Consider the following 115,343-nt stretch of genomic DNA (forward strand, 5'->3'; position numbering starts at 1 on the left):
TTTCAACGGCCCGATCTGCTACACCCCTGACGGCAACCCGCTGGTTGGTCCGGCTCCGGGGCTGCGTAACATGTGGCTGGCCGAGGGTTTCTCGTTCGGCATCACCGCCGCGGGCGGTACCGGCTATTATCTGGCACAGATGATGGTCGACGGCGAAGCCGAGATCGACATGGCCTCGCTGGACCCCAAGCGGTACTCGTCCAATTGGATGACCACCGAGTTTGCGGCGCGCAAGAACGAAGAGTGCTATGAGCACGTCTACATCCTGCACCACCCCGATGAAGAGCGTGAAGCCTGCCGTCCGCTGCGCACCGTACCGGCCTACGACCGTCAAAAAGCGCGTGGTGCGCAGTTCGGCTGGGTCAACGGCTGGGAACGTCCGAACTATTTCGGCCCGCTGGACGCGCCGGACAACTTCGACAAGGAAAGCCGTTCGTTCCGCCGTGGCGGCTGGTGGCAATATGCCGTCGAAGAAGCCAAGGCGATCCGCGAGGGCGTTGGCCTGATCGATGCGTCGGCCTTTACCAAGCATGTCGTCAAAGGCCCCGGTGCGACCCAGTTCCTGGATTGGTTCACCTGCAACAAGCTGCCCAAGGTCGGCCGCATCAATCTGACCTACGCGCTGACCTCGCACGGCACTACGCGCACGGAATACACCATCGTCCGCAATGGCGAGAACAACTACTACATCGTCTCTGCCGGTGCCTGGACCGAGTATGACGCCGACTATTTGCGTAAGGCGGCCGAGGACAAGATGGAGGAGTTCGGTTACATCGAAATCCAGGATGTGACCACGCAGTGGGGCGTTTTCGCCATCGCCGGACCCAAGTCGCGTGACGTTCTGAAAGAAGTCATCAAGGACGCCGATCCGGAGACCGCCCTGTCTAACAAGCGCTTCCCGTGGCTGTCGGCCCGTCAGATCGAACTGGGCATGTGCCCGGTCAACGCGATCCGCGTGGCCTATACCGGTGAGCTTGGCTGGGAACTGCACCACCCAATCGAAATGCAGAACTACCTGTTCGACCTGCTGGAAAAAGCCGGTGAGAAGCACGGTATGAAGCCGGTCGGTGCCCGCGCTCAGAACTGGCTGCGTCAGGAAAAATCCTATCGCGCGTTCGGTACCGAACTGGGCCGCGACGCAACTCCGCTGGAAGCTGATCTGCCGCGATTTGTCGACCTGTCGAAAGACTTCTACGGCAAGGCCAAGCTGGAAGAGACCGGCGTGCGCGTCAAATGCTGCACCTTGCTGATCGACGGGCCGGACGATGCCGATCCGTGGGGCCGTGAGGCGCTGTATACGCCCGAGGGTGAGCGCGTGGGGCGTCTGACCTCGGGCGGTTACTCGGTCGCGTTCGAGAAATCCATCGGGATGGGTTATGTGAAGCCCGAACTCGCGGTCGAGGGCACCAAGCTGCAGGTCAAAATTCAGGACAAGTTGTGGGACGCAGTTGTCACCTGCGACAGCCCATATGATCCGAAGAACGAGACCATCCGCAAGGACGGCTAACGCGAAAGCCAAAATGGGCCGCTTTCAGCGACCCATGCCTCCGGCGGAGGTATTTTCAAACAGAAGAAGCGGGGGCTGGGCCAAGATCCAGCCCCCTTTGATTTTGGCAAAGGGGGCCTTCTCCTGTTACGGCCATCGGCGCCTCCGCCTGTACCGCATAATCAGTTTGTCCGGTCATGGTTAAGAAACCGTTTCTTCTTCTGTTCAGAAATACCTCCGCCGGAGGCAAGCCTGCGAAAGCAGGCTTTTTGACCAGAAACACGTTCCTTCACGGTGAAAGCTTCTTCGCCACGAATGCCAGATTGTTCGCAGGCATTTCTATGGTTTCTACTTCTTTCAGACCGCAGCCGAGAAACAGGTCAATCATATCTTGATCGTTCTTGTAGCCGATTTCGGCATCCTGTTGGATCAGGGCGCCATGGAACCGTTTGTCCCCGTCGCTTGTCAGACACCCATCGCGCATGAATGGGCCATAGATGATCAGGCGACCGTCGGGAATTAGCGCCAGAGCGGCTTCACGGATCAAAATCTGCACCTCAGCCCAACTGATCAGATGCAGCAGGTTGACCAAAACGATCACGTCCTGCCCAACAAAGGCCTTGTGCCACCCTGTACCAACCGCATTCAGCTCGATTGCTGGATCTACGTTCGGCATGCCTTGCGTGTACGCGTTGATACTGGCGCGGCGCTGCGGATCAATTTCGCTGGGTTGCCATCGCAGTCCGGGCAGGCGCTGGGCAAAGGCGGCAACGTGCTGCCCGGTGCCGCTGGCAAGTTCAAGCGCGCGACCCGTCGCGGGTGCGTGACATTGCAGCATTTCGCACAACGCAGCGGTGTTTCTGCTGGCGGCTGGCGCAACAAGGCGATCGCCATCACCTGGGTTTGCAACACTTGCGTTCGAAGGCAGTTTTCTTTTCGTCATCTGCGTAGCCTGTCCGGTTTCAACGCCGCTATATCCTCAGACTTCAGAACGGGTTGCCCGCCGGTCACCAGATCTGCAACCAGTTGCGATGCGGCAGGGGCAGTCTGGAACCCGTACCCGCCCTGACCGGCAGACCAGACAAAACTTGCATCCGCCGGGTCAGGGCCCAGTACCAGCGTTCCATCCGGGGCAAAGCTACGCAGACCGGCCCAGTTTGTTTCGACCCGAGTGACCGGCTCGGTCATCATCGCCTCGTATCGTGCCAGCCCTTCGGCCAGAACCATGTCGTCGGCATAGGCGTCGTGCGGCGGGACCGGGTCGGCCTCGGACGGGGAAACAAGCAATTTGCCTGCGTCTGGCTTTGCGTACCAGCCTTCGCCGGCACCCAGCATCATTGGCCAGCCCGTGACGTCGTGCCCGCCTGGCGCAGGCAGCCGCGCCATCGACCTGCGGCGCGGAGTTATCCCGATTGGAGCGATGCCTGTCATCACGGCAATATCGTCAACCCATGCACCGGCCGCATTCACAATCACGGATGCCTTGAACTCGCCCGATGCCTCGACGATCCAATGGCCGGTCTTGCGGATCGACGTCACTTTGTGGCGCGTCAGAACAGAGCCGCCATTGGCTCGTACCACACGCGCAAAATCCTGGATCAGCCGATCCGTGTCGATGTCAAAAGCACCCTGACCGCGCGCGGCAAATGCTACGGTTGCGGGATTGAGAATTGGGACATGGGCTCGCGCATCGTCCACATCGATGGACTGCATGTTCAATTCCGCAGTGTCGATCTGGAACTGCTGGGCCTGATCCTTTCCTGCAATCAGCAAAAGGCCGCGCGGGGTCAGGTACCCGCCATTTTCGCCCGCAAGGTATGTGGCTCCGGCTTTGTTCAATGCGACAACAGAAGGCGGGCCATAGTTTTCTTCAAACAGCGCAGCCGAACGTCCTGATGCGTGATAGCCAAGCGCCTCTTCGGCCTCGAGCACCGTGACCGATCCGTGCGCAGACAAACGCGCGGCGGCGCTGATCCCGGCGATGCCGCCTCCTATGACCAAAAAGTCAATCACGGTAAGCGGTTCCGCTCGGTTGGGGGTAATGTTGGTCAATGGCAAGCATGCTGGTCCCTGTTCTGAATATTCGCCCGCTTTGAGGGTCTGCCAACTATAAGCAGCCTTGAATTTGGGCGACAACCCGGTCAAAGAAGTATCAAAAGGAACAGGAGGGCAAGGTGACCGCAGCAGACCTTCATCCAATGGCGACCGGCCATATTCCCCGCTACGTTGTCGCCGCAGACGGAAGCGATTACCTGTTTTCCGCCATGGTGATCTTTTTTGTGGTGCTAGTGGTACTGATTGGTGTTGGTTACCTGACGCTGCACTCGGTCCCTGAAAAGATGGCGCATGAGAACAACCACCCGCAGTTTCAGCTGGTGGGTATTCTGGCGCTGTTGGCCCTGTTCACGCATAACGGGATATTCTGGATCGCGGCCATTTTGGTCGCAGGCTTCCAATTCCCGGATTTTGCCACGCCGATGAAAAACATCGCAGACGCCATTCGATCTCTGGGGCAGCCGCCCGCCCCCCAGCCGGTGGTGGAAACACCTGCACCGGCTGCGCCTGCCGCGGATGTCGAGGAAGGGCAGGAGCAGTAAGTCATGATTGAAACAATGCTCTGCGCCCTGATCACGGTGCTGCCCGATTACCTGTTCCGCCGCTTTGTCCAAGGCAAACGGATTGGTCACGAAATCACTCTGTTCACCATGTGGTACGAGTTACGCTGGGGCCTGACGACTTGCGCCATCCTGGCGCTGACGGTGATCACCACTCTGTTTTACTTTCACCCCTCCAGCCACACCGCCGCGTCCTATTTTCGGACCGTGACGATCCTGCCACAGCTGGGTGGTCGTGTGTCCGAGGTCTATGTCCGTAACAACGAACACGTCACCGCGGGGCAGCCGATCTTTCGGATCGAGGACTTTACCCAAACCGCGCAGGTACAGGCGGCCAATGCGCAGATCGCACAGGTTCAAGCCTCTTTGAAGGTCGCGCAAACCGATCTGGCTGAGGCCGAGGCCGGGATTGCGGGCGCGAACGCGGCGCTGGATCAGGCGCTGGAGGATCTCGAGCGGAATACGACCCTGCGCGACGAAGGTTCCAGCGCGGTGCGCCTGGCCGAAATCGACCGGCTCGAGAATCTGGTGGCCGAGCGCGAGGCGCAGGTGACTGCGGCCAAATCTCAGCGCGCGGCGGTTGTTCAGCAGATCGAGGAGTTGATACCGGCCCAACTGACCAGCGCCAATGCGCAACTGGACGCGGCCCTGACCGAATTGGAAAGGACCGTGATCTATGCTGGCGTTTCCGGGCGCGTCGAGCAGTTCGGCTTGCAGGTCGGGGACTATGTCAGCCCGCTTTTGCGCCCCGCTGGCATTCTGGTGCCCTCGCATTCCGGACATGATCGGTTCCAGGCGGCCTTCAACCAGCTGTCCGCGCAGGTCATCAAACCCGGCATGATCGGAGAGTTGGGGTGCATGACCAAGCCGTTTACGGTGATCCCCGTCGTTGTGGTTGAGATTCAGGATGTGATCCCCTCAGGCCAGATCCGCCCTTCGGACGAGTTGCGCGATGTGCAGAACAATACCAATCCGGGGTCAATCCTGGTGTATTTGGAGCCTTTGTACAAAGGCATGGCGGACGACATTCCACCGGGTAGCAACTGCTTGGCGAATGTGTACACCGACAACCATGAACGGCTTGAGCATGAAGACCTGGGCTTCTGGGAAGGTGCGTTCCTGCATGTCGTTGATACAATCGGTGTGGTGCATGCGGCAGGCCTGCGTCTGCGGCTGATCCTGATGCCCGTCAACACGCTGGTCCTGACCGGTCATTGAGCGGTCGTCGCCCTATGTCGCAATGTCATTGACCCAAGCTGACAGGCCCCTTCTTGCTGCTGGCCTGATGATTTGCGCGATGGCGATCATTGGGGTGATCGACAACTTCATCGCCCCGCTGTCGCGCCATATCGGCCTGTGGCAATTCCACTTTATGCGCGCGTTGATGGCGTGGCCTCTGGTCGCCATGCTGCCGCTGTTTGGATTGGGTGGGCTGATGCCAGCCCGGCTTTGGGCAGTGGCGTTGCGCAGCGTGTTGGTGGCCGTTTCGATGCTGTTCTACTTTTCGGCGCTGGCCATGATGCCTATCGCGCAGGCATTGGCGGGTCTGTTTACGTCCCCCATTTTCATCTTGCTGATATCGGCCGGATTGATGGGGCAACGTATCGGCGTCTGGCGGGTTTTGGCGGTCGCGCTCGGGTTTCTCGGTATTACGCTGGTATTGCAGCCGAACCCCGCTGATTTTGACCTGATGGTCCTGATCCCCGTCTGCGCCGGGTTCTTCTATGCGCTGGGCGCAATCGCAACACGCAGCCTATGCGCTGGTGAAAGCACCGTTGCCCTCTTGGCCGGAATGTGGGTCACGCTAGGACTGCTGGGCGCGGTTGGCACGTCTGTTCTGATGATCTGGCCCATGTGGCAACCTGGCGACGAAGTGACATTCGTGACCCGACCCTGGATCTGGCCCTTTTGGGACGCGGTGCCACTGATCCTCATGCAAGCGGTCGGGTCGGTTTGCGGTGTGTTCATGATCATCAAATCCTATCAACTGGGCGAGCCGTCCTATGTCTCGGTCTTCGAGTATTCGGTGATGATCTTTGGCCCCCTGTTCGCGTGGCTGGCATTCGATCAGCCGGTCGGGGGATGGCAGGTGTTGGGCATCGCATTCATCGCCGGGGCGGGACTGATCATCGCGTTTCGGTCGCGCTAAGGATTGCCGATCCGGCAAAAAAAGACCCGCATGGAAATGCGGGTCTTTTCCGTTTGGTCGTTGGCGCAGCGTTACTGCGGGATTTCGCCTTCCAGCCCTTCGACATAGAAGTTCATGCCCGCCAACGTACCGTCATCGGCGGTCTCGCCGTCGGCCAACCAGTCGCTGCCGTCCTGCTTTTTCAGTGGACCGGTGAAGGGGTGGTATTCACCCGCAGCCATCGCCGCCTTCATCGCCAGTGCCTCTTCCTTGACGTCGGCAGGAACGGCGTCGGAAATCTCACCGATCTCCACCATGCCTTCTTTGATGCCGTCCCAGGTGCTTACGGTTTCCCACGAGTCATCGATCACGGCCTGAGTACGCGCAATATAGTAGGGCGCCCAATTGTCGATGATCGACGATACGCGCGGCTTGGGGGCGTATTCGCTCATGTCTGAGGCTTGACCAAATGTGATCACATTGCCCGCCTCTTGCGCGGCGGCCTGCGGCGCGGTCGAGTCGGTATGTTGCAGGATCACGTCTGCGCCCTGTTCGATCAGGACCGAGGCAGCGTCTGCCTCTTTCGCGGGATCGAACCAAGTGTAGGCCCAGATGATTTTGAAATCGACATCAGGGTTCACCTTTTTGGCGTGGATATATGCCGAGTTGATGCCACGGATCACCTCGGGGATCGGGTAGGACCCGATATAGCCGATGATGTTCGATTCAGTCATTTTGCCTGCAATATGGCCCTGAACGGCGCGACCCTCATAGAAACGGGCCGAGTACGTCGAGACGTTGTCGGCGGTTTTATAACCCGTTGCGTGCTCGAACTTCACGTTCGGGAACTTTTTGGCCACGTTGATGGTCGGATCCATATAGCCAAACGAGGTGGTAAAGATCAGGTCCGCGCCGTCCAGCGCCATCTGGGTCATGACTCGTTCGGCATCCGGACCTTCGGGGACGGATTCGACGAATACTGTCTCGACCTTGTCGCCGAAGTGCTCCTCGACGGCCTGTCGGCCCTTGTCGTGCTCATAGGTCCAGCCCCCGTCGCCCACCGGGCCGACATAGACGAAACCGACCTTGGTTTTGTCCTGGGCCACGGCGCCGGTCGCCAGACCCAGCGCTATCGCGGCCGTTGTCAGAAGTGATTTGACTTTCATGTGATTACTCTCCGAGTTGGTTTAGTTGGCCTCTAATGCGAGGCATGGAAAATACGGCCCAGTGAGGCAGGTGCGCTGCTCTTGTCGGCCGAAAGGATCACAAGCACAAGGATCGTGATGAGATAGGGCGACATTGCCAGATACTCGACAGGAATGGCAACGCCCGCTGCCTGCAAATTCAGCTGCAGTACGGTGATGCCGCCGAACAGATAGGCACCCAGCAAAACGCGCCACGGTTTCCAGCTGGCAAAGACCACCAGCGCAAGCGCGATCCAGCCGACACCGGCGGTCATGCCCTCGGTCCATTGGGGGACGCGGATCAGACTGATATAGGCCCCGCCAAGACCCGCGCAGGCACCGCCGAACAGGATCGCCAGGATGCGGATCTTGATGACCTTATAGCCCAGGGCATGCGCCGCATCGTGGTTTTCGCCCACCGCGCGCAGGATCAGGCCGACGCGGGTGTATTTCAGCACTGCCCACACGATCGCGGTCAAGGCGATGCCCAGATACAGGATCGGGTCATGCTGGAACAGGATCGGGCCGATGACTGGAATATCGCTGATCAGTGGGATATGAATATCGCCCATGCTGGGCGGTTTGATCCCAACATAGCTTTGTCCAAGCAGGGCGCTGAAGCCCAGACCGAACAAGGTCAGCGCTAGACCGCTGGCCACCTGATTTGCCAGCGCAAACTGGGTCAGCAACACAAACAACAGCGACAGCACCGCCCCGCCAATGGCGGCGGCAATAAACCCCAGCCACGGAGAGCCGGTTTCGACCGAGATCGCAAAACCGCTGATTGCGCCCACGATCATCATACCCTCGACACCGAGGTTCAGAACGCCTGCTTTTTCAACAACCAGCTCACCGATCGCAGCCAACAGCAGGGGGGTTGCGGCCACCATCAGCGAGGCGACCAGAAGGACAGGGTTAATTTCACCAAGGTCCATTTTACGCTACCTCGCTACGGGCCGCACGGATGCGGTAGTTGGTCAAAAGGTCGAAAGCCAGCAGGAAGAACAGCAACATCCCCTGAAACACCTGAATGGCAGCGGCTGGCAGGCCCAATTGGGACTGGGCGATTTCGCCGCCGATATAGGTCAGCGCCATCAGGCCACCGGCCAGCAGGATGCCTACCGGGTGCAGGCGGCCCAGAAACGCCACGATGATCGCGGTAAAGCCGTAGCCGACGTTAAAGTCGATGCTGACGACGCCAGACGGACCCGACACCTCGAACATCCCCGCCAGACCGGCCAGCGCGCCGGACATTCCAAGGCAAAATAGGATCAGGCGCGCCGGATTCACGCCAGCGAATTTCGCGGCGCGCGGGGCCTCGCCTGTCAAGCGGATGTGAAAGCCCAACATATGACGGTTCAACAGCACATAGGCAAAGATCACCGCGATCAGGGCGGTCACGACGCCCCAATGCATGCCGGAACCTGCGATCAGTTCCGCGTTGTGCGCGCTTTCATAGGATTGCAGGTTGCGTGACCCGGGAAAGCCGAACCCCTCGGGGTTCTTCAGCAATCCCAGCGAAACCGAAGCCAGCATCTGCTCGGCCACATAGACAAGCATCAGCGATACGAGGATCTCGTTGGTGCCGAAACGGACTTTCAGGAAAGCCGGGATCATCGCCCACAACCAGCCGCCAAACGCGCCCGCGATCACCATGATCGGAAAGATGTAGAACGCGTCCAGCGGATAGAAGGCCAAACCGGCCGCGGCACCAAAGATCGCGCCCATGATGTATTGCCCCTCGGCCCCGATGTTCCAGATACCGGCTCGGAATCCAAGTGACAGGCCAATGGCGATCAGCACCAGCGGGGCACCTTTCACCAGCAGTTGCGGGCGGTAATAGAACGAGAACTCGCCGAACAGGGGTTCCCAAAAGATGGTACCGATGGCCTGCACCGGGTTCTTGCCCAGTATGGCAAACAGAATGCCGCCAAACACCATCGTTGCCAGCACCGCCACAAGGGGGGTCGCATAAGACCACGCTTTCGACGGCTGTGGCCGTTTCTCCAACACAATCACCTGCTCATCCCCCCAAGTTCTTCATCTTTTTGTAAATACTCTCGCCGAAGGCGGTCCCGCAGATCACACATGCGCCACCTCCATGCCGTGGGCTCCGCCCATCATCAGGCCAATCTCGTCCACGGTCAGGCCGGTGGTTTCACGCGGCGCGCTGAGGCGTCCTTCGTTCAGGGCGGCAAAACTGTCGGAAATCTCCATCAACTCATCCAGGTCCTGGCTGATGCAGATGACCGCAGTGCCCTTGGCCGCCAGATCCAGAATCGCCTGCCGGATCGAGGCCGCGGCTGCGGCGTCAACACCCCAGGTGGGTTGGTTCACCACCAGCACATCGGGATTTTGCAGTACCTCGCGACCGATCACGAACTTCTGCAAATTGCCGCCCGACAACGATCGGGCCGCATTTTCAGGTCCCGGCGTGCGCACGTCGAAAGCCTCGATGATCTTTTCGGCAAAACCTTTGGTTTCGGTCCATTTCAGAAAACCGTTGCTTTCCAACCCTTCGCGCACCGACCCGGTCAGCAGGGCGTTTTCCGTCAGGCTCATATCCGGCGCCGCGGCGTGGCCCAGACGTTCCTCGGGCGCGGTCAGAACCCCCAATTTGCGTCGGGCTGTCGGCCCCAGTTTGCCGATCGGCTGGCCGTTAAACTTGATCGCATCGGCGGCTGTCGGGATTTCCCCGGACAGTACGCCCAGCAATTCATCCTGCCCGTTTCCAGCGACGCCGCCGATGCCCAGAACTTCGCCTTTGCGGACGGTCATGTGAACGTTCTTCAACGCAGTGCCGAATTCCGACGGCGAAGGCACCGACAACCCGCTGACGTCGAGGGCGACATCGCCGAGTTCGCGCCCCGAACGCTCGGGCGTTTGCAGGGTCGAGCCGACCATCATCTCGGCCATATCCCGGGCTGAGGTTTCAGACGGAACACATTCGCCCACATTCTTGCCCAGACGCAGGATTGTTGCGTGGTCACACAGCGTGCGGATCTCTTCCAGCTTGTGCGAAATATACAGGATCGAGGTGCCCTCAGAGCGCAGTTTATTCAGCGTCTCGAACAAGATATCGACCTCTTGCGGTGTCAGAACCGAGGTCGGTTCGTCCATGATCAGCAGCTTGGGGTCCTGCAAAAGACAGCGAATGATCTCGACCCGTTGCCGTTCACCGGCGGACAGATCGCCGACGGTACGATAAGGGTCCAGCGGCAGACCGTAGGTTTCGGAAACCTGCCGAATGCGCGATGCCAGATCGCCCATTGGCGGCGGATTTTCCATTCCCAGCGCGATGTTCTCGGCCACATTGAGCGCGTCGAACAACGAGAAATGCTGGAATACCATCGCAATCCCGTCGGCGCGCGCCGCACGTGGCTCGGGGGGCGCAAATGGCTGACCACGCAGCAGCATTGCGCCGCTGTCAGGCTTGACCAGCCCATAGATCATTTTCACCAGCGTTGATTTACCAGCACCGTTTTCGCCCAGCAGGGCGTGAACTTCGCCCTCACCGATGTCAAAGGACACCTGATCATTGGCCACGACGCCGGGATAGGCTTTGGTCAGCCCTTGCAGGCTTAATAGAGGAGTGGTCACGCGCTCAGGTCCTTCTTCAATTCGTTCTGCCGGGCCGGGCGCAAAATTTGCGCGGCAACGCCAACGGCGATCATTTGCGGGTGTTTGCCCAAGTCGGGATCGCCGATCGGGCAGGTGATCCGGCCGATCCGTTCCGGCGTATGTCCCAGCGCCCCCAGTCGCGACCGAAACCGCGCCCATTTGGTAGCTGAACCAATCAGCCCCGCAAACCGGAAATCGTGCAAAAGCAGCCGGTTACACAGTTCCAGATCCAGATTGTGCGAATAGGTCAGCACCAGATGTTCGGCCTCACGCGGTGCATGACGCATCAGTTCTGCCGGTTTCGCAGCGGGTACCGGAGTTACGCCCAGCGGGATGTCTTCGGGAAACCGCTCGGGTCCGGTATCGACCCAGGTGAGTGCCAGATCGGGCAAGGGGGCCAGAACATCGACCAGTGCGCGGCCCACATGGCCAGCACCCCAGATCCACAGATTGCGCGCAGGTTCATGTACGGGCTCGACCATCCAGCCGTCGATCAACTGCGGCTCGGGCTTGATTCCCTGACCCCGCGCGGCGCTTAACAGGCGTTTGATCGACAGCGGCATGTCACCGCCCACGGGCGACCTGGCGACAACCCCGCCTTCCAAGGCGTCAAGCGCCTTCGCATCGTAAATTTCACTCAGCAACGTGACAGCACCGCCGCAGCACTGGCCCAGATCCGGTCCAAGCGCGTGCTGCGTCAGCAGCGCAGGCCTGGTCTGTGCCCGCGCCGCCCGGGCGGCCTGATATTCCAGTGTGCCGCCGCCGATGGTGCCGCTCTGTCCGTTTTTCCAGACCAGCATTGCAGCGCCGACTTCGCGCGGGGACGAACCCTTGATCGCGGCGATGACCACCCGGGTCACCGTTCCGTGGGTTTTGACCGCCTCCCTCAAAGCCTCAAGGTCAAATCCCATCAGATGCCTCCCTTCATCCCTTGAACACCGCGCCAGACCTCTTCGGCAGTGGCGGGCGCGTTCAGGGCCGGATAGCTGCCTCCGCAGGTGGCCACCGCGTTGGACAGCGCCAGCCAGGCCGAGATGCCCAGCATGAAGGGCGGCTCTCCGACCGCTTTCGAGCGATAGATCGTATCCTCTCGGTTCTCGCCATCCCAAAGCGCAACATTGAAGATGTCAGGCCGATCCGAACAGGCAGGAATCTTGTAGGTCGAGGGTGCATGCGTGCGCAGGTTGCCCTTGCCGTCCCAGACCAGCTCTTCGGTCGTCAACCAGCCGGCACCTTGCACATAGGCCCCTTCGACCTGCCCAATATCCAGCGCCGGGTTCAGCGACGCGCCCGCGTCATGCAGGATATCCGTACGCAGGATGCGGTTTTCCCCGGTCAGAGTGTCGATGGCAACCTCGGTGACCGACGCCCCATAGGCAAAGTAATAGAACGGGCGGCCATGTCCTTTGATCCGGTCCCATTCGACCTTGGGTGTCTTGTAGAAGCCGGTTGCCGACAGGCTGACGCGGCCCATATAGACCAGCGCGGCAGCTTCGGCGAAGGTATAGCGTTCCTCGCCCACCTCGACATGTCCGTCCCGGAAACGGACGGTCGTGGGATCAGCCTGATGGCGCTCGGCCAGATAGGTGGCCATCCTGTCGCGGATCGTGTCGCAGGCGGCTTTGACCGCCATGCCGTTCAGGTCGCTGCCCGACGACGCCGCCGTTGCCGACGTATTGGGCACCTTGGCCGTGTCCGTTGCAGTGATCTTGACCATCTCTGGCGGAATACCGAACCGCGAGGCTGCAACTTGCGCAACCTTCTGGAACAGGCCCTGACCCATCTCGGTGCCGCCGTGGTTCAGGTGAACCGAGCCATCCTGATACACATGCACCAGCGCACCCGCCTGGTTCAGATGCGTCAACGTAAAGGAAATCCCGAATTTGACCGGAGAGAAGGCGATGCCCTTCTTGATCACTTTGTTTTCGGCGTTCCATGTCTCGATGGCGGCCTTGCGCGCGGCGTAGTCGCTGGATTTCAGCAGAGCTTCGGTCATGCCGTGCAATTCGAAATCACTGACCTCCATGCCATAAGGCGTTGTGTTGCCACCTGCGGGTAGCGGGCGAACAGGTGCGTCGCCCATCTCAACGGCGCCGCGGCTGGTCAGGTCCTCATGCGGGTCCGGATGGCCCAGCGGTTTTTCACCCGCCGTTGTCTCGGCCACCTTGTGCGCAGGCTCGTAATAGTTGCGGCGGCGCAGTTCGACGGGGTCCAATCCCAGCACATGCGCAGCGTGGTCCATCACACGTTCGATCCCGACCATGCCCTGTGGGCCGCCAAAGCCGCGATAGGCGGTGGCGGATTGTGTGTTGGTCTTCAACCGATGGCTCTCGATCCGGGCATTGGGCAGCAGATAGGCGTTATCCGAATGCAGCATCGCGCGGTCCGCCACCGGCAGCGACAGGTCCTGCGCCCAGCCACAGATCGCGTGGTGCAGGAAGGATACGCCCTGAATATGGCCGTTCTCGTCAAAACCGGCCTTGTATGAGATGCGGAATGCATGACGTTTGCCAGTGATGGTCATGTCGTCATCGCGGTCATAACGCATCTTGCAGGCTTTGCCGGTCGCGCGTGCGGCGACGGCGCATGCAACGGCCAGCGCGTTGCCCTGGCTTTCCTTGCCACCAAAACCGCCGCCCATGCGGCGGGTTTCCACGCGAACGGCGTGCATTGGAACGCCGAGGGCATCCGCCACCTTGTGCTGAATTTCGGTCGGGTGCTGGGTCGAGCTGTGCACCAGCATATCCGCACCTTCATTTGGCACTGCCAGCGCGGCCTGACCTTCCAGATAGAAGTGTTCTTGGCCGCCAAGCTCAAAGCTGTCTTCGATCACATGGGCCGAGCCCGCGATGGCCGCGTCGGCGTCGCCCTTGGCATAGATGCGGGGACCATCCTCGAACCGGCTATTGGCGGCGAGCGCGTCTTTGATCGTCAGCAGCGGTGTGTCCTCGGCATAGTCGATATTGCCAAGCCGTGCCGCTTTACGCGCGGCAAGATGGCTGGTGGCAATGACAAGAAACACCGGCTGGCCGATATAATGAACGGTTCCATCCGACAGCAGCGGTTCATCATGGATCGATGGCGAGACGTCGTTGGCAAAAGGCAGGTCGTCGGCGGTCATGACCATGACCACTCCGTCGGCCGATTTAACCGCCGACAGGTCCATTGTCGTGATCGTACCCTTGGCAATCGGGCTCAGGCCAAAGGCCAGGTGCAGCGATCCCTTGGGGGTCGGGATGTCGTCGACGTACCGCGCGGTTCCCGCGACATGCAAAGGGGCCGCGTCATGGGGCAGGGGTTTTGTCACGCTCATGCCGACACCTCCAACACGTTCGTCACTTCGCCCTGATCTTCCAGGAAATACCGCTCGAGCATCGCTTTCGCCGTCTCGAGCCGATAAGTGGCCGAGGCGCGCATGTCCGTCATCGGCGTGAAATCTTGGTCGAAGGCCGGTATCGCCGACTTTACGGTCTCGGACGTCCATGGGTTTCCGACCAGCGCGGCTTCGACATTTGTCGCGCGCTTCGGAATGCCCGCCATGCCACCGAAGGCAATCCGCGCGTCGGTGACAATGCCGTCCGACACAGTGATGCTGAAGCAGCCGCAAACCGCCGAGATATCCTGATCGAATCGCTTGCTGAGCTTGTATGCCTTCAGCCGGTCAGGCTGACGCGGAAAGCTGACGGCTTCGACGAATTCGCCGGCTGCGCGATCCTGTTTGCCATAGTCGATAAAGAACTCTTCCAGAGGTATCGATCGCCGCGTGTCGCCCTTGCGCAGATGCAGCGTGGCACCCAGCGCGATCAGTGCGGGCGGGTTGTCACCGATCGGCGAGCCATTGGCGATGTTGCCGCCGACTGTGGCGGCGTGACGTACCTGCACGCTTGCGTATCGACGGATCATTTCCGCGTATGAGGGATGCAGATCGGCCAGTGCCTCGCCCATGCGATTCATATCAACCATCGCGCCGAAACGAACCTCGCTGTCGGTGATCGCGATCTCTTTGAGATCATCGCAACGGTTTAGAAAGATCACGGGATCAAGGTCGCGCAGTTGCTTGGTGACCCACAGGCCCACATCGGTGGCGCCTGCAACCAAGGTCGCGTCCGGGTGGTCGGCGTAAACCGCCGCCAGCGCGTCCGAGGACTCTGGCAGCATCGGCGACGCTGCGGGCGGGGCCGCGGGCTGATCCTTGACCCAAGCCGGTACGGGCTGTTCTTCGGCAGCTTCCGCTGCGCGAATGATCGGCGCGTAACCGGTACACCGGCACAAGTTCCCGGCAAGCTGCGTGTCGTGATCCTTGGCCCCGTTTGCGTGCCCGGCAACCATCGACATCACGAAGCCGGGTGTGCAGAACCCGCATTGCGAGCCGTGCAGATCAACCATCGCCTGCTGAACCGGGTGTGCCTCGCCATTGGGGCCGCTGGCCCCCTCGACCGTGCGCACCGCTTTACCATGCAGTTGAGGCAGGAACAGAATGCAGGAATTTAGCGCCTTGTGGCCGCCTTCATCCGTCACCATGACCGTACAGGCTCCACAATCGCCCTCGTTGCAGCCTTCCTTGGTGCCGGTCAGGCCGCGATCTTCGCGTAGCCAATCCAGAAGAGTCGCTGTCGGATCTACATCCGCCAGTTCCACTGTCTCTCCGTTCAGAAGAAACGTGATGTTCATTCGAGAAACCCGTCGCGTTACTCGGTTGCGCCCTTCGGTGCCCTCCTTCGATGCGACGTAGAAAGAGTAGCGGGCGGATAGCTTGCCGTCAGATGTTAGAAACAGCGCACCTTGTCTGGCAAGAAAAACTGCCTATGTGATGCATCAATAGTCCTGCTCTGCGCCGGACGGCCTTGCGTGTTTACGAATTAGACGTCTGAAACTAAAGAGATTTTTTTGTTTGGTTAAAGCCGGTCCCCGAAGCACCTTCTGAAAAAGCCGAATAATCAAAGCTGATTTTTTAAGCATCCCGATGCAACGGTTCTTGCTTTTGCCCTGCGCCCGGCTGGGATAGCGTGGCGGTCATGAGCAGTTCTCCTCGATTCATTCACCTCCGCGTTCACACCGAATATTCCCTGTTGGAAGGCGCCGTGCGGCTGAAAAAGCTGCCGGGACTTTGCGAACAGATGGAGATGCCCGCCGTTGCAGTAACGGACACCAACAGCATGTTCTCGGCGCTGGAGTTTTCTGTGACCGCCAGCGGGGCCGGGGTGCAGCCGATCATGGGCTGCCAGGTTGATCTGACCTATGTACAGGCGCAGCCGGGTGAGAAGCCCAAAGCGCCCGCACCGCTTGTGCTGCTGGCGCAGTCCGAGCTGGGCTACGAGAACCTCATGAAACTCAGTTCCTGCCTTTACGTAGACAAGGGTGGGCAACTGCCGCAGGTCACAATGGAAGAGCTGGCGGAAAGGTCTGACGGCCTGATCTGCCTCACGGGTGGACCTGATGGTCCGGTTGGAATGCTTCTGCAGCACGGGCAACGCCCGGCGGCCGAGGATCTGGTGGATCGATTGGCGACGATGTTCCCCGATCGGCTTTATGTCGAGCTTCAGCGCCATCCGGGCGAGGGCGGCCAGCCCGAGGCCGAGCGCCTGACCGAGCAGGGCCAGGTCGAGATGGCCTACGCCAAGAACCTACCGCTGGTGGCCACCAATGACGTTTATTTCCCGACAACGGATATGTACGAGGCGCATGACGCGCTGATCTGTATTGCCGAGGGCGCCTATGTCGATCAGCAGGATGGACGTCGCCGTTTGACCGCCCAGCACTATTTCAAGTCGCAGCAGGAAATGGTGACCCTGTTCGCCGATCTGCCCGAAGCGATCGAAAACACGGTAGAAATCGCGCGCCGTTGTGCCTTCATGGCCTATCGCCGTGATCCGATTCTGCCAAAATTTGCTGATGACGAAGTCGCCGAACTGCGCCGCATCGCCAATGAGGGTCTGCAAAAACGTCTGGCGGTGATCCCACATGCGGTAACGCCCGAGGAATATCAGGAACGGCTGGATTTCGAACTCGACATCATCGAGGGGATGGGCTTCCCGGGCTACTTCCTGATCGTTGCGGACTTTATTCAATGGGCCAAGGACGAAGATATCCCGGTCGGGCCGGGCCGAGGCTCGGGTGCGGGCTCATTGGTGGCTTATGCATTGACGATCACCGACCTTGACCCACTGCGCTATTCACTGCTGTTCGAACGGTTCCTGAACCCGGAACGGGTGTCTATGCCCGACTTCGATATCGACTTTTGCATGGACCGCCGCGAAGAGGTGATCCGCTACGTGCAGCAGAAATATGGCCGGGACAAGGTGGGGCAGATCATCACCTTTGGTGCGTTGCTGTCGAAGGCGGCGGTGCGCGACATCGGACGGGTGTTGCAGATGCCCTATGGGCAGGTTGATCGCCTGTCCAAGATGATCCCGGTTGAAGGTGTCAAACCGGTTTCAATCGAGAAGGCGCTTAAGGACGAGCCCCGCCTGCGCGAAGAGGCGCGCAGCGAAGAGGTTGTTGATCGCCTGCTGAACTATGGCCAGCAGGTCGAAGGGCTGTTGCGGAACGCTTCGACCCACGCGGCAGGGGTGGTGATTGGCGATCGTCCGCTGGATGCGCTGGTGCCTTTGTATCAGGACCCGCGCTCGGATATGCCTGCCACACAGTTCAATATGAAGTGGGTCGAACAGGCCGGGCTGGTGAAGTTCGACTTTCTGGGGCTGAAGACGCTGACTGTGATCCAGAACGCAATGGATCTGATCTTCAAATCTGATCGCCCATTGCACATTGCCGCTGATGGTACTGAACTTTATGAACCCGCCGAAGGGGCCGAAAACCAGATCAACGCGATCCCGCTGGATGACGAAGCGACATACAAACTCTATTCGGCGGCCAAGACAGTAGCGGTGTTCCAGGTGGAATCCTCGGGCATGATGGATGCGCTCAAGCGCATGAAACCGACCTGCATCGAAGATATCGTAGCCCTTGTGGCCTTGTACCGTCCCGGCCCGATGGAGAACATCCCGACCTATTGCGAGGTCAAGAATGGGCTGCGGAAAATTGAATCCGTGCACCCTCTGATCGACCATATCCTTGAGGAGACCCAAGGCATCATCGTCTACCAGGAACAGGTGATGCAGATTGCACAGGTCATGGCGGGGTACAGCCTTGGTGGTGCCGACCTTCTGCGCCGTGCGATGGGAAAAAAGATCAAAGAGGCAATGGATGCCGAACGCCCGAAATTCGAAAAGGGCGCGGGCGAGAATGGTGTTGATGCCAAGAAGGCCAGCGAGGTCTTCGACCTGTTGGAGAAATTCGCCAACTACGGCTTCAACAAATCCCACGCCGCGGCTTACGCGGTGGTCAGTTATCAGACAGGTTGGCTGAAGGCGAACCACCCGGTCGAGTTCATGGCCGGTGTCATGAACTGCGATATCCATCTGACCGACAAGCTGGCCGTCTATTTCGAAGAGGTTCGCAAAGGGCTGGAACTTCCCTATGTGCCGCCCTGCGTGAACCGGTCTCAGGCTACATTCGATGTGGTCGACGGGCATCTGGTCTATGCGCTGGGCGCGCTCAAGAACGTGGGTGTCGAGGCTATGAACCTCGTGGTCGAGGGTCGGGCAGACAAGCCGTTCGTCAACCTGTTTGATTTCGCGCGCCGGGTTGATCTGAAAAAGGTCGGCAAGCGCCCGCTCGAGATGCTGGCAAGGGCAGGGGCTTTTGACGAGTTAGACAAGAACCGCCGCCGCGTTTTCGAAAGCCTCGATCCGCTGGTGCAATATTCGGCGGCGATCCACGATCAGAAGAACTCAAACCAGGTGTCGCTGTTTGGTGAGGCAGGTGACGATCTGCCCGAACCACGCCTGTCGCCATCGCCCGACTGGCTGCCTGCGGAACGGCTCAGCGAAGAGTTTAAGGCAATTGGGTTCTACCTGTCGGGTCACCCTCTGGACGACTATATGCCCGCGCTGAGGCGCAAACAGGTGCTGACGCTGGATGAAGTGACGGAAAAGGCCCGATCCGGGCCGCTGATCGCCAAGATGGCCGGCGTTGTCGCCGGACGACAAGAGCGCAAATCCGCCCGTGGCAACCGGTTCGCCTTTGCGCAGCTTTCGGACCCGACGGGTGCGTACGAGGTCACGCTGTTCTCGGAAACACTAGAAAAATGCCGCGAATTTCTGGAGACCGGCGCGCAAGTGGTTCTGACTGCCGAGGCGACGATGGAGGCCGATCAGCTAAAGCTGCTAGGTCGATCAGTCGGGCCTGCCGATTCCGTGGTGAGCGAGGCAGGAGCAACCGGTTTACGCATCTTTGTCGATGAACCGCAGGCCCTGCCAACAGTGGCCAAAGTTCTGGCTGATGCGGCAGGCGCCGCCAAAGGCGCCGCGAAAGGTCCCATTCATCTTTGCCTGCTGGATCCCGGACTGCCCGGCGAAGTCGAGATGGATTTGGGGCAGGAGTTTCCGATCAATCCTCAGATCAAGGGCGCGATCAAATCGCTGGACGGAGTGATGTCTGTCGACGAGGTCTAGTTGCCACGATGATTTAGCGCCGCTAGGCTGCCTTGGACACTCTTTCGCGCGATACACAGGAGGGCGCAGGGATGACACTTTCATCTGTTGGACTAAGAACTTTGGTCTTGGCCGGTGCCGCATCAGCCGCCATGGCAACTGCGGCGTTGGCCGATGACAAGAAGAAAAAGACAATTGAGGGCGCGTTGATTGGCGCGGGCGTTGGTGCCCTGATAGGCGATGGCAAAGGCGCCGCGATTGGCGGCGTGGCCGGGGCGATTATCGGGCATAACTGGAAATGAGTGCGATGCGGAACCCTTTGACGACCATTTTGGCGGGCCTCTTTACAGCCGCGCCAGTCCTGACCCTTGCGGACGAAGCGGCTGAACAGATGGTCCAGGACGCGCTGCCCGTCATGCATTATACCTGTGCGTCGATTGCCGAAGAGGCGGATGGTGACGAAGCCTTTGTCGTGGCCGTCGTTGAAAAGATGACGGCCCTGTCGCTCTACAATCGTCAGATCAATATCGAAGATCATGCGACGACCGACGAAGAAAAGGCCCAGCTCCGCGAAGCGTTCATAACCGCTTTGTCAGAAGGATGCGCCGCGGATAAGCATGCCCTTTTGGGCGGCGTGGTCGACAATGCCGTCAAGGTAACGCTCGGGTTTTGACCGATCAATAATGCGGTGGGCGTTCGTCTCCGAACACGACCCCGCCCGAGCCTTCCTGAGCCCGTTCGGCCTCGCGCTGCAACAGCATTTCGACACGGCGGGTCAGGCGGTCGATCTCGCCTTGCTGGCTTGTGACGACCGTGTTCAGCTCTTCGACCGTGCGGGTCAGATGGGCGATCTGTTCTTCCAGATGCTGCATGGAAAGCTCCTTTGTGGCCGGTCATAGCGACCCTGTGACGCCAAAGCCAGCGAAAGCGCGCCTTGCCCCGATGAAGGCCATGGGATAGACCGCGCGCGGAACATGACCGCGAAGGACGCCCCAGATGGCCAAGCCCAAGAAACAGCCCCGCCCCAAGGCCGTAACACCCAAAGGGTTCCGTGACTATTTCGGCCAGGAAGTCTCGCAGCGTACCGAGATGCTGCGGGCTATTGCGGAGGTCTATCATCGCTACGGGTTTGATGCCTTGGAGAGCAGCGCGGTCGAAACCGTTGAGGCGCTGGGCAAGTTCCTTCCGGACGTGGATCGCCCGAACGAAGGTGTGTTCGCCTGGCAGGAAATTGACGAAAACGATAAGGGCGACTGGATGGCCCTGCGCTATGACCTGACAGCGCCTTTGGCCCGTGTTTACGCGCAGCACCGCAATGACCTGCCGACGCCCTATCGCCGCTATGCGATGGGTCCGGTCTGGCGCAACGAAAAGCCGGGGCCGGGGCGGTATCGTCAGTTCTATCAGTGCGATGCGGATACGGTCGGCACGGCCTCGATGGCGGCGGATGCCGAGATCTGCGCGATGCTGTCGGATACTCTGGAGACCGTCGGCATTCCGCGCGGTGATTATCTGGTGCGCGTCAACAACCGCAAGGTTCTTAATGGCGTGCTCGAGGCGATGGGTCTGGGTGGCGACGCAGCTGCCCGCGACAACGTCCTGCGCACCATCGACAAGTTCGACAAGGTCGGCGAACAGGGCGTGCGAGAGCTGTTGACAAAAGGCCGCCTGGATGCGTCGGGTGCATTTATCGACGGCGTCGGCCTTAGCGACGAGCAGGCCGAGCCGGTGATCGCGTTCCTGACTTCCAAGTCTGCCAACGCTGCTAGAACGCTAGCCAACCTGCGCGCTGCTGTGGGCGACAGCAAGATCGGTGCGGATGGCATTGCCGAGTTGGAGCAGATCGGAGCCCTGTTGGATGCGGGTGGCTACGGCGCGGACCGGATCGAAATAGACCCATCCGTCGTGCGCGGTCTGGGTTATTATACCGGGCCGGTCTACGAGGCCGAACTGACCTTTGAGATTTTCGACGAAAAAGGTCGCAAGCGCCAGTTCGGCTCGGTCTCGGGTGGTGGTCGCTACGACGATCTGGTCAAGCGCTTTACTGGGCAAGAAGTGCCCGCAACCGGTATTTCAATCGGCGTCGATCGGTTGTTGGCTGCCCTGCGCGAAAAGGGCCGGATCGCTGCGCAGGCCACGGGTCCAGTAGTCGTCACCGTCATGGATCGCGACCGGATGGCCGACTATCAGGCAATGGTTGCCGAGCTGCGCAATGCCGGCATCCGCGCCGAGGTCTATCTGGGCAATCCCAAGAATTTTGGCAACCAGCTGAAATATGCAGATAAGCGGAACTCCCCCATTGCGGTGATCGAGGGCGGCGATGAAAAGGCCAACGGGATTGTGCAGATCAAGGACCTGATCCTGGGGGCGAAGATCGCCGAAAGCGCAACGCTTGAGGAATGGAAAGAACGCCCCAGCCAGTTCGAAGTGCCGCGTGGCGATCTGGTAGCCAAGGTGCGCGAAATCCTCGACAGTCAGGACTGACCCATGGCCAACCGTTCCCAGATTCAGGCCCGCGCCGCGATGATGCGCGTCCGGTTCGAGGCCGCTGGTGCTCAGGTGGTGGATACGCCCCTGCTGCAATCCGCCGACACGTTGCTGGACCTTTATGGCGAGGATATTCGCGCCCGCGCCTATGTCACCTCGGATGCGCTGCGCGGCGAGCTGATGCTGCGCCCGGATTTCACGCTGCCTGTGGTGCAGATGCACATGAACGACGGGGCGGAACCCGCGCGTTATACTTATTCGGGCGAGGTGTTCCGGCGGCAAGAGCACGACCCGGAACGCTCAAACGAGTATATTCAGGTGGGGTACGAGGTCTTTGACCGCGACGATCCCTCGGGTGCCGACGCTGAAGTGTTTTCGCTGTTTGCCCTGCAATTGCGTGGCCTGCCACTGCGCGCTGCAACAGGAGATATCGGCATCCTGACCGCTGCGGTACAGGGTCTGCGGACGACGGACCGCCGTAAGAACGCGTTGATGCGGCACCTGTGGCGGCCGCGCCGTTTCCGCATTTTGCTGGACCGCTTCGCAGGGCGCCAACAAGCCCCGGAAGGGCGCGATGCGCTGCTGGATGCCGAAGACCCCCTAGCGACCGACGTGCCGATGATCGGCAAGCGCCGCGCATCCGAAATAGAGGCGCGGATCAGTGCTTTGCGCGAAGACCGCGACACGCCACCGATCTCGGACAATGAGCTGGTTGGTCTGGAAACGCTGCTGAACGTGCGCGAAACCGTTCCGTTTGCGTTGGAACAACTGCGCGACGTGGCTGTAGACCTGCCACAAATCACCCCGGCGTTGGATCGGCTGGAAGCGCGCGTGGCCGCCTTGCAAGCGCGCGGTGTCGATATCGCACGGCTGGACTTTGAGGCCGCCTATGGCCGGACGTCGATGGAATATTATGACGGCTTCGTCTTTGGGTTTTACGCCGAAGGTCGCCCGGATCTGCCGCCGATTGCTACCGGCGGACGCTATGACGCGCTGACGCGCCAATTGGGCAATGGGGCCGAAATCCCAGCTGTTGGCGGGGTGCTGCGCCCCGACCTGATGCTCGAGATCGAGGAGGGCGCACAATGAGCCTTAAGCTGGGTGTCCCCTCGAAGGGCAGGTTGATGGACAAGACCTTTGCGTGGTTCGAAAAGCGCGGGATCACCCTGTCCCGCAGCGGATCGGACCGGGAATACGCAGGCCGGGTCGAAGGCATCGATGGCGTTTCCCTGATCCTGCTCTCAGCCGGAGAAATTCCGCGCGAACTGGCCGCCGGGCGCGTTCATCTTGGCGTTACCGGTGTCGATCTGGTGCAAGAGAAGCTGCCCCGATGGGAACAGCAGGTCGAAGAGGTCGCGCAGCTTGGCTTTGGCAAGGCCGATCTGATTGTTGCCACACCGGCCTGCTGGGTCGATGTGGACACGCTGGACGATCTGGACGCGGCTGCGGCTGCGTTTCGCAAAACCCATGGGCATCGCCTGCGGATTGCCACCAAGTACCACAGGCTTGTGCGCGAGTTCCTGACGGATGCGGGTGTCGCGGACTACGCTCTGGTCGACAGCCAGGGCGCGACCGAGGGTACGGTGATGAACGAAACCGCCGAGGCGATTGCCGACATCACCTCGACCGGGGAAACCTTGCGGGCCAACCATCTGAAGATCCTGTCGGATGGCCTGATCCTGCAGTCGCAAGCCACGCTATGGCGCAGCCGGGTCGCCAAATACGAGTCTAGTGACAAGGCGGTTCTGTCGGACCTGCTTGACCGGCTAAGCTAAAGTAGACCAATATCCGCTAGCGCGCGATTTAGATCGTCGGGCAGGGCATCGTCCTGCTCTCGCCCTTTGGGCAGATCGGCGGGCGTGTCCTCGGGCTTTAGATAGCGCCAGCCTTGGAACGGGCGTTTCAGAGCGTTCTGAGTGCGATGCACCTCGGGGTCGAGCACGATTGCGCAGCGGCGGATGCCATCCTCGCCGCGGACTTCGTCCAGCCGCAGGATGCGCTGGCGACATTGGATGACACCTTTGATCACCCAATAGATTGATCCGCCATTCAAAATCTCGGCCTCGCGCTTGGGCCACATGCGGGTGACATGGCGCGGGCAGCCGTCCTCGTGCAACGGTTTGCGGCTGTCCTGCCACGTCATCAGCGTATCAACGCTTTCCGATCCGACCGAAAGTTTGATGAGGTTTACGTACTTATCCACAGTTTTCCCACAGAGTCGTCCCAAGGGTCTTCACTATATTGTAGCCTGATGCGCCATGTCATCAAGGTGTTGTGGATTGGATGCGAATTGGAGTAATCTGATCGCCTCTAGCTGAACAGGAATCGCCAATGAGCCGCTTTGCCGCCCCCATCGCCGAGCAGATCTGGGATATGAAGTACCGTTTCAAACAGGCCGATGGCACGCCCATTGACCAGACGGTCGAGGACAGCTGGCGACGTATCGCGCGCGATTTGGCGCGGGTCGAGGATGATCCGTCGCATTGGGAAGAGAAATTCTATGCAGCGCTGGAAGATTTCAAATACCTGCCCGCCGGTCGCATAACAGCGGGCGCAGGGACCGCGCGTCAGGTGACCCTGTTCAATTGTTTTGTGATGGGCACGATCCCCGACAGCATGGGCGGAATCTTCGACATGCTGAAAGAGGCGGCGCTGACCATGCAGCAGGGCGGGGGAATCGGATATGATTTCTCGACCATCCGTCCGCGTGGTGCAGATGTGAAAGGCGTGGCCGCCGACGCCTCGGGGCCGTTGAGTTTCATGGACGTCTGGGACGCGATGTGCCGCACGATCATGTCCGCAGGCTCGCGCCGGGGCGCGATGATGGCGACCATGCGCTGCGATCACCCGGATATCGAACAGTTCATCACCGCCAAATCCGACCCGGCCCGCCTGCGCATGTTCAACATGTCGGTGCTGGTGACCGATCCATTCATGGAGGCCGTCAAGGCCGACGGCCCGTGGGATTTGGTGTTTGAGGGCAAGGTCTATCACACGGTTCAGGCGCGCGATCTGTGGAACAAGATCATGCAGGCGACCTATGACTACGCCGAGCCGGGCGTGATCTTCATCGACCGCATCAACGCAGCCAACAACCTGAGCTATGTCGAGACTATTGCCGCCACAAACCCCTGTGGCGAGCAACCTTTGCCGCCTTACGGAGCGTGTTTGCTGGGCTCGATCAACCTGGCACGATTGGTCGCCGCACCGTTCGAAGATGCTGCCCATCTGGATGAGAGCGCCTTGCAGGAACTGGTCGCCACGGCCGTACGGATGATGGACAATGTGGTGGACGCGTCGAAATTCCCGCTGGCGGAGCAAGAAGCGGAAGCGCAGGACAAGCGTCGCATCGGCCTTGGTGTGACCGGTCTGGCAGATGCGCTGCTGATGCTGGGCCTGCGCTATGGCTCGGACGAGGCGGCGCCTCAGACCGAACGCTGGTTGCACGCGATAGCCCGCGCCGCGTATCTGGCGTCGGTCGATTTGGCCAAGGAAAAGGGGGCGTTCCCCTTGTTCGATGCCGAGAAATATCTGGCCAGCGGCACAATGCAGCAGATGGATGACGACGTACGCGACGCCATCCGCGAACATGGCATCCGTAACGCATTGCTGACATCAATTGCGCCGACGGGGACGATTTCGCTTTATGCCGGGAACGTCTCTTCGGGGATCGAGCCGGTCTTTGCCTATGCTTACACGCGTAAGGTGTTGCAAAAGGACGGCTCTCGCACCGAAGAAGAAGTCGTCGATTATGCCGTGCGGATGTGGCGCGACAAGTTTGGCGACGCGGAATTGCCCGATTACTTCGTCAATGCGCAGACCTTGTCGCCGACGGATCACGTCAAAATGCAGGCGGCGGCGCAAAAGTGGATCGACAGCTCGATCTCAAAGACCATCAATTGCCCCGAAGATATCAGCTTTGACGCCTTCAAGGATGTCTACATGCAGGCCTGGGATCAGGGCTGCAAGGGCTGCACGACCTATCGCCCCAATGACGTGACCGGATCGGTGCTGACCGTTTCCGAAAGCGATGACAAAGCACCGGGCGAAAGCGCCAATGCACCGCATGAGGTCGACGGCGGCGAGGTGGTCTACATGTCCGAACCGCTGGATCGCCCGCAGGCATTGGAAGGCTCGACCTACAAGCTGAAATGGCCCGACAGCGAGCACGCGATTTACCTGACCATCAACGACATCGTCATCGGTGGGCGGCGGCGTCCGTTCGAGGTGTTCATCAACTCGAAGAATATGGAGCATTACGCCTGGACATTGGCGCTGACCCGCATGATATCGGCCGTTTTCCGACGTGGCGGTGACGTGTCCTTTGTCGTCGAAGAGCTAAAAGCCGTTTTCGACCCGCGCGGCGGTGCCTGGGTGAAGGGCAAGTACATTCCTTCGATTCTGGCGGCAATTGGTGGCGTGATCGAACAGCACATGATCAACATCGGCTTTCTGGAAGGCGAAGGGATGGGGCTGAAGTCCGACCCACAGGCGCAGGTCGTCAACATGGACGCCCCACGCGGCAAAGCCTGCCCGTCCTGCGGCCAATTCGACATGGTCATGATCGAAGGATGCATGACCTGTCGAAGTTGCGGTCATTCTAAATGCGGTTGAAGACCGGAAGCCATTTTTGTTGTTGTGTGGATGAGCATAAATAGCCCATAAGGTTGATTTTTGCGCCCATTTGAACGGTCTTTAATGCCCGCAGGTTCTTAAGGCTTTGAAATAAAATAAGAAAGAATTCTGTAGAGTTTCGAGATTGTTCTGCGTTGGGCGACCATCGATAACATTCGCGCTATTGACCAAGACCGGAAAATCTCAAAACTGTGGCCTGGAACCAAATCGTCTCATACGCGTCACACGCAAATGCTGACCAGAATGTTGTACTTGCCCAGCAAAACCGCTCGGGCAGTTCCATGGCTATCGGATACCGAATTGATGAAAAACGAACCTCCTACGAAGAGTCCCTTCAATACTTTGAACCTAAGACCCGAATGATCCGAAACGCCCAGTACATAGCCAAACTCGAAAGCCTTCTCGATCCAAGTTCGGCGATCGAGACGTGAGTACAACTCTCTACTCGGCTGCCAACACCTTGTGGAGCGCAAAAGAGTGCATTGGATATTACCTGCAACAGAGCGGTTTCGCACGCGTCTCTGAAATTCTGAGTCGCCAAGCCAGCGACCAAGTCAGCTCTCAGACCGGGCCAATTTCAACCCAACCGTTTCTTAAACCTCAGTGTCGCTGCGACCAACCCAAAGACCGCAAATACGATCATCCAAAGTATCCCCCAGCGCAACTCGTATAGCGAAGCATCTCGCAGGACCACGCCCCGGATCATGTCCATGAAATGTGTCGCCGGCAGGGCTTGGGCGATGACCTGAACCGGCTGGGGCATACCGTCAAAGGGGAACATGAAACCGGACATCAGGATCGATGGCAGAAGGACGAAGATCGTCATCTGCATCGATTGAAGCTGGTTCTGGGCAAGGGTTGAGATCACCAGCCCAAGTGACAGACTGGCAATGATGAACAGCAATGTGACCACGAGCAGCACTCCCAACCCGCCGTTCATCGGAACATCGAAAAGGACATGCCCGAGGCCGAGAATGATTGCCACCTGTATCAGGCCCAGAAAGATATAGGGGATGATCTTGCCGATCATCAGTTCGATTGATTTGATCGGGGTGTTGATCAGCATCTCCATGTTGCCCCGCTCGCGCTCGCGCACGATCGCGGCTGAGGTGAACAGGATCATCGTCATGGTTAGGATCACGCCGACAAGACCGGGCACGATATTGACCGCCGACCGCTGCTCGGGGTTGAAGTAAAGCGTCACCTCGAACGTGGGCACCTGTCGGTTTGGGGGCTGCTTCAGCAGTTCGGTCAGGGGCATCGTGCGCAGGGACTTGATTGCGCTGGCCACCATCGTGTCCGAGCCATCAACGATCCAATGGGCAACCGGTCGGCTGCTGGTCTGGTCTGTTGCATTGGGCAGGCCTAGTCCGACGGACGGACTGCGGGCAAGCCGTTGGCTGACATCGGGCGGGATGATCAGCGCAGCGCGGACGCGGGATTCGGTAATCGCGCGCTCGGCCTCTTGCGGGGTGGTCAGCTGCTCGGTGATGGTCACGACCTGCGTGGCCTGAACGATCTGCGCCAGCGTATGCGACAGCTCGGTTTTCGATTCATCCACCAGAGCGACGGGGACGTGGCGCAGGTTGGTGTTGATGGCATAGCCGAATAACAGCAGCTGGATCAGCGGGATCATGATCACCATGGCAAAGGTCATCCGGTCCCGCCGCAGTTGCAGCAGCTCTTTTTTCAGGACAGCAGCGATGCGGCGTGGCGAAATCACTATTCTGGCCCCCGTGTCGCGCTGACGAACACGTCTTCCAGATTTGGTCGCTGCGGGTTCAGGGACAGGTTCGGAAACGCCGAAGTTTGGCCGCGCAACATGTCCACCGGCTGAGGTTCGGATTTGTCCACCAGCACACGCAGCCGCGACCCGACTTGCGCGGTCGAGAGTATCTTGGGCTGACCGTCCAACGCGTGTTTGACCGTTCGCAGGTCCGGGCCTTCGACTTCGATAACATCGGCCTGCAAATCGTCCATCAACTGACGCGGAGAGCCGTCCGCCTTTTTCACCCCGTGCTGCAGGATGGCCAGCCGGTGACAGCGCTCTGCCTCGTCCATGAAATGGGTGGAAACGATCATGGTCGCGCCCTGATCGACCAGATCGAACAATTGCTCCCAGAAGGTGCGACGAGTTTCGGGGTCAACGGCTGAGGTCGGTTCGTCCAGAAACAGCAATTTCGGGCGATGCATGACGGTTGCAGCAAGGGCCAGTTTTTGCCGCTGGCCGCCGCTCATGCTACCGCTGAGCTGATGGACATTCGTTGTCAGATCGTAGGTTTCCAGCAACTCGTCAATCCGATCTTTGGCCGACTTCACTGGAATGCCGTAAATCTCGGCCGCGAACCTGAGGTTTTCCAGCACTGTCAAATCGCGGTAATACGAGAAAATCTGGGTCATATACCCGATCTCATTCTTTAACGGTTCCGCAGCCTCGGGCATGGATCGACCCAAAACTGAAATCGACCCACTACTGGGGGTCAGCAGTCCGGTTAGCATGCGCATGGTCGTGGTCTTGCCGCAGCCGTTGGGACCGAGAAACCCATAGATTTGGCCGGTTCGGATTTCGAGGTCCAGATTGTTAACGGCAGTATTGTCCCCGAACCGCCGGGTCAGACCTTTGGTCGAGACGACGACATCATTCATGGCATGGGGACCTGCACGGGTACTCCTGCAGGCAAGTCCGGCGACGCGGTAGGCAGGTCAATCTCGGTCAGATAGACAAGCCGGGTTCGGTCATCCTGGTTCAACCCGTAATAAGGCGTGAAGGACGCGTCGTCGCTGATCCAGCGGATCACGCCGTCCAGCGGATCGGCCAGCCCGTCAACGCGCACTTCCAACGTGTCGCCGGGTTTCAGATTGACGCGATGCGGCTCGGGCACATAGACGCGCGCGTAAGGCGTCTGGCCCGTGACCATCACGGCAACCGGGCTGCCGGATGTCACCCGCTCGCCCAAATTCCACGGCAGGGAATCCAACACGCCGTCGCGGGTGGCTGTGACCGTTAAATCATCCAGCACAGTTTGTTCGGCGGCAACCGAGGCTTCTGCTGCCCGCACATTGGCCTCGGCGACCGCAAGGTCTTCGGGGCGGGTGCCGTTTTGCAGCTCGTTCAGGGATTGCTGAGCGCTGGCCAGTTCGGCCCGCGCGGAATCGCGCAGGGCCAGATCATTTGCAACCTGAGCCTCGGTCACGACAGAGTTCTCGACCAGCCTGGCATTTCGGTCATAGATCGCCTCGGCATCGGCAAGACGTGCAACAGCGCCCGCAACCTTGGCCTCGGCGATCGCAATCTCTTCTTCGCGCGGCCCGACCTGCAGTTTCAGAAGCGTGGCCTGCGCCTTTTCCAGTTCAGCCTGCGCCAGTGCCAGCTTTGCGCTTTGCAGGGTGGGGTCAAGCTGAACCAGCGTATCGCCTGCCTTGACCACGGCGCCTTCTGCAATCGGTAGATCGACGACGATTTCGCTGGCAGTCGCGGTCAATGCCACCCGGTCGCGCGCCAATACGCCCAAGGCGACGCTGGTATCGGACCCAGAACACCGGTCCAGAAAGGCGGGCAGAACAGCCGCCAGGATCAAAGGTATGGGGATCGTCAGATTCAAAAGGGCTTCCCTCCGGTGCTAGGCCTTTGAACGCGTTAGGTGATAGTTAATGCATAAAATCAGGAAATCTGATTTATGTATACGGTTCAGCCGCTAAACATGGCAGAACGGGGTCACCCGGGAAGCCGCGCCAGCCATTCTTCCAGCTTTTCTCCGATCAATTGGGGGTTATCTTCCTGCAGGAAATGAATGCCTTTGCCGATATCCACCACTTCGAGATTCTGGATGGTCTGACGGCACCAGGCGACCTCTTTTGGCCCGATGGTGCCTCCGGGTGTCGCGTGGAACATCAGCATCGGGGTTTGCGTTTCACCAAGCCAGCGGCTGTAGCCACTGACAATGTTATGCACATCTGCCGGGGTGCCGTCGATCGGAATTTCGCAGGGCCAGACCCGAAGCGGCTTGCGGCTGTGCGCTGTGGGGTAGGGCGCGCGGTAGTGATCCATCTCTTGCGGGGCTAGGTCGCGCACGATGGCGCTTGGCAAGATTTTCTCAACGAACATATTCAGCCCCGAGATCATCAGCCATCCCAGACCGGGTGTTCGCATCATGCGAAAACCGGTGCGGAAATCGGGCGGGAACCCGGACCAGGTCATCGCGCGCACAATGCCTTCCATGAACACGATACCGCGAATGTTCTCTGTGTGCCGGTGCGCATAGTGGAACCCCAAAGCTGAGCCCCAGTCGTGGATGACCAACGTCACGTCCTTCAGCCCCAGCGCCCTGATAAACCCTTCCACAAAGGGAACGTGATCGACAAAGCGGTAAGGAATATCTGGCTTGTCCGACTTGCCCATGCCGATCAGGTCCATCGCGATAGCTCGACCTTGCCGGGCGGCGTAGGGGATGATGTTGCGCCACAGATAGGACGAGGTCGGATTGCCGTGTAGAAACAAAACCGGCGCGCCTTCACCTTCATCGACATAGTGAATGCGCTGCCCGTTCACCTCGACATATTTCGAGTCAAACGGGAAGTCGGGTGAGATCTCTTGTTCGGTACTCATTGAGCCACCCTTTCTGCCTTGTGGGTTTCTTCGATCAGCCCCAGCGCCATATCATACCACGCAGATCGGGACGCCCAGCCGACGATCGCGTTAACGGGTTGGGACGGCGGGCGGGACAAGCTGCCAACGGGCACAACCAGAAACTTGCCGTTTTGAGTCTCGAATGGCAGCGTCGTCCCGCAGGTCCGGCAGAACACCCTGCGTACTTGGGAATTGGGCACGTCGAAGGTGGTCAGCATGTCTTTACCTTCCAGCCATTCGATCCGGTCCGGCGTGGTGAATGCATTCGCTACATGGGCCGAGCCCGAGGCCTTTTGGCAAAAGCCGCAATAGCAGAGTTTGAAGGCGGCCATGCTGTCTTGCACCCTGTAGCGCACCGCGCCGCAGATACATTCCCCATCGATCGAGGTCGGGTGAGCCATCAGATCACTCACCTCAGCCGCGATACGCGAAATACGCGCGGACGGACGCGGTGAAAGTCAGGCCCATGCTGATAATCGCGATGACAAAGCCGATAACCGCTGTCGCCGGGATCGAGACCAGAAAATCAGCGGCAATCGCTGCGCGGATACCGACTAGGCTGCGCCTGAGGATGGATGCGACGATGCAGGCAAAGGTCACCATATAGCCCAGCATCGTATAAAGCATCAGGTTAGCAGCTTGTGGGCCAGCCAACTCTCCGACCTGCAGCCCAAAAAACTTGAACGCGGCGAAGAAGCCGAAAGCCATCAGGATTTTCAACGCGTTCAGGATGAAGATTGCGCGTAGGGTGACGGGCTTCGATGCCCCGGCTGTTGCGTCTATGGCGGTCATATCAGGTCCCCATTTCAGTTGGGGCACACAGCATTTGCTGCTATGTGTCCGCAATGCTATCCATGTGGATAGAAACAAATTACTATCCATATGGATAGAAAAAGCAAGGAGAAATCTGTGGCGCGAAAACGCAAGACGGATCACGACAGTGCCGTGGCAGGCGCGCTGGACCTGTTTTGGCGGCGAGGATACCACGGTGCCAGCACACGGGAACTGGAGCAGCAGACGGGGCTGACCCGCTTTACCCTGCAGACCACCTATGGTGGGAAAGAGAAGTTTTTTCTAAAGACGCTGGATACTTACCTGGACAATGCCGAGGCCCGGCATTTCCCTGACCCCGACAGCTGTTCACTGGATGATCTGGCCGACTGGTTCCGGGGGATCGCTTCGGCTGACCGTATGCCAAGGATCGAGGATGCCGGTTGTCTTGCCTTCAACTCGATCAGTTCATTTGACCGCTCTGACCCCGAGGTGAACGCCCGAATCGAGCGATACCTCACCGCCTTGGAAGAACGGTTCGTGGCAATCCTCAACCGTGCCAGATCACAGGGTGCAGTGCGCTCCGACGTAGATCCAGTAGGAGGTGCAAAGCTGCTAACCGGACTTCTGCTGGGGCTGCACACGATCATGAAAGCACGAACCTCGGACCAGTTTCCGCAGAGCTACGCCGAGGCGGCGGTCGGGCTGATTGAAGGATGGAAAGATCAGTAAGTAATCAAAAGTACTGGCGCGACGGGGCCCTATTAGACAACTTCAAAAGTCCAATGCGCAAACGAACGAGATTACGGAGTTGCCTTCGATTGCTCAGCTCTCGTGCCAATGAGAGTTACGCAATTCTGACCTCTTGCGGCGCAAGAAAAGCGCGCCTGCAGCGAAAGTCAGGACCGTGGGCTAGCATTTCGGTTGGCGGTTGATCGACTGCTGAGGGCCGACCTGGTATCGCTCGACCATGTTGGGTTGTTGCGAGTATCAGGTTGTCTTCGCAGACTTGCGGACCACGTCTAGGTTCGTAAGTTTAGCGCGAGCAACAGAGAGGACAAGGAATGAGCTGGACCGATTATCTCGACGCACACCAAACGCGCTTTGTTGAAGAACTGTGTGACTTCATTCGTATTCCGTCGGTATCAGCCAAACCCGAAAATGCGGGCGATGTTCGAAAGGCTGGGCAATGGGTGGTTGAGCGGTTGGTCGCGGCGGGAATGGAAAACGTTCAGATGATGGAGACAGCAGGCCATCCAGTGGTCTGCGCCGATTGGCTGCATGCCGGGTCCGATGCGCCCACGATCCTGATCTATGGCCATTTTGACGTGCAACCGGCTGAACCGTTTGATCTCTGGTCCTCGCCTCCGTTCGAGCCGACGATCCGCGGGGATCGGATCTACGGGCGTGGCGCGACCGACGACAAGGGTGCGATGTTAATACCGATCATTGCGGCCGAGGCTTTGCTGGCTGAAACTGGAAAACTCCCCGTCAATGTGCGGTTTTTCTTTGAAGGCCAGGAAGAGATCGGATCGCCCGACCTTCCGCCCTTTATCGAAGCAAATCTCGATCGCCTTCAGGCTGATATGATCTTTTCCGCCGATGGCAGTCAGTGGGATACCGAAACGCCGCAACTCGTATTGGGTCTGAAGGGGCTCACCTCGCTTGAGATTTCGGTTCAGGGTGCAAAATCGGACTTGCACTCTGGTATGCATGGCGGCGGTGTTGCGAACCCTGCGATGGCGCTGGCCCAGTTGCTGGCCAGCATGAAATCGACCGATGGTCGGATCACAGTCGATGGCTTCTACGATGATGTCGTCGAATTAACCGATGAAGACCGCGCGGCAATAGCACGGGTGCCTTGGGATGAGGCGGCCTATCTGACCCAGACCGGAGCTCCAGCGACCTTGGGTGAGCCGGGGTATTCCACACGTGAAAACCTGTGGGCACGTCCGACGCTTGAGGTCAACGGGCTGACCAGCGGTTGGCAAGGGGAAGGCACAAAGACAGTCTTGCCCGCAGTGGCCTCGGCCAAGATCACTTGTCGTTTGGTCGCCAATCAAAATCCCGAAAAGATCTTTGACCTGATCTCCGCCCATGTCGAGGCTCATTGCCCGCCAGGTGTAACCGCACAGGTATCGCGCAACCCTGGCCGCGCGGACCCGTTCCTTGTGCCAGCCGGGCACAACGCAACCGCCATCGCGGGTCAGGTTCTGGAAGAAGTTTACGGCAAAACCGCTTACAAAACCCGCGTTGGAGGCTCGATCCCGGTGATGTCGACCCTGCTGGACGAGTTGGGTCTGCATGCCGTCATGTTTGCGTTCGGACATGAGGATGAGAACCAACATGCCCCGGACGAGTTCTTCCGTCTGCCAACATTCCGACGCGGCCAAACAGCCTATGCCAGATTGATGGAAAGGTTGGGTGAATAGGCATTTGCTGCATCGATTCACCGGTTTTTACAAGCTTCTGATATCACTGCATGCGTGCGATCAACGACGTCTCTCACCTCTGCAATAAACCGGTCTTCATGATGCGTGACCAGCCATTGGTCATGTTCCAGATCATCAATCAGAGGTGAAACTGGTTTAAGACCCGGTTGCGTGTTTCCGATAAAGGTGGGCAAAACCGCGCGGGCCAGCCCTGCATTTGCAGGCTCCAGCGCAATATTGCGGCGCCGTCACTTCGATGGCGTCGTCTTCTTTCGCTTTTCACTTTGAGCAATGTTAGCTTTTGGCGGCAAAGGTCATCGGTTTACGATGCAGCTTGCGTTGCCTGGTACCCGAGTCATCGCACAGTGTTTTCGGTAGAGTGTATCGTGGATCTGGCTGCGACTGCTGCCCGACTGTCTAAGGCTTACAACACGTGCGCAGGACCGCTCTCTTCGGCCGCTAATCGCTTCAGCGCCATCCTGTCAAGTTTGCCACCCATTGTTAACGGAAGCGCTTTTAATACCTTAACTACATCTGGCGCTTTGTAGCCAATCCGCTCCCGCGCGAAGTCAATTATTTCATTGGCGTCAACTGATGCAGCACCTTCCGCCATACTCACGAATGCCCAAACATCCTCACCATGCATCTCGTCTCGCACCCCAACCACCACAGCTGCCGCGACAGCTGGATGTGCCGTTAACGCATCTTCGACCTCTGCCGGGCTGATATTCGAGCCATCATGCACGATGATCTGTTTCTGGCGCCCCCGGAACCAAAAATAGTCATCCGCATCCCGCTGCATCAGATCACCGGTGTCGAGCCAACCGTCTCGAAAGGCCGCTGCTGTTGCCTCCGGATTGTCCCAATACTCGGTCATCATGCTTGGGCTCTTTACCCAGTGCCGACCGTCCGCTCCAACAGGGACTTCCTCCCCGGCTTCATTGCGAAGCGCTGAGACATATCCCGGATTGTTCAGTCCCACCGCACCTGTCTTTTCAGCGCCTCCATGCGTGTTGGAATGCGATGTTCCCATTTCCGTCATCCCGTAGAACGATCCAATCGGTACGCCTGCCAGCGCTTTGAACGCCTCGACCACCGTTTGCGACGGCTTGTCTCCTCCCGCCATCATCGTTTTCAGCGAGGTAAAGTCGTCTCGTACTGCGCCGTGCGATGTTAGCAACGCCGCCAACGGCGCAGGCAGGATTTGCGCAACTGTCGGTCGTGTCTGCCGCAATAACCCCAACAACTCGTCCGATGTAAATTTCCGCGCAATAGTCGTCTTGGCACCGACCCAAAGCCCAGCGAGCGTGAGGCGTAATCCGGCAGTATGGGAAATCCACGAGGCGGGCAAAACCACATCCTGTGGCACCAGCCCCAACCCTTGGGCATTGCTCGCAACCATACTCCCCATACTGGCATGGCTATGCGTTACGCCTTTCGGTTTGCCTGTGGTCCCGGAGGTGAAAAATATGAAGGCCGGAGCCTCCGCCTGAACTTCAGGCAGGGCTTCTTCACTCTCGGCGTCCATAAGGTCTTCAAAGTCAAACGCGCCTTCCAATTTGCCAGCATGCGCTATCAGCCCCACTGGCAATCGCGCTATGCCGGAGACTGCGGAAATATCATTGACCCGCTCACTATGCACCAATAGCGCTGCAGGTGTCGCCAATTCGAGGGCATAATCTATGTCCGCAGCCGAGTAACGATAGTTGAGCGGCATTGCCACCAATCCGGCGCGCATACATGCCAGATAGTGGATCACCAGGGCCGCCCGGTTCGGCATGATTGATGCCACGCGGTCGCCCGGCCGCAGTCCTATTTTCAGATAACTCCGAGCAAGCCGGGTACGGGCGGCATCAATCTCTCGCCAAGTCAGAGCACCATCCAACGCATAAAGCGCGATCCCGTCGGCGTTTGCTGACAAACCCGCGCGAAGCAAGTCTGTTAAATCCGCCGATACCCTCAGCGGCGACCCAGATACCGGCATGCGCTTCTCCTTAATCCAGCTTGTTCCAAGGTGTAGACTACGTTGTGCGGTCGCAGAAGCCCCCGGAACGAGAGGGCCTAAGCGAAAGCCCGTGCCTTAGGTGAAAATCTGCCTCGAACGACAGCGCCAAAGCGCGCTTAATCGGGGTCGCGTAAAACTATTGTGTTGATCCAGCAATTCGGTCGATTTCGTCTGCTACCAGCGCAGGCGCCATAACCATTGCATCGTGACCGGTCGCAATCTGAGTGACTGGCCAGTGTTTCTCATGGGCCCGGGCCAGCGACAGATTGGCCGGCGGGTAGGGTGGATCCATGCATTGAATGTAGTGCACATCCAACCCATCCCCCGCTGGCCGTTCAAGATCCAGCGCGGTTGTCATCGTTGAAAACGGGTGCGGTGTCAGGCGGGATTCGATAAACGCTGCGTCTTCATCCTTGGCCACACCCATTGCAGCCGGTTTTACCGGAGGCAATGTAAGCCCACCGCTGCTGGATCGCGCCAGGTCTGTCCTTGCTTTGGCGAGTTCCGTGTCAAGAAGGCTCATCCACGTTTCGCCGGACTCGAGAATTGCCCCGTCGAGGTAGACCAGCTTGGCAATCCTATCGCGGATTTTGTCAGCGACGCCAGTGACTGTGGCCCCTCCAAAACTGTGGCCAACAAGAATGATGTCCTGCAATTGCTCATAGAGAATATGTTGCACGATATCCTCTACAAATGTTTCAAGGGTAATATCTTTGGTCAGTAAATGGGATCGTTCCCCGACACCAGTATTGGTAGGGGTATCAACACGATAGTCCCGACCCCTGAGGATTTCAGCGACACGCGACCAACACCACCCGCCATGCCAAAGGCCATGAACGAGAACAATTGCGTGCGGCTTCATCAAGACCTCATTTCCATTCCGTTGCAAACAAGTCATCGCAAGGTAAGCAGGAAACAGGAATTGAACAATTGGCAACTGAATTGCTCAGTTCAGCGGATTTGAAGAAGCGTTTTGGGTGCCCGAGACTATTGGCAACTGCATGCTACTTCGTGTCCATGTCGCCTTTGGGTCGCCCGATCAGCCTGCCGCGCCCCTTTTCTTTGAACCGCAGGCAGGAGGTTGTTCGGTGCGCCTTGAAGGTCGTGACATTCATGATGGTCTTGCGATCGGTCCCCTTCCTTGCCAACCCGGACATGATCCGAACAAACACCCCCATATCTCTCCACCGCTTCAAACTGTTGTATTGTGTCTGCGGCGGCCGATATTCACGAGGGGCACTAGACCACCGCAACCCAATGCGACTGAGGAACATAATTCCGCTCAGAACACGCCGGTCGTCAGCTTTCGGCTTGCCATTGCTCTTCGGAAAGTAAGGCTGGAGGCGTTCCATCTGTTCGTCAGCCAACCAGGTTAGATTGCTGATTATAAACTTCTGAAACTCAGGGGCTTGAAGCGTGCGACCGAGATAGCGGCAACGAATTTGGTGGGCCTTGAACCTAGCAATAGTGAACGTTCATTTCGCATTGCGATGTTTCAGAGAGGCGTACGTGTTAGTCATCAGCGTCTCTTTGGGTTGGCGATATCCAGGTATCAGCAGATATCACGTCCGATAATATGAGCCGCGTGAATCGGCTTGATGGATTTTGGCCTTATCTGCGGCGCAGAGTTGGTCCTTCGTATTTGCTGCTAGTCAGGTAACGTTGGGTTGGGAGTACGATATGGAATTACCAACACTGACCTACGAAATGATAGCGGTACTGAGTCTGTTGTCTTTTACGGTCTTACTTTTTGTTACCGAGATTATTCGGATCGATGTTGCCGCAATTCTTGTAATGGTGCTGCTTGGCGCGCTGAGCTATCTACCGGGACTAGGTAATCTGGCCGATATATCAAAGCTCTTTGAAGGTTTCTCCTCAAACGCTGTGATGTCCATCATCGCAGTGATGGTAATTGGGGCTGGGCTTGATAAGACTGGACTTATGTCAAAGGTTGCGGCCTTGATCCTCAAGAATGGAGGCACGACAGAGGCCCGGATAATTCCGATAATTTCAACAACGGTTGGTGTCATCAGTTCCTTCATGCAGAACGTCGGGGCTGCCGCGCTTTTTCTGCCTGTTGTTAGCCGCATCTCAGCACGTACGGAAATCCCGATGAGTAGGTTGCTGATGCCCATGGGGTTTTGCGCGATACTGGGTGGGACTATCACATTGGTCGGGTCGTCGCCCCTCATCCTGTTGAATGACCTGATTGTTTCGGCAAACTCATCCCTTCCGTCTGACCAACAAATGGAGACATTTGGGTTGTTTTCAGTCACGCCTATCGGTGTGATGCTGGTGCTGACGGGGGTGCTTTACTTTGTGCTCTTTGGTCGTTGGGTCCTCCCAGCGCAGCGAGAGCGTGGAGAAGACGCAAGCTCAGCTCGGTCCATGCAAACATATGTCGAAAACACCTATGGGCTTAGGGCCGATATGTTTGAGATACGTGTTCCTGAAGGCTCGATCATCATCGGGCAAACGCTCGCGGACCTAATGGTCGCCCATAACATGTACATTCTTGGCACATCCTATCGCGGCCACAAAGTCATCGCACCGATGGCTGATACCAAGATCGAAGCGCCAGCGCGGCTTGCAGTGCTTGGCCTGCGCCGTGTGGTTGAGTATCAGTTCGCTGAACCCTACGGCTTAGAGATCCTACCCCAACTAGATGTCTTTGCAGATGATTTTGCCGCGACCCAATCGGGGGTTGCAGAGGTCGTTATTCCGCCCAGTTCTTCAGTGATCGGCCAGACTCCGATTGATTTGCGCCTCCGTCAGACACATGGTTTGTCTCTGTTGGCCATTCAGCGCGGCGAAGAAACACTGAGCCATGTAGAAACCGAAGATCATTCAGCCACGCATATCGGGCAAGTTCCTTTGCAAGCTGGTGATACGTGTGTGGTACACGTGCAGTGGGACCGTCTGACTCGACTGAAGTCAGACAGGGATTTTGTGGTTGTAACTTCGGACTTTCCCCAGGAAGAGCTACGGCCACACAAGGTTGGATGGGCGCTTGCCTTCTTCCTGATCGCGTTGAGCTTAATCCTGTTTTCCGATCTGCGCTTGTCATTATGCCTGTTGATTGGCGCAATTGGGATGGTGTTGAGCCGGGTGCTCTCGATAGACGAAGCCTACGAGTCGATTAGTTGGAGTACAGTTTTTTTGCTCGCTTCGCTGATCCCGTTGGGCCAGGCAGTCCAGAACACCGGCACTGCGGATTGGATTGCAGCCCACGTGTTGGAGCAGCTAAAGGGTTGGCCGATATGGTCGTTGCAAGCAGGAATAGCCGTTCTGGCAACGGCGTTCACGCTGGTCATGTCCAATGTAGGTGCAACTGTTTTGCTCGTGCCGCTAGCAGTTTCCATTGCCGTATCGGCTGGTGGTAACCCGGCTGTATTTGCTCTCACGGTGGCAATTTCAACGTCGAACTCATTCTTGATCCCGACTCACCAGGTGAACGCGTTGATCATGGGGCCGGCAGGTTACCGGGTCGTCGATTTCGTTCGCTCTGGCGGAATCATGACCATTCTTTTCTTGGTTGTCTCGATGACCGGACTTGCCCTTTTCTTCTGATCCGCCTCTCGGCGATCCGTGCGGATGAATTCCGTTTCGGTTCAGAAGAACTCATAAGGCAACATGACGACCGTGCGACAGCCTTGCATATGCCACTCAGGCGATTGGAAGGTGGAATGACCCAGAAAGTGGGCGCAGATGATCTGCGTGCGCCGATACATGTTGAGATCGTATAGTTTGAACCAGAACGACGCGCTTCTCTATCTCACAGTGGACCAAGGTGAAAACGCCATTTGGCTTTGCGTGAACGATTGGACCAATCGCCCCGACATGGAGGCTTTGAATGCGCAAGCACAAAGCTGAGCGGCCGAGTGCGCGGCCATGGGTAAACTGGTCAAGCCGAACAGCTTTCGACAAACCAGCTACGAAACAGGGCTTTGGCGCTGCAGAATTCAATAGTCGCAATCTAGGTCGGCTCTGGGCCGAGACTGCCATTACCAATGGTGGCTCATTGGTTTGGGGTCAGATATAGTCGAACGCCCATTCATTGTAGCCCTGCTCTCCACGGTACCACAGGACTTTGTCGGTTTCAGACTCACCGTGGTTCCAACGTTGCTTGATGCCTTGCCCCATCGCCTTGCGAACCAGGGCACGTCGCTTCTGACTAAGGATGATGCTTTGCATCAATTCAGCTTCATTCCATTTTTCTGCGACTTCTTGGATAAATCCGTCGACCAATTCGCGATGGATCTCGGCATGTGCAAGGTTTGTAAGCTCATTCGGGTCGTCCAATAGATCAAAAAGCATGTTCCCGTCATGTGACGAGTAGATGAACTTGTAACTCCCACGGCGGATCATGAACATCGGAACCTTAGTCGCCTCGGCCAAATACTCGGCATAGACCGCACGTTCAGGCGGTGGATTACCCTTGTCCAGCAGAGACAGCAGATTCACGCCTTCCAACGACTCTACAGGTTCCTCAATTTCGGCAATGCTGTTCAGTGTGGGAAGAAGATCGACAAGTGAAGTCAATTCCTGAACCCGTTGTGGTGCGATACCGGGGCCAGCGATGATCAGGGGAATGCGCAGGGACTTCTCATAGAAATGCTTCTTGAACCACATGCCACGTTCACCCAGCATTTCGCCGTGATCCGAAGTGAACAAGATCACGGTGTTCTTGTCCGCGCTCGTTGCCCGTAAGGCATCCATGACCCGGGACATCAGACTGTCGATGTAGCTGATTGATCCATAATAGGCGCGGATGGCGCGGGCGACATCCTCGTCACTGAACTGAATTCCCAACATGCCGAAATCCTTGAGCAGGCGCACGGAGTGGGGGTCATGTTGGTTTTCTGACAAAGCCCCCACAGCGGGCAAGGGGATGTTTTTGCCTTCGTAGAGGTCCCAGAACTCTTTCCGACACAGATAGGGCTCGTGCGGATGGGTGTAAGACACTTGCAGGAAGAATGGGCGTTCGTCGTCACTGCGCGCCACATCAAATATGTGCTGTATCGCCTTGAAGGTGACCTCTTCGTCATAATCGATCTGGACGGACCGTTCGCAGATTCCGGCAATGCGCACCGCACGTGGATCATTGGTGTCGCGTTTGCCCTCGTGTTCCCAGTTGGGAACCCATGCGAAATCACCGGGGTAGAGATCTGCTGTCAGACGTTTTTCAAACCCGTGGTACTGATCCGGGCCAATGAAATGCATCTTGCCGGACAGGGCTGTTTGATAGCCTGCCGCACGCAGATAATGCGCGTAAGTTGGGATTTCGGCCGAAAATTCTGCTGCGTTGTCATAGGCGCCAACTTTCGACGACAACTGCCCTGTTGCCATCGAAAAGCGGGACGGCGCACAGAGAGGGTAGTTGCAATAGGCGTTCTCAAACACCACACCACGCGCGGCCAACCCATCGATAGTTGGGGAATGGCAAATTTTGTCCCCGTAGGCTTGCAGGGCAGTGGCGGTTAGCTGATCGACCTGAAAGAACAGGATATTTGGGCGAGAGTCGGTCATGTCACCCCCGTCCCATCAAGCTGCGAACATATCCAACCGGGCCAGTTTCGTACCATTTCTTGTGACCGCGTTCACGCGATGAAATGCCAAAGCTCTGCGATACACGGTCAATAACGATGGCCAGGAAAACGATGCCCAGCCCGCCAACAGTCGCAAGACCCATGTCCAGCCGACCGATGCCGCGTAGAACCATCTGGCCCAAACCGGTCACGGAAATCATCGAAGACACCACAACCATGCTAAGCGCCATCATGATGGTCTGGTTCACGCCGGCCATGATTGTCGGCATCGCCAAAGGTAGCTCGACCTTGTACAGCGTCTGCCGGTTTGAGGCGCCAAACGCGCGCGCGGCCTCGACCATATCGCCACGAACCTGTCGGATGCCCAGATTGGTCAGGCGCACCACCGGTGGCAAAGCGTAGATGAAGGTCACGATCACGCCTGAGACATTGCCGATCGAGAACAGCATCACGATGGGCACCAGATAGACAAAGGACGGGATCGTTTGCATCAGGTCGAGCATGGGCTGCAGGACCGTCCAGAACCGATCATTCTTGGCCGAGTACACACCCAGCGGAATGCCGATCAATGAACAGAACACAACGCATGTCAGAACGATGGACAGAGTGGTCATGCTTTCTTCCCATGCGCCCATCAGGCCAATGGCAAGCATACAGGCCGCCGAGATCAGGCCCAGACGGCGACCGCCTGCCTGCCAGGCCACCAAAATGATCAACGCCAGAACCAGCAGGTCAGGGGCCTGGGTCAAAGCGTCCTCTAACCCGGTTAGAACGATTTCGAACGGGACCTTGATCGCCTGAAAGATGAAGCGAAAGTTGGTCACCACCCATTGCAGGAAGGTTTCGACCCATGTGCCGACGGGGACCCATTCAGTGTCAAAGATGTTCCAGATATCCATGATTTCGCCCCTTACCCCCGCAACGCGGTCAACGCGTCTTTGATGGTGATCTGTCCGACGGATGTATGATCCGGGCTGACAACGGTGACCGGAGATTGATCCTCCATGAAGAGATCAATGATCTCTCCCAACTCAGCATCAACGCGTATAGTTTTGTCAGTGGCGTCCCGCCCGTTCAGCGGTTCCATGATGGTTTCAGCCCGGACCAGCGCGACACGGCTGATGCCTTTCACAAACTCGGCGACATAGTCGTCCTTTGGGCTGGTAACGATTTCTTCGGGAGTGCCGATTTGCACAATTTCCCCATCATTCATGATGGCGATGTGATCTCCCATCCGGATAGCCTCATCCAGATCATGGGTGATGAACAGCGTGGTTTTGTGCATATGCGCCGACAGGTTCAGAAACTGGTCCTGCAATTGCCGGCGGATCAAAGGGTCAAGCGCCGAGAATGGCTCGTCCATCAGTAGGATTTCAGGGTCGGCTGCCAAGGCGCGGGCCAGACCCACACGTTGCTGCATGCCGCCCGACAGCTGATCGGGGTAGTGGTCGATCCAGCCGCCAAGATCCATGGCTTCCAGCGCTTTAACTGCCGCCTCTCGCCGTGTTTGCAAATCACTGCCGCGGACTTCGAGCCCGAAACCGACATTTTCACCCAAGGTTCGATGAGGCCACAGCGCCATATGCTGAAACACCATGCCAATCGTTTCGGCCCGCAATTGGCGAAGCTCCTCTTCGCCCATCGTGTCCACACGCTGACCTGCCACATGTATTTGGCCCGACGTCGGTTCGATCAGCCTGTTGACATGGCGCACAAGGGTGGACTTGCCTGATCCTGACAGCCCCATGATGCAGAAGATTTCGCCTTTCTTGACGCTGAAACTCGCATCGCGAACGCCAAGAACGCAGCCATATCTGTCGCGCACGTCCTCTTTCGAAAGTCCCTCAGCCAGCACCGCCTTCATAGCTTCGTCCGAACGGTTGCCGTAGATTTTCCAGAGGTCACGACATTCGATCTGTGCATCAGCCATTGTCTTGTTCCTTCAAAAAACTGGGGCGGGCCGGGAAAGCCGCCCCAAAGTCTTCGGGGAGAGTTAGTTTGCGGCGGCTGCGGCCTCGGCCACCCAACCGTCGAATTGCGCTTGGTTTTCGGCAATCCAATCTGCGGCGTGGCGCTGGAAGTCTTCCAGGGTGTTTTCACCATCACGCAGTTTGACCTGTGCCGCGTTGACGGCGCTGATCGGAATGTCGACAAGTTCAAAGAACTTTGCAGCGGCGGGGTTTTCTTCAAGGAATCCATTGTTGGCGACGATATAGACGTCGTTCACAGCAAACCCTGCATCCATCTCGCCATCGCTTTGAACACCGATCTGCACCACGTCTTCTCCGGGGACCAGGACATCGCTGATCCAGTTCGGCGTCCAGGTGTAGTACAGAATGGCACCACCCTCGTTATATCGCGTAATGGTGTCCGCCATGATCGCGAAATAGCTACCTTGATCATGCTGAACGGTGTCGCGCAGGTTCAGATTGTCCAGGTGATCCTCGATCGCGATTTCACACCCCCAACCGGGATTGCAGCCGGACAGGTTGGCGCGCCCGTCGCCGTCTGCATCAAACAGGGCGGCAACGGCAGGATCGGAAAATTGTTGGACGCTGGTTATGCCGTTCGTTTCGGCGGTCTTCTTGTCGATAAAGAAACCTTGGCCCGCGCCGGTAATTCCAGCCTTGACGCGAGTCATGGTGCTTTCGCCACCGGATTTGTCAAAAAATTCGTTATGCAGGGGCTTCCAGTGATTAAAGGTATAGTCGGCATCGCCAGACGCGACGGCCAGATGAACCGCCGGGAAGTCGGCTTCTAAGGTTTCTTCGACGTTATAGCCTAACGCCTCAAGGCCTTGTTGCACGACCATATGCTGAAACCAAGCGTTGGCGGGCGATCCCTTGATGGGTGAGACATCAACACCTGCGCCGGGCTGTTCCGCAGCAATTGCCGGGACCCCAAGTACGGTTGCTATTGCCGCAGTGCGCGCAAGATTGGAAAAGTTTGTCATGTTTTCCTCCCAGAATTTTCTAAGGCCAGTCCAGCCGGTTCTCTTCTTGGGGTGATTTTTTGTGATCTGAACGCAGTTGTGAAGTTCCAAAATACCATCCACAATGTTAACCAATACGTTATGGTAAACCTGCGCAAAACTCTTACAAAGCTTCCCCATTTGATTACCTTCGAAGCGGCATGCAGAAATTCCAACTTTACACGTGCCGCAGAAGAACTGGGTGTCACGCGTGTGTCGGTCAGCCGCCAGATAGCCGAGCTTGAACAAACGCTTGGAACGACGCTGTTTGTCAGGGACCACCGAAAGGTATCTTTGACTTTGGCGGGCAGGATGTTGGAGGCCGAGGTGGCTCCGGCTTTGCATCAGATTGCAAACGCCGTTCTGAATGTCTCGAAGACGTCAGGTGACACCCCGTTGACAGTAACCACGACGACTGCATTTGCGACCTACTGGCTCATGCCGCGGTTAGTGGACTTCAGCAATCATTTTCCGGAGGTCGAGTTGAACCTCGTCGTCACCGATCGCAAATTGGACCTTGCCGCCGAAAGCATCGATGTTGCGATCCGCTATTCCAAGGATAAACCAGCCGGAGACAACGTAACTCCGCTGTTGCAAGAACGCATTTTCCCGGTGCTTAGCCCCAAATACACCCCAAATACGGCCCTGTCAGAAGCCGCTGATCTGACAAAGGAGAACTTGCTTCATTTGTCTGGCATCTATCGACCCGGTGCCCGCTGGCCGCATTGGTTCAAAGCAAATGGCCTGGTGCTACCAACCGAGTCCAGCGGAGTAGCTTTGAATACTTATATCAACATGCTGCAAGCCGCGATCGCCGGACAAGGTATCGCCCTGGCAGGAAATCCATTGGTCGATCCGTATCTCGCCGACGGGACTTTGCGAAAGTTGGATGGCTTCTTGGAGATCGAGCGGGACTATTTCTATTTGATAAACGCGTCCGCAGACAGAGAAGACACAAAAAAGTTCTGCAGCTGGATAATTGATCAGGCAACTCAGCTAAGAATCCCGCCAATACTACAGTAAGTGAGCTTTGCGTGCTCTATTTCAGCTCGACATATTGAGCCTGCAGAAAATCTTTCGCCAACGGGCGGCAACGCAGCAATGAGACCCCTCGGTCAACGACTGCTTTGGGCCGCAATCATGGGGAGAAAGTTTTCTTAGTCGGCGCGGTGACATAGATTGAGGTCCAAATCATCGACCACACCTGGACCAGGTGATGCCACTTGCCTGGAACCGGTGGTGTATCCTGCAAGACGTCAAGTGAGCAAATGAAGTCCTTGACCTGGCAAGAAACGGTGGTCTTCATAGAACAAGAACATGATCTTTTTGTTCGACAAATGAGCCACAGGCTATTTGGCGGGTTAAGTTAACAAGGAGATGCTTGCTGGAAGAGTGCATGTAGAGACCCTGTTACGACCGCAAGCAAAACTTATTGATGTCCGATATCGCGTCTTGGCTAAAGAAATATGGTTTGTCCAAGTACGCCGCTGCTTTTGCTGAACACGAGATCGAACTTGGCGACCTTTCTGAATTAACTGACGAAGACCTTGTGGTTATCGGGCTCCCCTTGGGTCCGAGGAGGCGGTTCTTGAAAGCCGTTCGCATGAGGTCGGAAAATATGCTGCAATCGCCTGTCAATTCCAACGGTCCCGAGATCGTTGCAGAGCGGCGACAGCTCACTGTCATGTTTATCGATCTCGTTGGATCAACGGAAATAGCGCAACGCGTTGATCCGGAAGATCTGGCCGAAGTACTTCGACTTTTCAAAGAAACCTGCGCCGCAGCCGTTGCTGCGTTTGATGGCCATATAGCCAGCTACTATGGCGACGGGATTATGGTCTTTTTTGGATTTCCCCACGCGCATGAAGATGATCCCGAGCGGGCCATTCGCGCGGGCCTGCGTATCATCGACGAGGTTCCGGTAATTCGCACCCACGCGAAACTCAATGTTCGAATAGGGATTGCAACAGGATTGGTTGTCGTAGGTGACCTGCGCGGTGAAAAAATGTTCGAAGACGGCACCGCAATGGGCGAGACGCCCAACTTGGCCGCGCGACTTCAGTCAATGGCGGACCCAGGTACTATGATCATTGCCCCAACTACTCATCAGTTGGCCGGTGATGCATTTGAGTACGTTCTGCGTGGAGCGTTCAAGCTCAAGGGCTTCGCAAAAGATGTTGAAGGCTGGCAAGTAACCGGTGTGCGCGAAACGATCAGCCGTTTCATGGCGATAGACGACGTGTTGCTCAAACCGTTGATCGGGCGCTCTGCCGAATTGGAGGCCCTCAACGACAAGTGGGAGCTTGCCAGTGGTGGCCAGGGGCAAGTTGTGTTGGTTTCAGGTGAGCCAGGAATTGGCAAGTCGCGCCTGATAGAGGAATTCAGGCAAAGCATTTCGGATTTGCCCCACAATCAAACGCGATACCAGTGTTCGCCTTACCATTTTGCCACTGCGCTCTATCCCGTTATTCGTTGGCTCGAGGGCGCCGCGGGTCTTCGGTCCGACGATTCAAACGACACTAAGCTTGAAAAAATCCGAGACGTTCTGGGTGATCAATCCGACGAGGCATTGAAGTTGGCAGCATCGCTTTTGTCGATACCGTTCGAAGACCTTTTGGGGCCTTTGGATCAGCCGCCACAACAGATCATGGATCAATCTCTGGAGTTGTTGCTGACCAATCTTTCGTCAGAGGCTACGGAGTACCCAGTACTTTTCCTGTTAGAAGATGCGCATTGGATTGATCCGACAACCAAGCTGCTGCTGGATCGGATCGTGGACCGAATTCGCGACCTTCCGGTGCTCGTCGTTATGACATTCCGGCCAGAGTTCGATCCGGGTTGGACGCTGCAATCGAACCTTAAGAATATCGTTCTGAAGCCTTTGGACTTTCAACAGGTCAAGAGCATTGTGGACGAAGTCGCCAAGGGCGAGGCGATCGCAGATGAGATGTACGACCTAGTGGCGGCAAGATCAGATGGTGTGCCACTATACGTGGAGGAGGTGACCAGAGACCTCCTTGAATCAGGCACCCTGATCCGGGGTACGGACGAGTACATGATGGGTGGCGCTTCACCTGCGAATTCTGTTCCCAGCTCTTTGCATGATGCACTGATGGCGCGCCTTGACCGCCTGAGCTCTGCCAAAGAGATCGCACAAATCGGCGCTGTGGTAGGACCTCAATTTACCTTTCCATTGATCTCCAAGGTGGCTGGTATCGGCGACATAGCGTTGCGCACTAGCCTGGATCTGTTGGTCAAGGCAGGCATAGTTACAGTTGTTCGGACAGAGGATATTGAAACTTTCAGCTATCGCCACGCTCTTATTCGTGACACCGCCTACAACAGTCTGTTGAAGCGGGAGCGTCGCATTTTGCACGCGCGTGTCGCGCAACATTTGGATGACGTGTCGGTTCACACTGGTGATGCAAGCCCGGAAATTCTCGCGCACCATTACACTATGGCAGGCATGAACAAGGAAGCCGCCGATTATCGTTACCGCGCAGGCCAGCGGGCGGTCCAGCGCTCTGCCAATACAGAGGCAAGCGCCCAGTTGTCCCTGGCGATTGAGCAGCTTTGGAAACTCGACCAGAGTTTCGACAGGGACAGAAGGGAAATTGAGATTCAAGTTCTCAAAGCTGGTGTTTTACGTTCGACCGCAGGAATTGCCGCAGACGAAACCGGGTCCGTTTACGCAAGAATACGCGACTTGTGTGAACGTGTCGGAGAAACCGAGCAATTATTCCCGGTTCTCAATGGATTGTATTCCTTTCATTTGGTGCGCGCAGAATATGATTTGGCCAGATCTGTTGCAGCACAATTGCTCGAGTTGGCAGCCTCAACGCGTGAGACGCAGCATCAGATGGTCGCACATCGCGCTATGGGCGCGGTACTGTTCCATATCGGAGAGCTGAAACCGGCCTACAAACATTTGAGCAAAGCGCTGGACCTCTATAGCAGGGAACGCGATGGGCATTTGGCTTTCATTCACGGATCAGATCATGCAGCCATCACCTCGTGTTTTCTGAGTTTGGCCGTATGGATGCGGGGAGACCCGGACAAAGCACTGGATATTCAAAATCAAGCTTTGGCTGGTGCGAAAGAGCTAGAGCATGCGCACAGCATCGCACAGTCGTTGACCTATCTATGCATGCTTCATCTACTGCGTCGTGAGCCAGAAAAAGTGCTGGAAGTGGTAGAACAGCTTGAAGAGCTGTCAATTAAGCACTCATTCACATTCATGCGGTTGACTGCGAACCTGTGGCGAAGCTGGGTGAATGCCTATGTCTCGCCAAATCAAGAAACGATCGGCGCGCTACTCGAAGCGTCGAGAACGTGGTGGGAAAGTGGTGCAGGAAACTACAAACCGTTCTTTCTGACTTTGGTTGCGGAACTCACTTTGAGAATAGGTGACCGCGAAGGGGCCTTAGATTTGTTGGCTCAGGCGCGTGATCAACAGCATTCCACAAATGAAGGATGGGCCTGTGCCGAGACATATCGAGTCTACGCGCTCGCACGTTGCGAGAATGAGCTGGCGGAAAAAGAATTTCTTAAGGCTTTGGCCGCTGCGAGAGAGCAGAACGCGAAGATGTTTGAGCTCCGTACGTCGGTAGATTACGCGGAGCAATGCAAACTATTTAGACAGACGCACAGGGCGACAACTGTTCTTCGTACTGCTTTGGACGGGATTGAAGGGGGTACGTCCACGATTGATGTGACTGATGCCTATAAGCTTCTTGATTAAAGACATGTAAGCAAACTTCATGTTTTCAAAGGCATCACGCGGTTCTACTGATCGCAAAGCCCTTTCTAAGGATTGCCGAGGCCGTAAAATTTAAATGCGAAGTTCGCGAAGTATTCCCAAGGCTGTTTGAATGCCGCGCAGCGTTGAGAGCCGGTAGACCGGAACAAAAAAAGAATATTAACGAAAGTGGTCATCAGTTCGGCCCGCTAACGGTGCAAGAGGTACGGTCCGCGGCTTCATACAGTGTCGACATTGCCTTCCTCCTCGATTTGCCAGCTCAAACGTTGGAACGAGTGCTGCGCTTTTGCGATCTGTTCCTCAGTTCCCATCTCCTCGTAGATTTTGATCGCGGTTTGTATGGTTTTCGCGGCCTCTTTGAAACCGGAAATTCGATCTTCTTCCCTATTGTGGATCACCTGATCCGCGCGGATTTCGCCGATCAGTAATGTTGCCTCGGCCCATCCCAGGGGATCCGCTTCTACAGCACGCAATTCAGTTACGCTGTTTGCAAAGGCCATCGCCGAATTGAGCAGTTCAGCGCCCCCCGTGCCAAGCCTGTAAACCGCTTCGTTCCAGAGAAGCTTTGCCGCGAGATAGCGCGCGCGGGCCAGTTCGGCGGGATGATCGCCCATTACAAGTTGTTCTTCACTTTCAGCGACCAGGTTGATCGCCTTCTGGCACATCGTCGCCCGCTCTGTGTGGTCTGCGCGAACGGATTTTCGGTCCAGCAGATCGGCAAGGTGCAGCTTCACCAGTGCCAACTCGAACTGGGCATCCAACTCTTCATAGAGCCTGCGAGCAATCGAGAGGAGTTCTTCGGCCTGTTGCAGAAAGGGATCGGCGTCGGCGTCGAGGGTGAACTGAGCGGCCTGCAGATTGAGCCATCCCGCCGTCGCCCGCGCCGTTGCCGCGCTGTGAAAATCGGACAATATGTCCGCAGCAATGATCTGAGCGGAAATCAGGTCTTTTTCCGCCGCCTCAAAGTGAACTTGCCCGTCCAAATGCCCCAGAGCCGCATAGAATTTTGCGTGTATCGTGCCCCGATGCAGAAAAAGACGGGCGGTAACGTCGGCCGGCAGTTCGGCTGCCGCTTCACTGAGTAACGGGTCGATGATGCGCGTCCCGTAGAGGTAGCCGTCGGTGCCGTAACGATCGCCATAAGCCATAAGCGCAAGTGCATAATTCGAGCGCCTCATCGCGGCGTCATATTCATCAACCATCGCCATGCCGTTCGCGGCGCTTTCAAATAGCCGGAACGCCTCTTGCGGTTGAGAGTTCAGGAGATGCACCATCGCTTCAGGCTCCGCAATGTTGGCGCGGAATTCCAGGTTTTTGCGCAGAGAATTGTCTTCAAGCGCCTTCCTCGCCTCTTGCAAAAGAAAAAGCGCAGCGGTCAGATTCATCTGCCTCAATGCGGTCTGGGCGTGTTCCAGATAGGATTGCACGACCGGATCGGCATCATCGACGTCGTCTAGTGCTGCCTGAACCTGATCGCGCTCTTGGGCTTTGTGGATGATATCCGCAATAAGCTTACTGCGCGGGGCGGTGTCCGCGTCCGGCAGCTTGAAAGCCCTTGCCAGAATTCGAAAATCGGTGTCAGCGGCGTTTTTGACTGTGTCGATGGCAGCGTCAAGGCTGCCGTGTTTTCGAACAAGCTCGGCCAGGTTGCGCTGAATGGCCTGTGTGCCTGACAGCAATTGGGCGTAGATTGCGGGTTTGATCTGTTCGACGAAATCCGGATCGGCGAGAAGTGGCTTTAGCGCTGCCGAGGTCAGCAGAACAAAGAGATCGCGCATGGATTTATGTTCGGGATCCTCAAGTTGCTCGACCATGTGCAAGGCCAGAGTATCGGCGTTAAGGGCGCTGCCTGCGATATCTGTAGCTTTCGGAGCGGAAAGCTCGAGCATCTGGGCATATAGGACTGCTGCGTCAGGCGGCGCATCGGCCGCAAACCCTTCCAACGCGATTTCCGCACTTGAGATCATCTTGTCCGTAAAGTTTTTGAGCGTCGTTTTGTCGGCCCTTGTCAGCGAAGCCCTGACATCGTTGATCTCAAACCCGAGCTTAACCGCGCCGCCGACTGACGGAGCAACCAAAAACCCCGCGCAAAGAGCGAGCGCATTGTAGGCGGTCTCGATATCTTTGGTCCGAAGTGACAGCAAAAACTTCTCTTTCTGTACCTTTGTTCGCTTGGACAACTGTGAATGAGAGAATTGGGTTCGATGCTATCACATAATGGTCGATGCACTATGCGAATTCCCTAAGGATTTGTTGCTATGATAATCTGCTTCAGCCGCGCTGATCTAAACCGCCAATCACGCATATGCCGGACCCTGGTTTCGCAAATCTGTGTAACTTTCGAATGGCGGCTAAGCAGACCGCGTCGCAGCAACTGCACGGTTTGTCGGTGTCCGGTCAGGTCCGCTCGCCGCTGGCTCAGCTTTATCCGAAAACGCCACATGCTGCGTTCGAATTATCGGCTGCGACGAGCCCAAAGCGGACATGTGATTTTCGCACCGGGTAGTGATTCAAGTGAGCAGAGTCGCAGCGCTCGTATGAGGATTTGGTCGGGATCGCGGCAGTTTCAGCCGCGCATAGGCACGACAATCTGCAATAGGATTCACTTCGCCGGCATTCCGGCGATTTCTAGATGCTTCAACCATTTCTCGACTGATGTCGGGTTGGGCCAGGTAACCTCAGATTTTGCCCGCTCATCCTTGAGATTTGCGTTCGGATTCTCGTCGAGGAAGACCTTGAGGGATGCGGCCGCCTCTTCCTGATTTCCAAGGCACGCGTGGGTTGCTGCATGCATCCGTCGCGCGGCGTTCGGAATCTTGGACATGCGGCCAAACGCGTCCAGTGCTTCTTCGCATCGGTCCAGTTCCCACAATGCCCAAGCGCGTTGCCAGTGGAACCAACTGGTATGTTTTGGATCGATTTCCAAAGCGCTGTCGATGATGGCAAGCGCATCGTCAAACTGGCCCATATAAAGGCGGGGGGAAGAGCTGCCGACGACCATGTTTACTGCTGAAGGGTTTCTTGCGATACCCTGATCATAGGTTTTGATTGCGCTTTCGTGATCGCCATATTCTTCTTCGACCCGCGCGCGCATCCAATATGCGATATAGTTCTGAGGTGCGATTTCGACGGCGATATCCGCGTATTTCTTAGCTTTGGCTAGGTGCTTGGGCTTTTCCTCGGGTGTCGAGTAGAAGACCGCCATATGGCGATGGCCCCACCCCATTGTAAGATAGCCCCAGACAGAATCGGGATCGACGTCCAAGGCCATGCGCCCAAGTTCCAGCCGCTTTTCGACCTGTTCGCGGCTGTCAGGGTTGCCAAGCGATTGGCGAAAATAGTTGTAGGCCGTGACCTGAGCAAGATCGCCTTCTGGCAAGGGCCTTTTGATTACTATGTTGTTCACAACCGCAGCGACGGCGCGCACGATCTCTTCTTGAACGACGAAAAAATCCTCTAGCCCTCGGTCGTAGCTTTCAGCCCACACGTGGTCTCCGGAGCGCGCATCTATGAGTTGGACAGTGACTTTGAGGCGATCGCCAGATTTCTGCTGGCTGCCTTCAAGGACATAGTGAACACGCAATTCTTCGCGGATTGTATCAATATCAGAGCCGGTATCGCGGTAGGCAAAGGAAGATTTACGGGCGATAACACTCATGACCGGAAAACGAGCCAGTTCCGTAATAAGCCCTTCGGCAACAGCGTCAGACAAATAGCCCTTGTCGTCACCGGTCGAGAAATCGTCAAAAGCCAGCACAGCGATGCGGGGTTTTTCCGGTAGGGCGGGTGCCTCGAACACTGGCCAAATCCACCAAATAGCCACAGAGATCAGAACCAGGCAGCCTGCGACAAGAGGCAAGGCCCCGAGGCGTGTGCGCTGTGTCGCGGAATGCGGTGTCAGCCGGTAGCCGACTTTGGGCAGAGTTTGGATCAGTGTCTTGTCGTCATCACCCAGTGCACGCCGGATGTCGGTGATACATTGGACAAGGCTGTCATCAGTAACATGAGCATCGGGCCAGACTGTCTCGAAAAGCCTCTCCTTGGTAACCGGCGCGCCTTCATCCTCGACCAGAGCAGCGAGGACTTCCATTGACTGCGCTCTGAGCGTCAGCGGCGTGCCGTCGGCTGCGTAAAGGGATTTGGTCGAAACATCAAAAAGCCTGCCGTTCAGAACAATCGCTTGACCTGATTTCGCCGAAATTTCGTGAGCGTTTCGGGACTTTTTGTCTGTATTTCCAGTCAATTTACCCATGATTAGTTTATTTTCTGAGGTACCGACATGCAGTCACCACTAGTTCAGTTTAATGCCATACCCGCAGATTTCAAAATTGCCCTTATGGGGGCGTTGGTTTGGGTGTTGATTTCCCAACCCGGCTTTGCCGGAGACTGGATTCCCGCGTTCTGTTGCCCAAATACCGACTGTTCGGAGAACGGGCTTGAAGTAATCGAAGAGAAGGGTGGATTTCGGGTCGAAGGGGTTGCTGAACTCGTGGCCTACGATGACCCACGGTTGCAACCGTCACTGGACGGGAAATTCCACGCTTGTGTGCGCTCAGAAGCGCGACCTTGGATGAGTGAAACCGAGGCCGCCATCAAGGGTATGCGTCGCAAGGTGAAGTGCTTGTTTGTACCGTTTTCCGGTTAGACATGTTTGGGCAGGTTGTATGCTGCACCATTGACCAGATCAAACCGCAACTTTGACAACCAAAACTCTGCTACAGTTTTCTGGCAGCGGCTACTTCAACGAAGCCGGATTGTTTTGTCGGTGATCAGACCCCAGTGCGCGCTCCCGGCAAAGCTGGCGTGTGCCAAGGATCGCAAAGTTTCGCCGCTACGCAATGCGATAAAATTGCCTTGAAGTGTCGTGAAACACTGCGTCTTGGACCGAGCTTGGGGCAAGGTCCTGGTGCCGTGAAACAAGTTCTTTGTAGGTTGAGCTGAGGCTGTCGACCGGAAAATTCGATCCGAACATGCAGCGATCTGCGCCAAACTGTGACAGGCAGGTTGAGACGATTGGTGAAACGCTTTTTGCGCTCCAATCATGATCAAACATCCCCAAGCCGGAGAGCTTGCAATGGACCTGCGGCAGCTCTGACAGCGATGTCAAAGCCTCTGCCCATCTTTGCAACCCGTGCGGTGTCCGGTCGTGGGGTGATCCGGCGTGGCAAAGCGCGATTGGGGTTTCAGGAGCCTGTGCAAGAACAGCTGCGGTCTGAGGCATCAGCTCGGGCAGCAGTTGCAAATCGAAGGACAGGCCGCGCGCGCCCAATTTTCTGAGGCCCGCCAGAAACGCGGGATCTTGAAGCAGTGCATTCGTACCCGTCTGCGCGTCCTCACCGGGTGCGCGACCGACAATCTGACGAACGCCACGCAGCGAGGGCAGGGTCTGAAGCCGGTCAAGCTGTGCATCCACATCATCAGATGTCAGATCGCAGAATGCGACTTGCACCAGCGGCCAGTCCGGGAACTCGTCGGCGATGGATTGCACCCATTGTGCTTCGGCCCAGGGATCGGCCGCGCCAACCTGGATGTGTACCGATGCCCCAACGCCCTCGGCCTCGGCATCTGAGCGAAATTCCGGGAGCAGATAATCGCGCTGAATCGACGACGGGTCGCCAAAAAAGCGAACCGCGCCTTTCTCCTTGAGCCAGGGGTAATCCACTGCTGAGAGGTTCCACAGGTGGTGATGTGCGTCTATCTTCATGGTGTTTCGATCCCGGTGGTTCGTGCCAGAATATCAACGCCCTGACATTTCCAGAAGTGGAGCAGGTCGATGAAGATCCAGTTTTCGGCCAGCTTGTCGCCAGCGCGGCGATAGATGTCGATCACCCTGAATTCTCCAGGCCTGCCGGTGGCTGGCATCCCCATAAATCCGCCGGTCGGCGTTGCCGTGAAGTTGGGCCAGCCGAAAAAGCCGCCGTAATGACCTTCGGCCAGGCGGCAAATGTGGCTGGTTTTTGATCGGTCTGTAAAAGCCGCACGGAACGGGCCTGAGTGTTGCTTTGCATAGCGTTCTATCGTGTAGGTGGCGCCGATCCCTTCGGGACCCCACCAGATCATGTCCTGATGCCAGGTTCGGGCCAATTCGTCCTCAAGCGACAATCCGCTGTCCCATTGGCCCAGATCCGCGATCATCGCGTTGATGACCGCCAACGTTTTTTCGCCCTCTGCTGAGGGCTGTTCGCTCAGCAGCAGACCGTCATGCGGTCTTGGCCCCGGTTGCACCAGATGCGCCGCTGTCTGAGGGGGAAACGGGTTCTGTCCGGCTTGCACCATCAGGTGGGGTATGTCAAAGTACATCGCTGTTTCTGTGATCTTGCCGTTGTCGACCTTGTAAAATGCACAATAGCGCAGAAAAGCCAGTTTGCCGGTCGGTCGAATGCCCAGCCAGGGCTGGTCGAACAGCCCCATCAAATGGCCCATGGCCACAACCCAGACGTCGGTCCCTTCGGTAAGCGAATTTTGCCCCGCAAAAAGAACATCCACACGGTTCTGCATTCTGGTGAGGCTATTTTTCAGCGGTTGCCAGAACTGCCGGGCAACCGATTCCGCACCATTGATTTGACCGAAGGGATGGAACCCGCGCCAAACCAGACCAGCCGCGCAGAAACGTGATATCGCATTTGGGGATTCTTTCGCTGACACTGAATCCAGAGCGATGTGGAATTCGGTGACAAGTTCTTTTTCGGTCTGAAAGTTCACGGGTTTTGCCATTTTATCAGTGTGTTGCGCTCGGTGTTTTGCCGAGGTGAGTCGGGTATTCGCCTCAGTTTTGCATACGTATGCAAAAATGTCTTGCTTGAATTGATATTTACGAATTACAGTTTTGCAAACGTATGCAAAATGATTCCTTGCAGGGGGCACCATGGCGGAAATTCAATTGCGGAACGTCGGCAAGCGGTGGGGCTCTTTCGTTGGGGTTCATAACTTCGACCTGACGATCGCGGATCGCGAGTTTCTGGTGCTGCTGGGTCCTTCGGGCTGCGGCAAGACCACCACGATGCGCATGATTGCGGGACTTGAGGATGTGACCGAGGGCAACATTCTGATCGACGGAAATGTCGTCAATGATCTGGAGCCCAAGGACCGGGACGTGGCGATGGTGTTCCAGAGCTATGCGCTCTATCCAAACATGAACGTCTACGAGAACATCCGTTTTCCCCTGAAGGTGCGTGGAACCGATCCGGCGACCCATGACGAAAAGGTGCGCCGTGCAAGCGCGATGGTCGAGTTGGACGATTTTCTGCATCGCAAACCAGCGGAACTGTCTGGTGGTCAGAGGCAGCGTGTCGCGCTTGCCCGGGCCATTGTGCGTGAGCCGAACGTGTTCCTGATGGACGAACCGCTATCGAACCTCGACGCCAAACTGCGGGTTTCGACGCGGGCGCAGATCAAGAACCTCAGTCATGAACTAGCGGTCACAACCATCTACGTAACGCACGACCAGATCGAGGCCATGACCTTGGCCGATCGCGTCGTGGTGATGAAACAGGGCGTGGTCCAACAAGTTGGCAGCCCGACCGAAATTTATGACCGACCCGCGAATACCTTTGTGGCCAGTTTCATTGGCTCACCTGCGATGAACCTGATGGATGGCGAAGTTTCGGGCGGTGTATTCCGCGCCGAGCATGTCGAGATTCCGGTCGATGCTCCGGATGGCCCGATGACGCTGGGTTTCCGGGCCGAAGACGCAAGCCTTGCCGAAGGAAACGGCCAGATCACCGCACCGATCTACACGCTCGAGTTGCTGGGCGATGCGACCATGATCTCGGTCCGGGTTGGCGGTGCTTTGGTCTCGGTCAAAGCCGACAAAGCTTTCCGCGCTGAGATTGGCGAGACGGTCTCGTTCTCGGTGCCAACAGAAATCTGTCACCTCTTCGAAGCTGGAAGCGGTGCGCGGATCGGGGGCTGACCCCACAAATGGCCCGCACGGGCATAACACCGGTCCGGACGTCGACGACGGACCGATCCTGACAGGGAGAAACGCATGAAACTCAAGACGATCCTCATGGCAGGTGCCATGTCCTTTGCCGCCGCGGGCGCGTGGGCAGACTGTGCCTTTGAAAATGAAGTGCCGCTGAAATCGCTCTCGGCTGGCTTTGAAGCCTGGAAAGCGGTGACCGATGCGATGGCCGAATGCGGCAATTTCAGCGCGTCGCTGGACCAGGAATTCCGTGAAAAGCAGCCAGAGGCATTTGCCGCTGATCCGGCGCTCTATCAGATCGGTGGCGTGTCGAATGCCACGCTGGTGCCGCTGCTGAACGCGGGCACAATTCGCCCGCTGGACGATCTGGTCGAGAAGTACGGCCAGGATCTGCTGCCCAACCAATTGATCAAGGTGGACGGCAAGACCATGGCCATCGCCATGATGGTCAACGCGCAGCACCTGATGTACCGCGATGATGTTCTGACCGAATTGGGCATCGAAGAGCCCAAGTCATATGGCGATGTTCTTGCCGCTGCCGCCAAGATCAAAGAGGCGGGCATGATGGATTATCCGATCGGCGGGACCTTCAAGACCGGTTGGAATCTGGGTCAGGAATTCGTCAACATGTATCTGGGCGAAGGCGGTTCGTTCTTCGGCGATGGCAACATGCCTGCGATCAACAACGAACAGGGCGTTGCGGCGCTTGAGACCCTGAAGGCCATGACCGAGTATATGGACCCCGAGTATCTGGTGTCCGACTCGACCTATGTGCAGCAGCAGTTCCAGCAGGGCAAGATCGCCATGGCGAACCTGTGGGCCAGCCGTGCCGCCGCGATGAATGATGAGGCCGAAAGCCAGGTTGTTGGCAAAGTGACTATGGCTGCGGCACCGATGGGCTCGTCTGTTCCCGCAACCACCGTCTGGTGGGACGGTATCGTTCTGGCCGCGAACATGTCGGATGAAGAGGCTGATGCAGCGTTCCGCGTCGCATTGGAAGGCATGGACAGCGACATGGTCAGCGCGAATAACGATGTCGCCGTTTGGCTGAGCCCAGCCTACTCGGCAGGGGCTTTGGCCGCCGGTGCTGCGGCGTCCGCACAAGCGGGTGCCAAGGCATATCCGGCCTCTGGTCCGATGGGCATCATGCACACCTCGCTTGGTAACGGTCTGGCCGACTATCTGACCGGCGCAAAGGATGCGCAAACCACGCTGGCCGATATCGAGGCGGATTACATCACCGCCGCGAAAGAAGCCGGTCTGATCAGCAACTGATCCTTCCTGCGGGAGGGCTGCGGCCCTCCCGACCATTTCCCTCGAGAACCATGAGAAAGGCAGAGCCATGAATTTCCGGACATTTGCCGCCTTTGTCGGCCCCTCTGTCTTTATGATGCTTCTCTTCATCGCATTCCCGCTGGTCAGCGTGTTCAAGCAAAGCTTTTATGTCACTCAGCCGATCTATGAGACGGTCGAAAAGGAAACCTGTACTCCGGGATTTCTGACTCAGACCTGCGTGACCGAGCAGGTTTCGCAACCAAAGCTGGATGAGCATGGTGAGATCATCACCCAAACCGAATATGTCGGGTTGCAAAGCTATCGCAATGTACTGGAGCCGGAACGGGCGTGGCGCGCCATCAGCGATGGCAATTGGCAGGTGCTTTCGACGATCAACTTTTGGAAGGCGCTGCGGTTCACGCTGACTTTCACGCTGATCACTTTGCCACTGGTCGTCGGGTGCGGGCTTGGGATAGCAATCCTGATCAACAACGCCGCGCGATCGATCCGCGGGCCGGTGATCTTCGTCTCATTGCTGCCGTTCATCATCACACCTGTGATCGGTGTGCTGTCGATCAACTGGCTGTTCCGGGGCGACGGTATCCTCACTGCAATGATGGAATGGTGGCTGAACCGCGACATCGCTTTGTTTGCGCAGGCATGGACCATCGAGATCCTGATGATGCTTTACCGCGTCTGGCACGTCGCCCCATTCGCGGCGATCATCTTCTACGCCGGGCTGCAAACGGTCAATCAGGACAGCCTGGAAAGCGCAGTGATTGACGGGGCGACGCGTTGGCAGCGATTGAAGTACATCGTCATTCCGCACCTGATGCCCCTGATCATCTTTGTGGCGATGATCCACCTAATGGACAGCTATCGCGTCTTCGAAGAAATCGTCGGTTTCTCGAGCCAGGGTTATGTCATCTCGCTGCAATGGCTGACCTTCGATTACCTGACGCCGGATCAGGCGGGCAACAGGTCGATCAGCCGGGCATCGGCCAACTCGATGCTGACCATGATTGGTGTCGTCATCCTTCTTATCCTGCCTCTGCGCCGCACCTGGCGCGATCACAAAGGAGGTCACTGACATGTCCTCGCGCGCGCTTCGCCAACCTCTCAGCCTGCGACTGACCTCGAACATCTTTCTGGCGCTTTGGTGCCTGATCGCGGCGTTCCCGATTTTCTGGATCGTGGTGATGAGCTTCAAGTCACCGGTTGATGCCTTCGACAGCAATGCGTTGAACGTGATCTTTGGTCCGGCCACGCTGGGCGGTGGCAAGGGACTTTCGCTGCTGGATATCATCTTTGGCATCGCGGTAATCTGGGCCACGATTGTGATCTCAACAAAAATCCTGCCGTCGATGGTGAAATCTTACTCGAAGCCCGGGCAGGAATGGTTCGGGTGGGTCATCGGGGTGCTGGCTGTCCTGGTCGGATTTCTGCTGGTCTTCTTTGTTATTCTGCCTGCCATTCTGAGCGTGCTGAACCCGTGGTTTGGGCCGTTGGGACGGGACGTGCTGGGCCTGACCACCGAACATTACAAGACAGTCTGGATCGACCGGGGCTTTTCGAACAACTTCAAAAACTCGCTGATTGTCACAACAGGCGTGGTAACGGTTTCGCTGACAGTGGGTACGCTGGCGGGCTATGGCCTGGCGCGATCAGGATCGACACTGGCCTTCTGGATTTTGATCGTGGCGTTGGTTTTTCGCGCTTTGCCGCACTCGGTCCTGGTGGCGGGCTATCTGCCGGTCTTCATCAACTCAGCCGAATGGTTGGCTCCGATACTGGGCGAAAACGCGCCGACGCTTTACGGCAAACCCTTTGCGGTGATTGCTGTGCTCGTGGCCATCAACCAGCCCTTCACCATCTGGATGCTGCGGTCGTTCTTTCAGAACATCCCCGCCGAACTGGACGAGGCCGCCCGTGTCGACGGGTGCAGCCACTTCCAGGCGTTCCGCCGTGTGATCATGCCGGTGATGTGGCCGGGTGTAATCACCACAGGGCTGTTCAGCTTCCTGCTGGCCTATAACGACTTTCTGGTCACAGCGCTGTTGCTGGACGCGCAGAACCAGACCATGGTTCCCGCCATTGTCGGCATGTTCAATCGCGAGACGACGACAACCGATCAGGTGGTCGCCGTGGCCGCCGCCGTGTCGATCACCGCTCCGCTGATCTTCCTTGTGCTGATCTTCCAGCGCCAGATCGTCAGCGGCCTGACAGCCGGAGCGGTCAAAGGCTGATGAGCAACAATGCCCGACATAACGCCATGTCTCGCCATCCGGCGTTGAACAGGATGCCAAGGGACTTTCTGAGCATTGGGACGCGTTTCCCCAATCTCTTCCCTGGACAAACTGAAAGGACATGAAAAATGAAAGGTTCCCGCCCGGAACAAGCGGTTCTGACCCGTGACACGGATCTCAGCAAGACCGAAGACACGCGTCGTGTGATCGAAACCATGGTGGATGGACTGAACGACCACCGCATCGACGATATTGGTGAATTCTTCGCTGGCGGTTTTCGCTGGATGGGCAATCAGGGCTGCGGCACCAAAACCGGCCTGAAAGAGTTTCAGGACAACTGGCAACGCCCTTTTCAGGCTGCGTTTTCGGACAAGACCTGCATAGACGAGGCACGTCTTTACATGGGCGAATGGGCAGCCGCTTTTGGCCGTCAGGAAGCGACCCATTCGGGTGAGTTTCTGGGCATCGCCCCCACCGGCAAACGCGTCGAGATCCGGTACATGGACTTCTGGAAAGTCGTGGACGGCAAGATCGTCGACAACTGGGTGAATGTCGATTTTGCCCATGTTGCGGCTCAGCTGGGCGTGGACATTTTCAACGGCGAAGGCTGGGAAGCATTTGACCGGGGGGAAAAGACCCCGCCCCGGCCCGAGAACTGAGGATTTAAGAATGGCAATCGAGTATCTAAAACGCGGCAAATCTGACGCTGACCGGGCCGAGGATGACGCCAAAACCCGCGCTGTTGTCGAAGCGACCCTGAAAGATATCGAACTGCGTGGCGACACGGCTGTGCGTGAATTGAGCGAGAAGTTCGACAATTATTCTCCGGCGTCATTCCGGCTGTCTCAGGACGAGATTGATGGCTTGATTGGTCAGCTGACCGACCGGGAACTGGCCGACATCAAATTCGCGCAGGCACAGGTGCGCAATTTTGCGCAAGCCCAGCGCGATTCAATGTTGGACATTGAGGTGGAAACTCTGCCGGGTGTCATTCTGGGGCACAAGAACATCCCGGTGCAGTCGGTCGGCTGCTATGTTCCGGGCGGCAAGTTCCCGATGGTGGCCTCGGCGCATATGTCAGTGGCGACGGCCTCGGTCGCAGGTGTGCCACGGATCATTGCCTGCACTCCTCCGTTCAATGGCAAGCCGAACCCGGCGGTGATCGCTGCGATGCATTTGGGCGGCGCGCATGAGATCTATGTCATGGGCGGCATTCAGGCCATCGGCGCGATGGCGCTGGGCACTGAAACGATTGACCCTGTGCATATGCTGGTCGGTCCCGGCAACGCCTTTGTGGCCGAAGCAAAGCGGCAGCTGTTTGGCCGTGTCGGTATCGACCTGTTCGCTGGTCCGACCGAGACGATGGTCATCGCCGATGAGACCGCCGCAGATGCCGAGCTGTGCGCAACCGACCTGCTGGGACAGGCCGAGCATGGCTATAACAGCCCCTGCGTGCTGCTGACCAATTCGCGCAAACTGGCCGAAGAAACTCTGTCCGAGGTCGATCGTCTGCTGGGTATCCTGCCGACGGCAGGGACCGCGAAAGTGTCGTGGGAGGAATATGGCGAGGTGATCGTCTGCGACACCTATGATGAAATGCTGAAGGTGGCTGATGAGATCGCATCCGAGCATGTGCAAGTGATGACCGATCGCGATGACTGGTTCCTTGAAAACATGACCTGCTATGGCGCGCTGTTCCTTGGACCGCGCACAAATGTCTCGAATGGCGACAAGGTGATCGGAACCAACCATACGCTGCCGACCAAAAAGGCAGGGCGTTATACAGGCGGGCTGTGGGTCGGGAAATACCTGAAAACCCACAGCTATCAGAAGGTTCTGACTGACGAGGCAGCGACGCTGATCGGAGAATACGGCTCTCGTCTGTGTTTGCTGGAAGGTTTTGTGGGGCACGCCGAACAGTGCAACGTCCGAGTGCGTCGCTACGGTGGCATCAATGTACCCTATGGCGCGCCGGCCCCATTCCGAGATGCTGCGGAATGAGCGACCCGCACACCCAGCATAAAGCGCTGATCGCACCGCTCAGGGCAGCGATGTACGATTTCTCCGAGGCCGGTGTCCGCAAGGCGCTGGCCGAGGTTTCGGACAGCGAGGCCCTGTTCCGCCTCTGCCATCCGTTTGGGAACAGCGTCGGTAGTGAAGCATTTTATGACTGTGCCTATAAAGGTCTGTTGGACGCCTGGCCCGACCTCGAACGGCGCGACTATATCGTCATGGCCGGTCCGGATGAACAGGGTGCGGATTGGGTCGGCTGTGGTGGCTACTACACCGGGACATTCACCGGCCCTTGGCTGGGTATTCCGCCGACCGGACATCAGGTCACCATGCGGTTCCACGAATTCTATCGGTTCCAGGACGGTAAGGTTGTCGAGTTTCAGGCACTTTGGGATATTCCCGAGGTGATGATGCAGGCAGGTGCCTGGCCGATGGCGCCCAGTCTTGGCCGGGAATGGCATGTGCCGGGTCCAGCGACGCATGACGGGTTCGTGCCCGGACCTTATGATGCGGCCAAAGGCAAAGAGACATGCCAGCACATCATCGACATGCTGGAATATCTCAAGAAACACCCCTCTCAGGGTGGTCCCGATGTGATGGAGATGGAGCGCTTCTGGCATCCGCGTATGAACTGGTATGGCCCTTCAGGCATCGGCACCGGGCGCGGCTATGCGGGGTTCCGAAACTGGCACCAGATCCCATTCCTGAACGGTATGCCAGATCGTGGCCAATATGTGGACGAGATCACCTACCATTTCTTTGGCGATGGCGAATACGCGGCCGTGACGGGGTGGCCGAACATGATCCAGACCGTCACCCATGATGGCTGGCTGGGCATCGCGCCCTCAGGCAAAAAGATCACCATGCGCAGCCTCGATTTTTGGCGGCTGGAAAACGGGCGCATCCGGGAAAACTGGGTTCTGGTCGATTTGCTGGACGCTTATGCGCAGCTTGGCGTTGACGTTTTTGCTCGTCTGCGGGAATTCAACAAAGCCCGGAATATGGGCCGCATTGAAATACCGGATGGAATGAGCTGATGACAAACCTGCCCCGCACGCCTTCGTTTTCCCTGAACGGCAGGACCGCCCTTGTGACCGGAGCGTCCTCGGGTATCGGGCAGGGCTGTGCGGTGGCTTTGGCCGAGGCCGGTGCGCATGTGGTCTGCGCGGCCCGGGGCGCGGAGCGGTTGAATGAAACCGTCGCCGCCTTGCAGGCGCAGGGATGGTCAGCCGAGGCTCTGGTTTTGGACCAGGGCGATCTGAGTGTTCTGAGGACCCTGTTCGAAACTCGCAGTTTCGAGGTGGTTGTGAACTCTGCCGGTCTGGCGCGGCATAGCCCTGCGGTCGAGACAACATCCGAAGACTTTGACGCAGTATTCAACGTCAACCTGCGGTCTGCGTATTTCCTGTCATCCTATGCGGCCAAGGCTTTGATGACGGCTGGCAAGCGGGGTTCGATCATCCATATTTCCAGCCAGATGGGGCATGTGGGCGGGATCGACCGCGCGGTTTACTGCGCAACCAAACACGGGCTTGAAGGCATGGTCAAAGCCATGGCAGTCGAATGGGGCAAGCAGGGTATCCGGATCAACACGGTCTGCCCGACCTTCATCCGAACGCCGTTGACCCAATCCACTTTCGACAACCCCGACCGCGCCGCATGGATCATGGAAAAGATCAAGCTGGACCGGGTGGGAGAAGTCGAAGACATCATGGGCGCGGTCGCTTATCTGGCCTCGGATGCCTCGGCGCTGGTCACAGGCACGTCGATGTTGATTGACGGGGGGTGGACGGCGGATTGATGGCTGAGAAGGTAACATCACTCCAGGTCGCCCAGCTTGCCGGGGTCAGCCAGTCCGCTGTAAGCCGGGTGTTCACGCCCGGTGCATCGGTCAGCAAGAAGACCGAAGAAAAAGTGCGAAAGGCCGCCGCTGAACTTGGCTATCGTCCCAATGTTCTGGCGCGTGCGATGGTGTCGGGCAAAAGCCGCATCATTGGTTTGGTGGTGGCCTATTTGGACAATTATTTTTATCCCGAAGCGCTTGAGAAACTGTCAAATGCGTTGCAGGAGCAGGGCTATCACGTCCTGATCTTCATGGCGTCCAGAACCGCCGGAAATATAGACGACGTGATGGAGGAAATCCTCGACTACCAGGTCGATGGCGTCATTCTGGCCTCGGTTGCGATGTCATCGGATATTGCGACACGGTGCCAGCAAGCCGGTGTGCCGGTGGTTCTGTTCAACCGCAGTCAGGATATCGACGGGATCACCTCGGTGACGTCAGACAACTATGCGGGCGGTCGCAAGGTGGCCGAGTTCTTCGTAGCTGCGGGGCACAGCCGCATCGCCTATATCGCCGGATGGCAAGGTGCTTCCACACAACGCGATCGCGAGGCCGGATTCCGCGCCGCTCTCAATGATGCGGGACAGGAACTGTACGCCTATGAAATCGGCGAGTTCCTGACAGAAGACGCTCGACTGGCCGCGCGCCGGATGTTTGAGGTCGAGCCGAAAAAAAGGCCCGATGCCGTCTTCGTCGCCAATGATCACATGGCCCTTGCCGTGATGGACGTCATCCGGTTCGAACTGGGCCTTTGCGTGCCCGAGGATGTATCTGTTGTCGGATATGACGACGTCCCGCAGGCGGGTTGGCTTGCCTATAACCTCACCACCATCCGTCAGCGGGCCAATCTTATGGTTGCCGAAACCGTTGACGCCCTATTGGATCATATCGAAAACCCAACAGCCGCGCGCGCGCGCAAGGTCGCGATCGATGGGCCGCTGATTGTGCGCACATCGGCACTATTGCCCAAAGGCTGGACCCCTCAAAGGATGAATACATGAAAGGCTTTGATCCCAAGTTCCGGGATTTTCCCGACTATATCATCGGTATCACCAAAGAGATTTGGGAAGACCGGGGTATCGCGACGCTGCACGCCTATTACAGCGAAGATATCGTTGTGCGCTCGCCCGGTTCGGTCGTTCTGGGCAATCAGAATGTGATCGGTGCGACCATGGCGACGCTGGCCGAGTTTCCCGACCGGCAGTTGCTGGGTGAGGACGTGATCTGGTCGGGCACTCCGGAAGAGGGGATGCTAAGCTCGCACCGCATCATTTCCACAGCTACGCATCTGGCCGAGGGCGTCTATGGCAAACCCACGGGAACCAAATTGCGCTATCGGATTCTGGCCGACTGCCACGCGATTGACAATCAGATCAATGATGAATGGCTCATTCGCGACCAGGGGGCGATCGTGCGGCAGATGGGGTGGGACCCAAAGGAATATGCCGCGGATCTGATAGCCCGCGAAGGTGGCCCGGCGAGCTGCGTCAAGCCTTTGACCCCAGAAAATGATCAGCCCGGCCCGTATAAGGGCAGGGGGAATGACAATGAATGGGGGCAGCGCTATGCCGACATCCTGACCCGGATCATGAACGCCAATATGGGAGTGATCGAGGCCGAGTATGATCGCGCCGCGCAGTCGGAATATGTGGGTGGTGTGACCGGTCACGGATGGGACCCGGTCGATCGGTTCTGGATGGGATTGCGCGCAAGTTTCCCCAATGCCGAATTCAAGATCGAGCACCAGATCGGTCGTGACGACCCGTCGATGCCACCGCGTGCCGCAATTCGCTGGAGCCTGTGGGGCAAGCATGACGGCTGGGGTGCCTTTGGCGCACCAACCGGTGCGCAGGTCTATGTTCTGGGTATCAGCCATGCAGAATTTGGCGCGTTGATTGCTGGCCAGCCGCAGTTGCGCCGTGAATATACACTGTTCGATGAAACCTCGGTCTGGAAGCAGATCTTGTTGCAGAGCGGGGAGATCTGAGTGACCGAGAATGTGCCTGCACTCAACTCCAGCGCAGCGGCGCGGCGCTTTCATGCGCATCGCGCCTCACTGCGTGCGCGACGATTGAACAACCGACCTCCCGGGGGCGGGGATTGATCCCATCATCCCCCCAAACCCAAGGAGACCCAGTCATGAGCACCATCCAACAACGCATCGTTCGCTATGGCGAGCTGAAACCCTGCAAAACCGCCTTTATCGACGCCCACACTCCGGGCAGCGATCAGAAAGAGAACTTTACGATCGTCGGCGGCGGCGTGTCGGAATCTCCCGATCAGCATGTCCATATCACCGACAAGATCGGGTTCAACATCGGCGCAGCGGGCCAGCCGCCGAAATGCCGCAACTCATTGCACAGCCACACAACAGCCGAGGTTTTCTTTGTCGCCAAAGGCCGTTGGCGTTTCTTCTGGGGCCGCTATGGAACGGCAGGCGAGTTCATCGCCGAAGAAGGCGACATATTTAACATCCCAACCGGTATTTTCCGTGGTTTTGAGAATGTCGGCCAGGACTATGGAATGATCATGTCGATCCTGGGTGGCGATGATGCTGGTGGTGGTGTCACCTGGGCGCCTCAGGTGATCGAAGACGCGCAGGCGCATGGTCTGATGCTGGGCGACAATGGTGTGTTGTACGATTCCAAAAAAGGCCAGGAATTGCCCCATAACGTGCGTCCCATGCCCGTGCTGAGCGAAGAGCAACTGAAAGACTATCCCGAAGTGCCGGTCGAGGATGTGGTTGGCAAATATGTGGCGCGCTACTGGGATCTGATGGCCTTGTCGGCGAACAAACCAGCCCTGGTGATTGGCGAGCATGGTCTGATCAGGGACAAACCGGGGTTTGAGGTCGATTTCCTTGGGCGGGGATCCAGCATGACCGACGCCGTGCAGGCCGAAAGACCCGTTGTACTGATGCCCGCCAGCGGTCACTGGTTTGTCTCGATTGACGGGCACGAGACCACTTTGTCCAATGGCGACACCGCGGTGGTTCTGCCCGGTGAAACCTACAGCGCACAACCCTCGATGACCGGGCAGGCGGGCCTTTACAGGATCACCGCAACCGACGATCCGGCCGGCGCAACCTGGACCGGATGAAAGTGGGCCCGATAGAATTCCATACCAATGGCACGAAAGACATAAGGAGGCCACTATGACCGTCAAAACCACACATGTCGGGTCATTGCCCCGGACACAAAAGGTCGTGGATTTCATCTTTGCCCGCGAAAGTGGAACGCCTTACGAGACCGACGCCTTTGATGCCTGCATGACAGACGCAGTATCCGAGACTGTGCGCAAACAGGTCGAGGCCGGAATCGATATTGTCAGCGACGGTGAGACCTCCAAGATCTCTTACGCAACCTACGTCAAAGATCGCTATACCGGATTTTCCGGCGACAGTCCGCGCAATGCACCCGCGGATCTGAAGATGTTTCCGGGTTTCCTGCAGCGTCTTGCCGATGACGGCGGTACGCCGCAATACGCGCGTCCCATGTGCACTGGCGAAGTGCGCTCGAAGGGGCAGGGAGAGCTGGAAAAGGACATTGCCAACCTCAAGGCCGCGATGGCGCAGCACGGGGCCGAACGGGGGTTCATGAATGCAGCTTCGCCGGGCGTGATCTCGCTGTTTTTGCAGAACGACTTTTATTCGACGCGTGAGGCGTATCTGGCCGCATTGGCTGATGCGATGAAAGAAGAATACGAAACCATCGTGGCCGCTGGTCTGGATCTGCAACTGGATTGTCCTGATCTGGCCTTGTCGCGTCATATGCTGTTCACCGATTTGTCGGACGACGAGTTTGTCAAAATCGCCGACATGCATGTCGAGGCCCTGAACCACGCGCTTCAGAATGTCCCGCAGGACCGGGTGCGGGTTCATATTTGCTGGGGGAATTACGAAGGGCCACATTGCTGCGACATCGCAATGGACAAGGTTTTCAGTACCCTGATGGCGACCAAGTCGCGCTATGTGCTGTTCGAAACCTCGAACCCGCGCCATGCCCATGAATGGACGGTGTTTCGTGACCGCAAAGCTGAAATTCCTGATGACAAGGTGCTGGTCCCCGGGGTGGTTGATACCACCACCAATTTCGTCGAGCACCCCGAGCTTGTGGCCCAGCGGATTGATCGGTTTGCCGGGATCGTCGGAGCCGATCGGGTGATCGCGGGCAGCGATTGCGGCTTTGGAACCTTTGCGGGCTTTGGCGCCGTGGACCCTCAGATTGCCTACGCCAAGCTGGCGACGCTGTCCGAGGGGGCAAAACTGGCCTCATCATGACGCCGCTGATCTTCTTGCCCGGCATGATGTGTGATGCACGTTTGTTTGGTCCTCAGATCGAAGCCTTGTCTGGCAGGATGCCCATCACGACCTTTCCGTTGAACCAGCACGATACCGTCGAGGCCATGGCTGCGGAAGTATTGTACAACGCCCCGCCGGACTTTGCCCTGGCAGGCCTGTCGATGGGGGGGATTGTGGCGATGGAGGTGCTGCGTCAGGCGCCCAACCGTGTGACGCGCCTTGCGCTGCTCGACACAAACCCGTTGGCTGAGACGCCCGAGGTGAAAGCCCGGCGTGCGCCCCAGATGGCGGCGGTGCGCGACGGGCATCTTTGGCAGGTGATGCGGGACGAAATGAAGCCCAATTATCTGGCTTACGGTCCCCGCCAGGGTGCGATCCTGGATTTGTGCATGGCGATGGCGACAGATTTGGGGCCGGAGGTCTTCCTGCGGCAGTCCCAAGCCTTGATGAGCCGCCCCGACCAACGCGGCGTCCTTACGACCTATTCCGGCAAGGCATTGGTTTTGTGCGGACGAGAGGACGGGTTGTGCCCTGTCGAGCGGCATCAGCTGATGCACGATCTGCTGCCAAACAGTACTTTGCAAGTAATCGAGGGGGCTGGCCACATGCCCACGCTGGAACAACCAAATGAAACGACAGCGGCGCTGATCCGCTGGCTGGAGGACACATGACACCGTGCCTATTATCCCTTCTCCGCAAGGTCGACACTCCAACTGTCTGCAACGCCATAGAAGTGGCGCAGGGCAAACGCGGGTTCAACAGGTTTACCCGCGGCACCATGCTGTGCTCTGCCCCCGACGAGCCCGCTTTGGTCGGCTTTGCCCGTACCGCCAAGATTGCGGCGATCAACCCGCCGTCCGAGCCTGCGGATGTCATCAAAACCCGCCGCATGGCGTATTACAAATACATGGCCGACGCGCCCCGGCCTTCGGTCGCGGTGATCGAGGACCTGGATTACCCCGATTGTATCGGCGCTTATTGGGGCGAGATCAACACGACGGTCCACAAAGGATTTGGTGTTTCCGGTGTCGTAACCAACGGGGTGATGCGCGATCTTGGGGACCTACCCGATAGGTTTCCGGTCGTCGCCGGTTCAATCGGACCAAGCCACGGTTTTGTCCACATTCGCGAGATTGACACAGAGGTTTCGGTATTTGGCTTGACGGTCAAACCGGGAGAATTGGTCCATGCCGACCGCCACGGCGCGTTGATCGTGCCGGATGACGTTGTCGACCAACTGGAAGCCGCAATCCACAAGCTGCTGACGACCGAGCGCATTGTCCTTGAGGCAGCCACCAAGCCTGATTTTGACTTTGACGCATTCGAAACCGCATGGGCAGCCTTTGAAAAGGCAAGGGTCTGATTGCCGTTGGCTAAAAAAATTAGCGGTTTCGTGGTCCCATTCGCTCGGCCCGCGCTTGGCGTATGCACCAAAGAATTCGCGCAACACAGGGCGCAGACCAACGCATCCTTTGCTTTGGTCGATCAAGCCTTTCTGTCGCGCACAAACCCCGGCTCAATTCTGAGCATTTGAAAGCGCGTCGAGACAAAAGCTGAGCGGTGCGTTTTTCGGCTGCGCGCAATACCCATTCGATTTCAAGTCATCTGTCGGGCCTTCACCGCCGCCGATCAGCACCAGAAGAAAATCGTCCAATGGCGGTAAGTGCCTTCCCGAGTTTGCGGCGATCTCAACCGGAGACGCCGTTTCGGCCGCCTCGAAAAGCGGAAAGTTGAACGCGCCACCAACGCCTTTGGGGTATTCGAACAAATATTGCTGTGCCCCCCAGACAGGATCGCTGAAGAAGTCCCCATAATACGCCCTGTTCAAACGGTCCAATTGAATCTCCAAACCCCGTTGATCGACGTTTCCGGCGCGCGCAGTCTTATAAATTTCGGCAATTTTGTCATAGATTTCGGGCCATTTCAGCGCTTCTACGGTCGCGCTCAGCGAAATGATCGCTTTGTTCTTTCTCAAGACAATGAAATCCGAGCGCGGATCGTAGGCGGCGCGCATTTCCTGCCGAATGATCTCGAACATTTCAGAACCCTGATTGGCGCCAACATAATCGACCAATAAATGTGTACCGATCTGGGCCTTCTCGTCGTCGAATTCCTGGGCCTTTACCAGCAAGATCAGCATCTCGGTCGAGCTGGGATCGGCAAAATGAATGGTGCCTGTCGGCAGCGCCAAGGGCTTGGCGCCGGTGCCGGTCAAAGTTTCGGCCCAATCAGAAAATGGAAGTTTCCAGGCGGTTCGTGCGTTCGGCAGCTTTTCAATCAGACGCTCGGTCCGGCGTTCGACCTCCGGATCACCCGATCGCAGGATCGCCTGTTTCGGACGGCCAAATCGAAAGACGCCATCGGTGCCGTCGATTTCCGCGTCATCCGGTTCATAGGTCAGAAAATCAGCGACCTCGTACAGCACATCTTCGGGCCGTCTGGTGACGATTGATTTGACAGGGCTGAGCCTTTGAAGCGCCCGCGCGTACCAGCCGCTTGAGTATTCCGGTTCAAGCAGCAGGTTCTCAAGGTGGATCAGAGTTTCGGGAAAAACACCTTCTGGTGCCGAAACTGTAAGCATCAAATGTCGGTCGCTAATACTGACGTTCTGCGTGACGCCTTTCAGCTCTAGGAACTCAAAAACTTTGGTAGGTGATCGGCTCGATGTGCCGCCGAAGGCCACACTCAAAAGACCCGCTTGTAACGCAGCCACCCGGTCTTTCGTCGGGTGATTGATTTCCCATGCCAATGTTATTGCAGAAATGCCGGTGCGAAGTGGTTCGAGGTAGATGATCTTGGTTTCGCCACCTGTCGCGATCAGCTCGGCGTCTGCCTGCTGTACTGGCAAAAGGCACGTAACTGCCAATAGTGCGGAGAGTATCTTACCTTTAAACGCCTGCATTTTATTCTACTTTTTGGGCCAACACGACGGAAGTGGCGGATGGCTTCATGACTGTTTCCGCGAATTCGATGACGTCCTGATCTGTGGTATTGCTCAGGATCTTAGCAAAGACCGAGGGGCTGATTGGCGGGAAACCGTCGGCGGCCACATTCTTCAGGAACCACAAGAAAGCCGTCGGTCGCCGCGCCGAGTTCTGAGCCCAGACCACATCTTTCTGGCGCGCCTTGTTGATCTCTTTTTTGCTGATCGGTTCGTTCAGCAAGTTAGCCAACGTTGCCTTTAAGCTGTCATGCGCCTCGTCCAAGCTGAAACCGGGCATGAGTTGCATATCTATGGTCAGTTCCAGATCGGCATTTTTGGCAAAATACCATTCTGCGTTGACGTCAAGAAATCGTTCGTCTTCAAAATACAAGGCCCGGGAAATCCGGTTCCCCAAGACCGTGGTGGTAATGAAAAAAGCCCCCTGCATGTCGATGCTGGTTGTCCGGTCCGCGAAATCCACGAATTTCGCAAACTGCACCATCTCTTGCGCCAATCTGTCAGATTCAATGCGTTCGACAGCTCTGAGTGAGGGATCCGGTTTCCGGTCCAGCCATGGCTTTGCAGGGGCTTCGGACGGTTTGGTGTCGCCAAAATAGCGCGCAACAAGTTGGGCCGCCGCATCCGGCTCGATCTTACCCGACACGATCAAGGTGACATTTGAGGGCGCGTAGTGCTGTTTGTGAAATTGATACGCCTTATCAAGGCTTAGTTTCGGAAGGTCTTCGATCGTATTGTCTGCGCGACCGCGCAGCGTGCCATAGAGGTTTTGCAACGCAATTCTTCTCAGCCAGAGATACGGAGACTGCCGTTCACGGAGCAACGTTTCGCGCTGCACGATGTCAATTTCGCTTTCCGCGAAGCCATCTGGCAGTTTCGGCGTGTCCAAAACTGCCCGAGACAGCCGCAACATCATTTCAATGTCGGAAGGTGCGCCAGAATTTGTGTAGACCGTCGACACATTGTTGGTCGTCGCATAGATATCGCGCTGCCGCGGCCTTCTGAGCACGGTGGCATCCGCCGAAAACGCGGCCAGATGTTCTGCCAGATGCGCCGTTCCGGACGGTTCTGGATCATCATATGACCCCGAGAGAACGATAAGCTGCACGTCTACGCGGTCAAAGTCGTCTCTTGGTACAACATAAGCCGCATAAAGCCCGCCTTTGTCCGAAAGCGGGATGATGTCCTGCGCAAGCGCCGTCGCGCCGAGTTGCATGAAAAATAGCGAAAGAAATATGCCGATTACGCGCATCGTTAGCCTTTGAAACATGTCACTTGGACAAAATGAAAACTGCCTTGGGGCATCATTGGAAAGTGAATTTGGATTGCAAAAATGCTTGTCGGACATGAGTTGCCTTTTCAAGTGGTCAATTCAAGGCACACCATTATGTTGCCGGCTTGAGATCAAAAAGCACCAGCACCTGCCACCTTTTTTTCCGGCGCGTTGGGACTACGCGCAAACCTCTACATTGCTTATGCGCGCGACAATCTCAATCAGGCGATCGATTTGGCCAGTTCCTACATCGAGCGTCCCGGTCCGTCTGGCGCCGCGACTGACGCCCATCTTTTCAACGCTGCTGCACTGGCCCGGACCAGAAGCTTTGACGAAGCGGATGCGGAAATCCGCGCCACGCTTGAGGTCAACCCGATCGCGCGCCGCAGCCTGCGCTATGGCATCATGCTGGTACTGGGAAAAAAATGGATCCGCGACCGAGCGGTCCGAGGCGGTGTTTTTCACGATTGATGCAAATTATGTCCTCAGCGATTCATTCGATGAATTTTACGCCCAGCTGCGCGAGTAGTCACGCAAACTGACCCGCTATTCCGACCGCGATGATCCCAAACCACAGTCATTTCGATGTGTCCGATCAGATAGGTCGCTTTGCCCAGCCCAGCGCCTCCAACGCTCTGTGCTGAGTGACGGAAAGCAAATTGCAGATCGCGGCGCTGGGATCAGGGCGGTCGCAATGTGTACGGAAACCGGTCGCGCATTCAGGGCATTTTCTTATCCTCAAAACTGCGCTTTTCCTCTTGACCGCCTGCGCCCCCTCGCTTACATCGCCTCTCACTCATGGCGGAGTAGCTCAGTTGGTTAGAGCAGCGGAATCATAATCCGCGTGTCGGGGGTTCAAGTCCCTCCTCCGCTACCAAAATCCCAAGAGTTTTGACAATGTTTTGCGGCAAAGGTCGATGCTTTGCCCGTCGTTTCAGATCAGTGCGACTTGCGCCTGGAATACGCGCCCACAATGCTGAAACAAGCAAAAATGATTGCCGCGACGCAGACTATGGACGGGCCCGCCGGAGTGTCCAGGACATAGGCGGCTCGCAGGCCGGTAAGCGCCGACGTCGCGCCGATCAGTGCTGCAATCAGAGCCATCGATTCGGGGGACCGCGCCAGGCTGCGCGCTGCGGCGGCCGGGATGATCAGCATGGCCGCAATCAGCAGGACGCCCACGACCTTGATCGCGACGGCCACGGTCACAGACAGGGCCAGGGTCAGGATCAGTTGTTCGCGTTTTGGGTTGAAGCCACTGGCGTAAGCCAGTTCCTCATTCAGCGTTGCTGTCAACAGTTCCGACCAGCGCCAGGCGATCAGAGTGACGACAAGGGCCGCACCCCCCCAGATGACCAACAGGTCCGAGCGGGACACCGCCAGAATGTCACCAAACAGATAGGCCATCAGATCGATGCGGACGCCGGACAGAAACGAGACTGCCACAAGGCCAAAGGCGAGGGCGGAATGGGCCAGAACACCCAGCAGCGTGTCCATCGCGTATCCGCGCCCGGACAAAAAGGTCACGGTCAGGGCCATGATCAACGCAACGGCCAGAGCTCCGGCAAAGATCGACATCTGAAATGTCAGCGACAAAGCGATGCCCAGAATCGCTGCGTGCGCTGTGGCGTCCCCGAAATACGCCATGCGGCGCCATACGACAAAACACCCAAGCGGTGCCGCTGCAAAGGCCACGCCGATACCGGCCAGCGTTGCCCGGGTCATGAAATCGTCAAGCATTACTCTGCCGCTTCTTTTGAATGGTCGTGGTGGTCGTGGTCATGATCGTGCCGGTACAGAGCCAGCGCCCCACCGGTTCCGGTACCGAACAATGCCCGGTATTCCGGTGCCGAGGCCACAACCGCAGGTGAGCCCTCGCAACAGACATGGCCGTTCAGGCAGATCACGCGGTCAGACGCGCTCATGACCACGTGCAGTTCGTGACTGATCATCAGGATGGCACATTGGGTTTCTGCCCGTACGGCCTCGATCTGGTGATAAAAGGCGGCCGAACCGGGTTGGTCCAGCCCTTGAGTCGCCTCATCCAGCAGCAGGATTTCGGGCTTGTTGATCAGCGCCCGCGCCAAAAGCACTCGCTGGAACTGGCCACCGGACAATTGTGACATCTGCCGCTTGGTCAAATCCGGTACTCCGGCGGCTTTCAGCGCCTCCGCGCAGTCGTGCCGCGACACGCGGCTGGTCAGTCGCATGAAACGTTCGACGGAAATCGGCAAGGTCGGATCGATATGCAGCTTTTGCGGGACATATCCGATCCGTAGCCCCGGCTTGCGGATCACACGCCCGGCCGAGGGCTGGGTCGCGCCGATGATGGCGCGCAACAGGCTGGTTTTGCCCGACCCGTTGGGCCCGACAATTGTCACGATCTCACCGGCTTCGACGGTCATATGCACATGGCGCAGAACGGTGTTGGCACCGTAGCGCATACCGAGGTCTTCGACAGTTACAAGGGTCATGTCTACGCCTTAGCAGAGCAATCGGGGCAAATGCCTTCGGCCTCGACCACGGTCCGCTCAATTTCAAATCCCACCGCGCGGGCGGCAGCGCCAAGCGCGCCTTTGGCCGGCGTTGATTGTGCTTCGGCGACAGCGTCACACACACGACAGATCATGAAGGCGGGGGAATGCGCGGCACCCGGGTTGGCGCAGGCGACAAAGGCGTTCAGGCGCTCGATCTTGTGCACAAAGCCGTTTGCAACCAGAAAATCGAGTGCGCGGTATGCGACGGGTGGCTGCGAGCCAAAGCCCTCGGCGCGAAGGCGGTCCAGAATCGCATAGGCCCCAAGCGCGCGATGTTCCTGAAGCAACATCTCAAGCACCTTGCGCCGAACCGGTGTCAGGCGCAGCCCCTCCTGTTTGCACCGCGTTTCAGCGGTGCGGAGTGCAGTTTCGACACAGGATCCATGATCGTGGTCCGTGAACCCGACGGGTGCGTTTTCAGCCGATGTCTCTGTTGGTGCTTGTCTTGTCATGCCAGCTCTTATCAAGTGCGCAACTCACAATGTTATAAAATCACACAGTGGTCCAGATGTCCAGAAAGCTGCCGCCTGTTTCGGCTGCTGCCGCACCCCCAACTGAACCGCAGACCGACCCCGGACACATGGTGCTGCTTCGGACTGATCAGAGCCGGACAACCGGCAATCGATCTGTTTGCAGTTCGACGGGCATTTGCTGAGTGTCCGTTCCGACAGATCAAACGCTATGTTGGCGAAGCCCTCAAAGGTTGCCTCTAAAGTTTGCTCCGTTGCCTGGATGCGGTCGGTCGCTGTCCAGGATTGGCCTAGCCAGCCGGGTTGGTCCGATACCAATGCTCAACCAGGCGGGATTTCGCGCTGAGTTCCAGACTGTCCGCAGCGTGCAACCTATTTCTTTGTCGCGTTCGGGGCGCATCTTGGGTGGTGCGTGATTTCGAGTTGTCAGGAAGACGACCGGGGCGGCCTCCTCCTGCAACACCCCGGTCTAGTGCGCCGTGACCCAACGGGCCTGGCCGCATTCAGCATCGCACCCGTACCCGGGTCGCAATCAGCAAAACCTGCGGTAGGTTATCGAGGGTTTCGATGCCCGAGTCGATACCAAATTTTTGCCACAATTCCGGCGTCTTACAGCTTTCGGTCAATATTGCTGCTGAGTGTGTAGCGGGCTGATCGGTCAATCGTGTCGACCGGCATACCAAACCCAAAGATCCTTGGGCGCACTCTATGGTTGGGCCAGGCCCGTTTGCCAATGACAAATCGGGTTTGTGAAAATCAAGCAATCACTGACCTATCGGTTTGGTCAAATCTATCACACCGTCTGACGTTGGTATTTGATCTCGGTGACCCGACCGGGCGCAAGGAGCAGGGCAGGGGTTTACAAAACATCTGCCATGACAAGGCGCACGATGTCTTCGCGGAGCAGGCGGCATGAACTCATCAATCCCAACCGGAAGCTAACAGCCACGCGTCCGCATACCCGCCGTGCGGCATGTGCAAGCCAAATCGCCATCATCGCAACGAGGCTCATCGCAAAAAGTTCGGCTAAAAGAGCGTACACAGCGCCAAAGCGCCTCTGGCGCCGGGCCCAACAGGAGGAGGTGTTCCGCAAGGAGCATCGACGACTGGCGGGAGCATCCGCCGTTCAGGTCAGCGCATCCTCGGCCGCTGCGCGTACGGCACGAATGTTGTCGCCATAAACGTCGGGGTTGCTTACGGATCCGCCTTTGAACACCGCAGATCCCGCGACCAGAACGTCTGCACCAGCGGCGGCAACCAAGGGTGCGGTCTGTGGATCGACCCCGCCGTCGATTTCGATATGAACCGGGCGGTCGCCGATCATCTGGCGCAAACGGCGCACCTTGTCCGTCATGTCGATGAACTTCTGTCCGCCAAAGCCCGGGTTCACGGTCATCACGCAGACCAGATCGGCGAGGTCCAGAAGGTGTTCAACCGCTTCGGCCGGCGTACCAGGATTCAATGCAACACCCGCCTTCATTCCTGCGGCTCGGATCGCCTGCAGTGTCCGATGCGTATGGGGTCCGGCCTCGACATGTGCTGTCAGAATATCCGCCCCGGCATCGGCATAGGCCTGAATATAGGGATCGACCGGCGCGATCATCAAATGCACATCCATAACCGTCTTCACATGGGGACGGAACGCTTTGACCGCAGGCGGGCCGAAGGTCAGGTTGGGAACAAAGTGGCCGTCCATGACGTCCACATGCACCCAATCCGCGCCCTGCGCCTCAATCGCCCGGATCTCTTGTCCGAAATTGGCGAAATCGGCAGACAGGATCGAAGGTGCGATCTTGATGGAACGGTCAAAGGGCATGGGTGGCCTCGCAGAATCTAAGCAGTCAGGCAGGCGTATATCCGCGATCTTGATCAAAGTGTAGCCCGACTCTGCAGGCCGGACATTTACAAAACTTTCACCAAATCGACACATGTTCGTTGATCGTCGACTGTAGCCCACCGCCAAAGAATTTGGGGGTGGCACGTGCTACGCATAAAGGGACTAACGAAACGCTTCGGCGACAACATCGCTGTGGATGCAGCGACGCTGGATGTGGACAAGCCTTGCATGATCGGGATCATCGGTCGCTCGGGCGCGGGAAAGTCGACATTGCTGCGGATGATCAACCGACTCACCGATGCCAGCGAAGGCGAAATCATCGTCGAGGGCCGCGATGTGACAGGCCTGAAAGGTCGCGAGAAACGCGCCTGGCAGGCCGATTGCGCCATGATCTTCCAGCAATTCAACTTGGTCCCGCGCATGGATGTGGTGTCCAACGTCCTGCATGGCACGCTGAATCGCCACTCGACCCTGGCAACCATGTTCAACCTGTTCCCGATGGATGAGATCCGTCACGCCATCGACATCCTGGATCGCCTTGGTATTGCCGAACACGCGCCGAAACGGGCCGAGGCTCTTTCAGGGGGACAGCAGCAGCGGGTCGCCATTGCGCGCGCTCTGATGCAGGACCCGCGGATCATTCTTGCGGATGAGCCCATCGCCTCGCTGGATCCGATGAACGCCCAGGTGGTAATGCAGGCGCTGCGCCGCATCCACGAAGAAGATGGTCGGACCGTGATTGCCAACCTGCACACGCTGGATACTGCTCGCCGTTACTGCGACCGTGTTGTTGGTATGCGCGACGGACGCATCGTGTTCGATGGCCTGCCCGAGCAACTGACCACAGGTGTCGCACGCGAAATCTATGGCGCAGACGCCAGCTTTTCGGAAGCGGCGACATCGACCGAGATCGAAACGCTCGACGCGTCCCGAACGGCGCTGATGGAAGCCGAAGCCACCATCTAATCCACCACCCCTTTCATCGCCCGGTCCGATGAGAGGCCGGGATCATCAAACTGGAGAGAGACAGATGAAAAACCAAGTTGCTGCCCTTGTTGTGACCACTGCCATGGCCTTGCCTGCAATGGCACAGGAAGTCACCGAATTCCGCATCGGCATTCTGGGCGGCGAAAACGCCCAGGACCGTCTGGCGCGTTTGGACTGCGTGCGTGAATATACCGAGGAAACACTTGGCGTGCCGACCAAGCTGTTTGCACCGGCTGATTACAACGGTGTGATCCAGGGCCTGCTGGGCGGAAGCCTGGACATGGCATGGCTGGGCGCATCGGGCTATGCAAAGGTTTACCTGTCGGATCCCGAAGCGGTTGTTCCGGTGCTGACGAAGATCAATGCCGACGGCTCTTATGGTTACCACTCGATTGGTTTTGCCCGTAAGGACAGCGGTATTGCGTCGTTGGAAGACATGAAGGGCAAAACCTTTGGGTTCGGCGACCCGAACTCGACCTCGGGCTATCTGATACCGTCGATCGAAATACCTCAGGCAACCGGCGCAACCATGCAGTCGGGCGACTACTTCGGCGAGGTGAAGTTCACCGGCGGCCATGAACAGACCATCGTCGCAGTCAGCAACGGTGACGTCGATGGCGGCGTGACTTGGGCTGACGGACAGGGCGACTGGGAAGACGGCTATAACTCTGGCGCATTGCGCAAGGCCGTTGATGCGGGTCTGGTCGACATGAACGATCTGGTCGAGATCTGGCGTTCGGACGTGATCCCGGAAGGCCCGATCGTTCTGCGCACCGCGCTGCCCGAAAACGTTCGTGCCCAGATGACCACGCTGATCGACAATCTCTACGAGAACGACAAGGATTGTGCCTACAACCTGTCGGCGGGCGAAAGCCTCGGGTTCGATCCGATCACACATGATGCGTATCTGTCGATCATCGAAGCGCGCAAGCTGAAGTCCAACTAAGCCTGCATACCTAATGATCGGGGTCCGGTGCCACTCCGGACCCCGTTTTCCACTCAGGAGCATTCCATGACAGACCTGACCTCTGGGTCCTCAAGCGTCGGCCAGATACGCGACGACTACACCGCTATGACACGGCGCAAACGGGTCTATGGTGGCATTCTTCTGATTGTGTTCGTGGCCGTCATGGCCTCGGGCTTTCGCGTCGCGGATGACCGCAACGCAGGCAGCTTTGTCGACGGCTGGCACCGGCTGTTCGATTACCCAACCGAGGTTCTGTCCGAGGCATGGCAAAAGATCGGTGCAATGCCTGAAAACCTGGTGCGGTTCTTTCCGGCTCTGATCGAGACAATCAACATCGCGGCTGCGTCAACGCTGATCGGTGCCATCGCAGGCACGTTTCTGGCGCTGATGTCGACACGGGGTATGGCGCTTTGGCCCGCGCTGATACCCTTGTTCCGTCGTATCGCGGATATTTGCCGGGCGATCCCGGAAATCGTTGTCGCGTTGGTGCTGATCTTCGTGCTGGGCGGTGGTCCGGTACCGGCGATGATCGCGATTGCCATTCACACGGCGGGCGCGCTGGGCAAACTGTTTTCCGAAGTGAACGAGAACGCCTCGCTGAAACCGGTCGAGGGGTTGTACTCGGTAGGTGCCAACTGGTCGCAGCGCATGTATCTGGGTGTGATCCCGCAGGTTGGTCCAAACTATGTCAGCTACGCGCTGTTGCGGTTTGAAATCAACATCCGCGCCTCGGCCATCCTTGGTTTTGTGGGTGCGGGCGGTCTGGGATACGAGCTGCGCAATGCCATGTCCTGGGGGCAGGGTCGCTATGACGAGGCGGCTGCCATCTTCCTTCTGTTGTTTGTCACCATTGTTGTTGTCGATCAAATCTCGGGTCTGCTGCGCGAGCGCCTGACCCATGGTTCCGATAGAGGAGCGCTTGCATGAGCACCCTGGCCACCAACCTGACCCCGGACGCGCTGAAGGCCGAGGCTGACCGCCTGTTCAACCGCAAACGGCTGATGAATTTCGGCTTGCCCGCAATGGTGCTGGTTTACCTGACATACGTGTTCATTGCGTTTGACGTTCCCGGTCTGGCAGGGCGCGCGAACTGGGAAAATGGCAAGACCTTGGTGGCTGACAGCTACAGCTATAAAACCCATGTCGAGCGCGACAACCGTAACGGCGCCGTCTCTGTCGCCATCGAAGGTGAACGAAAGGGACGCTACCCCGAAGGCGAAGCGCCCGAATGGGTGGCGCTGGGCGAAACCACAACCATCGATCTCGAAAACGGTCATGTCGTGCGCTTCGGTCCCGAGACTGTCGAGTACGACATACCCGGTTATGGCACCGTACGCGCCACGCCGACGCGCGCGGCAGGGGTTCAGGCAGAGTTGCCAACAGGCGACGTTCCCGACTGGATCAGCATGTCCAAGAACCGCCTGGCAATCACCACCGATGCCGGTCGCCTGACGGTGACGCGCAATCGCTCGGAAGTGTTTCGGTATTTCATGGGGTGGGAGCTGTTCTGGTTCACCCTCGACAGCCCCTATCACGGCAATTCGTTTTTCCAACTTGCCGGGCTTGCCGCATCCGGCGAAGCGGGCGCGATCCTGAACGACTTCTGGACCAATAAGATGTGGCGTCATCAGGATGTGGTCTGGGCCATATTCGAAACCATTCTGATGGCGTTTCTGGGAACTCTGGGGGCCGGCATGGTCGTGCTGCCGCTGGCCTTCCTGGCAACTCGGAATTTCAACCCTCTGAAATCAGTTCGTTTCGTGACGCGCCGCGTGTTCGACTTTGTCCGCGGCGTCGATGCGCTGATCTGGACCGTTGTGCTGGCCCGTGCCTTTGGTCCCGGGCCGTTGACCGGGGCACTGGCCATTTTGGTGACTGATACTGGAACCTTCGGCAAAATCTTTTCGGAAGCGCTGGAGAATGTCGATCAGAAGCAAATCGAGGGCGTGCAATCCACCGGAGCCAATGCGCCGCAGCGCTACCGCTTTGGGGTGATCCCGCAGGTGACGCCCGTATTGCTCAGTCAACTTCTGTATTTTCTTGAATCCAACACCCGCAGCGCAACGGTGATTGGAGCGATCACCGGCGGCGGCATCGGGTTGTTGCTGACGCAGGCGATCATCACCCAGAAAGACTGGGAAGAGGTGGCCTACTACATCGTTCTGATCATCCTCATGGTGATGCTGATGGATTGGTTTTCGGGCTGGTTGCGCCGACGGTTGATTGAGGGCGAAACCGCGAAAAAACGCAAGCCGAGAACGGCTTGAAGCTTGATCCCAAGGACAATTACCAGACCATGGCACGGCTCAGCGCAGAGAAACCGTTTCTTCACCCCGATTGCGAGATTTCCAACAGTTCTTTCGGGGCGTTTGTCGAGATTGGCGCTGGGACCCGGGTCGCGAACTCGTTGTTCGGCGACTATTCCTATTGTGACCGGACCTGCGACATCGCCAACGCCCGGATCGGCAAGTTTGCCAATATTGCCAGTTTTACGCGAATTGGCGCGACGGATCATCCGATGGACAAGGCGTCGCTGCATCATTTTCATTACCGCTCGGCCAGCTACTGGGACGATGCCGAAGACGACGCCGATTGGTTCACCCATCGGGCAAGCCGTCTGGCCGAGATCGGTCATGATACCTGGATTGGCCACGCCGCCATCATCAAACCCGAGGTCACGATTGGTCACGGCGCGGTTGTCGCCTCCGGGGCGGTGGTCACCAAGGACGTGGCGCCCTACACGGTGGTTGCAGGGGTTACGGCCACGCCACTTCGGCGGCGGTTTTCCGAAAGCGTCGCGGAACGGATGATGGGTCTTGCATGGTGGGATTGGGATCATACCCGCCTGCATCGCGCTTTGCCTGATTTTCGCAATTTGCCGGCCGAGGCGTTCCTGGAGAAATACGAATAGTCAGAGGACCTGACGCCAAAGCGGCAAATGCTCCCGCGTCCGCATCTGCATCGGCTGCGCCGATGCCTCTTGGCGGCCTTGGGCCGCGCGCCGCGCCTTGCGCGGCGCTACGCCCAACGGGATGAGACCTCGGAAACGAGGTCGAAGACGGGCGGGAGCCGCCCGGTTTTCATGCGTCGCTCAGCGTCAGTGTCACGCGTTCGCCGGCAAAAACCGTCTTACCGAATTCAACCGGCCGCCCGCTGGGATCTGCGTTGATCCCAAGCGAGTGCAAGACCGGCGCACCTTCGGTCAGCTTCAGATGCAAGGCCTGTGTTGCGGTCGCCGCACGCGCCGTCAGGCGCGTCGAGATGCGCGTATAATCGTCCACTCCGCACAGTTGCAGGGCGCGGGTGACTGACCCGGTTTCCGTCAGGGCGTCCAGAATGCCAGGCAGGGCATCTGCCGGAAAGATGCTTTGAAACATCGCGATCGGTTGTCCATCTGCCAGCGACAACCCGTCATAGACATGAATGGCCCCGCCAGTTGGTAGGTCCAGCGCCTCGGCCTCGGCCTGATCCGCTGCACGCGTTGTCAGTGCCAGAATCGTCTTACCCGGAATCTTGCCGCTGGCCGAGATGCTTTTGTGATACCGGACGCGTTTGCCAATCGGATAGTCGGTTGGCCGCGCGGCCACGAAGACCCCGGCGCCACGCCTGGCATGGACCAGCCCCAGCTCGGCCATGTCGGCCAGCGCGCGCCGGACGGTGTGGCGATTGACGCCATGAGTGGCTGCCAGCTGCGCCTCGGTAGGCAAGCGATCACCGGTCCCATATCGCCCTTCGGCAATGTCCGAGGTCAGGCTCAGGGCGATGCTTTTCCAGATCGGAGTTTTGCTCATGTCACCAAATCTTCACACAGTCATGGATTGCGTCATTAACCGCGGGGCGGTAATATTTGTCTAGTTGTATAGTTGTCGTAGACAACCTAGCCAAGAGGCTTTGATGGTGGAACAGACAGAAATTTCAACCGAGGCGCGGCGGGCATGGATGGGACTGCTGGCCCGCGCGCCGCAGCAGGCCGTGCTGGATGTTTGGCGCAAGGCAGACCTGAGCCCTTCGTTCGATTGGGTGCGTGCGCCCGAGATCGGTGGCGTCATGGTCCGGGGCCGCGCTGGCGGCACCGGAGCGCCGTTCAACCTGGGCGAAATGACGGTTACCCGCTGCACTTTGGTATTGCAGGACGGCACAGTCGGGCATGGTTACGTTCAGGGGCGCTCAAAAGCCGGGGCCGAAGTTGCCGCTCTGGTCGATGCGCTGATGCAGACCGCTGCGGCAGAGGTGGTGCAGACCCATGTGATCGCGCCATTGGAACGCCAGGTGAACAGCGCCAAGCAAACACGCGCCGCCAAAGCCGCCGCCACAAAGGTCGAGTTTTTCACCATGGTGCGGGGAGAGGACGCATGAACACGCAAACTCAGTACGCAGGCGGGTTCGGGAATGCACCCGTTGATGCCTCCTACGCATTCCGGGCGGCAATGACCGCCATGGCCCGACCCGGAGATATTCGCGAGCTGAAAGGCGCCCACCCACCTGCACCGCTGTCCGTCGCGGCGGGAACATTGCTTCTGACGCTTTGTGATCCGGACACGCCGATCTATTTGGCAGGGGACGCAGATACCCCTGACTTACGTCAGTGGTTGTCGTTTCATACCGGGTCTCCGATAGTTGGGGCAGCGCAGGCGGAGTTTGCGGTTGGCACCTGGACCGATCTGATGCCGCTTGAGACCTATCGCATCGGGGCGCCTGAATATCCGGATCGCTCGGCCACTCTGATCGTGGAATGCGACAGGCTGCTGCCGCAGGGGGCAACCCTGCGCGGGCCGGGCATCAAAGAAACCAGTCAGCTCTCGCTGCCAGACGTTAGCGCGTTGCAGGGAAACGCGACTTTGTATCCGCTTGGCTGCGACTTTTTCTTCACCAGCGGTACGCAGGTCGCGGCCTTGCCGCGCAGCACCCAGATTACGGAGGAGGGTTAGGCGATGTATGTTGCTGTCAAAGGCGGCGAAAAGGCAATTGAGAACGCCCATGCCTGGCTGGCCGAAGAGCGTCGAGGGTCACGGGATGTGCGCGAACTGAGCATTGCCCAGATACGCGAACAACTTGGCCTTGCGGTCAATCGGGTCATGGCCGAAGGGTCCCTGTACGATCCCGATCTGGCGGCGCTTGCGATCAAGCAGGCGCGCGGTGATCTGATCGAGGCGATTTTCCTGATCCGGGCCTATCGTACGACTTTGCCGCGCTTTGGGTACTCGAACCCGGTCGAAACCGGCCAGATGGCGTGCGACCGCCGCATCTCGGCTACGTTCAAGGACGCGCCTGGCGGGCAGGTTCTGGGTCCGACCTTCGACTACACCCATCGCCTGCTGGATTTCAAACTCGCCGCTGACGGTGAAGTACCCCCAGCGCCCGAAAGCGTCGCGCGAGCCGAACCGACACCGCACATCACCGAGTTTCTGCAGGGCGAGGGCATCATTCAGAACGAACCGGACAACGATGACACCCCCGGCGATCTGACCCGCGAACCTTTGGAGTTTCCGTCCAATCGCCCTTTGCGTCTGCAATCGCTGACCCGAGGGGATGAGGGGTTCGTGCTCGGCATGGCCTATTCAACGCAGCGTGGCTATGCCCGCAACCACGCCTTTGTCGGGGAATTGCGGATTGGCAAGGTCGCTGTCGAAATGGATATCCCCGAATTGGGTTTTGCCATCGACATCGGCGAGGTCGAACTGACCGAATGCGAAACGGTCAACCAGTTCAAGGGGTCCAAGACCGAACCGCCCCAGTTCACGCGCGGTTATGGTCTGGTGTTCGGGCAATCCGAACGCAAGGCAATCTCAATGGCCTTGGTGGACCGTGCGCTGCGCTGGAAGGAATTGGGCGAAGACGATCTGGGTGCTGCGGCACAGGACGAGGAATTTGTCCTCAGCCATGCCGACAACATACAGGCCACCGGCTTTCTCGAGCACATCAAATTACCGCATTACGTGGACTTCCAATCCGAACTGGAGCTGGTCCGCAAACTGCGCCGCGAGGCAGAAGACCGGATTACTCCAAAGGAGGCTGCGGAATGAGTTCAGTCACCACCGCTGCCGTCGGTGCCGTCGCGATCACCGAACCGCTCTCCCGCCTGGGTCGTATTGATCGATTGGCGGATTTTCGCCGCTCGCAGCGGTTTCTGACGCGTCAATCGAGCCCCACTCACCCCGAAGGTCACGCTTTATTGCAAGACGTCGCCGCCTCGAATGGCGGGAATGCCAAAGCAGATAGGCCAAAATGGCCAAAAAGAACGAACCTAAAAGCAATACGTCCATAAAAACACCGAAAAACAAAGTGATACGTCAAATGAATGAGTATAACTTCGCATATCTGGACGAACAAACCAAGCGAATGATCCGGCGGGCCATTCTCAAAGGGTTGGCCGTACCAGGTTATCAAGTGCCGTTTGCCAGCCGCGAGATGCCAATGCCTTATGGGTGGGGCACAGGCGGGGTTCAGGTTTCGGCCGCAACTCTGACGCCCGATGATACGTTCAAAGTGATCGATCAGGGCGCGGACGATACGACCAACGCCGTATCGATCCGCAAGTTCTTCGAGAACACCGCAGGCGTCGAAACAACCGAAGAAACCGAAAAGGCAACAATCATTCAGACCCGCCACCGCATCCCCGAGGCGAAGCTGCGTGAGGATCAGATCCTTGTCTATCAGGTGCCGATCCCCGAGCCCTTGCGGTTTCTGGAACCGCGCGAGACCGAGACGCGCAAGATGCATAGCCTCGAAGAATACGGTTTGATGCATGTGAAGCTGTATGAGGATATCAGCCAGCACGGCGCGATCGCGACCTCATATGCCTATCCGGTAACGGTTTCGGACCGTTATGTGATGGACCCGTCGCCGATCCCGAAATTCGACAATCCCAAGCTCGAGATGGATGCGATCCAACTGTTCGGCGCTGGGCGTGAGCAACGGATCTATGCGGTGCCACCCCATACCAAGGTGGTCAGCCTCGATTTCGATGACTATCCGTTCGAGGCCACCAAGGCCGACCATCCCTGCGATCTGTGCGGGGCCGAGGACAGTTATCTGGACGAAGTTATCCTGGATGATGCGGGCAACCGGATGTTTGTCTGTTCCGACACAGATTACTGTCGGTCGCGCCGTGCTGCCGGACATGTGGGCCGATTGGCCAAGGAGGACGCGGCATGACCCCTCTGTTGCAGGTCAAAGGTATCGAAAAGCGTTATGGCGCGCGCATCGGGTGCGCGGATGTCAGTTTTGACCTCTACCCCGGTGAAGTGATGGGGATCGTGGGCGAAAGCGGGTCGGGAAAATCGACCCTGCTCAACTGCTTGGCGGGCCATCTTGAGCCGGATTTGGGGCAGGTGGTCTATGACACCCGAGCCAACGGGCCGGTGGATACAGTCACGATGTCCGAGCCCGAACGCCGGATGTTGGGCCGCACCGATTGGGCCTTTGTTCATCAGCATGCACGAGACGGGTTGCGCATGTCGGTCAGCGCGGGCGGCAATATCGGCGAGCGCCTGATGGCGGTCGGCGGCCGGCACTACGGTGACATCCGCCACACCGCGATTGACTGGCTGGGTCGGGTCGAGATTGACGCGACGCGCGTCGATGATCGGCCGACCGCCTTCTCCGGCGGCATGCAGCAGCGCCTGCAGATCGCGCGCAACCTGGTGACCGGCCCGCGGCTGGTGTTCATGGACGAGCCGACCGGCGGATTGGACGTCTCGGTACAGGCGCGCCTGCTGGATTTGTTGCGTGGATTGGTTCGCGAAATGGGGCTGAGCGCCATCATCGTCACGCATGATCTGGCAGTGGTGCGCCTGCTGGCGGATCGCATGATGGTGATGAAAGACGGACATGTGGTCGAGGCCGGTCTGACCGATCAGGTGCTGGACGACCCGCAGCACGCCTATACGCAATTGCTGGTCTCCAGCGTTTTGCAGGTCTGAGTATTTGGGAAAAGATGAAGTGTCATGATCGAGCTTATCGACGTTAGCAAAAGCTTCACGCTGCACAATCAGGGCGCAGCCGTGATCCCCGTGATGCAAAGGGCATCGCTTAAGGTTGCTGCGGGGGAATGCGTTGCCCTGACCGGCGCGTCGGGTGCGGGCAAATCGACCCTGATGCGGGTGATCTACGGAAACTACCTTGCCGCCTCGGGGCAGGTTCGAGTGGGCTGCCTGGATGTGGCCAATGCCGAGCCGCGCGAAATTCTGGCCCTGCGGCGCGAGACGCTGGGCTATGTCAGTCAGTTTCTGCGCGTTGTTCCCCGTGTTCCGACGCTCGAAGTTGTGGCCGAACCGCTATTGGCCGTGGGGTGCGACAAGCAGGTCGCGCTGGATAAAGCGGCGGGTCTGCTGAGGCGGTTGAACATCCCCGAACGTCTCTGGAGCCTCAGCCCGACAACATTTTCGGGCGGCGAACAGCAGCGCGTGAACATCGCGCGGGGCTTTGTGCGGGACTATCCGGCGCTTTTGCTGGATGAGCCGACGGCGAGTCTGGATGCGCGGAATCGTGAAACCGTTCTGGCGCTAATCGAAGAGGCCAAGCAACGCGGTGCTGCGATTGTCGGTATCTTTCACGATATCGAAGCGCGTGCGCAGGTTTGCGACCGCGAGGTGGACGTTTCACAGTTCACGCTTGGGCTGAATGCATGACCCTTGCCCCTGTCATAGCGGTGGTTGGGCCATCGGGGGTGGGCAAGGACAGCGTTATGGATGCGCTGAGCGCACGGTTGGCCGGGGCGCAGCGGGTCCGGCGCGTCATCACCCGGCCCGAAGGGGAAGAGGGCGAGGATTTCGATCGCGTCTCGACCGCGCAGTTTGCCCAAATGCTTCAGGACGGTGCTTTTGCGATGCACTGGTCAGCCCACGGATTGTTCTACGGCATCCCGAAAGAGATCAACAACCAGCGACAAGTGGCCAGTGCGGTTCTGGTAAACCTGTCCCGCGCCGTGTTGCTGGAAGCGCAAAATACATTTGGTGACCTGATCGTGATCTCGCTGACCGCAAAGGCAGAGGTTCTGGAGCGTCGTCTTTCAGCGCGTGGACGGGAAAGCCGGGCCGATCAGGTGCGTCGGCTGGGCCGGGCGGTGGCCTTGCCCAATGGGCTCAGCCGCGTGATCGAGGTGGACAATTCCGGACCCCTGGACGCGACAGTGGACGAAATTCTGACGCGCATTCAGCCGGAAAGGGCGTAGCGATGGATCAGATGAAAGTGACCATCGACATCCTCGCCCATCAGGGCCAGATCATTGATCTGAAACGGCGCAGGCAGCAGGGGCGTAAGGTGGCTTTCCAGCACCGCCTCAACGGTCTTGAGGGTTGGTTTGTCCAATCGGCCCGTCAGCGTGATGTGAAAGCGAAACGCGTCCAGCACATACGGATACCCCCAATGCACAAGGTTACTGTCCTGCTCGGGCGTCAGGCCATTGGCACGACGGCGGGCCAGTTCCGCATCGGTTGCGGGGGCGCGAAATCCGTCCAATTTCTGCACACACGCGGCCGCAAGCGCATTCAGGGCGGACGTCTCACCAACAGGGCGCAGCGCCAGGAAGCGGCCCAGACGCGCGATCTCCAGCCCATCCATCGTGAGCGGAGTGTTGCCTGCCGCCAACGCTGCGCAGGCATCCTGCAACGCTTCAACCGACTGCCCGTCGCGCAACCGAAACGGAGGTTTCATGGTTGCATGCAGCCCATATTTTCGCGGCGTTTCGGTCACAGCGCCAATCTCGACGCCCTCAATCTGGGGATGGGCCACAGGGGTGCCCGTTTCCATATCCCAACCCAACCAACGGGTGGCAAAATCCACCCAAGCGGCCTGCGCATCGGGCGCAAAATAGATCGCGTATCGCGTGAATGTCACATTGGCCTCCTAGTAACTGGCCGATCCTTAGCTCAAAATGTGTGAAGTTCAGATGACAGAAGACTTGATCCTTGCCAATGCCACGCTTGTATTGCCCGACGAGGTTGTGACAGGCAGCCTTCGTGTTCGGGATGGAACGATCACCGCCATCGATACGGGTGTATCGGTGCCAACCGGAGCGATTGATTGTCAGGGGGACTATGTCAGCCCTGGCCTGGTCGAATTGCATACGGACAATCTGGAACGTCACATTCAACCGCGCCCAAATGTCGACTGGCCCCATGCCGCTGCGATCCTGGGCCATGATGCAGAACTGGCGAGTACCGGCATTACCACGGTCTTCGATGCGATGCGGGTCGGGTCCATCCCCTCTGGCGCGGGGCGCTACAAGAAATACGCGCGCAACCTGTCACAAGAGCTTTGGCAGTTGCGCGATCAGGATGCGCTGAAGATCAGCCATTTCCTGCATTTGCGCGCCGAAGTGTGCTCGGAAACCCTGATCGAAGAACTGGATGAGTTCGGCCCTGAGGACCGGGTCGGGCTGGTGTCGATCATGGATCACACGCCGGGCCAGCGTCAGTTTCGCGACATGACCAAGCTGGAGGCTTACATGAAGGGCAAACACGCGATGGACGATGACACGTTCTTGCAGCACATTGCCCAGCTGAGAAGATTGCGGGATCGAAATGGCGACAGGCACGAGGTTGAAACCGTCAAGGCGGCGCGCCGGTTCGGGGCGGTGCTGGCAAGTCATGACGATACCACCGAAGAGCAGGTGCAGGTCTCGGCTAAGCACGGCATTCGGCTGGCCGAGTTCCCGACCACGGTCGAGGCCGCCCGGGCGTGTCACGATCACGGTATCAAGGTGATGATGGGTGCCCCCAACATCATCCGTGGCGGGTCGCATTCCGGAAACGTATCGGCGCGCGACCTGGCTGAACTGGGGCATCTGGATATCATGTCGTCCGACTACGTCCCGTCGGCGTTGCTGCTGTCCGCAGCACGGCTGGGCGAGATGTGGGGCGATATGGCGCGCGGGATCAGAACTGTTACGCAAACCCCGGCACAGGCTGCCGGACTGGATGACCGGGGCGCACTTTCCGCGGGGATGCGCGCCGATGTGATCCGGTTTCGCATGCGCGCCGGAGTGCCGGCGTTGAATGCGGTCTGGTCGCGCGGGCAGCGCGTTGCCTGAACCGCTTTGGTCAGGCGCGATAGAACAGATAGCGGTCGGGCGCGATCGTGTCGGGGCCGTTGATCTGGTCGAATCCGACCAACGGCTGACCCGAGATCAACAAGCCACCCGGATTCATCACCTGCGCGATCAACGGGCTGAGGCGGGCCGCCTCAGCAACGTCCTGATCCTTGATGCCGCGACCAAAATCATAGTGTGCCATGGCGATTTTTGAGCCCATCGCGTGCAGTTTTTCCAGCATCGGCTCGGCCTCACCCTGTAAGAAGTCCCGCGCCGGAGGCGTGCTGTCAGGATGACATTGCAACACGCGATCCATTACCCAGATGCGGCGACCCGGCAGGATTTCCCGCAGGTGATCATAGGTGCGACCATTGCCCAGCCCCATGTCCAGTATGTCGCCCTCCATCTCGGCGATCTGGGATGCCGCCCAGTTCAGCCCGTCACGTTGAGCGGTCAGGCGGCGCAGCATGGAATCCAGTCGGCTCATGCGTGATCTCCTTGGGGTTTGAGTGTTTCGGGTGCGGACCAGATCTTGCCGGGTCCGTCCAGCAACCGGCCTAGCAGGGCTTGAGTGAATGCCCAGATGTCCTTGTCGTGAACAAGGTGATGGGTCAAGACGCCAAATGCCTCGGAATTGTCCGTCCGGCCCAAGCGGCGGTCTTGCAACAGCGTAACGGTCTGCGCGATCAGGGCATCGGGGTTCACAAGGCTGCGCGTTCCCTTCCAGTCGATCGGGTCGAGATGGGTGTTGACCTGCATCAGCCCACGACTGGCCCACTCGGATTTGCGCGGTGTGGCGGTGGACAGAAACCGGTACCCCAGACCTGACAAATGATCGACCGCTTCCTGAGCGATCCGGTTCCAGGGCGGCACAAACATCGGGCATAGCCGATCACCGAAAAGATCCTGCAAGCGGGTCATTCCGCGATCTGCGTCAAAGGTGATCTGAGACAGCGGGCGATGCAGTCGAAATTCGGACTTCTTCTCTTCTGGCGGCGCGTGGTTCTGATGCGCCCAGCCATGGACAACCGGGATCAGCCAGGGGGTGATCCTGACGTAAGCCGCCAGATCAGCTTTCGCGTCTCGCGGGATGACGGCCAGATGAACCGGAAGTTCTAACACTTCAGCCATGCTGGTCAGGGTGTCCAGTTGCGGCGTGACTGTCACCGCGTCGTCGTCTCGCCACCAGAGAGGCAGCGACAGATTCTCAGACGTCCAATGCGTCAGTTCCGTTTGCAGTGGTTGCCAGTCGACAATCATCCCATGGCCTCCACCAGCGCGCTTGCGATCTCGACGGACTTGCGGGCACCGTAGACACCTTGGGTCATGGGTGCGCGGGCCGCGTCGGCGATCACCGTTTCCACGGCTTTGGCAAGGCGCTCGCCGGTCAGGTCGGCGCTGTTCAACGTGTTGAAACCCACCTGTCGGGTCAGGCTTTTGGCGCGCAGGGTCTGTTCAACCTCGCTACCATCGTCGAAGGGAACCAGCACCGCCGGAGTTCCGCATTGCAGAAGGTCCATCGCGGTGTTGTAGCCGCACATGCTGACCGAGGCTGCCGCAAGCGGCAGCATCTGGCGGAAATCCGGCCGCACGGGCTCCAGCACAACTGGCGCGCTGCCGACCTGTTCCGTCAGTTCGTCAATGCGGGCCTGCGCGTTCTGGCCGCCCACCAACAGGCGCCAGCGCCGGTTGGTCATCTTTCGGGCGGCCTCGATGGCCGCGCGAAAGATCGGCTGCCCGACCGGGCCGCCCCCGGCCGATACAAGAATCTCCGCCGTCCCCAGCGCCTCGGGATGAGGATTAGGGGCGGGTTGCGCAACGAAACCGGTATAGTGCAGCTTTTCAACCAGGGCGTCGGACACAGGCCAGCTGACATTCAGCGGAATGATCGACGGATCGGAATGAACCAGAACGCCATCATAAAACTGCCCTACCAGATCTTCCGCCGCTGCAACCTTGGCAGGTTTCGACGGCGGTGCCAGTATATCGCGCACCGACGCCAGAATGAGCGGCCGTTGGGCAAGGGTATGTGCGGCCATCAGGGCCGCCTGAAACTCGACGGTCAGAATGCGGCGGCCAAATGGAAATAGTTCTGTGATCAGAACCTGAGGCTGAAACTGCGTGATCGTTTTTGTCAACGCGTCGGACCTGGCGGCCAGATAGTCGCCACTGGCTACCCCCCCTGCCTGATCCAGCAGGCGGGTGAAATTGGTTCCATCCGAACGCAACGGCGGCAACCCGAGCAATGTCAGGCCCTTCGCGTTCAGTTGCGGGGCGGGCATTCCGCCCGAGGCGACCAGCACCTGATGTCCGTCCTCGGCAAATGCACGGCCAAGCGTCAGAGCGCGGCTCAGATGACCCGTGCCCAGCAGATGTGTCACGACGATCATGATTTTCATTGCTGGACCTCGCGCGGGGTCAGGCGAATTGGATCGGCATGCGGTTGCATCGGGTCAAGATCGATCAAAAACAATCGGTTGCGTTTGATTTTGAAGGGCGCGGGTCCATCAAACTCCCACCCCCATGCTTTCGCAAGGATGACGCGCATGATCCCGATATGACACACGGCAACATTATCCCCCTGTAACTGGTCCAGCCACGACCGCAGCCGCGCCCAAAGGTCGGCGGGGCTTTCACCCTGAGGCGGACGGAAATCCCAGCCCCAGTCTTCGATATGGCAATAGCCGCTATCCGGAATTGCGATCAGATCCTTGCCGTGCCTGCCTTCCCATTCGCCCCAGTTCATCTCAGTCAAAGCCTCCGACGTTGCAGGAGGCTGCCCCGACACCAATTGCGCGGTTTCGACCGCGCGCGCCAGCGGGCTGGACCAAAGCGTTGCCTGATCCCAATCAGCAGGCAGGCGATACCCGGCCAATTCGGTTCGGGCGTCGTCATCCAGCGGAATGTCGCTGCGGCCCTGGATTTTGCCAGCGCGGTTCCACGAGGTATGCCCGTGGCGCAGAAGGGCCAGACGCGTCATGCCGCTGCCCCCACCAAAGGCCGGACCTCAGACCAGAATCGCCGGGTCGCAGCTGGCATCAGATGGCGCTGGGCGACATAGTCGCGGGCGCGCGCACCGGTTGACCGGCGCAGGGCCGGGTCGTCCAGAAACGTCTGAATGCGCCGGGCAATCCCGGCCGCGCCCTTGTCGATCGCTGGATGGTCGCCGGACATCAGCACGTCGCGAACACCAGGCCGGTCCTGCGCCACAACCGGCAATCCGGCAGCCTGAGCCTCGAGATATACCATTCCATATGCCTCGTTCACGCCGGGCCAAACCAGCATCGACGAGGATTCGTATACTCGCTGCAATGCGGTCCGGTCCAATTGTCCAAGAAATCGGACCCTGCCGTCGAACTGTGACATCAGCGCTTCGACCTTCGGACGGGCAGGGCCGTCACCCGCGATGTTCAGCGCCCAGTCCCCGCGCAAAAGCGACAAGCTCTCGGCGAGAATGCGGTACGAGGCCAGCTTGTCCCCCTCCCGCATCATCCCGACCGCCAGCATCGAACCATCCGTCGAACCCGCGCCGGGAAGCGTATCGGTCGGTAGAAACGGCGGCAGTTCAACCAGCGCCTGATTATCGAACCGCTCACGCTCGAGGGTGATCAGGTCGTTTGCGGTATGGTAGAAGATCAGACTGGCAGCATCGCAAGCGTCATGGGCGGCCTGAGCGAACCCGGCCCAAGGCCCGTTCAGGCGGCTGAGCGCGCGGGTGCTTTCGAACTGGACATAGGGAATGCCGCGGGCCTTGCAGACAGCGGGGCCAACAAGATCAGGCGCCTTATAATAGTTGTGATAGGTGACCCAAAGGTCCGTATCCGGCGCAAGATCCCGGATCAGCCGATCCGTTTCGATGCGCGCCAGATCGCGCAATTGTGCCTGCGTTTCCGCGTCCCCAGTTTTGTCGAAAATGCGCAATTCAGACACCAATTCGACGCGATCGCCTTCTGCCGAGATTGCCGCCATCAGATTGCGCGCCATTTCCCGGTCGCCCGAAGGCTTGGCGCTGTTCGGGGATTTCAATGGCGCAAAGAAAGCGACCCGTGCCATCACGCAGACACCGCGCACAGGGTTGTCAAACGCTGGGACAGGCGGGCGATCCCGGGGTCCATGCGGAATTCTGCCAACAGCCGCTCATGGGCGGCCTCTGCCATTTTGGCGGCCTTAGCCGGGTTATCAGCCAGATCCGCTATCGCATTGGCAAGAGATTCGGGCTCGTCGCTGGACAGTACCCCATGCGTCCCATTGCTGATGAATTCGGGGATTGCAGAAACCGGTGTCGACAGAATGGCCAGTCGTTGCGATGCGGCCTCCATCAATACGTTGGGCAGGCCATCGCGATCGCCGTCCGAGGCGATGCGGCTGGGCAGAACGAACAGGTCTGCCTGGCGCATCAGCGCGATAACTTCGGGCTGATCGCAGGCCCCTTTCCAGGTGATCCGCCTCGACAGTCCTGCAGCCTCGGCGCGCACGCGCAATGCCTTGTCCAGCGTGCCGCCACCAATATGGGTCCAGTGCCAATCCAGCGCCTCCGGCAGCATCGTGAAGGCATCCAGCAGCCGGTCGAACCCCTTTTTCTCAACCAGGCGGCCGACTGAGAGCATGTGGAAAGCTGCCCCGGGATGCCGCGCTACGCGCTTTGGTGCGTCCGGGAAACGCGACAGGTCCAGACCGTGGTAGATCAGATCAACCCGCGACGGGTCGTCGGCCAGACTGCGCAGGTGGTCGGCCCCGATGGCCGTACAGGTCGCCCCAAAAGCGGCCCCATAGGTTTCCGCGCGCAGTTTTTCGCGCTTTTCCCATTCGGGCGAGGTCCAGATGTCCTTTGCGTGGGCCGAAAAGCTCCAGGGTAGCCCACGCATGATGGCGGCATAGCGCGCCACTGATGACGGGGTGTGCATAAAATGCGCGTAGAGCCCCCGCGTACCTAGAGGTAGCTCGGCGGCCAGAACGCAGGCCTGCCCGAAACGGCGAATGCGGTTATGGGTTGGGTCCCGTCGCAGATCTTGCCGCCAAAGCTGGTAGGCTTGGTCATAGCCGGGTAGCTGCGCTGCCACCTGTCGGGCGGCCGCAAGGCGTTGTGGTTCGTCGTACAGGTATTCCGGCAGGTAGTGGACCTGCCCCCGGAACCGGTCATGCAAGGGGTGCCTTTTGGTATCCGTCGGGTGCCGCAGGGACCAGATGTCAAAGTCGTGGCCTGTATCCTGCAAGGCCACCAATTCCTGCGCAATGAACGTCTCGGACAGGCGCGGCCAGCCTTTGACCAGCACCGCCAGTTTGGGATTTTTCGGGGTCATCCGGTGGCGCGCTCTTGTTCGGGTCCCAGCAGAGCATCGATGCGGTGGGCGACATATTCCAACCCGTCCAGCAACCCGCCTTCAATGGCTTGCGACGGCAATGGCTGATGTGGAAGATCGCGGATCGCTTGTATCATGGCATCGGTCGTCAGACCGCCGCGCCGTTCGTCCAACATCCGGACAAGATCCAGATCCTGCGCGCGGGCTGCCCTGATCCATTGCTCTAGCCGAGGCGTGGTGCGCGGCACGATGACGGCGCGTTTGTCAAAGGACAACACCTCGCAGAACGTGTTGTAGCCCCCCATGCAGACGACACCCGCGGCACCCGCAAACAGTGTTTCGATCTGCGATTCAAATCCAACTGCGGTAACCCGCCCGTTCAGTGCAGCGACGCGGGTCTCGAAATCTTCGCGCAGCTCGCCCGACAGGAAAGGGCCGTAAACCAGTATGGCGCGCGGTGACAGCGTTGGGTCGCTTTCATAGGCCGACAGCACAAGGTTCACCATCGCCTTGCCATCGCCTCCGCCACCCGGGGTGATCAGAATATAGGGCTGCTCGGGTGCTTCACCGATCGGGCCAAGATCGCGGCGCAGGTAACCGGTCCAGTGGATGCGCGCCTGTGCCGCCGGGCTCAGCGGCAATCCCTTGGTCGGATCATAGATCGACCGCAGGCCATAGACCCAGATTTCATGATAGAACCGTTCGGTCGCAGTCAGCGCGTCCTTGCGCTCCCACTCGGCGGCAAGAACCTCGGGTTCGTCCAGAACATCGCGCAGGCCAAGAACCAGCTTGGTGTCGCCCGCGCGTTCAAGATATTCCAGCGTCGGTATCAACTCGCCTCGAAAGCCTGTTGGCTCTTTGTCGACAATCAGAACATCCGGGTCAAATTGCCGGACCGAGGTCTGGATCAGGCTCGAGCGCAGCTCCGTCACCTCGTCAATGCCCATGCCGATGGTTTGCGACGCATAGGATCCATCGGACCGCTTTGTAACCCCCGGCAGGCGAACGTGATCGACGCGTCGGGGAAAGGTGAACCGCCCTGCGACCGGGGAACCGGTCAGGATCAGGGCCGATGCGCTGGGATCGGCTTGCGTCAACGCCGCCGCAAGGGCGCGGGATCGGCGCAGATGCCCCAATCCGAAGGTATCGTGGCTGTAAAACAGAATGCGCGGCGCGCGATCGGGTTTTGTGTTTTGGTCGCCTAGGCTCATGCCCCTGCCTGTTCCATGTTTCCGTGCAACTTCGCGCGCTTGCACCTGTTATCGTACATTGTCTGCCGGTATTTGCGAAAGGGGCAATTTGCACCCTGACAACCGCGCTCGCCATTGCGCCTTGGTGGCAGAATTAACGCCAACTCTGGCCCAGCGGCCTAAGGTAGACAAAATGACAATATTCAGGGTCTCAGTCCGTTCTTGATCACTCTCCAGGCGACATATTCAAATTCGTAAGCATTGAAAACCGTAATTCCCGAAACCTGTAAATCAAACACGGGTGCAACACGAATCCGAGATATGAATGCGGATGATTTGAACCTGCCCGGGCGCTTCTATAGTCTGCCCGACAACGCGGAACCGGAAGCAACATACGATGAAACTTAATCTTCTTGCCATTTTGGCCTGGGCAGCATTGGCCGCAATGGTGGCCCTGACGACAGGTGCCGGCGCACAAACCTCGCTGATCCCGGGATACACATCGGGCGCGACGGAAGAGGAGCAGCCAGAAAGTGATCTGGCCGGAGCCATCCGATCCGCCACCGAAGCCGGTGCCAGCGTCATCGTCATTGACAGCACCGGGCAGATCGTCACGACCTCGGGCGACGCTGAAACGCCGGAGGATGCGTCAACAGACCCGATGGGTGAGGGGTCGCAACTGATGAAGGCGCAGGAGCGGTTCTCGAAGTTCCGGGATTCCGTCAATTCGCGTCTGCAGGCACTACCTTATTCGGTGTTCGAGGTGCAATATATTCTGCGCCAGACCAGCCCGGACGGGCGTATCCAGACTTATGTCGAGGTTTTGGGCTGGAACATATTGTTCCTGCTTCTGGGCCGCTGGCTGTCTATCGAGATCTACGGCAAGCGGATTGCAAAACGCTGGGTGGTCGCGCGGATCAAGGAAAATCCGGAAGGCTATCGCGAAAAGATGCCGTTCCTCGTCTTCCGCTTCCTGATGGGGATCGGAGGCACGGTCTTTGCCATGCTGATGGCGCTGATTGTGGGATATCTGTTCTTTGGCGAGGCTGAGGATATCTCGATCCAGTTTACCGTCACGGCAATCTTCACCGCGTATTTTTTGGCAAGAACGGTGTCCGATCTTTGGCGGATGGTGCTGTCCCCGTACCTCAGCCAGTATCGCCTTCCGCCGTTCTCTGATCGCGATGCCAAGCGACTGTATCTTTGGGCTTCGGCGATCGCGACTTATGATATTTCCGTCGTTCTGTTTTCCACTTGGGTGGCCGATTTTGGGCTGAACTACAATGTCTACGCGATGGTTTACGGCAGCCTGACCCTGGTCGGCGCAGTCGCCAACGTGCTGATGATCCTGTTCAACGCGCGGGCCATTTCCAACGCGATACGAGGCGCTCGGGCGCCGGATCAGGTGTCGTGGATCCTGCGCTTCATTTCCTTTGCCTGGGCGCCTGTCCTGATCCTCTACATCGTGTTCAGCTGGTTCAAACTGGCCGTTGACCTTGTGCTCGAGGTACAGGACTCAATTCCGATTGTGGCCAGCAGCTACGCCATCTTCATGTCGGTCGTCGTGGCCTATGGCGCGATGAACTATCTGCTCGAGCGGTATTTTGACCGCGGCCGCGTGATTGATGAGTTGAACGCCGAATCCCCAGACCCTGACTTCCCCGAGGACGAGGCTGAGGTGGTTGTGACCCCCGAGGCAGAAATGCGTCGCCACTCCATCCTGACCTACGAGGATCTTGCGCGTCGCGTCGCCGGTATTCTGGCCTTTGTCGTGGGTGCCTATGCACTTGTGGTCATCTGGAACCCGCAGGCAAGCTGGAGCGAAGACTTGCCGATCGGACGCGCGCTGGATGTGATGGTGATTCTGTTCATGGGGTACATCCTGTTTCATTTTTTCCGCGTCTGGATCGACAGCAAAATCGCGGAAGAGGCCGACGATGCCGGCGGAGATGCGGAATTGGGCGATGAAGGCGGCGAAGGCGGGCAAAGCCGATTGGCGACGTTGCTGCCCCTGTTCCGCGGTGCCATTCTGGCAGTTGTGATCGTGACCATTGCCCTGATCGTCCTGATGGAACTGGGCATCAACGTCAGTCCGCTGTTCGCGGGTGCGGGTGTTGTTGGTCTGGCCGTGGGTTTCGGATCGCAAACGCTGGTGCGTGACATCTTCTCGGGCGCGTTCTTTCTGATGGATGACGCGTTCCGCAAGGGAGAATATATCGATATCGGGGATGTGAAAGGGACGGTCGAAAAGATCTCGGTCCGCTCATTCCAGCTGCGCCACCATCTGGGAGCGCTGAACACCATTCCCTTTGGCGAAATCAAAGTTCTGACCAACTATTCACGCGACTGGGTGATCATGAAACTGCCCCTGCGGGTGACCTATGACACCGATGTCGAGAAAGTCCGCAAACTGATCAAGAAGCTGGGGCAGGAATTGCTGAGCGATCCGGTGATTGGCGAGAACTTCATCCAGCCGCTGAAATCGCAGGGCGTGATCGAAATGCAGGACTCGGCGATGATCATCCGGGTCAAGTTCATGACCAAACCGGGCGATCAATGGTTGGTGCGCAAGAAGGTTTATCAGGAGATCCGAGAATTGTTCGCCCGCGAAGGCATCCGTTTTGCCCATCGCGAGGTCACGGTGCGTCTGGCGGATGGCAAGGAGACCGAGGACTTGACGCCGAAACAGCGCGAAGCGGTGACCGGTGCGGTGCAGGCTGCAATTGACGAGGACTATCTGGACGATATCGGCCCCGGAGGCGACGACCGCTAGGGTCTCCCGCCCCTTTGAACAGCGTCTCTGGCGAGACGCGGTCCAAAGCGTTGGGCCGGGCCGCGCGTCCCGCGCGGCGGTTGCGTCACGTGCACGGCGCGGGCCAATTGGGCTGCGATGTGCCAAGTTTCGACGCAGGCAACGGCCAGCGCATGTCCGCCTCTCCGACTTTCAGAGCAGGCTTCAACCGCTGGCCGGGACCCCATCCAGAGGTTTCGGTTGCCGTTGCAAAGTCGCTGGGTTGCGTGGTTGTGATGTCACCTTCTGCGCTGGTTTTCGCGAGGCTCGCCAGCAATTCAGCGGTGCGGGCAAGCGACAGATGCGCGGTCATGACTGTGTTGCTCAGGGTCGCCTCGGTCAAGGCCGACAGGGCTGCGGCGGCCATCAGATATCCGGTCGCGTGATCCAGCGCCTGCACCGGCAGCGGAGTTGGCTTTTCTGCCTTCGCCCAATCCATCCCGGCATTGGCGATACCAGCGCTCATTTGCACCAAGCTGTCAAAACCGCGCCGATTGGCCCACGGCCCCTGCCAGCCATAAGCGTCGAGCGTGACTTCGACCCTGTTGGGGGCCAGCGTATCGCGTTTCGCTTTGGTCAGCCCCAAGGCATCCAATGCGCCGGGGCGATAGCCGTGGATGAAGACATCTGCCTGCGCCAGCAGTTTCTCGAGTTGATCCATCCCGCTTTCGGATTTCAGATCGAGATAGGCGCAGGTCTTTCCGAGCGAGATATCGGGGATCACGCCAGGCTCGTCCCAACCCGGCGGATCGATGCGCAGTACATCGGCTCCGAAACCGGCCAGCGTTCGGGTTGAAACCGGTCCGGCAAGAACACGCGTCAGGTCAAGAACCCGCAGACCAGCAAGAGGGCGCTTTGCGGTTGCCTGCGGGCGATCCTTAAGCGTGACGCCGCGCGGCGATTGCCAGTCGATCAGAGGATCGCGCGCAACAGCGCGGCCTTGTGGGTGCTCCAGCCATTCTGCCCGACTGCGCATCGCAGCCGCGACGCCGCCCTTTGCGACAATCGCGCTTTCCAGTTCAGCGATCGACCAGTCGCGAACAGCGCGCGCGACATCATCGCGGTCGGCTTGCGTCCCCAGAATCCCAAGCGCTGCCGCCCGGTGGCGCGGCAGGTTTGTGTGTAGCCTGATCCATCCGTCCGATGCCCGGTAGTCTCCGGCGATGGCGTCCCAGAGGCTTGGAATCTCCCATCCGTCTGGCTGAAAGGAAAAGCCATACCAGAGTGACGCGAGGCGCTGATCCACCACAACGTCCTGTGTATCTGCAGATAGGTTCTGTGCTGTGATCAGACGTGCCAGTTCTTGTCCAACAGCCGCAAAACTGAGTGTGGCCAGTTCCGATACCGCAAAGACGCTGGGTCGATCACCTGTCCCCGTTGTCCGGAACGTGTCTGCGGCGGGAAGTGAGGCCAGCAAGCTCATTGCTGGTAGGGGTCCAGACTGTCGCGCAGCCCGTCGCCGAGGAAGTTGAACGCCAGCACGATAACAATGATCGGCAACATCGGAATGGCCGTCCACGGGTAGATCTCGATGGACGCGAGGTTCTGTGCATCATTCAGCATCACGCCCCAACTGACCGCCGGAGCCCTGAGGCCGAGGCCGAGGAAGCTGAGCGCGGTTTCCCCCAGGATCATGGCGGGTATCGACAATGTGGCCGAGGCGATGAGGTGCGACATGAAGTTGGGCAGCAGGTGCTTGCGGATCACCCGGCCCGAGCTTGCGCCCATCATCTCGGCCGCGCGCACATATTCTTCTTCGCGCAACGACAGGAATTTGGCGCGGACGGATCGGGCGAGGCCAGGCCAGTCGAGGATGCCGAGGATGATCGAGATGATGAAGAACACCGCGACCGGGCTCCAGTTCGAGGGTACCGCAGCGGATAGGGCCAGCCACAGGGGCAGTTCAGGCAACGAGCGCAGGATTTCAATCACGCGGTTGATGGTCCAGTCGATCCTGCCTCCGAAATAGCCGGCCATTGATCCAAACAGGATGCCAAGGAAGAACGAAACCGAGATACCGATCAGGCCAACCGTCAGCGACAGTTGTGCCCCGTATAGGATACGGCTGAACACATCCCGGCCCAGACGGTCTGACCCCCACAGGAACAGCGTCGCACCTTCGGGGGCGCAGAACAGGTGGGTATCCGACTTGATCAGCCCGGCCAGCCTGTATTCAGACCCTTCGCAGAAGAACCGGATCGGGCGCGGGTCTTCGGTGTCGGGCACGAATTTCCACTGAAAGGTCTCGAGATCGGCCTCGGCTACGATGGGGTAAACGTAAGGCCCGACAAACTGACCGTCGTGAAACCAGTTCACCGATTGCGGTGGGGCATAGAGGTGCTCTCCGTTTCGGTCATTCGGGCCGTAAGGGGCGATGAATCCGGCAAAAGGCAGCATCAGATAGCACAGCAGCAGAAAGATGCCCGAGATCAGACCCAGCTTGTGTGTCCTGAATTTGCGCCAGACCAGCACCCAGTTGGGCGCGTCCAGATCCGCGCGTTCCAGTTGCTGGATTGATGCTTCGGGATCAAACGGGGCGTCGTCGACAAAGCGACCGTCGGGTTTATCGGTCATGCCTCTCGCCCCTCGTATCGGATGCGCGGATCAAGCATGACCAGCAGGATGTCAGAGATCATGGTGCCGATCAGGGTCAGCAGGGCCACGAACATCAGGATGAAGGCGGATAGGAACTGGTCTTGGGTTTTCAGCGCGGTCAGCAGCGTTGGGCCGATGGTTTGCAAGCCCAGAACTACCGAGACCAGAACCGACCCCGAGACCATGGATGGAAGCAGATTTCCGATATCGGCCACGAACGGGTTGAACGCGACCCGCAGAGGGTATTTCGTCAGCATCCGCGACGGGGCCATGCCCTTGGCAACCGCGGTTTCCACGTAAGGTTTGCCCAGTTCATCCAGCATATTTGCGCGCAGGCGTTGCATCATCGCGGATGCGCCGGACGTGCCGATCACGAAGGTGGGCACGATCAGGTGGATCAGGATGGACTTGAGCTTGTCCCAACTCATCGGTTCGCCTTCGTAAATCGGGTCCATCAAGCCGCCGATCGGAAGGTTGAAATACCGATGGCCGTAGTAGAACAGGATCAACGCCAGCAAAAAGTTCGGAGTCGCGAGACCCAGGTAACCAACAAAGGCCGAGGTATAGTCGATCCAGGTCCGTGATTTGGCGGCTGCGATAACGCCCAACGGCAAAGCGACTGCATAGACGAACAGGATTGCGGCCAGATTGACGACAACAGTCAGCCAAAGGGTCTCGCCGACGATCTCGCGCACGGGGCGGTCAAACTCGAAGGACCAGCCGTAATTGCCTTGCAACAGCCCTTCGAACCCGTGCGGGCCGGGCCAGAAGCCCATCCAGATCAAGTATTGTTCCGGCAAGGATCGATCCAGCGAGTATTCCTTGCGCAGAAACTCGGCCTTGGCCACGCCCGCTGATTGGCCCGAGGCCTGCAGCTCTGCAATCTGGTTGCTGAGGTAATCGCCGGGCGGCAGGTTGATGATCACGAAGATCAGAACCGAGACCACCAACAGAGTCAGCAGCATCGTGAAAAAGCGATACACCGCGTAGCGCAGCATGACCATTTAGCTGCTCCTGATCAGTCGGCGAAGAAGAACTCGTCGGGGCGGTGGATGCCGAAATGCGCGCCCGGCTCCCATGCCCACATGGCCTGTTCGGGCACGTTGCGCAAACGGTTCGAAACCACGATGGGCTGCGGAGCGCCATTCAGAACGCCGATCGCATACAGCTGGTCCGCGTGGATGTTCAGCATCTCGTTCCAGGTTGCCGCGCGTTCTTCATCGGTTGTCGCTACTTCCCAGTCGTGGGCAAGGGTCATCAGACGTTCGGCTTCGGGCAAGTCGGGCGGCTCGCCGACATCACCACCGGTCTGGTAGTACTGCCCCCATTTAGGCCAGGACAAAAAGACCTGATCGGTGGGGGCCAGATAGGCAGGCGATGTGTGCATCTGTGGGATGCCGTCATCCCAGCCGAACCAGACAGATGCCATGGTATTACCCGCAAACACCCGGTTTCGCAGAATATCGCGATCCAGAGGCCGCATGACCAGCTTGACCCCGATCTTGCGCCAGTCATCGGTGATGATTTGCAGCGCGTTCTCGACCTCTTGCCGCTCGCCGGCGGTTTCGATCACCAATTCCATCGGGCGGCCGTCGGGCAGCAGGCGAACCCCGTTATTGTCGCGTTGGTCCAGACCGGCTTCGTCCAGCAAGGCGTTCGCCTGATCTGTATCAAACTGCGCCCAGGCTTGCGCGTTTTCCTCGCTGTAAAATGGCGAGGCAGGCAGAACGGCCATCGCGCCCGGCTTGGCCAGTTTGAAGTAAAGCGCCTGATTGATCGTTTGCCGGTCAATCGCCAGCGACAGCGCGCGCCGCACGCGGACATCGCGCAAAACGTTTCGCCAAGCTTCGTCTTCATAGTTCAAGTTGGGGTAAATCGCGATTTGCGAAGCCACTCCGGTTTTCCACAGCAGCGTTTTGTAGTCGCCCTCTGCCTCGCCCTTTTTCAGGATCGAGGCATCACGGAACGCCAGCCCGCGCCCTTGCAGATCGGTTTCCCCGGCATTGGCCTTGGCGGCGACCAGCCCTGGCGCGACAATTTCCATTTCGACAACGTCGATATAGGGCAATTGCACCCCATTTGTGTCGATGCGGTGGTAGTAGGGATTGCGCACAAAGCTGTGGCGAATTTTCTTGCCCGAGCTTGCATTCAACCACGGTTGCAGAGTGGGCAGCTTGTGGTTGTCGAATTTATACAGGTTGTCCAGCTTGTTATGCAGCGCAGCCCAGCTTTTGACGCGCGCATCTTCGACCTGAGCCGCCAGATCTTCGCCGTCGGCGAATTTTTCGTGATACTGTTTCAGGAACCGGGAAGGCCGATAGATGAAAGGTGGGCGTGCCTGCGCCAATGATTGCAGGAAATCCGGATTGGGATCATCCCATTCAAAAACCACGGTCTTTTCGTCGGGAAACGTCACATTTGGCGGTGCGCCCTCGACCAGAAGAAAATCAGGCGGACCCGAAGGGCTGAGCAGTTCATTATTCGCCACATCCTCCCACCAGTACCGGAAATCTTCGGAGGTGAACGGAGATCCGTCCGACCATTTATGGCCGTCACGCAGGCGAAGCGTGAATTTACGGTTGCCTTCATTCTCGAACGACGCAAGCAAGTCGGGGACGAGTTCATAATTTTCGTTGAAGCCAACAAGACGCGCATAGCCGTAAACAACCATCTGTCGAATGTCTTTTGACCGTGTCACCATGGTGCGCAAAGTACCACCCGGGGTACCTGTTTCGCGCCCTTTTGCGGTCAGATCGACGATCAATGGGTCCGTTGGAACGCGGTCTTGCACAGGTGGCAGGTCCCCGCGGTCGACCTCGGATTGCCAGAACGCGCTTTCTTGCAGATCCGGGCCGGATTGTGCCGTGGCGGGCAGCATTCCCAGCAGGGCCAGGGAACTGGCCAGAATGAAATGACGAGTGGTCTTAAACATGGCATCGTACCTTATGGCCGGGCTCCATCTCTGTGAGTGAGGGTATCACGGAGTCAGAGAAACGAAAGGCATCATCCCAACTGTCCGGCGAACCCGCGCCCAACGCAACCAGTTTAAGGTCGATCGGGCGATTGATGTCGGGTTCCGGCTGCGCTGCGATCAGCGCCTTGGTATAGGGATGACGGGGATTGTAGAACAGGGTCTCTGGCGGGGCTTGTTCGACGACAAGTCCCTGACGCATGACCGCAACCTCATCGGCGATACGGGCGACAACGGCCAGGTCGTGCGAAATGAACAGATAGGACAGGTTCAGGCTGTCCTGAAGGTGTTCAAGCAGGGTCAGGATTTGTTCCTGCACCGAAACGTCCAGCGCCGAGGTTGGCTCGTCACAGACAATCAGCGCAGGATCCAGCATCATCGCGCGCGCGATCGACAGACGCTGACGCTGCCCACCCGAAAACGCATGCGGGTAACGTTTCAGCATGTCTGCGTTCAACCCGACCCGCTTTAGCATTTCGGCGGCTTTGTCGCGCTGCTCGGCCACTGTGCCCAGCCTGTGTATCTCAAGCGGTTCGGTCATCGCGTCCTGAATGCGCATTCGGGGGCTGAGTGAGCTGTAAGGATCCTGAAACACCATCTGAGCCTTGCGCTGAAAAGCGGTGCGTTCGGCCTTGGACATCTGGTGCACGGTGATTGGTTCGGCATCAGCGGAAGTGCGGAACAGAACCTGCCCGCCGCGGTCAGGCAGTTCCGCACCCAGCGCAATACGTGCCGCCGTGGTCTTCCCCGAGCCGCTTTCGCCGACGATTGCCAATGTCTTGCCGCGCGCCAGTTTCAGATCAACGCCGCGGCAGGCATGGATCAGCTTGTCGGCCTTCCACCCTTTGCTGGATCGCATGGTGTATGTCTTGGACACGTCCACCATTTCCAGGATCAGATCCTCGGCAGGCATCGGCAGACCGACGGCGTCCTGATCGGGGATCGCCGGCGCGGCGTCGAACAGCTGTTGCGTGTAGGGATGCGCCGGATCGGTCAGGATGGGCGCGGCGGCTCCGGCCTCCATGATGCGGCCCTTGTGCATGACAACGACCTGCTCGGCCATGTTGGCGACAACGCCAAGATCGTGGGTCACCAGGATCAGCGCCATGCCGGTTTCGCGCTGCAGTTCCTTGATCAGCCCAAGCACCTGCGCCTGTGTCGTAACGTCCAGTGCCGTCGTCGGCTCGTCTGCGATCAGCAGTTCGGGCTTGGCCACCATCGCCATCGCGATCATCGCCCGCTGCCGCATGCCGCCGGACAATTCGAACGGATACGAGTCATAAGCACGTGCTGGGTCGGGAAAGCCCACCCGCTCGAACTGGGTCAGAACCTCTTTGCGGGCGTCGGCCTCGGACGCGTTTCGGTGCAGCCAAAGAACCTCGCTGACCTGATTGCCGATCTTGTGCAACGGGGACAGAGACCGCATCGGCTCCTGAAAGATCATCGAAATCCGATTGCCGCGTATGTCGCGCATCTGCCGTTCGCTGATCGTCGTCAGTTCGGCCGTACCTTTTGAATCGTTCAGGGTAATCGTACCGCTGCGAATCTGCGCCGTGCGCGGGAGGATTCGCAACGCAGCCCGGCACGAAATGGTTTTGCCCGATCCGGATTCGCCTACCAAGGCAAGCGTCTGTCCCGGTTCGACATCAAAGTTGACATTTTGAACAACGGGCTGGCCCGCGCCAAAACCAATGCTGAGATCCCGAACGGACAGTAGTGCTGTCATGCGGGTCTTCCACCCGGCTGGCCGTGGCAAATCATCGGATTGTGAACTCCCTGAGTTTTTTAGTGCAGTTTCGCGCGGTTGTGGCGGCGTAGTCAAACACCTTCTTGGGCGGAATTGTCGCGGAATTGTGAAATTTGGGGCTGATTGCCTACACAATGAGTTGAGTTTTTGACATCTAAGGTGCTGTCGGCATTACATCTCTGTCGGCACATGACATGAAAAGGAGCGCCCGTGTCCGACAATCAAAGCCGTTTGGATCTGTTCATTGACCGTATGGTGTCACAACGCGCCTGTCTGGATTTCGCGATCGCCGAAACCTCGGGCCAGCCCGGTCCGGTTTTTGAGCTGGGCCTGGGCAACGGGCGGACCTACCACCACATGATCCGGCACATTCAGGACCGGCCGGTATTTGTTTTCGAGCGTGCGGTTGCAGCGCATCCAGATTCGACCCCGCCCGAAGATCGGGTAATTTTGGGCGATGTGCGCGAGACTTTGCCTGCCTCGGTGGACCGGTTCGGCGCTTCGGCCAGTTTGATTCACGCCGATCTTGGCGGTCACAATCGGGAAAAGAACGATGCGTTTGCGCGGTTTGTATCGCCGCTGATCGAACCCTTGTTGGCCCCGGGCGGGTTGATGGTGTCCAGCGATCGGATGTATTTTGAGGGATTGACCGAGTTGCCACTGCCCGCAGGCGCGGTCGAGGGGCGGTGTTTCATCTACCGTCGCTGATCCGACGCGCAGCCTCAAGCTTGCAGACTGGCGAAAGCGCGCATCAGACCCAATTGAACCCGCAAGGACCGTTCCGATGTTGTTCTACGATTGCAAAACCGCCCCAAGCCCGCGCCGGGCAAGGATGTTCATCGCCGAGAAAGGCCAGCAGATCGAGACCCGTGACGTCTCGATTGCCGACCGGGAACAAATGGCCGAAGCGTTTCGCGCCATCAATCCCAGGGCCACAGTTCCCGTTCTGGCCACGGATGAAGGCACGGTCCTGACCGAAAATCTCGGCATCGCCGCGTATCTTGAGGCCAAGTTCCCCGAACCGCCATTGATGGGGCGCAATCCTGATGAAAAGGGCGCGGTTCTGATGTGGAACGCCATCGCGGAACAGCAGGGCGGTGCCCCGATTGCCGACACTCTGCGCAATAGCCACCCGGCGTTTACCGACCGGGCAATTCCCGGCCCGGTGAATTACCCGCAAATTCCTGCTTTGGTGCAGAGGGGTAAGGATCGCGTCAGCGCCTTCTTCGACCTTCTGGAAGACCGGTTGCAACAAAGCGCATTCCTGGCGGGCGACATGTTTTCGCTGGCTGACATCACGAGCTTTGTTTTTGTCGATTTCGCGCGGGTGATAAAAATGCGAATCCCCGAGGGAAATACGGCAACACTGGCCTGGTTCGGCGCGATCCAGGAGCGCCCGAGCGCCAGTCTTTAGCAGCATTTGACCACTATGGCGGGATCACGTTCACTACTGTACAGAAATGTCTAGACAGATGTGAACAGTGCGTCTAGCGTCCTTCGCGAGTCATGCGGGGAGGGCAGGATGAAGTCGCATTATCGAGTCGTTGTTATCGGGGGCGGCGTCGTCGGCGCCTCGGTTCTGTATCATCTGGCCAAGTTCGGCTGGTCTGACGTGGTCATGTTGGAACGCCGGCGTCTGGCGTCGGGGTCGTCGTGGCACGCGGCCGGGGGGGTTCATGCGCTGAACGCTGATCCGAATATGGCAGCGTTGCAATCCTATACCATCGACCTGCTCAGCGAGATCGAAAAGGAATCGGGCCAGAATATCGGCTTTCACGTAACCGGCGGCCTGACGCTTGCCGGTACCCCGGAGCGGTGGGAATGGCTGCAGGCAAACTACCGCATCTTCCAATCCATCGGCATCGACGATTGCGAGCTGCTGAGCCCGGAAGAAGCCCAGAAACGCTGTCCGATCATGTCGACCGATGGCGTGTTGGGCGCGATGTGGGCAGATCGCGAGGGTTACATCGATACCACTGGTACCGTTCAGGCTTATGCGACAGCCGCCAGAAAGCGCGGCGCGGAGTATTACGAGGAAACCAAGGTCGAAGAACTGATCCAGACCGCTGATGGTTGGCAAGTCGTCACCGACAAGGGCACGATCACCTGCGAACATGTCGTCAACGCCGCTGGTTTGTGGGCCAAGCAGGTTGGGCGCATGGCCGGGGTCGAACTACCGGTTTCGCCGTTGAAACACCACTATCTGATTACCGACACGGTGCCCGAAATTGCTGCTTCGGATTTTGAAATGCCGATGACCGTGGACCTTGAGGGGTTCACGTATATGCGGCAGGACCAGAAGGGTGTTCTTGTCGGTATATATGAGGTCGACCACGAACATTGGGCCATGGACGGCGCGCCGTGGAATTATGGCGAAGAGCTGTTTCAGGAACAACTCGACCGGATTGAGAATGAACTGACCCTGGGCTTTGAGCGTTATCCATCGATCCAGAACGTGGGCATCAAAACATGGGTAAACGGCGCGTTCACCTTCTCGCCGGATGGAAACCCTCTGGTCGGCCCGGTGCCGGGCAAACGCGGCTATTGGTCGGCCTGCGCGGTGATGGCTGGGTTCCTGCAAGGCGGCGGCGTCGGCAAGACGCTGGCCGAATGGATGATCCATGGTGAGCCCGAGGCGGATGCCTGGCCGATGGACGTGGCCCGTTATGGCGATTTTGCGCAGAACAAGCGCTATATCCGCGAAACCACCGGCCAGTTCTATTCGCGTCGTTTCGTGATGACCTACCCGAACGAACAACTGCCCGCTGGGCGCCCGCTGAAAATGGCCCCGGCGCATGACGCTATGACCGAGGCGGGCTGTAAGTGGGGCGTTAGCTGGGATCTTGAGGTGCCGCTGTATTTCGCGCCCAAAGGGTTCGAAGAAACGCCGACGCTCAAGCGGTCCAACGCGCATGACATCGTGGCCGACGAGTGCAAGGTGATCCGCGAAGGCGTTGGTCTGTTGGATATTTCCGGCTTTTCCCGGTTCGAGGTCAGCGGTCCGAACGCGGAAATCTGGCTGGACAAGGTCATGGCCTCGAAACTGCCCGCACCGGGTCGAGCCAAACTCGCGCCGATGCTGGGCGAGAACGGGCGGCTCAAGGGCGATCTGACGGTGCTCAACTGGGGTGACGGAACCTGGTGGATCATGGGCAGTTACTACCTGCGGGCCTGGCATATGCGCTGGTTCGACGATCACATGATTGATGGCGTCAAGATCCGCGATCTCGGCGAGGAATACTGTGGCTTCGCCGTCGTCGGGCCGAAATCGCAGGCCGTGGTCGAGAAACTGGCCGAACAGGATATCTCAGGCCTGAAATTCATGGGCTGCGGCGAGTTTGATATCGGCCTCGTGCGCGCCCGCGTCGCCCGCATGTCTGTGACCGGCGAAAAGGGCTATGAAATCAACTGCCGCTATGGTGACCACATCAAGCTGCGCCGTATGCTGCTTGAGGCCGGGGCTGAAGACGGTATTCGGGAATGCGGGTTCAACGCGATGCTCTCGACCCGTCTCGAGAAAAGCTTTGGCATCTGGTCCGCTGAGTTTACCCAGCTTTATACGCCGGGGATGACCGGCATGGATCGCTGGATCGACTGGGACAAGGACTTTGTCGGCAAGGATGCCGCAGTGGCCGAGCGTGACGGTAATGGCCCGGCACAGGTGCAGGTGACGATGGAGATCGATGCGCTTGACGCGGATACAAGCGGCTATGAGCCGATCTGGTCAGGTGAAGACCGCGTCGGCTTTGTGACCTCGGGCGGATATGGCCACCACACCGGCAAATCGCTGGCCATGGCTCTGGTCAATCGCGACAAGGCCGATCCGGGTACTGAACTAACGGTTCATGTGGTCGGGGTTGAGCGTCCGGCGAAGGTGATCGCACCGTCGCCTTATGATCCGCAAGGCAAGGCGATGAGAGGCTAATGGTCATTTCGCAAACATCCGAGCGCGGTCGCCGACGGCGCGGGCGAGGGGCAGACGCTGCGCCTCCGCCCAGCCGGGATGTGAACTACCGCCAACTCAAGAATCCCTTCCCGCAGATGGAGGTTTTCCCGGCGGATCAGATCGCCGATATGCACGAAACCGCCTTGAGAGTGTTGCAGGAGCTGGGCGTCAAAGTTCTATTGCCCGAAGCTCGCCGCTTGTTCGCGGCGGGTGGCGCACGAGTCGACGAAGGCACCGAGATGGTCTTTATCGGTCGCGACATCGTTGAGGCCGCAGTTGCGTCAGCCCCCAAGTCGATTGACTGCCGTGCGGGTGCGCGCAACCGGGACTTTACGCTGGAATTGGGCTCGTTGGTGTTTCAACCCGGCGCAGGTGCCCCGAATGCCACCGATCTTGAACGCGGTCGCCGCCCGGCAACCGGACAGGATTATCTGGAGTTCCTGAAACTGACGCATCATTTTGACGTCTTCCAGATGATCTCACCCCAAGTCGAGCCGCAGGATGTGCCGACCCGTCTGCGTCACTACTTTACCACGCAGGCGCAGATGGAACTGACGGACAAGTTTCCGTTCTTCTTCTCGCGCGGGACGCCGCAGGTAATGGATTGCTTTGAGATGCTGTCCATTGCGCGCGGCCTCAGTGATGATGCGTTCCGGGCAAGCCCACATTGCTACACGATCATCAACACCAACAGCCCGCGCACGCTCGATATTCCTATGGCGCAGGGGCTGATCGATTTTGCGCGTCATGGTCAGATGTCGATCATCACACCCTTTACGCTGATGGGGGCTATGGCCCCGATCACGGTCGCCGGCGCGATAACTCTGTCCCATGCCGAGGCGCTGGCAGCTCTGACGCTGACGCAGCTCACCAACCCGTGCGCGCCGGTGTGCTATGGCACGTTCACCAGCAATGTGGACATGAAATCTGGGGCCCCTGCGTTTGGCACGCCCTCGCATTTTCAGGCGTCGCTGGCAGCAGGGCAACTGGCACGGCATCTGGGCCTTCCATGGCGCTCGGCAGCGGGGTCGGCATCGAATATCAACGACGTGCAGGCAGCCAATGAGAACCAGTTTGGGCTCTGGGGCTGTTTGATGGCCGGGGCGACCGTGATCATTCATTCCGCCGGATGGCTCGAGGGCGGGCTGACCGTATCGTTCGAAAAGCTGGTCTGCGATGCCGAGGTTCTGAACATGGTCGCCGAGCTTTGTGCCGGTGCGCAGGCCGGAACTGCCGAGATCGGATTTGACTCTGCCTTGAACGAGGTCGAGCCCAGCGGGCACTTTTTTGCCTCTAGCCAGACAATGGAGCGGTACAATACCGAATTCTACCAGCCGCATGTGCATGACTACGCTAATTTCGGAACATGGACGGAACGCGGTGCAGTGGATGCCAACCAGCGGGCAACGGGTGTCTGGAAAGGCATTCTGAGTGATTTCAGGGCACCGCATGGCGATATCGACCGGCTGGGTGCGCTGAAAGATTTCATCGCACGCCGCACCGCCGAAGGCGGCGCGCCGCCGGAGAGCTGAATGAACACCAAACCGATCCTGCATCGCGACGACCCGAAGGCCGAGCCTCTGGTCGGCAACGTCAAGGTCACACGCGACGACTGGCTGAACGTGGCGATGGACGTGCTGATTTCGGATGGGGTCGATCAGATCAAGGTGTTGAATCTGGCGGAACGAATGGCGGTGTCACGGTCGTCCTTCTACTGGTACTTCAAATCCCGGCAGGAACTGTTGGATGCGCTTTTGGCGCGATGGCAGGCCACGAATACTGCGGGCCTGATCAAGCAGGCCCAGGCTGCGGCACCAACGATTACGGCGGCGGTGTGCAATGTGCACCGCTGTGTCGTGAACACCGAGCTTTTCGATACGGCACTGGATTTTGCCGTACGGGACTGGGCCCGGAAGTCCGGCAAAGTGCGGCGTGTTCTGGATCAGTCCGATGCCAAGCGATTGACTGCGCTGCACGCCATGTTCGCGCGCTACGGCTATTCCGAGATCGAGGCCGAAACCCGCGCACGCGTCCTGTATTACATGCAGATCGGTTATGATCTGGCCCAGTTGAACGAGCCGATGGAAACACGGATCGCGATGGTGCCGCATTATCTGTACGTCTTCACCGGCGTCTCGCCCAGACCAGAAGAAGTTGCCGAGTTCAGCGCCTATTCCCAGCGTCATTGGGCTGGAAAAGCGACCTGAGATCGCCGTCGATAAGACCGGACTGGATTCGCTTGTACACGGGGCTAGGTTTGGGGCGTACGTAAACCTGTGGTCTAAGCGATGGAACCAATCCGGCACCATGTCCTGATACTCGGCAGTGCGCCTGATGCGCTGCGCGCGCGCCATTGGGCGCGTAAAGGGTTCACGCATATCGTGGCTATCAACAACGCATGGCGGATCAGGCCGGATTGGGACTTTCTGATCCACCCCGAGGACTTTCCGGTCGAAAGCCGACCGAAGGCTTTGAACAGCCGCCAGCGCATTGTCACAGCGCAGGACTATGTGCCGGTTCAGAACACCTTTGGTGGATTTGTCTACGCGGGCGGAACCATGGCATTCACTGCGGGGTACTGGGCTTTGGCTGCGTTGAAACCAGCGGTGATTGCCTATCTTGGCTGCGATATGGTTTATCCGCGATCCGGCAAATCGCATTTCTACGGCAGGGGTGCTGCCGATCCGTTGCGTCGCGATGTGACCTTGCGCTCGCTAACAGCGAAATCGGCGCGTCTGGCGCTGTTCGGCGCGGCGCAGCGTTGCCGTATTGTTCGCCTGTCTTCCGCAGAAAGCCGCCTGATCTTTCCTTCGGTCTCGCGCGGCAGCGAGGGCGAGGTGCCGTTGCCCTGTCCAAAAGGGATCGGCGCGGTTCTCAAACGCGAGGCCGAGTTGGGATACTTTGAGCCGACAGGACGCTATTGGAACAAGCAACACGAATACGACCCGGTGAAGATCGATGCATTGGACCAGCTATGGCTGGAAACCTACAAGACGTCGTGCTCCGCCCGCGTAGATTGAGGCATTCATAGGTTCAACAACGTTCAAGTGACAGCTTCGTTGTCACTCGTTTTCTCAGGCCGCAAATGCCGCCCAGGCCCAAACCATGGCTATGTATGTCAGGTTATGCATCAGCTGATCCAGGCCCGCCGCACGCCAGAAACCAGCCTGGTCGGGTTTAAGGTTTTTCTTGTCCGAATAGGCGGCCTTGGCAAAGTCGATGTGGAAGTGAATGATCCATTCTAGCGCGGCAATGATCAGGATGAATTCTACTGGGGCGCGGAACAGCGCGAAAATAATGACCGATCCCACCACATGCACCGCTGCATGTTGCGCCCGTCCGATGTGAAAATAAGTGCTACGCCCCGAAAGCATCTTGGGCGTCTGCAAATAA

The 115,343-nt window shown here is 58.3% G+C and carries 101 protein-coding genes, 1 tRNA gene and 1 pseudogene (2 of these 103 cut by a window edge); 54 read left to right on the plus strand and 49 right to left on the minus strand.

Annotation, left to right across the window (positions count from 1 at the left end; translation table 11 throughout):
* Positions 1-1,507, plus strand: partial view of a GcvT family protein gene (locus ACR0JA_RS06070; protein ID WP_480571444.1) — the 3' portion only. The gene continues 1,001 nt to the left of window position 1, outside the view; the window shows 1,507 of its 2,508 coding nt (coding positions 1,002-2,508); the start codon falls outside the window, past its left edge; the stop codon is at positions 1,505-1,507.
* 268 nt (positions 1,508-1,775) lie between these two features.
* Here ACR0JA_RS06070 and ACR0JA_RS06075 read toward each other — a convergent pair whose 3' ends face one another.
* Together ACR0JA_RS06075 and ACR0JA_RS06080 are read right to left on the minus strand one after the other, a co-directional pair.
* Complete coding sequence (locus ACR0JA_RS06075; RefSeq protein WP_480571446.1) at positions 1,776-2,429, minus strand: DUF938 domain-containing protein; 654 nt, start codon at positions 2,427-2,429, stop codon at positions 1,776-1,778.
* Positions 2,426-3,499, minus strand: a complete 1,074-nt coding sequence (locus ACR0JA_RS06080) for an NAD(P)/FAD-dependent oxidoreductase (RefSeq protein ID WP_480571449.1) — start codon at positions 3,497-3,499, stop codon at positions 2,426-2,428. The genes ACR0JA_RS06075 and ACR0JA_RS06080 overlap by 4 nt, the downstream gene beginning before the upstream one ends.
* 161 nt (positions 3,500-3,660) lie before the next feature.
* On the opposite strand from ACR0JA_RS06080, the gene ACR0JA_RS06085 reads away from it, so the two are divergent.
* The 3 genes from ACR0JA_RS06085 (at position 3,661) to ACR0JA_RS06095 (ending at position 6,250) form a co-directional block, all read left to right on the plus strand.
* Positions 3,661-4,083 (plus strand): hypothetical protein, encoded by a 423-nt coding sequence (locus ACR0JA_RS06085; protein WP_480571451.1) that lies wholly within the window; start codon positions 3,661-3,663, stop codon positions 4,081-4,083.
* 3 nt (positions 4,084-4,086) lie between these two features.
* Positions 4,087-5,319, plus strand: a complete 1,233-nt coding sequence (locus ACR0JA_RS06090) for an HlyD family secretion protein (protein WP_480571454.1) — start codon at positions 4,087-4,089, stop codon at positions 5,317-5,319.
* A 67-nt stretch (positions 5,320-5,386) separates the two neighbouring features.
* Positions 5,387-6,250 carry a DMT family transporter gene (locus ACR0JA_RS06095; protein ID WP_480572387.1) on the plus strand — a complete coding sequence of 288 codons (864 nt, stop codon included), beginning with the start codon at positions 5,387-5,389 and terminating at the stop codon, positions 6,248-6,250.
* Between the two features lie 71 nt (positions 6,251-6,321).
* On the opposite strand, the gene ACR0JA_RS06100 is transcribed toward ACR0JA_RS06095, so the two are convergent.
* The 7 genes from ACR0JA_RS06100 to ACR0JA_RS06130 all read right to left on the minus strand — a co-directional run bounded on the left by ACR0JA_RS06100 (position 6,322) and on the right by ACR0JA_RS06130 (position 15,705).
* On the minus strand, positions 6,322-7,395 hold the full coding sequence (locus ACR0JA_RS06100; RefSeq protein WP_480571457.1) for a BMP family ABC transporter substrate-binding protein: 1,074 nt from the start codon (positions 7,393-7,395) through the stop codon (positions 6,322-6,324).
* Positions 7,396-7,427: 32 nt separating this feature from the next.
* Positions 7,428-8,348 carry an ABC transporter permease gene (locus tag ACR0JA_RS06105; RefSeq protein WP_480571460.1) on the minus strand — a complete coding sequence of 307 codons (921 nt, stop codon included), beginning with the start codon at positions 8,346-8,348 and terminating at the stop codon, positions 7,428-7,430.
* Position 8,349: 1 nt separating this feature from the next.
* Positions 8,350-9,432 carry an ABC transporter permease gene (locus ACR0JA_RS06110; protein WP_480571463.1) on the minus strand — a complete coding sequence of 361 codons (1,083 nt, stop codon included), beginning with the start codon at positions 9,430-9,432 and terminating at the stop codon, positions 8,350-8,352.
* 63 nt (positions 9,433-9,495) lie between these two features.
* The gene (locus ACR0JA_RS06115) at positions 9,496-11,013 is read right to left on the minus strand and encodes an ABC transporter ATP-binding protein (protein ID WP_480571466.1); all 1,518 of its coding nucleotides are present in this window, start codon (positions 11,011-11,013) and stop codon (positions 9,496-9,498) included.
* Entirely contained in the window at positions 11,010-11,945 is a 936-nt protein-coding gene (xdhC, locus tag ACR0JA_RS06120; protein ID WP_480571468.1) for a xanthine dehydrogenase accessory protein XdhC, read from the minus strand. Before xdhC ends, ACR0JA_RS06115 begins: the two co-directional genes overlap by 4 nt.
* Positions 11,945-14,347, minus strand: a complete 2,403-nt coding sequence (gene xdhB / locus ACR0JA_RS06125; protein WP_480571471.1) for a xanthine dehydrogenase molybdopterin binding subunit — start codon at positions 14,345-14,347, stop codon at positions 11,945-11,947. Before xdhB ends, xdhC begins: the two co-directional genes overlap by 1 nt.
* Positions 14,344-15,705, minus strand: a complete 1,362-nt coding sequence (locus tag ACR0JA_RS06130) for a xanthine dehydrogenase small subunit (RefSeq protein WP_480571474.1) — start codon at positions 15,703-15,705, stop codon at positions 14,344-14,346. Before ACR0JA_RS06130 ends, xdhB begins: the two co-directional genes overlap by 4 nt.
* A 344-nt stretch (positions 15,706-16,049) precedes the next feature.
* Here ACR0JA_RS06130 and dnaE point away from each other — a divergent pair, with 344 nt between their 5' ends.
* The 3 genes from dnaE to ACR0JA_RS06145 all read left to right on the plus strand — a co-directional run bounded on the left by dnaE (position 16,050) and on the right by ACR0JA_RS06145 (position 20,202).
* A complete protein-coding gene (gene dnaE, locus ACR0JA_RS06135) occupies positions 16,050-19,550 on the plus strand; it encodes a DNA polymerase III subunit alpha (RefSeq protein WP_480571477.1) in 3,501 nt (1,166 codons plus the stop codon).
* A 71-nt stretch (positions 19,551-19,621) separates the two neighbouring features.
* Positions 19,622-19,831: a YMGG-like glycine zipper-containing protein gene (locus tag ACR0JA_RS06140; RefSeq protein WP_480571479.1), complete on the plus strand. Its 210-nt coding sequence runs from the start codon at positions 19,622-19,624 to the stop codon at positions 19,829-19,831.
* A 5-nt stretch (positions 19,832-19,836) separates the two neighbouring features.
* Positions 19,837-20,202, plus strand: a complete 366-nt coding sequence (locus tag ACR0JA_RS06145; RefSeq protein WP_480571482.1) for a hypothetical protein — start codon at positions 19,837-19,839, stop codon at positions 20,200-20,202.
* A gap of 4 nt (positions 20,203-20,206) precedes the next feature.
* Here ACR0JA_RS06145 and ACR0JA_RS06150 read toward each other — a convergent pair whose 3' ends face one another.
* Positions 20,207-20,401: a SlyX family protein gene (locus tag ACR0JA_RS06150; RefSeq protein ID WP_480571485.1), complete on the minus strand. Its 195-nt coding sequence runs from the start codon at positions 20,399-20,401 to the stop codon at positions 20,207-20,209.
* A gap of 124 nt (positions 20,402-20,525) precedes the next feature.
* Between ACR0JA_RS06150 and hisS the strand changes: the two genes are divergently transcribed.
* Genes hisS through hisG form a run of 3 tightly spaced genes read left to right on the plus strand, consistent with a single transcriptional unit; the run spans position 20,526 to position 23,791 of the window.
* Positions 20,526-22,013, plus strand: coding sequence for a histidine--tRNA ligase (gene hisS, locus ACR0JA_RS06155; protein WP_480571488.1), 1,488 nt, complete (start codon positions 20,526-20,528; stop codon positions 22,011-22,013).
* Positions 22,014-22,016: 3 nt separating this feature from the next.
* Positions 22,017-23,105, plus strand: a complete 1,089-nt coding sequence (locus ACR0JA_RS06160) for an ATP phosphoribosyltransferase regulatory subunit (RefSeq protein ID WP_480571491.1) — start codon at positions 22,017-22,019, stop codon at positions 23,103-23,105.
* Complete coding sequence (gene hisG, locus ACR0JA_RS06165; RefSeq protein WP_480571494.1) at positions 23,102-23,791, plus strand: ATP phosphoribosyltransferase; 690 nt, start codon at positions 23,102-23,104, stop codon at positions 23,789-23,791. Before ACR0JA_RS06160 ends, hisG begins: the two co-directional genes overlap by 4 nt.
* On the opposite strand, the gene ACR0JA_RS06170 is transcribed toward hisG, so the two are convergent.
* Positions 23,788-24,219 carry a DUF1489 family protein gene (locus ACR0JA_RS06170; RefSeq protein ID WP_480571497.1) on the minus strand — a complete coding sequence of 144 codons (432 nt, stop codon included), beginning with the start codon at positions 24,217-24,219 and terminating at the stop codon, positions 23,788-23,790. The genes hisG and ACR0JA_RS06170 overlap by 4 nt on opposite strands.
* Positions 24,220-24,347: 128 nt before the next feature.
* Between ACR0JA_RS06170 and ACR0JA_RS06175 the strand changes: the two genes are divergently transcribed.
* Positions 24,348-26,630: an adenosylcobalamin-dependent ribonucleoside-diphosphate reductase gene (locus ACR0JA_RS06175; protein WP_480571500.1), complete on the plus strand. Its 2,283-nt coding sequence runs from the start codon at positions 24,348-24,350 to the stop codon at positions 26,628-26,630.
* A gap of 598 nt (positions 26,631-27,228) precedes the next feature.
* Here ACR0JA_RS06175 and ACR0JA_RS06180 read toward each other — a convergent pair.
* The 6 genes from ACR0JA_RS06180 to ACR0JA_RS06205 all read right to left on the minus strand — a co-directional run bounded on the left by ACR0JA_RS06180 (position 27,229) and on the right by ACR0JA_RS06205 (position 32,070).
* Positions 27,229-28,374, minus strand: a complete 1,146-nt coding sequence (locus ACR0JA_RS06180; protein ID WP_480571503.1) for an ABC transporter permease — start codon at positions 28,372-28,374, stop codon at positions 27,229-27,231.
* A complete protein-coding gene (locus tag ACR0JA_RS06185) occupies positions 28,374-29,297 on the minus strand; it encodes an ABC transporter ATP-binding protein (RefSeq protein ID WP_480571506.1) in 924 nt (307 codons plus the stop codon). The genes ACR0JA_RS06180 and ACR0JA_RS06185 overlap by 1 nt, the downstream gene beginning before the upstream one ends.
* Positions 29,294-30,253, minus strand: coding sequence for an HlyD family secretion protein (locus ACR0JA_RS06190; protein ID WP_480571510.1), 960 nt, complete (start codon positions 30,251-30,253; stop codon positions 29,294-29,296). Before ACR0JA_RS06190 ends, ACR0JA_RS06185 begins: the two co-directional genes overlap by 4 nt.
* A gap of 113 nt (positions 30,254-30,366) precedes the next feature.
* Positions 30,367-31,257, minus strand: a complete 891-nt coding sequence (locus ACR0JA_RS06195; RefSeq protein ID WP_480571513.1) for a haloalkane dehalogenase — start codon at positions 31,255-31,257, stop codon at positions 30,367-30,369.
* A complete protein-coding gene (locus ACR0JA_RS06200) occupies positions 31,254-31,679 on the minus strand; it encodes a GFA family protein (RefSeq protein ID WP_480571517.1) in 426 nt (141 codons plus the stop codon). The genes ACR0JA_RS06195 and ACR0JA_RS06200 overlap by 4 nt, the downstream gene beginning before the upstream one ends.
* A gap of 13 nt (positions 31,680-31,692) precedes the next feature.
* The gene (locus tag ACR0JA_RS06205; protein ID WP_480571520.1) at positions 31,693-32,070 is read right to left on the minus strand and encodes a hypothetical protein; all 378 of its coding nucleotides are present in this window, start codon (positions 32,068-32,070) and stop codon (positions 31,693-31,695) included.
* Between the two features lie 117 nt (positions 32,071-32,187).
* On the opposite strand from ACR0JA_RS06205, the gene ACR0JA_RS06210 reads away from it, so the two are divergent.
* Complete coding sequence (locus tag ACR0JA_RS06210) at positions 32,188-32,781, plus strand: TetR/AcrR family transcriptional regulator (protein ID WP_480571523.1); 594 nt, start codon at positions 32,188-32,190, stop codon at positions 32,779-32,781.
* 332 nt (positions 32,782-33,113) lie between these two features.
* Positions 33,114-34,481 (plus strand): dipeptidase, encoded by a 1,368-nt coding sequence (locus tag ACR0JA_RS06215; protein ID WP_480571526.1) that lies wholly within the window; start codon positions 33,114-33,116, stop codon positions 34,479-34,481.
* Between the two features lie 424 nt (positions 34,482-34,905).
* Here ACR0JA_RS06215 and ACR0JA_RS06220 read toward each other — a convergent pair whose 3' ends face one another.
* The 3 genes and pseudogenes from ACR0JA_RS06220 to ACR0JA_RS06230 form a co-directional block, all read right to left on the minus strand.
* On the minus strand, positions 34,906-36,465 hold the full coding sequence (locus ACR0JA_RS06220) for a class I adenylate-forming enzyme family protein (RefSeq protein ID WP_480571528.1): 1,560 nt from the start codon (positions 36,463-36,465) through the stop codon (positions 34,906-34,908).
* A gap of 157 nt (positions 36,466-36,622) precedes the next feature.
* A complete protein-coding gene (locus ACR0JA_RS06225) occupies positions 36,623-37,348 on the minus strand; it encodes an alpha/beta hydrolase (protein ID WP_480571531.1) in 726 nt (241 codons plus the stop codon).
* 145 nt (positions 37,349-37,493) lie between these two features.
* Positions 37,494-37,871 (minus strand): annotated as a pseudogene (locus tag ACR0JA_RS06230) (transposase); the annotation flags it as partial.
* Positions 37,872-38,166: 295 nt separating this feature from the next.
* On the opposite strand from ACR0JA_RS06230, the gene ACR0JA_RS06235 reads away from it, so the two are divergent.
* Positions 38,167-40,056 carry an SLC13 family permease gene (locus ACR0JA_RS06235; protein ID WP_480571534.1) on the plus strand — a complete coding sequence of 630 codons (1,890 nt, stop codon included), beginning with the start codon at positions 38,167-38,169 and terminating at the stop codon, positions 40,054-40,056.
* 462 nt (positions 40,057-40,518) lie between these two features.
* Here the strand turns inward: ACR0JA_RS06235 and betC are convergent, their stop codons facing one another.
* The 4 genes from betC to proX form a co-directional block, all read right to left on the minus strand.
* Complete coding sequence (gene betC / locus ACR0JA_RS06240) at positions 40,519-42,015, minus strand: choline-sulfatase (protein ID WP_480571537.1); 1,497 nt, start codon at positions 42,013-42,015, stop codon at positions 40,519-40,521.
* 1 nt (position 42,016) lies between these two features.
* Positions 42,017-42,934 carry an ABC transporter permease subunit gene (locus ACR0JA_RS06245; RefSeq protein WP_170768762.1) on the minus strand — a complete coding sequence of 306 codons (918 nt, stop codon included), beginning with the start codon at positions 42,932-42,934 and terminating at the stop codon, positions 42,017-42,019.
* Between the two features lie 11 nt (positions 42,935-42,945).
* A complete protein-coding gene (locus ACR0JA_RS06250; RefSeq protein ID WP_480571541.1) occupies positions 42,946-43,965 on the minus strand; it encodes a quaternary amine ABC transporter ATP-binding protein in 1,020 nt (339 codons plus the stop codon).
* 63 nt (positions 43,966-44,028) lie between these two features.
* On the minus strand, positions 44,029-44,988 hold the full coding sequence (proX, locus tag ACR0JA_RS06255) for a glycine betaine/L-proline ABC transporter substrate-binding protein ProX (protein WP_480571544.1): 960 nt from the start codon (positions 44,986-44,988) through the stop codon (positions 44,029-44,031).
* A 78-nt stretch (positions 44,989-45,066) separates the two neighbouring features.
* Here proX and ACR0JA_RS06260 point away from each other — a divergent pair, with 78 nt between their 5' ends.
* Together ACR0JA_RS06260 and ACR0JA_RS06265 are read left to right on the plus strand one after the other, a co-directional pair.
* A complete protein-coding gene (locus ACR0JA_RS06260) occupies positions 45,067-46,029 on the plus strand; it encodes a LysR substrate-binding domain-containing protein (protein WP_480571547.1) in 963 nt (320 codons plus the stop codon).
* Positions 46,030-46,441: 412 nt separating this feature from the next.
* Positions 46,442-49,747, plus strand: coding sequence for an ATP-binding protein (locus ACR0JA_RS06265; protein ID WP_480571550.1), 3,306 nt, complete (start codon positions 46,442-46,444; stop codon positions 49,745-49,747).
* A 236-nt stretch (positions 49,748-49,983) separates the two neighbouring features.
* Here ACR0JA_RS06265 and ACR0JA_RS06270 read toward each other — a convergent pair whose 3' ends face one another.
* Together ACR0JA_RS06270 and ACR0JA_RS06275 are read right to left on the minus strand one after the other, a co-directional pair.
* Positions 49,984-51,909, minus strand: a complete 1,926-nt coding sequence (locus ACR0JA_RS06270; protein ID WP_480571553.1) for a hypothetical protein — start codon at positions 51,907-51,909, stop codon at positions 49,984-49,986.
* A gap of 458 nt (positions 51,910-52,367) precedes the next feature.
* On the minus strand, positions 52,368-54,017 hold the full coding sequence (locus ACR0JA_RS06275; protein ID WP_480571556.1) for a winged helix-turn-helix domain-containing tetratricopeptide repeat protein: 1,650 nt from the start codon (positions 54,015-54,017) through the stop codon (positions 52,368-52,370).
* Between the two features lie 27 nt (positions 54,018-54,044).
* On the opposite strand from ACR0JA_RS06275, the gene ACR0JA_RS06280 reads away from it, so the two are divergent.
* The gene (locus tag ACR0JA_RS06280) at positions 54,045-54,410 is read left to right on the plus strand and encodes a hypothetical protein (RefSeq protein ID WP_480571559.1); all 366 of its coding nucleotides are present in this window, start codon (positions 54,045-54,047) and stop codon (positions 54,408-54,410) included.
* Between the two features lie 186 nt (positions 54,411-54,596).
* Here ACR0JA_RS06280 and ACR0JA_RS06285 read toward each other — a convergent pair whose 3' ends face one another.
* Together ACR0JA_RS06285 and ACR0JA_RS06290 are read right to left on the minus strand one after the other, a co-directional pair.
* Positions 54,597-55,469 carry an amidohydrolase family protein gene (locus ACR0JA_RS06285; protein ID WP_480571562.1) on the minus strand — a complete coding sequence of 291 codons (873 nt, stop codon included), beginning with the start codon at positions 55,467-55,469 and terminating at the stop codon, positions 54,597-54,599.
* Complete coding sequence (locus ACR0JA_RS06290; RefSeq protein WP_480571565.1) at positions 55,466-56,467, minus strand: ester cyclase; 1,002 nt, start codon at positions 56,465-56,467, stop codon at positions 55,466-55,468. The genes ACR0JA_RS06285 and ACR0JA_RS06290 overlap by 4 nt, the downstream gene beginning before the upstream one ends.
* Positions 56,468-56,630: 163 nt before the next feature.
* Here ACR0JA_RS06290 and ACR0JA_RS06295 point away from each other — a divergent pair, with 163 nt between their 5' ends.
* From ACR0JA_RS06295 to ACR0JA_RS06360, 14 genes are all read left to right on the plus strand, one after another.
* Positions 56,631-57,677, plus strand: coding sequence for an ABC transporter ATP-binding protein (locus tag ACR0JA_RS06295; RefSeq protein WP_480571568.1), 1,047 nt, complete (start codon positions 56,631-56,633; stop codon positions 57,675-57,677).
* 75 nt (positions 57,678-57,752) lie between these two features.
* Complete coding sequence (locus ACR0JA_RS06300; protein ID WP_480571570.1) at positions 57,753-58,964, plus strand: ABC transporter substrate-binding protein; 1,212 nt, start codon at positions 57,753-57,755, stop codon at positions 58,962-58,964.
* A gap of 67 nt (positions 58,965-59,031) precedes the next feature.
* Positions 59,032-60,054 carry a carbohydrate ABC transporter permease gene (locus ACR0JA_RS06305; RefSeq protein WP_480571573.1) on the plus strand — a complete coding sequence of 341 codons (1,023 nt, stop codon included), beginning with the start codon at positions 59,032-59,034 and terminating at the stop codon, positions 60,052-60,054.
* Between the two features lies 1 nt (position 60,055).
* Positions 60,056-61,210, plus strand: coding sequence for a carbohydrate ABC transporter permease (locus ACR0JA_RS06310; protein WP_480571576.1), 1,155 nt, complete (start codon positions 60,056-60,058; stop codon positions 61,208-61,210).
* Between the two features lie 128 nt (positions 61,211-61,338).
* Positions 61,339-61,869, plus strand: a complete 531-nt coding sequence (locus ACR0JA_RS06315) for an ester cyclase (protein WP_480571579.1) — start codon at positions 61,339-61,341, stop codon at positions 61,867-61,869.
* A gap of 10 nt (positions 61,870-61,879) precedes the next feature.
* On the plus strand, positions 61,880-63,211 hold the full coding sequence (gene hisD / locus ACR0JA_RS06320) for a histidinol dehydrogenase (protein WP_480571582.1): 1,332 nt from the start codon (positions 61,880-61,882) through the stop codon (positions 63,209-63,211).
* Positions 63,208-64,260 (plus strand): ester cyclase, encoded by a 1,053-nt coding sequence (locus ACR0JA_RS06325; protein WP_480571585.1) that lies wholly within the window; start codon positions 63,208-63,210, stop codon positions 64,258-64,260. The genes hisD and ACR0JA_RS06325 overlap by 4 nt, the downstream gene beginning before the upstream one ends.
* Positions 64,260-65,024, plus strand: coding sequence for an SDR family NAD(P)-dependent oxidoreductase (locus ACR0JA_RS06330; RefSeq protein ID WP_480571588.1), 765 nt, complete (start codon positions 64,260-64,262; stop codon positions 65,022-65,024). Before ACR0JA_RS06325 ends, ACR0JA_RS06330 begins: the two co-directional genes overlap by 1 nt.
* The gene (locus ACR0JA_RS06335; RefSeq protein ID WP_480571590.1) at positions 65,024-66,067 is read left to right on the plus strand and encodes a LacI family DNA-binding transcriptional regulator; all 1,044 of its coding nucleotides are present in this window, start codon (positions 65,024-65,026) and stop codon (positions 66,065-66,067) included. Before ACR0JA_RS06330 ends, ACR0JA_RS06335 begins: the two co-directional genes overlap by 1 nt.
* Positions 66,064-67,053 carry a nuclear transport factor 2 family protein gene (locus tag ACR0JA_RS06340; RefSeq protein WP_480571592.1) on the plus strand — a complete coding sequence of 330 codons (990 nt, stop codon included), beginning with the start codon at positions 66,064-66,066 and terminating at the stop codon, positions 67,051-67,053. The genes ACR0JA_RS06335 and ACR0JA_RS06340 overlap by 4 nt, the downstream gene beginning before the upstream one ends.
* 152 nt (positions 67,054-67,205) lie before the next feature.
* Positions 67,206-68,165: a cupin domain-containing protein gene (locus tag ACR0JA_RS06345; protein WP_480571595.1), complete on the plus strand. Its 960-nt coding sequence runs from the start codon at positions 67,206-67,208 to the stop codon at positions 68,163-68,165.
* A gap of 55 nt (positions 68,166-68,220) precedes the next feature.
* A complete protein-coding gene (locus tag ACR0JA_RS06350; protein ID WP_480571598.1) occupies positions 68,221-69,345 on the plus strand; it encodes a cobalamin-independent methionine synthase II family protein in 1,125 nt (374 codons plus the stop codon).
* Positions 69,342-70,037 carry an alpha/beta fold hydrolase gene (locus ACR0JA_RS06355; protein ID WP_480571601.1) on the plus strand — a complete coding sequence of 232 codons (696 nt, stop codon included), beginning with the start codon at positions 69,342-69,344 and terminating at the stop codon, positions 70,035-70,037. The genes ACR0JA_RS06350 and ACR0JA_RS06355 overlap by 4 nt, the downstream gene beginning before the upstream one ends.
* On the plus strand, positions 70,034-70,729 hold the full coding sequence (locus ACR0JA_RS06360; RefSeq protein ID WP_480571604.1) for an RraA family protein: 696 nt from the start codon (positions 70,034-70,036) through the stop codon (positions 70,727-70,729). The genes ACR0JA_RS06355 and ACR0JA_RS06360 overlap by 4 nt, the downstream gene beginning before the upstream one ends.
* 153 nt (positions 70,730-70,882) lie before the next feature.
* On the opposite strand, the gene ACR0JA_RS06365 is transcribed toward ACR0JA_RS06360, so the two are convergent.
* Together ACR0JA_RS06365 and ACR0JA_RS06370 are read right to left on the minus strand one after the other, a co-directional pair.
* Complete coding sequence (locus ACR0JA_RS06365) at positions 70,883-72,268, minus strand: hypothetical protein (RefSeq protein WP_480571607.1); 1,386 nt, start codon at positions 72,266-72,268, stop codon at positions 70,883-70,885.
* A gap of 1 nt (position 72,269) precedes the next feature.
* Entirely contained in the window at positions 72,270-73,559 is a 1,290-nt protein-coding gene (locus tag ACR0JA_RS06370; protein ID WP_480571610.1) for a M16 family metallopeptidase, read from the minus strand.
* Positions 73,560-73,814: 255 nt separating this feature from the next.
* On the opposite strand from ACR0JA_RS06370, the gene ACR0JA_RS06375 reads away from it, so the two are divergent.
* Positions 73,815-74,051, plus strand: a complete 237-nt coding sequence (locus tag ACR0JA_RS06375) for a hypothetical protein (RefSeq protein ID WP_480571613.1) — start codon at positions 73,815-73,817, stop codon at positions 74,049-74,051.
* A gap of 329 nt (positions 74,052-74,380) precedes the next feature.
* A tRNA-Met gene (locus tag ACR0JA_RS06380) sits at positions 74,381-74,457 on the plus strand.
* Positions 74,458-74,519: 62 nt separating this feature from the next.
* Here the strand turns inward: ACR0JA_RS06380 and ACR0JA_RS06385 are convergent.
* The 4 genes from ACR0JA_RS06385 to rpe all read right to left on the minus strand — a co-directional run bounded on the left by ACR0JA_RS06385 (position 74,520) and on the right by rpe (position 78,403).
* Positions 74,520-75,320, minus strand: coding sequence for an iron chelate uptake ABC transporter family permease subunit (locus ACR0JA_RS06385; RefSeq protein WP_480571615.1), 801 nt, complete (start codon positions 75,318-75,320; stop codon positions 74,520-74,522).
* On the minus strand, positions 75,320-76,054 hold the full coding sequence (locus tag ACR0JA_RS06390; RefSeq protein WP_480571618.1) for a metal ABC transporter ATP-binding protein: 735 nt from the start codon (positions 76,052-76,054) through the stop codon (positions 75,320-75,322). The genes ACR0JA_RS06385 and ACR0JA_RS06390 overlap by 1 nt, the downstream gene beginning before the upstream one ends.
* A gap of 2 nt (positions 76,055-76,056) precedes the next feature.
* Complete coding sequence (locus tag ACR0JA_RS06395) at positions 76,057-76,569, minus strand: Fur family transcriptional regulator (RefSeq protein ID WP_480571621.1); 513 nt, start codon at positions 76,567-76,569, stop codon at positions 76,057-76,059.
* Between the two features lie 1,144 nt (positions 76,570-77,713).
* Positions 77,714-78,403: a ribulose-phosphate 3-epimerase gene (gene rpe, locus ACR0JA_RS06400; protein ID WP_480571624.1), complete on the minus strand. Its 690-nt coding sequence runs from the start codon at positions 78,401-78,403 to the stop codon at positions 77,714-77,716.
* Positions 78,404-78,568: 165 nt separating this feature from the next.
* Here rpe and phnC point away from each other — a divergent pair, with 165 nt between their 5' ends.
* The 5 genes from phnC (at position 78,569) to ACR0JA_RS06425 (ending at position 83,289) form a co-directional block, all read left to right on the plus strand.
* On the plus strand, positions 78,569-79,390 hold the full coding sequence (phnC, locus tag ACR0JA_RS06405) for a phosphonate ABC transporter ATP-binding protein (protein WP_480571627.1): 822 nt from the start codon (positions 78,569-78,571) through the stop codon (positions 79,388-79,390).
* Between the two features lie 64 nt (positions 79,391-79,454).
* On the plus strand, positions 79,455-80,357 hold the full coding sequence (phnD, locus tag ACR0JA_RS06410) for a phosphonate ABC transporter substrate-binding protein (protein ID WP_480571630.1): 903 nt from the start codon (positions 79,455-79,457) through the stop codon (positions 80,355-80,357).
* Positions 80,358-80,423: 66 nt separating this feature from the next.
* Positions 80,424-81,305, plus strand: coding sequence for a phosphonate ABC transporter, permease protein PhnE (gene phnE / locus ACR0JA_RS06415; RefSeq protein ID WP_480571633.1), 882 nt, complete (start codon positions 80,424-80,426; stop codon positions 81,303-81,305).
* Positions 81,302-82,645: a phosphonate ABC transporter, permease protein PhnE gene (phnE, locus tag ACR0JA_RS06420; protein WP_480571635.1), complete on the plus strand. Its 1,344-nt coding sequence runs from the start codon at positions 81,302-81,304 to the stop codon at positions 82,643-82,645. Before phnE (ACR0JA_RS06415) ends, phnE (ACR0JA_RS06420) begins: the two co-directional genes overlap by 4 nt.
* 29 nt (positions 82,646-82,674) lie before the next feature.
* Complete coding sequence (locus ACR0JA_RS06425) at positions 82,675-83,289, plus strand: LbetaH domain-containing protein (RefSeq protein WP_480572390.1); 615 nt, start codon at positions 82,675-82,677, stop codon at positions 83,287-83,289.
* A gap of 169 nt (positions 83,290-83,458) precedes the next feature.
* Here ACR0JA_RS06425 and phnF read toward each other — a convergent pair whose 3' ends face one another.
* Entirely contained in the window at positions 83,459-84,169 is a 711-nt protein-coding gene (phnF, locus tag ACR0JA_RS06430; RefSeq protein WP_480571638.1) for a phosphonate metabolism transcriptional regulator PhnF, read from the minus strand.
* 103 nt (positions 84,170-84,272) lie between these two features.
* On the opposite strand from phnF, the gene phnG reads away from it, so the two are divergent.
* The 8 genes from phnG to phnN are packed head-to-tail and all read left to right on the plus strand — an operon-like array spanning position 84,273 to position 89,550.
* Positions 84,273-84,734, plus strand: coding sequence for a phosphonate C-P lyase system protein PhnG (gene phnG, locus ACR0JA_RS06435; protein WP_480571640.1), 462 nt, complete (start codon positions 84,273-84,275; stop codon positions 84,732-84,734).
* Complete coding sequence (gene phnH / locus ACR0JA_RS06440) at positions 84,731-85,306, plus strand: phosphonate C-P lyase system protein PhnH (protein WP_480571643.1); 576 nt, start codon at positions 84,731-84,733, stop codon at positions 85,304-85,306. The genes phnG and phnH overlap by 4 nt, the downstream gene beginning before the upstream one ends.
* A gap of 3 nt (positions 85,307-85,309) precedes the next feature.
* On the plus strand, positions 85,310-86,401 hold the full coding sequence (locus ACR0JA_RS06445; protein WP_480571646.1) for a carbon-phosphorus lyase complex subunit: 1,092 nt from the start codon (positions 85,310-85,312) through the stop codon (positions 86,399-86,401).
* Positions 86,398-86,643: a hypothetical protein gene (locus tag ACR0JA_RS06450; RefSeq protein WP_480571649.1), complete on the plus strand. Its 246-nt coding sequence runs from the start codon at positions 86,398-86,400 to the stop codon at positions 86,641-86,643. Before ACR0JA_RS06445 ends, ACR0JA_RS06450 begins: the two co-directional genes overlap by 4 nt.
* A gap of 29 nt (positions 86,644-86,672) precedes the next feature.
* Positions 86,673-87,533, plus strand: a complete 861-nt coding sequence (locus ACR0JA_RS06455; protein ID WP_480571652.1) for an alpha-D-ribose 1-methylphosphonate 5-phosphate C-P-lyase PhnJ — start codon at positions 86,673-86,675, stop codon at positions 87,531-87,533.
* Complete coding sequence (phnK, locus tag ACR0JA_RS06460) at positions 87,530-88,300, plus strand: phosphonate C-P lyase system protein PhnK (RefSeq protein ID WP_480571655.1); 771 nt, start codon at positions 87,530-87,532, stop codon at positions 88,298-88,300. Before ACR0JA_RS06455 ends, phnK begins: the two co-directional genes overlap by 4 nt.
* A gap of 24 nt (positions 88,301-88,324) precedes the next feature.
* Positions 88,325-89,008: a phosphonate C-P lyase system protein PhnL gene (phnL, locus tag ACR0JA_RS06465; protein ID WP_480571658.1), complete on the plus strand. Its 684-nt coding sequence runs from the start codon at positions 88,325-88,327 to the stop codon at positions 89,006-89,008.
* Positions 89,005-89,550 carry a phosphonate metabolism protein/1,5-bisphosphokinase (PRPP-forming) PhnN gene (gene phnN / locus ACR0JA_RS06470; RefSeq protein WP_480571661.1) on the plus strand — a complete coding sequence of 182 codons (546 nt, stop codon included), beginning with the start codon at positions 89,005-89,007 and terminating at the stop codon, positions 89,548-89,550. Before phnL ends, phnN begins: the two co-directional genes overlap by 4 nt.
* Here the strand turns inward: phnN and ACR0JA_RS06475 are convergent.
* Entirely contained in the window at positions 89,532-90,215 is a 684-nt protein-coding gene (locus tag ACR0JA_RS06475; RefSeq protein WP_480571663.1) for a DUF1045 domain-containing protein, read from the minus strand. The genes phnN and ACR0JA_RS06475 overlap by 19 nt on opposite strands.
* Before the next feature lie 52 nt (positions 90,216-90,267).
* On the opposite strand from ACR0JA_RS06475, the gene ACR0JA_RS06480 reads away from it, so the two are divergent.
* Positions 90,268-91,410 (plus strand): alpha-D-ribose 1-methylphosphonate 5-triphosphate diphosphatase, encoded by a 1,143-nt coding sequence (locus ACR0JA_RS06480; RefSeq protein WP_480571666.1) that lies wholly within the window; start codon positions 90,268-90,270, stop codon positions 91,408-91,410.
* 10 nt (positions 91,411-91,420) lie between these two features.
* On the opposite strand, the gene ACR0JA_RS06485 is transcribed toward ACR0JA_RS06480, so the two are convergent.
* Genes ACR0JA_RS06485 through ACR0JA_RS06515 form a run of 7 tightly spaced genes read right to left on the minus strand, consistent with a single transcriptional unit; the run spans position 91,421 to position 97,921 of the window.
* Entirely contained in the window at positions 91,421-91,897 is a 477-nt protein-coding gene (locus ACR0JA_RS06485; protein ID WP_480571669.1) for a class I SAM-dependent methyltransferase, read from the minus strand.
* Positions 91,894-92,670, minus strand: a complete 777-nt coding sequence (locus ACR0JA_RS06490; protein WP_480571672.1) for a polysaccharide deacetylase family protein — start codon at positions 92,668-92,670, stop codon at positions 91,894-91,896. The genes ACR0JA_RS06485 and ACR0JA_RS06490 overlap by 4 nt, the downstream gene beginning before the upstream one ends.
* Entirely contained in the window at positions 92,667-93,809 is a 1,143-nt protein-coding gene (locus ACR0JA_RS06495; RefSeq protein WP_480571675.1) for a glycosyltransferase family protein, read from the minus strand. The genes ACR0JA_RS06490 and ACR0JA_RS06495 overlap by 4 nt, the downstream gene beginning before the upstream one ends.
* Complete coding sequence (locus ACR0JA_RS06500) at positions 93,806-94,390, minus strand: histidine phosphatase family protein (protein WP_480571678.1); 585 nt, start codon at positions 94,388-94,390, stop codon at positions 93,806-93,808. Before ACR0JA_RS06500 ends, ACR0JA_RS06495 begins: the two co-directional genes overlap by 4 nt.
* Positions 94,387-95,463 carry a glycosyltransferase family 4 protein gene (locus tag ACR0JA_RS06505; RefSeq protein ID WP_480571681.1) on the minus strand — a complete coding sequence of 359 codons (1,077 nt, stop codon included), beginning with the start codon at positions 95,461-95,463 and terminating at the stop codon, positions 94,387-94,389. Before ACR0JA_RS06505 ends, ACR0JA_RS06500 begins: the two co-directional genes overlap by 4 nt.
* Positions 95,463-96,710 carry a glycosyltransferase family 4 protein gene (locus ACR0JA_RS06510; protein ID WP_480571684.1) on the minus strand — a complete coding sequence of 416 codons (1,248 nt, stop codon included), beginning with the start codon at positions 96,708-96,710 and terminating at the stop codon, positions 95,463-95,465. Before ACR0JA_RS06510 ends, ACR0JA_RS06505 begins: the two co-directional genes overlap by 1 nt.
* Complete coding sequence (locus tag ACR0JA_RS06515) at positions 96,707-97,921, minus strand: glycosyltransferase family protein (protein WP_480571687.1); 1,215 nt, start codon at positions 97,919-97,921, stop codon at positions 96,707-96,709. The genes ACR0JA_RS06510 and ACR0JA_RS06515 overlap by 4 nt, the downstream gene beginning before the upstream one ends.
* Before the next feature lie 376 nt (positions 97,922-98,297).
* On the opposite strand from ACR0JA_RS06515, the gene ACR0JA_RS06520 reads away from it, so the two are divergent.
* Positions 98,298-100,673, plus strand: a complete 2,376-nt coding sequence (locus ACR0JA_RS06520) for a mechanosensitive ion channel domain-containing protein (protein ID WP_480571690.1) — start codon at positions 98,298-98,300, stop codon at positions 100,671-100,673.
* A gap of 85 nt (positions 100,674-100,758) precedes the next feature.
* Here ACR0JA_RS06520 and ACR0JA_RS06525 read toward each other — a convergent pair whose 3' ends face one another.
* The 5 genes from ACR0JA_RS06525 to ACR0JA_RS06545 are packed head-to-tail and all read right to left on the minus strand — an operon-like array spanning position 100,759 to position 107,983.
* Positions 100,759-102,114: a CoA transferase gene (locus tag ACR0JA_RS06525; protein ID WP_480571693.1), complete on the minus strand. Its 1,356-nt coding sequence runs from the start codon at positions 102,112-102,114 to the stop codon at positions 100,759-100,761.
* On the minus strand, positions 102,111-103,265 hold the full coding sequence (locus ACR0JA_RS06530; protein WP_480571696.1) for an ABC transporter permease: 1,155 nt from the start codon (positions 103,263-103,265) through the stop codon (positions 102,111-102,113). The genes ACR0JA_RS06525 and ACR0JA_RS06530 overlap by 4 nt, the downstream gene beginning before the upstream one ends.
* The gene (locus ACR0JA_RS06535; RefSeq protein ID WP_480571699.1) at positions 103,262-104,290 is read right to left on the minus strand and encodes an ABC transporter permease; all 1,029 of its coding nucleotides are present in this window, start codon (positions 104,288-104,290) and stop codon (positions 103,262-103,264) included. Before ACR0JA_RS06535 ends, ACR0JA_RS06530 begins: the two co-directional genes overlap by 4 nt.
* Before the next feature lie 14 nt (positions 104,291-104,304).
* Positions 104,305-106,218, minus strand: a complete 1,914-nt coding sequence (locus ACR0JA_RS06540) for an ABC transporter substrate-binding protein (RefSeq protein WP_480571702.1) — start codon at positions 106,216-106,218, stop codon at positions 104,305-104,307.
* Positions 106,211-107,983 (minus strand): ABC transporter ATP-binding protein, encoded by a 1,773-nt coding sequence (locus ACR0JA_RS06545; protein WP_480571705.1) that lies wholly within the window; start codon positions 107,981-107,983, stop codon positions 106,211-106,213. The genes ACR0JA_RS06540 and ACR0JA_RS06545 overlap by 8 nt, the downstream gene beginning before the upstream one ends.
* Positions 107,984-108,214: 231 nt before the next feature.
* Here ACR0JA_RS06545 and ACR0JA_RS06550 point away from each other — a divergent pair, with 231 nt between their 5' ends.
* The 6 genes from ACR0JA_RS06550 (at position 108,215) to ACR0JA_RS06575 (ending at position 114,970) form a co-directional block, all read left to right on the plus strand.
* Positions 108,215-108,712: a class I SAM-dependent methyltransferase gene (locus ACR0JA_RS06550; RefSeq protein ID WP_480571707.1), complete on the plus strand. Its 498-nt coding sequence runs from the start codon at positions 108,215-108,217 to the stop codon at positions 108,710-108,712.
* 76 nt (positions 108,713-108,788) lie between these two features.
* Complete coding sequence (locus tag ACR0JA_RS06555) at positions 108,789-109,418, plus strand: glutathione S-transferase (protein ID WP_480571710.1); 630 nt, start codon at positions 108,789-108,791, stop codon at positions 109,416-109,418.
* A gap of 108 nt (positions 109,419-109,526) precedes the next feature.
* Positions 109,527-111,929, plus strand: coding sequence for a GcvT family protein (locus ACR0JA_RS06560; protein WP_480571713.1), 2,403 nt, complete (start codon positions 109,527-109,529; stop codon positions 111,927-111,929).
* Positions 111,929-113,482, plus strand: coding sequence for a trimethylamine methyltransferase family protein (locus ACR0JA_RS06565; protein ID WP_480571716.1), 1,554 nt, complete (start codon positions 111,929-111,931; stop codon positions 113,480-113,482). The genes ACR0JA_RS06560 and ACR0JA_RS06565 overlap by 1 nt, the downstream gene beginning before the upstream one ends.
* Entirely contained in the window at positions 113,483-114,157 is a 675-nt protein-coding gene (locus ACR0JA_RS06570; protein WP_480571719.1) for a TetR/AcrR family transcriptional regulator, read from the plus strand.
* Between the two features lie 81 nt (positions 114,158-114,238).
* Positions 114,239-114,970, plus strand: coding sequence for a hypothetical protein (locus tag ACR0JA_RS06575; protein ID WP_480571722.1), 732 nt, complete (start codon positions 114,239-114,241; stop codon positions 114,968-114,970).
* Between the two features lie 54 nt (positions 114,971-115,024).
* Here ACR0JA_RS06575 and ACR0JA_RS06580 read toward each other — a convergent pair whose 3' ends face one another.
* Positions 115,025-115,343, minus strand: partial view of a DUF3307 domain-containing protein gene (locus ACR0JA_RS06580; RefSeq protein WP_480571725.1) — the 3' portion only. It continues 71 nt past the right edge of the window; only the last 319 of its 390 coding nucleotides appear in the window; its start codon lies off the right edge, out of view; it ends in the stop codon at positions 115,025-115,027.

Source organism: Ruegeria sp. AM4, from assembly GCF_056540665.1.

What these genes read in the sequence shown, in the direction of transcription:
- ACR0JA_RS06075 (WP_480571446.1), bottom strand. Translation starts at nt 2,429, where the DNA reads ATGACGAAAAGAAAACTGCCTTCGAACGCAAGTGTTGCAAACCCAGGT.
- ACR0JA_RS06090 (WP_480571454.1), top strand. Translation starts at nt 4,087, where the DNA reads ATGATTGAAACAATGCTCTGCGCCCTGATCACGGTGCTGCCCGATTAC.
- ACR0JA_RS06095 (WP_480572387.1), top strand. Translation starts at nt 5,387, where the DNA reads ATGATTTGCGCGATGGCGATCATTGGGGTGATCGACAACTTCATCGCC.
- ACR0JA_RS06100 (WP_480571457.1), bottom strand. Translation starts at nt 7,395, where the DNA reads ATGAAAGTCAAATCACTTCTGACAACGGCCGCGATAGCGCTGGGTCTG.
- ACR0JA_RS06105 (WP_480571460.1), bottom strand. Translation starts at nt 8,348, where the DNA reads ATGGACCTTGGTGAAATTAACCCTGTCCTTCTGGTCGCCTCGCTGATG.
- xdhC (WP_480571468.1), bottom strand. Translation starts at nt 11,945, where the DNA reads ATGGGATTTGACCTTGAGGCTTTGAGGGAGGCGGTCAAAACCCACGGA.
- xdhB (WP_480571471.1), bottom strand. Translation starts at nt 14,347, where the DNA reads ATGAGCGTGACAAAACCCCTGCCCCATGACGCGGCCCCTTTGCATGTC.
- ACR0JA_RS06130 (WP_480571474.1), bottom strand. Translation starts at nt 15,705, where the DNA reads ATGAACATCACGTTTCTTCTGAACGGAGAGACAGTGGAACTGGCGGAT.
- dnaE (WP_480571477.1), top strand. Translation starts at nt 16,050, where the DNA reads ATGAGCAGTTCTCCTCGATTCATTCACCTCCGCGTTCACACCGAATAT.
- ACR0JA_RS06140 (WP_480571479.1), top strand. Translation starts at nt 19,622, where the DNA reads ATGACACTTTCATCTGTTGGACTAAGAACTTTGGTCTTGGCCGGTGCC.
- ACR0JA_RS06145 (WP_480571482.1), top strand. Translation starts at nt 19,837, where the DNA reads ATGCGGAACCCTTTGACGACCATTTTGGCGGGCCTCTTTACAGCCGCG.
- ACR0JA_RS06150 (WP_480571485.1), bottom strand. Translation starts at nt 20,401, where the DNA reads ATGCAGCATCTGGAAGAACAGATCGCCCATCTGACCCGCACGGTCGAA.
- hisS (WP_480571488.1), top strand. Translation starts at nt 20,526, where the DNA reads ATGGCCAAGCCCAAGAAACAGCCCCGCCCCAAGGCCGTAACACCCAAA.
- ACR0JA_RS06160 (WP_480571491.1), top strand. Translation starts at nt 22,017, where the DNA reads ATGGCCAACCGTTCCCAGATTCAGGCCCGCGCCGCGATGATGCGCGTC.
- hisG (WP_480571494.1), top strand. Translation starts at nt 23,102, where the DNA reads ATGAGCCTTAAGCTGGGTGTCCCCTCGAAGGGCAGGTTGATGGACAAG.
- ACR0JA_RS06175 (WP_480571500.1), top strand. Translation starts at nt 24,348, where the DNA reads ATGAGCCGCTTTGCCGCCCCCATCGCCGAGCAGATCTGGGATATGAAG.
- ACR0JA_RS06185 (WP_480571506.1), bottom strand. Translation starts at nt 29,297, where the DNA reads ATGAATGATGTCGTCGTCTCGACCAAAGGTCTGACCCGGCGGTTCGGG.
- ACR0JA_RS06195 (WP_480571513.1), bottom strand. Translation starts at nt 31,257, where the DNA reads ATGAGTACCGAACAAGAGATCTCACCCGACTTCCCGTTTGACTCGAAA.
- ACR0JA_RS06200 (WP_480571517.1), bottom strand. Translation starts at nt 31,679, where the DNA reads ATGGCTCACCCGACCTCGATCGATGGGGAATGTATCTGCGGCGCGGTG.
- ACR0JA_RS06205 (WP_480571520.1), bottom strand. Translation starts at nt 32,070, where the DNA reads ATGACCGCCATAGACGCAACAGCCGGGGCATCGAAGCCCGTCACCCTA.
- ACR0JA_RS06215 (WP_480571526.1), top strand. Translation starts at nt 33,114, where the DNA reads ATGAGCTGGACCGATTATCTCGACGCACACCAAACGCGCTTTGTTGAA.
- ACR0JA_RS06220 (WP_480571528.1), bottom strand. Translation starts at nt 36,465, where the DNA reads ATGCCGGTATCTGGGTCGCCGCTGAGGGTATCGGCGGATTTAACAGAC.
- ACR0JA_RS06225 (WP_480571531.1), bottom strand. Translation starts at nt 37,348, where the DNA reads ATGAAGCCGCACGCAATTGTTCTCGTTCATGGCCTTTGGCATGGCGGG.
- ACR0JA_RS06235 (WP_480571534.1), top strand. Translation starts at nt 38,167, where the DNA reads ATGGAATTACCAACACTGACCTACGAAATGATAGCGGTACTGAGTCTG.
- betC (WP_480571537.1), bottom strand. Translation starts at nt 42,015, where the DNA reads ATGACCGACTCTCGCCCAAATATCCTGTTCTTTCAGGTCGATCAGCTA.
- ACR0JA_RS06245 (WP_170768762.1), bottom strand. Translation starts at nt 42,934, where the DNA reads ATGGATATCTGGAACATCTTTGACACTGAATGGGTCCCCGTCGGCACA.
- ACR0JA_RS06250 (WP_480571541.1), bottom strand. Translation starts at nt 43,965, where the DNA reads ATGGCTGATGCACAGATCGAATGTCGTGACCTCTGGAAAATCTACGGC.
- proX (WP_480571544.1), bottom strand. Translation starts at nt 44,988, where the DNA reads ATGACAAACTTTTCCAATCTTGCGCGCACTGCGGCAATAGCAACCGTA.
- ACR0JA_RS06265 (WP_480571550.1), top strand. Translation starts at nt 46,442, where the DNA reads ATGTCCGATATCGCGTCTTGGCTAAAGAAATATGGTTTGTCCAAGTAC.
- ACR0JA_RS06275 (WP_480571556.1), bottom strand. Translation starts at nt 54,017, where the DNA reads ATGGGTAAATTGACTGGAAATACAGACAAAAAGTCCCGAAACGCTCAC.
- ACR0JA_RS06280 (WP_480571559.1), top strand. Translation starts at nt 54,045, where the DNA reads ATGCAGTCACCACTAGTTCAGTTTAATGCCATACCCGCAGATTTCAAA.
- ACR0JA_RS06285 (WP_480571562.1), bottom strand. Translation starts at nt 55,469, where the DNA reads ATGAAGATAGACGCACATCACCACCTGTGGAACCTCTCAGCAGTGGAT.
- ACR0JA_RS06295 (WP_480571568.1), top strand. Translation starts at nt 56,631, where the DNA reads ATGGCGGAAATTCAATTGCGGAACGTCGGCAAGCGGTGGGGCTCTTTC.
- ACR0JA_RS06300 (WP_480571570.1), top strand. Translation starts at nt 57,753, where the DNA reads ATGAAACTCAAGACGATCCTCATGGCAGGTGCCATGTCCTTTGCCGCC.
- ACR0JA_RS06305 (WP_480571573.1), top strand. Translation starts at nt 59,032, where the DNA reads ATGAATTTCCGGACATTTGCCGCCTTTGTCGGCCCCTCTGTCTTTATG.
- ACR0JA_RS06310 (WP_480571576.1), top strand. Translation starts at nt 60,056, where the DNA reads ATGTCCTCGCGCGCGCTTCGCCAACCTCTCAGCCTGCGACTGACCTCG.
- ACR0JA_RS06315 (WP_480571579.1), top strand. Translation starts at nt 61,339, where the DNA reads ATGAAAGGTTCCCGCCCGGAACAAGCGGTTCTGACCCGTGACACGGAT.
- hisD (WP_480571582.1), top strand. Translation starts at nt 61,880, where the DNA reads ATGGCAATCGAGTATCTAAAACGCGGCAAATCTGACGCTGACCGGGCC.
- ACR0JA_RS06325 (WP_480571585.1), top strand. Translation starts at nt 63,208, where the DNA reads ATGAGCGACCCGCACACCCAGCATAAAGCGCTGATCGCACCGCTCAGG.
- ACR0JA_RS06330 (WP_480571588.1), top strand. Translation starts at nt 64,260, where the DNA reads ATGACAAACCTGCCCCGCACGCCTTCGTTTTCCCTGAACGGCAGGACC.
- ACR0JA_RS06335 (WP_480571590.1), top strand. Translation starts at nt 65,024, where the DNA reads ATGGCTGAGAAGGTAACATCACTCCAGGTCGCCCAGCTTGCCGGGGTC.
- ACR0JA_RS06340 (WP_480571592.1), top strand. Translation starts at nt 66,064, where the DNA reads ATGAAAGGCTTTGATCCCAAGTTCCGGGATTTTCCCGACTATATCATC.
- ACR0JA_RS06345 (WP_480571595.1), top strand. Translation starts at nt 67,206, where the DNA reads ATGAGCACCATCCAACAACGCATCGTTCGCTATGGCGAGCTGAAACCC.
- ACR0JA_RS06350 (WP_480571598.1), top strand. Translation starts at nt 68,221, where the DNA reads ATGACCGTCAAAACCACACATGTCGGGTCATTGCCCCGGACACAAAAG.
- ACR0JA_RS06355 (WP_480571601.1), top strand. Translation starts at nt 69,342, where the DNA reads ATGACGCCGCTGATCTTCTTGCCCGGCATGATGTGTGATGCACGTTTG.
- ACR0JA_RS06360 (WP_480571604.1), top strand. Translation starts at nt 70,034, where the DNA reads ATGACACCGTGCCTATTATCCCTTCTCCGCAAGGTCGACACTCCAACT.
- ACR0JA_RS06365 (WP_480571607.1), bottom strand. Translation starts at nt 72,268, where the DNA reads ATGCAGGCGTTTAAAGGTAAGATACTCTCCGCACTATTGGCAGTTACG.
- ACR0JA_RS06370 (WP_480571610.1), bottom strand. Translation starts at nt 73,559, where the DNA reads ATGCGCGTAATCGGCATATTTCTTTCGCTATTTTTCATGCAACTCGGC.
- ACR0JA_RS06385 (WP_480571615.1), bottom strand. Translation starts at nt 75,320, where the DNA reads ATGCTTGACGATTTCATGACCCGGGCAACGCTGGCCGGTATCGGCGTG.
- ACR0JA_RS06390 (WP_480571618.1), bottom strand. Translation starts at nt 76,054, where the DNA reads ATGACCCTTGTAACTGTCGAAGACCTCGGTATGCGCTACGGTGCCAAC.
- ACR0JA_RS06395 (WP_480571621.1), bottom strand. Translation starts at nt 76,569, where the DNA reads ATGACAAGACAAGCACCAACAGAGACATCGGCTGAAAACGCACCCGTC.
- rpe (WP_480571624.1), bottom strand. Translation starts at nt 78,403, where the DNA reads ATGCCCTTTGACCGTTCCATCAAGATCGCACCTTCGATCCTGTCTGCC.
- phnD (WP_480571630.1), top strand. Translation starts at nt 79,455, where the DNA reads ATGAAAAACCAAGTTGCTGCCCTTGTTGTGACCACTGCCATGGCCTTG.
- phnE (WP_480571633.1), top strand. Translation starts at nt 80,424, where the DNA reads ATGACAGACCTGACCTCTGGGTCCTCAAGCGTCGGCCAGATACGCGAC.
- phnE (WP_480571635.1), top strand. Translation starts at nt 81,302, where the DNA reads ATGAGCACCCTGGCCACCAACCTGACCCCGGACGCGCTGAAGGCCGAG.
- ACR0JA_RS06425 (WP_480572390.1), top strand. Translation starts at nt 82,675, where the DNA reads ATGGCACGGCTCAGCGCAGAGAAACCGTTTCTTCACCCCGATTGCGAG.
- phnF (WP_480571638.1), bottom strand. Translation starts at nt 84,169, where the DNA reads ATGAGCAAAACTCCGATCTGGAAAAGCATCGCCCTGAGCCTGACCTCG.
- phnG (WP_480571640.1), top strand. Translation starts at nt 84,273, where the DNA reads ATGGTGGAACAGACAGAAATTTCAACCGAGGCGCGGCGGGCATGGATG.
- phnH (WP_480571643.1), top strand. Translation starts at nt 84,731, where the DNA reads ATGAACACGCAAACTCAGTACGCAGGCGGGTTCGGGAATGCACCCGTT.
- ACR0JA_RS06445 (WP_480571646.1), top strand. Translation starts at nt 85,310, where the DNA reads ATGTATGTTGCTGTCAAAGGCGGCGAAAAGGCAATTGAGAACGCCCAT.
- ACR0JA_RS06450 (WP_480571649.1), top strand. Translation starts at nt 86,398, where the DNA reads ATGAGTTCAGTCACCACCGCTGCCGTCGGTGCCGTCGCGATCACCGAA.
- ACR0JA_RS06455 (WP_480571652.1), top strand. Translation starts at nt 86,673, where the DNA reads ATGAATGAGTATAACTTCGCATATCTGGACGAACAAACCAAGCGAATG.
- phnK (WP_480571655.1), top strand. Translation starts at nt 87,530, where the DNA reads ATGACCCCTCTGTTGCAGGTCAAAGGTATCGAAAAGCGTTATGGCGCG.
- phnL (WP_480571658.1), top strand. Translation starts at nt 88,325, where the DNA reads ATGATCGAGCTTATCGACGTTAGCAAAAGCTTCACGCTGCACAATCAG.
- phnN (WP_480571661.1), top strand. Translation starts at nt 89,005, where the DNA reads ATGACCCTTGCCCCTGTCATAGCGGTGGTTGGGCCATCGGGGGTGGGC.
- ACR0JA_RS06480 (WP_480571666.1), top strand. Translation starts at nt 90,268, where the DNA reads ATGACAGAAGACTTGATCCTTGCCAATGCCACGCTTGTATTGCCCGAC.
- ACR0JA_RS06485 (WP_480571669.1), bottom strand. Translation starts at nt 91,897, where the DNA reads ATGAGCCGACTGGATTCCATGCTGCGCCGCCTGACCGCTCAACGTGAC.
- ACR0JA_RS06490 (WP_480571672.1), bottom strand. Translation starts at nt 92,670, where the DNA reads ATGATTGTCGACTGGCAACCACTGCAAACGGAACTGACGCATTGGACG.
- ACR0JA_RS06495 (WP_480571675.1), bottom strand. Translation starts at nt 93,809, where the DNA reads ATGAAAATCATGATCGTCGTGACACATCTGCTGGGCACGGGTCATCTG.
- ACR0JA_RS06500 (WP_480571678.1), bottom strand. Translation starts at nt 94,390, where the DNA reads ATGACGCGTCTGGCCCTTCTGCGCCACGGGCATACCTCGTGGAACCGC.
- ACR0JA_RS06505 (WP_480571681.1), bottom strand. Translation starts at nt 95,463, where the DNA reads ATGGCACGGGTCGCTTTCTTTGCGCCATTGAAATCCCCGAACAGCGCC.
- ACR0JA_RS06510 (WP_480571684.1), bottom strand. Translation starts at nt 96,710, where the DNA reads ATGACCCCGAAAAATCCCAAACTGGCGGTGCTGGTCAAAGGCTGGCCG.
- ACR0JA_RS06515 (WP_480571687.1), bottom strand. Translation starts at nt 97,921, where the DNA reads ATGAGCCTAGGCGACCAAAACACAAAACCCGATCGCGCGCCGCGCATT.
- ACR0JA_RS06520 (WP_480571690.1), top strand. Translation starts at nt 98,298, where the DNA reads ATGAAACTTAATCTTCTTGCCATTTTGGCCTGGGCAGCATTGGCCGCA.
- ACR0JA_RS06525 (WP_480571693.1), bottom strand. Translation starts at nt 102,114, where the DNA reads ATGAGCTTGCTGGCCTCACTTCCCGCCGCAGACACGTTCCGGACAACG.
- ACR0JA_RS06530 (WP_480571696.1), bottom strand. Translation starts at nt 103,265, where the DNA reads ATGACCGATAAACCCGACGGTCGCTTTGTCGACGACGCCCCGTTTGAT.
- ACR0JA_RS06535 (WP_480571699.1), bottom strand. Translation starts at nt 104,290, where the DNA reads ATGGTCATGCTGCGCTACGCGGTGTATCGCTTTTTCACGATGCTGCTG.
- ACR0JA_RS06540 (WP_480571702.1), bottom strand. Translation starts at nt 106,218, where the DNA reads ATGTTTAAGACCACTCGTCATTTCATTCTGGCCAGTTCCCTGGCCCTG.
- ACR0JA_RS06545 (WP_480571705.1), bottom strand. Translation starts at nt 107,983, where the DNA reads ATGACAGCACTACTGTCCGTTCGGGATCTCAGCATTGGTTTTGGCGCG.
- ACR0JA_RS06555 (WP_480571710.1), top strand. Translation starts at nt 108,789, where the DNA reads ATGTTGTTCTACGATTGCAAAACCGCCCCAAGCCCGCGCCGGGCAAGG.
- ACR0JA_RS06560 (WP_480571713.1), top strand. Translation starts at nt 109,527, where the DNA reads ATGAAGTCGCATTATCGAGTCGTTGTTATCGGGGGCGGCGTCGTCGGC.
- ACR0JA_RS06565 (WP_480571716.1), top strand. Translation starts at nt 111,929, where the DNA reads ATGGTCATTTCGCAAACATCCGAGCGCGGTCGCCGACGGCGCGGGCGA.
- ACR0JA_RS06570 (WP_480571719.1), top strand. Translation starts at nt 113,483, where the DNA reads ATGAACACCAAACCGATCCTGCATCGCGACGACCCGAAGGCCGAGCCT.
- ACR0JA_RS06575 (WP_480571722.1), top strand. Translation starts at nt 114,239, where the DNA reads ATGGAACCAATCCGGCACCATGTCCTGATACTCGGCAGTGCGCCTGAT.